Source organism: Verrucomicrobiia bacterium, from assembly GCA_035629175.1.
Classification (GTDB): Bacteria; Verrucomicrobiota; Verrucomicrobiia; order Limisphaerales; family DASXHY01; genus DASXHY01.
In genome coordinates, this window is sequence record DASPIL010000070.1 from 1 (window position 1) to 115343 (window position 115343).

96 protein-coding genes, 3 tRNA genes and 1 pseudogene (1 of these 100 running past the window's edge) are annotated in these 115343 nt (G+C 56.8%); 51 read left to right on the forward strand and 49 right to left on the reverse strand.

Annotated features, from left to right (window positions below; all coding sequences use genetic code 11):
- Positions 1-264: 264 nt before the first annotated feature.
- From VEH04_12450 to VEH04_12470, 5 genes are all read right to left on the reverse strand, one after another.
- Positions 265-1329: an ABC transporter permease gene (locus VEH04_12450; protein HYG23588.1), complete on the reverse strand. Its 1065-nt coding sequence runs from the start codon at positions 1327-1329 to the stop codon at positions 265-267.
- Complete coding sequence (locus tag VEH04_12455) at positions 1329-2819, reverse strand: sugar ABC transporter ATP-binding protein (GenBank protein ID HYG23589.1); 1491 nt, start codon at positions 2817-2819, stop codon at positions 1329-1331. Before VEH04_12455 ends, VEH04_12450 begins: the two co-directional genes overlap by 1 nt.
- On the reverse strand, positions 2819-3793 hold the full coding sequence (locus VEH04_12460) for a substrate-binding domain-containing protein (GenBank protein HYG23590.1): 975 nt from the start codon (positions 3791-3793) through the stop codon (positions 2819-2821). Before VEH04_12460 ends, VEH04_12455 begins: the two co-directional genes overlap by 1 nt.
- A 262-nt stretch (positions 3794-4055) precedes the next feature.
- Positions 4056-4796 carry a VPDSG-CTERM sorting domain-containing protein gene (locus tag VEH04_12465; protein ID HYG23591.1) on the reverse strand — a complete coding sequence of 247 codons (741 nt, stop codon included), beginning with the start codon at positions 4794-4796 and terminating at the stop codon, positions 4056-4058.
- A 154-nt stretch (positions 4797-4950) separates the two neighbouring features.
- Positions 4951-5024 (reverse strand) — tRNA-Gln (locus tag VEH04_12470).
- A 100-nt stretch (positions 5025-5124) separates the two neighbouring features.
- On the opposite strand from VEH04_12470, the gene VEH04_12475 reads away from it, so the two are divergent.
- The 4 genes from VEH04_12475 to VEH04_12490 are packed head-to-tail and all read left to right on the forward strand — an operon-like array spanning position 5125 to position 7994.
- Entirely contained in the window at positions 5125-5361 is a 237-nt protein-coding gene (locus VEH04_12475) for a hypothetical protein (protein ID HYG23592.1), read from the forward strand.
- A gap of 29 nt (positions 5362-5390) precedes the next feature.
- Positions 5391-5945: an RNA polymerase sigma factor gene (locus tag VEH04_12480; protein HYG23593.1), complete on the forward strand. Its 555-nt coding sequence runs from the start codon at positions 5391-5393 to the stop codon at positions 5943-5945.
- Complete coding sequence (locus VEH04_12485; protein HYG23594.1) at positions 5942-6430, forward strand: hypothetical protein; 489 nt, start codon at positions 5942-5944, stop codon at positions 6428-6430. Before VEH04_12480 ends, VEH04_12485 begins: the two co-directional genes overlap by 4 nt.
- On the forward strand, positions 6420-7994 hold the full coding sequence (locus tag VEH04_12490; GenBank protein ID HYG23595.1) for an RDD family protein: 1575 nt from the start codon (positions 6420-6422) through the stop codon (positions 7992-7994). The genes VEH04_12485 and VEH04_12490 overlap by 11 nt, the downstream gene beginning before the upstream one ends.
- On the opposite strand, the gene leuB is transcribed toward VEH04_12490, so the two are convergent.
- Together leuB and VEH04_12500 are read right to left on the reverse strand one after the other, a co-directional pair.
- Positions 7989-9104, reverse strand: coding sequence for a 3-isopropylmalate dehydrogenase (leuB, locus tag VEH04_12495; GenBank protein HYG23596.1), 1116 nt, complete (start codon positions 9102-9104; stop codon positions 7989-7991). The two genes, VEH04_12490 and leuB, sit on opposite strands and share 6 nt — an antisense overlap.
- A 199-nt stretch (positions 9105-9303) precedes the next feature.
- A complete protein-coding gene (locus VEH04_12500) occupies positions 9304-9966 on the reverse strand; it encodes an H-X9-DG-CTERM domain-containing protein (protein ID HYG23597.1) in 663 nt (220 codons plus the stop codon).
- Between the two features lie 157 nt (positions 9967-10123).
- Here VEH04_12500 and VEH04_12505 point away from each other — a divergent pair, with 157 nt between their 5' ends.
- Positions 10124-10846 carry an HAD family hydrolase gene (locus VEH04_12505; GenBank protein ID HYG23598.1) on the forward strand — a complete coding sequence of 241 codons (723 nt, stop codon included), beginning with the start codon at positions 10124-10126 and terminating at the stop codon, positions 10844-10846.
- Between the two features lie 6 nt (positions 10847-10852).
- On the opposite strand, the gene accC is transcribed toward VEH04_12505, so the two are convergent.
- The 3 genes from accC to aroQ form a co-directional block, all read right to left on the reverse strand.
- Complete coding sequence (gene accC, locus VEH04_12510) at positions 10853-12235, reverse strand: acetyl-CoA carboxylase biotin carboxylase subunit (GenBank protein ID HYG23599.1); 1383 nt, start codon at positions 12233-12235, stop codon at positions 10853-10855.
- 63 nt (positions 12236-12298) lie between these two features.
- Entirely contained in the window at positions 12299-12757 is a 459-nt protein-coding gene (gene accB, locus VEH04_12515) for an acetyl-CoA carboxylase biotin carboxyl carrier protein (protein ID HYG23600.1), read from the reverse strand.
- A 184-nt stretch (positions 12758-12941) separates the two neighbouring features.
- Positions 12942-13388, reverse strand: coding sequence for a type II 3-dehydroquinate dehydratase (gene aroQ / locus VEH04_12520; protein HYG23601.1), 447 nt, complete (start codon positions 13386-13388; stop codon positions 12942-12944).
- Between the two features lie 143 nt (positions 13389-13531).
- Here aroQ and rhaM point away from each other — a divergent pair, with 143 nt between their 5' ends.
- From rhaM to VEH04_12540, 4 genes are all read left to right on the forward strand, one after another.
- A complete protein-coding gene (rhaM, locus tag VEH04_12525) occupies positions 13532-13846 on the forward strand; it encodes an L-rhamnose mutarotase (protein ID HYG23602.1) in 315 nt (104 codons plus the stop codon).
- Positions 13847-13997: 151 nt separating this feature from the next.
- Entirely contained in the window at positions 13998-15152 is a 1155-nt protein-coding gene (locus VEH04_12530; GenBank protein HYG23603.1) for an ATP-binding protein, read from the forward strand.
- An 84-nt stretch (positions 15153-15236) separates the two neighbouring features.
- A complete protein-coding gene (locus tag VEH04_12535; GenBank protein HYG23604.1) occupies positions 15237-15677 on the forward strand; it encodes a response regulator in 441 nt (146 codons plus the stop codon).
- Positions 15674-17221: a PAS domain S-box protein gene (locus VEH04_12540; GenBank protein ID HYG23605.1), complete on the forward strand. Its 1548-nt coding sequence runs from the start codon at positions 15674-15676 to the stop codon at positions 17219-17221. The genes VEH04_12535 and VEH04_12540 overlap by 4 nt, the downstream gene beginning before the upstream one ends.
- Before the next feature lie 12 nt (positions 17222-17233).
- Here VEH04_12540 and VEH04_12545 read toward each other — a convergent pair whose 3' ends face one another.
- From VEH04_12545 to VEH04_12555, 3 genes are all read right to left on the reverse strand, one after another.
- Complete coding sequence (locus tag VEH04_12545; GenBank protein ID HYG23606.1) at positions 17234-17524, reverse strand: hypothetical protein; 291 nt, start codon at positions 17522-17524, stop codon at positions 17234-17236.
- Between the two features lie 101 nt (positions 17525-17625).
- The gene (locus VEH04_12550) at positions 17626-18066 is read right to left on the reverse strand and encodes a response regulator (protein ID HYG23607.1); all 441 of its coding nucleotides are present in this window, start codon (positions 18064-18066) and stop codon (positions 17626-17628) included.
- A 341-nt stretch (positions 18067-18407) separates the two neighbouring features.
- Entirely contained in the window at positions 18408-19289 is an 882-nt protein-coding gene (locus VEH04_12555; GenBank protein HYG23608.1) for an alpha/beta hydrolase, read from the reverse strand.
- 114 nt (positions 19290-19403) lie between these two features.
- Here VEH04_12555 and acs point away from each other — a divergent pair, with 114 nt between their 5' ends.
- The 3 genes from acs to VEH04_12570 all read left to right on the forward strand — a co-directional run bounded on the left by acs (position 19404) and on the right by VEH04_12570 (position 22955).
- Positions 19404-21407: an acetate--CoA ligase gene (gene acs, locus VEH04_12560; protein ID HYG23609.1), complete on the forward strand. Its 2004-nt coding sequence runs from the start codon at positions 19404-19406 to the stop codon at positions 21405-21407.
- Positions 21408-21428: 21 nt separating this feature from the next.
- Positions 21429-22763 (forward strand): acetylxylan esterase, encoded by a 1335-nt coding sequence (locus VEH04_12565; GenBank protein HYG23610.1) that lies wholly within the window; start codon positions 21429-21431, stop codon positions 22761-22763.
- A gap of 115 nt (positions 22764-22878) precedes the next feature.
- Positions 22879-22955 (forward strand) — tRNA-Arg (locus VEH04_12570).
- Between the two features lie 205 nt (positions 22956-23160).
- Here VEH04_12570 and VEH04_12575 read toward each other — a convergent pair.
- The 3 genes from VEH04_12575 to VEH04_12585 all read right to left on the reverse strand — a co-directional run bounded on the left by VEH04_12575 (position 23161) and on the right by VEH04_12585 (position 26622).
- A complete protein-coding gene (locus VEH04_12575; GenBank protein HYG23611.1) occupies positions 23161-24150 on the reverse strand; it encodes a manganese catalase family protein in 990 nt (329 codons plus the stop codon).
- Positions 24151-24326: 176 nt separating this feature from the next.
- Positions 24327-25481 (reverse strand): cytochrome P450, encoded by a 1155-nt coding sequence (locus VEH04_12580; GenBank protein HYG23612.1) that lies wholly within the window; start codon positions 25479-25481, stop codon positions 24327-24329.
- A gap of 103 nt (positions 25482-25584) precedes the next feature.
- Positions 25585-26622 (reverse strand): DUF4185 domain-containing protein, encoded by a 1038-nt coding sequence (locus VEH04_12585; GenBank protein ID HYG23613.1) that lies wholly within the window; start codon positions 26620-26622, stop codon positions 25585-25587.
- A gap of 260 nt (positions 26623-26882) precedes the next feature.
- Here VEH04_12585 and VEH04_12590 point away from each other — a divergent pair, with 260 nt between their 5' ends.
- The 11 genes and pseudogenes from VEH04_12590 (at position 26883) to VEH04_12640 (ending at position 36458) form a co-directional block, all read left to right on the forward strand.
- On the forward strand, positions 26883-28367 hold the full coding sequence (locus VEH04_12590) for an FAD-binding oxidoreductase (GenBank protein ID HYG23614.1): 1485 nt from the start codon (positions 26883-26885) through the stop codon (positions 28365-28367).
- Positions 28368-28560: 193 nt separating this feature from the next.
- A pseudogene (locus VEH04_12595) lies at positions 28561-28740 on the forward strand (nicotinate phosphoribosyltransferase).
- Between the two features lie 2 nt (positions 28741-28742).
- Entirely contained in the window at positions 28743-28949 is a 207-nt protein-coding gene (locus VEH04_12600; protein HYG23615.1) for a hypothetical protein, read from the forward strand.
- A gap of 249 nt (positions 28950-29198) precedes the next feature.
- Positions 29199-29717, forward strand: a complete 519-nt coding sequence (locus VEH04_12605) for a chemotaxis protein CheD (GenBank protein HYG23616.1) — start codon at positions 29199-29201, stop codon at positions 29715-29717.
- The gene (locus VEH04_12610; protein HYG23617.1) at positions 29714-30556 is read left to right on the forward strand and encodes an HDOD domain-containing protein; all 843 of its coding nucleotides are present in this window, start codon (positions 29714-29716) and stop codon (positions 30554-30556) included. The genes VEH04_12605 and VEH04_12610 overlap by 4 nt, the downstream gene beginning before the upstream one ends.
- Positions 30553-31662 carry a chemotaxis response regulator protein-glutamate methylesterase gene (locus tag VEH04_12615; GenBank protein HYG23618.1) on the forward strand — a complete coding sequence of 370 codons (1110 nt, stop codon included), beginning with the start codon at positions 30553-30555 and terminating at the stop codon, positions 31660-31662. The genes VEH04_12610 and VEH04_12615 overlap by 4 nt, the downstream gene beginning before the upstream one ends.
- Positions 31663-31664: 2 nt before the next feature.
- Complete coding sequence (locus tag VEH04_12620) at positions 31665-32153, forward strand: chemotaxis protein CheX (protein ID HYG23619.1); 489 nt, start codon at positions 31665-31667, stop codon at positions 32151-32153.
- A 5-nt stretch (positions 32154-32158) separates the two neighbouring features.
- Positions 32159-32542 (forward strand): response regulator, encoded by a 384-nt coding sequence (locus VEH04_12625; GenBank protein HYG23620.1) that lies wholly within the window; start codon positions 32159-32161, stop codon positions 32540-32542.
- Between the two features lie 23 nt (positions 32543-32565).
- Positions 32566-33297: a chemotaxis protein CheX gene (locus VEH04_12630; GenBank protein ID HYG23621.1), complete on the forward strand. Its 732-nt coding sequence runs from the start codon at positions 32566-32568 to the stop codon at positions 33295-33297.
- Between the two features lie 18 nt (positions 33298-33315).
- A complete protein-coding gene (locus VEH04_12635; GenBank protein ID HYG23622.1) occupies positions 33316-34164 on the forward strand; it encodes a CheR family methyltransferase in 849 nt (282 codons plus the stop codon).
- Between the two features lie 170 nt (positions 34165-34334).
- The gene (locus tag VEH04_12640) at positions 34335-36458 is read left to right on the forward strand and encodes a chemotaxis protein CheA (GenBank protein HYG23623.1); all 2124 of its coding nucleotides are present in this window, start codon (positions 34335-34337) and stop codon (positions 36456-36458) included.
- A gap of 130 nt (positions 36459-36588) precedes the next feature.
- Here the strand turns inward: VEH04_12640 and VEH04_12645 are convergent, their stop codons facing one another.
- From VEH04_12645 to VEH04_12675, 7 genes are all read right to left on the reverse strand, one after another.
- On the reverse strand, positions 36589-37887 hold the full coding sequence (locus tag VEH04_12645; GenBank protein HYG23624.1) for a hypothetical protein: 1299 nt from the start codon (positions 37885-37887) through the stop codon (positions 36589-36591).
- Between the two features lie 269 nt (positions 37888-38156).
- On the reverse strand, positions 38157-40115 hold the full coding sequence (locus VEH04_12650; protein ID HYG23625.1) for a bacteriohemerythrin: 1959 nt from the start codon (positions 40113-40115) through the stop codon (positions 38157-38159).
- A 20-nt stretch (positions 40116-40135) separates the two neighbouring features.
- On the reverse strand, positions 40136-41437 hold the full coding sequence (locus VEH04_12655) for a carbohydrate porin (GenBank protein HYG23626.1): 1302 nt from the start codon (positions 41435-41437) through the stop codon (positions 40136-40138).
- Positions 41438-41472: 35 nt separating this feature from the next.
- Positions 41473-43089: a methyl-accepting chemotaxis protein gene (locus VEH04_12660; GenBank protein HYG23627.1), complete on the reverse strand. Its 1617-nt coding sequence runs from the start codon at positions 43087-43089 to the stop codon at positions 41473-41475.
- 38 nt (positions 43090-43127) lie between these two features.
- Positions 43128-45221 carry a Cache 3/Cache 2 fusion domain-containing protein gene (locus VEH04_12665; protein HYG23628.1) on the reverse strand — a complete coding sequence of 698 codons (2094 nt, stop codon included), beginning with the start codon at positions 45219-45221 and terminating at the stop codon, positions 43128-43130.
- 15 nt (positions 45222-45236) lie between these two features.
- A complete protein-coding gene (locus tag VEH04_12670; GenBank protein ID HYG23629.1) occupies positions 45237-47237 on the reverse strand; it encodes a methyl-accepting chemotaxis protein in 2001 nt (666 codons plus the stop codon).
- 37 nt (positions 47238-47274) lie between these two features.
- Positions 47275-47805, reverse strand: coding sequence for a chemotaxis protein CheW (locus tag VEH04_12675; GenBank protein ID HYG23630.1), 531 nt, complete (start codon positions 47803-47805; stop codon positions 47275-47277).
- A gap of 253 nt (positions 47806-48058) precedes the next feature.
- Here VEH04_12675 and VEH04_12680 point away from each other — a divergent pair, with 253 nt between their 5' ends.
- Positions 48059-48316 (forward strand): hypothetical protein, encoded by a 258-nt coding sequence (locus VEH04_12680; protein HYG23631.1) that lies wholly within the window; start codon positions 48059-48061, stop codon positions 48314-48316.
- A 39-nt stretch (positions 48317-48355) separates the two neighbouring features.
- Here VEH04_12680 and VEH04_12685 read toward each other — a convergent pair whose 3' ends face one another.
- From VEH04_12685 to VEH04_12700, 4 genes are all read right to left on the reverse strand, one after another.
- Positions 48356-48817, reverse strand: a complete 462-nt coding sequence (locus VEH04_12685) for a ferritin-like domain-containing protein (GenBank protein HYG23632.1) — start codon at positions 48815-48817, stop codon at positions 48356-48358.
- A gap of 113 nt (positions 48818-48930) precedes the next feature.
- The gene (gene mdoH, locus VEH04_12690) at positions 48931-51087 is read right to left on the reverse strand and encodes a glucans biosynthesis glucosyltransferase MdoH (protein HYG23633.1); all 2157 of its coding nucleotides are present in this window, start codon (positions 51085-51087) and stop codon (positions 48931-48933) included.
- 26 nt (positions 51088-51113) lie between these two features.
- Positions 51114-51737 (reverse strand): hypothetical protein, encoded by a 624-nt coding sequence (locus VEH04_12695; protein ID HYG23634.1) that lies wholly within the window; start codon positions 51735-51737, stop codon positions 51114-51116.
- Positions 51710-53281, reverse strand: a complete 1572-nt coding sequence (locus VEH04_12700; protein HYG23635.1) for a glucan biosynthesis protein G — start codon at positions 53279-53281, stop codon at positions 51710-51712. The genes VEH04_12695 and VEH04_12700 overlap by 28 nt, the downstream gene beginning before the upstream one ends.
- Before the next feature lie 157 nt (positions 53282-53438).
- On the opposite strand from VEH04_12700, the gene VEH04_12705 reads away from it, so the two are divergent.
- The 3 genes from VEH04_12705 to VEH04_12715 are packed head-to-tail and all read left to right on the forward strand — an operon-like array spanning position 53439 to position 57134.
- Positions 53439-55274 carry a DUF4912 domain-containing protein gene (locus VEH04_12705; protein ID HYG23636.1) on the forward strand — a complete coding sequence of 612 codons (1836 nt, stop codon included), beginning with the start codon at positions 53439-53441 and terminating at the stop codon, positions 55272-55274.
- 25 nt (positions 55275-55299) lie between these two features.
- Positions 55300-55551, forward strand: coding sequence for a hypothetical protein (locus tag VEH04_12710; protein ID HYG23637.1), 252 nt, complete (start codon positions 55300-55302; stop codon positions 55549-55551).
- A gap of 8 nt (positions 55552-55559) precedes the next feature.
- Positions 55560-57134, forward strand: a complete 1575-nt coding sequence (locus VEH04_12715) for a 1,4-alpha-glucan branching protein domain-containing protein (GenBank protein ID HYG23638.1) — start codon at positions 55560-55562, stop codon at positions 57132-57134.
- Between the two features lie 20 nt (positions 57135-57154).
- On the opposite strand, the gene tsaB is transcribed toward VEH04_12715, so the two are convergent.
- From tsaB to VEH04_12745, 6 genes are all read right to left on the reverse strand, one after another.
- On the reverse strand, positions 57155-57799 hold the full coding sequence (gene tsaB, locus VEH04_12720; protein HYG23639.1) for a tRNA (adenosine(37)-N6)-threonylcarbamoyltransferase complex dimerization subunit type 1 TsaB: 645 nt from the start codon (positions 57797-57799) through the stop codon (positions 57155-57157).
- The gene (gene tsaE, locus VEH04_12725) at positions 57780-58238 is read right to left on the reverse strand and encodes a tRNA (adenosine(37)-N6)-threonylcarbamoyltransferase complex ATPase subunit type 1 TsaE (GenBank protein ID HYG23640.1); all 459 of its coding nucleotides are present in this window, start codon (positions 58236-58238) and stop codon (positions 57780-57782) included. The genes tsaB and tsaE overlap by 20 nt, the downstream gene beginning before the upstream one ends.
- Before the next feature lie 179 nt (positions 58239-58417).
- Positions 58418-59350, reverse strand: coding sequence for a thiamine-phosphate kinase (locus VEH04_12730; GenBank protein ID HYG23641.1), 933 nt, complete (start codon positions 59348-59350; stop codon positions 58418-58420).
- Positions 59347-60270, reverse strand: a complete 924-nt coding sequence (locus tag VEH04_12735) for a CPBP family intramembrane glutamic endopeptidase (protein ID HYG23642.1) — start codon at positions 60268-60270, stop codon at positions 59347-59349. The genes VEH04_12730 and VEH04_12735 overlap by 4 nt, the downstream gene beginning before the upstream one ends.
- A 45-nt stretch (positions 60271-60315) precedes the next feature.
- A complete protein-coding gene (locus VEH04_12740) occupies positions 60316-63738 on the reverse strand; it encodes a hypothetical protein (protein HYG23643.1) in 3423 nt (1140 codons plus the stop codon).
- Between the two features lie 456 nt (positions 63739-64194).
- Positions 64195-66279 (reverse strand): choice-of-anchor Q domain-containing protein, encoded by a 2085-nt coding sequence (locus VEH04_12745; protein ID HYG23644.1) that lies wholly within the window; start codon positions 66277-66279, stop codon positions 64195-64197.
- 247 nt (positions 66280-66526) lie between these two features.
- On the opposite strand from VEH04_12745, the gene VEH04_12750 reads away from it, so the two are divergent.
- The 4 genes from VEH04_12750 to VEH04_12765 all read left to right on the forward strand — a co-directional run bounded on the left by VEH04_12750 (position 66527) and on the right by VEH04_12765 (position 69787).
- Positions 66527-67576, forward strand: a complete 1050-nt coding sequence (locus VEH04_12750) for an NAD-dependent epimerase/dehydratase family protein (GenBank protein ID HYG23645.1) — start codon at positions 66527-66529, stop codon at positions 67574-67576.
- 183 nt (positions 67577-67759) lie between these two features.
- A complete protein-coding gene (locus VEH04_12755; GenBank protein HYG23646.1) occupies positions 67760-67948 on the forward strand; it encodes a hypothetical protein in 189 nt (62 codons plus the stop codon).
- Positions 67945-68163: a hypothetical protein gene (locus tag VEH04_12760; protein HYG23647.1), complete on the forward strand. Its 219-nt coding sequence runs from the start codon at positions 67945-67947 to the stop codon at positions 68161-68163. The genes VEH04_12755 and VEH04_12760 overlap by 4 nt, the downstream gene beginning before the upstream one ends.
- Before the next feature lie 883 nt (positions 68164-69046).
- Entirely contained in the window at positions 69047-69787 is a 741-nt protein-coding gene (locus tag VEH04_12765; GenBank protein ID HYG23648.1) for a PQQ-binding-like beta-propeller repeat protein, read from the forward strand.
- A gap of 51 nt (positions 69788-69838) precedes the next feature.
- On the opposite strand, the gene VEH04_12770 is transcribed toward VEH04_12765, so the two are convergent.
- The 3 genes from VEH04_12770 to VEH04_12780 form a co-directional block, all read right to left on the reverse strand.
- Positions 69839-70549, reverse strand: coding sequence for a methyltransferase domain-containing protein (locus tag VEH04_12770; GenBank protein HYG23649.1), 711 nt, complete (start codon positions 70547-70549; stop codon positions 69839-69841).
- 102 nt (positions 70550-70651) lie between these two features.
- Positions 70652-71404, reverse strand: a complete 753-nt coding sequence (locus VEH04_12775) for a class I SAM-dependent methyltransferase (GenBank protein ID HYG23650.1) — start codon at positions 71402-71404, stop codon at positions 70652-70654.
- A 6-nt stretch (positions 71405-71410) separates the two neighbouring features.
- Positions 71411-72382, reverse strand: a complete 972-nt coding sequence (locus VEH04_12780; GenBank protein HYG23651.1) for a class I SAM-dependent methyltransferase — start codon at positions 72380-72382, stop codon at positions 71411-71413.
- A 224-nt stretch (positions 72383-72606) separates the two neighbouring features.
- Between VEH04_12780 and pseB the strand changes: the two genes are divergently transcribed.
- The 9 genes from pseB to VEH04_12825 all read left to right on the forward strand — a co-directional run bounded on the left by pseB (position 72607) and on the right by VEH04_12825 (position 84793).
- Entirely contained in the window at positions 72607-73659 is a 1053-nt protein-coding gene (gene pseB / locus VEH04_12785) for a UDP-N-acetylglucosamine 4,6-dehydratase (inverting) (GenBank protein HYG23652.1), read from the forward strand.
- Complete coding sequence (gene pseC / locus VEH04_12790; protein ID HYG23653.1) at positions 73656-74882, forward strand: UDP-4-amino-4,6-dideoxy-N-acetyl-beta-L-altrosamine transaminase; 1227 nt, start codon at positions 73656-73658, stop codon at positions 74880-74882. Before pseB ends, pseC begins: the two co-directional genes overlap by 4 nt.
- 3 nt (positions 74883-74885) lie before the next feature.
- The gene (gene pseF / locus VEH04_12795) at positions 74886-75584 is read left to right on the forward strand and encodes a pseudaminic acid cytidylyltransferase (GenBank protein HYG23654.1); all 699 of its coding nucleotides are present in this window, start codon (positions 74886-74888) and stop codon (positions 75582-75584) included.
- 2 nt (positions 75585-75586) lie between these two features.
- Positions 75587-77125 (forward strand): UDP-2,4-diacetamido-2,4,6-trideoxy-beta-L-altropyranose hydrolase, encoded by a 1539-nt coding sequence (gene pseG, locus VEH04_12800; protein HYG23655.1) that lies wholly within the window; start codon positions 75587-75589, stop codon positions 77123-77125.
- A gap of 12 nt (positions 77126-77137) precedes the next feature.
- The gene (gene pseI / locus VEH04_12805) at positions 77138-78187 is read left to right on the forward strand and encodes a pseudaminic acid synthase (GenBank protein HYG23656.1); all 1050 of its coding nucleotides are present in this window, start codon (positions 77138-77140) and stop codon (positions 78185-78187) included.
- 122 nt (positions 78188-78309) lie between these two features.
- On the forward strand, positions 78310-79266 hold the full coding sequence (locus VEH04_12810) for a hypothetical protein (GenBank protein ID HYG23657.1): 957 nt from the start codon (positions 78310-78312) through the stop codon (positions 79264-79266).
- 6 nt (positions 79267-79272) lie between these two features.
- Positions 79273-80553, forward strand: coding sequence for an oligosaccharide flippase family protein (locus VEH04_12815; protein ID HYG23658.1), 1281 nt, complete (start codon positions 79273-79275; stop codon positions 80551-80553).
- 47 nt (positions 80554-80600) lie between these two features.
- Positions 80601-83840 (forward strand): sialidase family protein, encoded by a 3240-nt coding sequence (locus VEH04_12820; GenBank protein HYG23659.1) that lies wholly within the window; start codon positions 80601-80603, stop codon positions 83838-83840.
- 116 nt (positions 83841-83956) lie between these two features.
- Complete coding sequence (locus tag VEH04_12825; protein ID HYG23660.1) at positions 83957-84793, forward strand: methyltransferase domain-containing protein; 837 nt, start codon at positions 83957-83959, stop codon at positions 84791-84793.
- On the opposite strand, the gene VEH04_12830 is transcribed toward VEH04_12825, so the two are convergent.
- Complete coding sequence (locus VEH04_12830; GenBank protein HYG23661.1) at positions 84748-85989, reverse strand: glycosyltransferase family 4 protein; 1242 nt, start codon at positions 85987-85989, stop codon at positions 84748-84750. The two genes, VEH04_12825 and VEH04_12830, sit on opposite strands and share 46 nt — an antisense overlap.
- A 123-nt stretch (positions 85990-86112) precedes the next feature.
- Here VEH04_12830 and VEH04_12835 point away from each other — a divergent pair, with 123 nt between their 5' ends.
- A complete protein-coding gene (locus tag VEH04_12835; protein ID HYG23662.1) occupies positions 86113-87648 on the forward strand; it encodes an O-antigen ligase family protein in 1536 nt (511 codons plus the stop codon).
- A gap of 36 nt (positions 87649-87684) precedes the next feature.
- On the forward strand, positions 87685-89934 hold the full coding sequence (locus tag VEH04_12840) for a glycosyltransferase (GenBank protein HYG23663.1): 2250 nt from the start codon (positions 87685-87687) through the stop codon (positions 89932-89934).
- 25 nt (positions 89935-89959) lie between these two features.
- On the opposite strand, the gene VEH04_12845 is transcribed toward VEH04_12840, so the two are convergent.
- Positions 89960-91012 (reverse strand): DUF362 domain-containing protein, encoded by a 1053-nt coding sequence (locus VEH04_12845; GenBank protein ID HYG23664.1) that lies wholly within the window; start codon positions 91010-91012, stop codon positions 89960-89962.
- Positions 91013-91041: 29 nt separating this feature from the next.
- Positions 91042-91878: a glycosyltransferase gene (locus VEH04_12850; protein HYG23665.1), complete on the reverse strand. Its 837-nt coding sequence runs from the start codon at positions 91876-91878 to the stop codon at positions 91042-91044.
- Positions 91879-92395: 517 nt separating this feature from the next.
- Here VEH04_12850 and VEH04_12855 point away from each other — a divergent pair.
- The 4 genes from VEH04_12855 (at position 92396) to VEH04_12870 (ending at position 98806) form a co-directional block, all read left to right on the forward strand.
- Positions 92396-93634, forward strand: a complete 1239-nt coding sequence (locus tag VEH04_12855; GenBank protein HYG23666.1) for a GDSL-type esterase/lipase family protein — start codon at positions 92396-92398, stop codon at positions 93632-93634.
- A gap of 152 nt (positions 93635-93786) precedes the next feature.
- The gene (gene ligA, locus VEH04_12860) at positions 93787-96129 is read left to right on the forward strand and encodes an NAD-dependent DNA ligase LigA (GenBank protein ID HYG23667.1); all 2343 of its coding nucleotides are present in this window, start codon (positions 93787-93789) and stop codon (positions 96127-96129) included.
- Between the two features lie 39 nt (positions 96130-96168).
- Positions 96169-96780: a helix-hairpin-helix domain-containing protein gene (locus tag VEH04_12865; GenBank protein HYG23668.1), complete on the forward strand. Its 612-nt coding sequence runs from the start codon at positions 96169-96171 to the stop codon at positions 96778-96780.
- 982 nt (positions 96781-97762) lie between these two features.
- A complete protein-coding gene (locus VEH04_12870) occupies positions 97763-98806 on the forward strand; it encodes a zinc-binding dehydrogenase (GenBank protein HYG23669.1) in 1044 nt (347 codons plus the stop codon).
- An 87-nt stretch (positions 98807-98893) separates the two neighbouring features.
- On the opposite strand, the gene VEH04_12875 is transcribed toward VEH04_12870, so the two are convergent.
- The 9 genes from VEH04_12875 to VEH04_12915 form a co-directional block, all read right to left on the reverse strand.
- Positions 98894-99547, reverse strand: coding sequence for a DedA family protein (locus VEH04_12875; protein HYG23670.1), 654 nt, complete (start codon positions 99545-99547; stop codon positions 98894-98896).
- Between the two features lie 181 nt (positions 99548-99728).
- Positions 99729-101267 (reverse strand): hypothetical protein, encoded by a 1539-nt coding sequence (locus VEH04_12880; protein HYG23671.1) that lies wholly within the window; start codon positions 101265-101267, stop codon positions 99729-99731.
- The gene (locus VEH04_12885) at positions 101264-102772 is read right to left on the reverse strand and encodes a hypothetical protein (protein HYG23672.1); all 1509 of its coding nucleotides are present in this window, start codon (positions 102770-102772) and stop codon (positions 101264-101266) included. Before VEH04_12885 ends, VEH04_12880 begins: the two co-directional genes overlap by 4 nt.
- Positions 102769-103680 carry a uracil-DNA glycosylase gene (locus VEH04_12890; protein ID HYG23673.1) on the reverse strand — a complete coding sequence of 304 codons (912 nt, stop codon included), beginning with the start codon at positions 103678-103680 and terminating at the stop codon, positions 102769-102771. The genes VEH04_12885 and VEH04_12890 overlap by 4 nt, the downstream gene beginning before the upstream one ends.
- A 59-nt stretch (positions 103681-103739) precedes the next feature.
- Positions 103740-105017 (reverse strand): ABC transporter permease, encoded by a 1278-nt coding sequence (locus tag VEH04_12895; protein HYG23674.1) that lies wholly within the window; start codon positions 105015-105017, stop codon positions 103740-103742.
- A gap of 37 nt (positions 105018-105054) precedes the next feature.
- Complete coding sequence (locus VEH04_12900) at positions 105055-105741, reverse strand: ABC transporter ATP-binding protein (GenBank protein HYG23675.1); 687 nt, start codon at positions 105739-105741, stop codon at positions 105055-105057.
- 5 nt (positions 105742-105746) lie between these two features.
- Positions 105747-107684 (reverse strand): efflux RND transporter periplasmic adaptor subunit, encoded by a 1938-nt coding sequence (locus tag VEH04_12905; protein ID HYG23676.1) that lies wholly within the window; start codon positions 107682-107684, stop codon positions 105747-105749.
- Positions 107668-109434 (reverse strand): TolC family protein, encoded by a 1767-nt coding sequence (locus VEH04_12910; protein ID HYG23677.1) that lies wholly within the window; start codon positions 109432-109434, stop codon positions 107668-107670. Before VEH04_12910 ends, VEH04_12905 begins: the two co-directional genes overlap by 17 nt.
- A 311-nt stretch (positions 109435-109745) precedes the next feature.
- Positions 109746-109819, reverse strand: a tRNA-Gly gene (locus tag VEH04_12915).
- A gap of 404 nt (positions 109820-110223) precedes the next feature.
- On the opposite strand from VEH04_12915, the gene VEH04_12920 reads away from it, so the two are divergent.
- The 4 genes from VEH04_12920 to VEH04_12935 all read left to right on the forward strand — a co-directional run bounded on the left by VEH04_12920 (position 110224) and on the right by VEH04_12935 (position 113979).
- Positions 110224-111615, forward strand: a complete 1392-nt coding sequence (locus VEH04_12920; protein ID HYG23678.1) for a dihydroorotase — start codon at positions 110224-110226, stop codon at positions 111613-111615.
- 5 nt (positions 111616-111620) lie between these two features.
- Entirely contained in the window at positions 111621-112058 is a 438-nt protein-coding gene (locus tag VEH04_12925; GenBank protein HYG23679.1) for a thioredoxin family protein, read from the forward strand.
- A 94-nt stretch (positions 112059-112152) separates the two neighbouring features.
- Positions 112153-113313 carry a glutamine-hydrolyzing carbamoyl-phosphate synthase small subunit gene (carA, locus tag VEH04_12930; GenBank protein HYG23680.1) on the forward strand — a complete coding sequence of 387 codons (1161 nt, stop codon included), beginning with the start codon at positions 112153-112155 and terminating at the stop codon, positions 113311-113313.
- Between the two features lie 93 nt (positions 113314-113406).
- The gene (locus VEH04_12935; protein HYG23681.1) at positions 113407-113979 is read left to right on the forward strand and encodes an FHA domain-containing protein; all 573 of its coding nucleotides are present in this window, start codon (positions 113407-113409) and stop codon (positions 113977-113979) included.
- Positions 113980-113981: 2 nt separating this feature from the next.
- On the opposite strand, the gene hemB is transcribed toward VEH04_12935, so the two are convergent.
- A complete protein-coding gene (gene hemB, locus VEH04_12940; GenBank protein ID HYG23682.1) occupies positions 113982-114983 on the reverse strand; it encodes a porphobilinogen synthase in 1002 nt (333 codons plus the stop codon).
- A 134-nt stretch (positions 114984-115117) separates the two neighbouring features.
- On the opposite strand from hemB, the gene VEH04_12945 reads away from it, so the two are divergent.
- On the forward strand, positions 115118-115343 hold the beginning of the coding sequence (locus VEH04_12945; GenBank protein ID HYG23683.1) for a DUF4230 domain-containing protein. The gene runs 362 nt beyond the window's last position; 226 of the gene's 588 nt are visible here — the first part of the coding sequence; its start codon is at positions 115118-115120; its stop codon lies beyond the right edge, outside the window.

Sequence of the window (115343 nt, forward strand, 5' to 3'; positions counted from 1 at the left end):
CCTACGGCTCCAGGGACTCCGTTCCACCGAAGGGGGTGGTTTCGAAAGGGTTGAAAGATGACACAGAGATGAAAACAAAACCGGCAGGCACAGTGATTTCTAATTGTCACTGAAGTGAAGAATAATTGTCATTGAACATCCGCGGAAAAACGCGCCCGGCCGGGCGCCAGTTCCGGCCAATGATGCAACAGGCTGTAGCCGTCGACGAGAATGCGGACGAGCGCCATGGAACGAACCTTGCAGGGCCGGCAGGAAAAGCAAGCGTCACTCGATCCTGCGATGCCGGAAACGATCGACTGCAACAGCGATGATGATGATTCCGCCAATGACCATTTCCTGAACCCACTTTGGCCAGCCCATCTGCTGTCCACCCATGTACAGGATGGTGATGGTAAGGGCGCCAATCAGCGTCCCAATGATGGAACCTTCGCCGCCTTTGAAGCTCGCGCCTCCAATGATCACTGCCGCGATCACAAACAACTCGTACATCACGGCAGTTGTTGGCTGGCCGATGCCCCCGATGTAAGAGAATTGCATCAGCCCGGCGACGCCGCAGAAAAATCCAGAAGCAGTGTAGACGAGCAGCTTCGTTCGATGCACAGGAACGCCGCACAGGCGCGCGGTTTCTTCATTGGATCCGACTGCGAAGATGTGCCTGCCCAGGCGCATGTAGCGCAAGAGCAGCGATGAAACGATGACTCCGCCAATGAGGATCCAGACTCCTGTGGGAAGGATTTGCCATGTTTGGTCAGCGCGGGAGAGCGTGGGATCCATGATCGAGCTGATCCAGGTTTCTTCGGGTGGATAAATATCGCGCTCGTGGGCGATGCCCTTTGCGAGGCCGCGGATCATGCCCATGGTGCCCAATGTCACGATGAATGGCACCAGCCGCAACCCGACGACCATTGCCCCATTCGCCAGGCCCGCGAGTGTGCTCGCCAATATGCCCGCGCCGACCGCGAGAATCGGAGCCAGCGTGGGGTGCGCCAGCACAATCGATTGTTCGCTGCCCGGTGCGCCAATATTCAAGTTGAGAACCCACGCGACGACCACCACCGACAACGCGATCAATGATCCCGCCGACAAATCAATGCCGGCTGCGATGATCACCAACGTCAGGCCCAGGCCCGCTGTGGCGTAAACGCAACTTTGCCGCAGGATGTTCTCGAGATTGCGGACGGTGTAGAATTTCCCGTCCTCGACCAACACGGCAAAGAAAGTGAAGACGATGATCAACGCGAGAAACCGCCCCAGAATGTTTCCCCACTTCGAAAGCAGAACACGGGATCGCGAAAGGGCGGGTGGTGTTGCGTCAGGAGTTGCTGTCATCAGTTGTCCTGTCCAATCGCTGCCGAAAGCAGGCCGCGTTCGTCCCATTCTTCGCGAGCGCGGGCGTCGCTGAGCAGCCCGCGTGACATCACGGCGATGCGATCGCAAGTGCCCAGAAGTTCTGGAATGTAGCTGCTGACCATCAGGACTGCCTTGCCCCGCGCTGCCAGCTCATCGATCAACTGGTAGATCTGCGCTTTCGATCCGACGTCGATCCCGCGAGTCGGTTCGTCGAGCAACAGCACGTCCACGTCGGCGTGCAGCAGGCGCGCGATCGCCACTTTCTGCTGGTTGCCGCCTGACAGGCCATTGATGCGCTGTTCGGGGCCCTGGCATTTGATCGGGATTTTCTTGATCCAGGGAGCGCATGCAGCGTTCTGCCGCGAGGGAAACACCAGCCCCAATGGACCCAGGCCCGCGAGCCGGGATAGGGTCAGGTTGTCAGCAATGCTCAAGCCGAGAGCCAGGCCTTCTGTCTTGCGATCCTCGCTGATCATCCCGACGCCCTGTGACCACCGGCGGCCGGGTGTTGCGGCTCCGCTGTAACTGCCCACGGTCACAGTGCCTTTCACAACGGGATCCAGACCAAAGACCGCGCGCATGAGTTCGGTTCTTCCTGCTCCCACCAGTCCGAACACGCCCAGCACCTCTCCGCGATGCAATTCCAGTGAAGCACCTCTGGGTTTCTGAACGCCCCCGAGATCGCAGACCTTAAGCAGTGCGTCGCCCGGCCGGCGTTTTGAGCGCGGATATAAATCGTCGACATCCCTTCCCACCATGAGGGCGATGATCTTTTCATTGGGCGTGTCTTTGGTGAAACCGCTGCCCACCGTTTCTCCGTCACGCAAAACCGTGAATCGATCTGAAACGGTTCTCACCTCCTCAAGGAAGTGCGAAATGTAGATGATTGAAATTCCCTTTCCTCGCAGCCGGCGGATGAGCGCGAACAGTTTCTCGATGTCGCGTGCGGTCAGCGAACTCGTTGGTTCATCCAGAACAAGAACACGGCAATCGAGGGCCACGGCGCGGGCGATCTCGACAAGTTGTTGCTGCGCCAGCGAAAGGCGATGCACGGGCAGCAGAGGATCAATGCCGCTTAAGCCGACTTCACCCAGGGCGCGTTCGGCATGTGCCCGCATCGCGCGCCAGTTTATGAAGAGCCCTGCGCGCGTTGGCTCGATGCCGAGCAGAATATTCTCCATCACGGACAGGTGGGGAGCCAGCGCGAGTTCCTGATAAATCATTGCCACGCCGCACGTCCGCGCGTGGAGTGGATTTCCGGGAACGTATGGAACGCCGTCCAGCAGCATCTCGCCGTCGTCGGGCGGGATTGCCCCCGACAGGATCTTCATGAGTGTGCTTTTCCCCGCTCCATTTTCTCCGACGAGCGCCATGACTTCGCCAGGCGCGACGCTTACTTCAACACCGCGCAAGGCTTTCGTTGCGCCAAAGCTGCGGCGCACACCACGCATTTCCAGGCGGAGCGACATTACTGCAGCCCAACCAGCTTGCGCACGGCGGCGTCGTTCTCAAGGTTCTCGCGAGTCACCAGAACGGTGCCCGTATCAACCGTTGCCGGGACCTTCTGTTTTCGCACAACCTTGTAAAGCGTCTCGACCGCGAGATATCCCATGCGTTCTGGATTCTGCGCGACCAGCGCATCAATTCGTCCCGCCTGCAGCTCCTCGACCAGTTTCTTGGAAGTGTCAAACCCGACGAACTTCACGCTCACCTGGATGCCTCCCTTGCGCATGTCGTCCAGGGCGGAAACCACTCCGATTGTGGAATACAGATTCGCTGCGAAGATGCCGTCCAGTTCCAGCCGCTTATTTTTTACGAATTTCTCAAGCGCGTTTGCTGCCGCGTTTTTACAGCCTTCAATCGTGCCGGTGTCAGGGTAAGGATCCGCGGCCACTTTCAGTCCCGATGCCTTGATGGTCTGGATAAAACCTTCCGATCGGGCTTCCGTGCTGCCAGTGCCCTGCACAAAACGCATGCACATCACTTGTGCGCCTGGCTTGTCGCCGATAAGCCGGATCAGTTCGCGTGCGCCAATAACTCCGCCGTTTTTGTTGTCGGTTGCGACGTAGCTCGAATGCGCGGTGCCATCAACGCCCGAATCGAAGACCACCACGGGGATGCCTGCCTTGACGGCGTTCTCAACCTGCTTGCGCATCGCGCGCTGGTTCAAGGGGGCGAGCGCGATGCCATCAACGCCGAGGTTCACCATGTTCTCGATAATCTTGTTCTGCTCGGCAATCTCGGTTTCCGTGACCGTGCCTTCCCACTTGAGGGTGACGCCGAGATCGGCAGCTGCCTGTCGCGCGCCTTTGGCAACCGTCTCCCAGAACTCGCCGCCTGTGCTCTTCGGGATTGCAGCCAGTGTGACTTTGTCGGCTGCGTTGTTGACAAAGGTGGAGCCGAATAAAAAGCAGCTCGCCAGTGCGGAAAGTAAAAAACGCATAGATCAGAAGTGAAGAGGGGTTCGCCGATGTCGCGGTGCCTCAAGCGGCGCGGGTGGAAACGCGTTACGAACCGGGTTCATGGTCTCGCGAATGTGCGAATTCAAATTCCCCTTGGCAATCCCTTTCCTCTCGACCGTTGGACCAGCGACGCCGCGCTCCTCCGTGGAACTGGGGATCGACGCGATCAAATGCAATGAGCCTTCCGCAGGACTCAGTGCAGGATGCGGAATCCCCGGCGGCATCCGCGCCTGTTCGTTCGGATCAATGTTGCCGTCGCAGAACTCCGAACGCTAACACGCCAACGCTCAGCAGGAGCGCGGTGGATCCTGCATCGGGAACGTTGTTCGTTGCCACGAACTGTCCTTCCAGCGTGTCGTTCCCACACGTCATGGTCGTATGAATGTCGAATGCGTTCAGCATCCCGCCCAGCAATGAAAGATCGAGATCGATCTGATTGTGACCAAAGCCGCTCTCCCGCTGCAGTCCCAGGGCAAATGGATCGGCAACGCCCGTAGCGTAATCAAAGCTTCCACTGCCCAGCAGATTGGCCGTTGCCGTGTCGATCGTGTAAGGGCCAGACGCAAGCACGTCTGTGGGCGCCACAGTGGTGAAGTTGTCGTAGAGCGAGTAGGTCTGGCCGTTGAAATCGAGAACGTAGGCATGGCTCCATGTCGCGGCTGAGAGCGATTTCACAAAAATCGCGCCGTAAACCACGGTGTGGGCAGGGCTCACATCGACGCCCTTGACGAAGTCGAAGGTTCCAACCACGGACAACCGGCTGCTCGCAGGATTGTAAACGAGGGCTTCAAGATCCCACTCGTCGCCAGTGGCGGTGGTGGGTTCCGTTTCGTTATCTTCAAGGGCGGATCCCAATCCGTTGCTGGCGCCCCAGACGCCTCCTCCATTACCCGACTGGCCGTCAAACCGCGTGATGTTAACGGGAACGGCAAGTGCGTTGAGGCACGTGGAAACCGTGATGACCGCGAGGAGATTTGTTTTCATACCTGGCACATAGGGTTAAAGCGGGCTTATTGCAGCACAGGTCGCGTTCGAGGAACATGGGGCGCTACGCGCCTCGGCTGGTGGGAACATTCCCCAGCACGGTTTGGACGGCGGGCCATTGACAACCGTGAGGGGCGGTTTGGGAAGCGGGAAGTGGCTGTCCGACATGGATTCGAACCATGACAAAAGCCTCCAAAGGGCCTTGTGCTACCATTACACCATCGGACAAACCGCGTTGAAATTAGCCCCGTCCTCCACGGGGCGTCAAATCATCTCTCGGTCGTAAATAGTTGAAACAAATGCGTTGCTGCCGGGTTAACCCTGCAGAATGAAAACCGTTGTGCGGATTAAAACGAATCCGGCGTTCAAGCGGACGCAGCCTCTGCCGTGGTGGCACGATGGCCAGATCGTGTCGCAGAATTTTGGCGGGTCGAAGGCGGCTCCCGTCGTATCCATTTTTACTCCCGGAACGGCGCGCAACCCTGCGCGCGGGGTTCGGGCGCTTCCGTTTTCCTGCCTCTATTTTTATGCAATGGCCCTGTCATCAATGTTGTTCCCCGTCTAGGCTCGGTCCGTGGCGCTCCGCCCCTGAACATGGACGACACGCAATCATTCGAGGCGTTCATGCTTGATCACCAGAACATGGTGTTTGGCACCGCAGTGCGCCTGCTCGCGAATCGATCCGAGGCAGAAGACATCGCACAGGATGTTTTCCTCAAGGCATTCCATCATTTCGAAAACCTGCGGGACAATCCATCGGCAGGCGGTTGGCTGCGGACTGTCGTCACAAACCTTTGCCTGAACCACCTCACGCGTTATCGCTCACGCTGGAACTTGTTCACGGAATGGCGATCCAGCGATGGCGAGGAGCTTGGACCTGCCGCTGAGATGACGGCACCGAGCGATCCGCTTTCTGAAATCGCAGCCGCAGAACAGAACGAATTACTCGAGCAAGCGTTGCAGAAACTTCCCGATTCGCAGCGGGTGCCCATTGTTCTCTTCCATCTGGAGAATCATTCGTATGAGCAAATAGCCGCCGAGCTCGGGATTTCTCTTGGCAAGGTGAAAACCGACATATTCCGGGGGCGCGAAGCGCTGCGGAAGGTGCTGCAAAGAAAAACCGGGTTTTCGGAAATCGTCCGCACATGAAGCATTTCTCGGAACAGGATCTGGAATCGCAGGTGGATCGCGCTCTCAAGGCGCTTCCCGAAATTCCAGCGCCCCAATCCCTCGCGCGGTCAGTGCTTGCAAGAGCAAAATCCCAGAGTGCCGCGCCCTGGTACCAGCGTCCATGGCACTCATGGCCTGTCCGGTTGCGCGCTGTGTCGTTCGGCATCATGCTCGCCGCCTTTCCTGCGCTGTATTTTGGGATAATTCAGTTGATCAATCATTCCTTTGCGGGGGTTTTTGCAGAACGAGCGCGCGATTCGCTGAATGCAGTGGCCATCCTTTGGAACGTAGCCACGGCGATAGCGCAGGCCGGCTTCGCTGTCATTGCGAATCTCGGACCGCTTTTCTTTGTCTCGGCATTCCTGATTGCGGCAGTTGCATATGCTGCCTGCATCGGCATCGGAACCCTGGCCGTCAAACTTGCGCTCACCCATCGATCCTCCAATCCCTTTTATGAAAATTAAGACGTTCGCCTTTATCAGCTTCGCGCTGCTGACCCTATCCACCTTGCCGTTGGTCGCGCAGGAAGATTCGCTGGAGTCTCCGCAAGTGCTGGCGCCGGAAATTGCAACCAATTCGGCGGCCGAGGCTGAGTCGGAATCCTCGGAAACGGCCGCGACGCCGAACCTTCGTCGCGGACCAGTCCTTGCCTTCGGCAAGACCGCAGAACTCGCTGCCGATCAAACCGCGGAGGCAGTGATCGCAATCGCTGGTACAGCCCGTGCCCATGGCCGCGTGCGTGAGGCGGTTGTTGCCATCATGGGTGATGCCGAGGCGAATAATCGCGTGGGCGATTCTGTTGTCGCGATCGCCGGCAATGTTCGGGTGAACGGCGAAACCCGGGAAGCCGTGGCGGTGCTTGGCAGCGTGATGGTGGGATCTAATGCCGTGATCCGCGGAGACGTTGTGTCTATCGGAGGGACTGTGAAGCTTGCCGAAGGAGCGAGGGTGCACGGCCAGATTCACGAGATGACCTTTGACGTACCGGGCTTGCCCCGTATTGAGGAGTTGTCGCTCTGGGTTCGCGAATGCGTATTCAAGCTGCGGCCGCTGGCGCCGCAGGTGCGATGGGTATGGATCGTTGTGGGTGCGTTTATCGGTCTTTACTTCCTTATCGCGGTTTTATTCCCCGGCCCGATCGAACTCTGCCGTGCTGAAATCGCGCAGCGTCCAGCCACCACGTTTGTAGTCGGATTGTTCTCAAAGATTGCGATTCCGATCATCTTGCTGGTGCTTGCCGCAACCGGCATTGGACTGCTCGTCGTGCCTTTTGTTTTTGCAGCTGGAGTTTTTGCAGCCCTTGTTGGCAAGGTTGCCCTGTTGCAATTCGTCGGGGGCGCATTGACTCGCGCGTTCGGCCTGCAGGGACGGGCCGCCGAACTGCTGTCTCTCGCGATCGGATCGATCATCATGATCGTTCTTTACATGATCCCGGTGGTCGGTTTTCTCGCCTTTGCCGTTTTCGGAGTGTGGGCCTTGGGCGCAGTTGTAACGGCGGCGTTCACGCGAATCACACGGGAACGTCCCCCCCGCCCGCCACGTGGGAACCCCCCCACGTTTGGCGGTGGCGGTTCCGCAAACCCCCAGGTCGATCCAGCCGCTCCTCACCCTGCGGGAAGCGGAACGGGATTTGCGCCCACTTCCGGCCTTGTGGCATACCCACGCGCCGGGTTTTGGGAGCGCATGGGTTCAGGGTTTGTAGATCTTGCCTTGCTCAGCATTCCCTTCGCAATTCTGGGGCCTCTCGGATTGCTGGTCTTGCTCGCCTACTTCGCGGGCATGTGGACATGGAAAGGAACCACGATCGGCGGGCTCGTGCTGCAGCAACAGGTGGTTCGATACGACGGCAAACCGCTCAACTTCACGGTTGCGCTTGTCCGCGGGCTCGCCGCGTGCTTTTCGGCCTGCATGCTGTTTATCGGCTTCTTCTGGATTGGTTGGAACCGGGAGAAACAGGCATGGCATGACCTTATCGCGGGAACCTATGTCGTCCGGCTCCCCCGAGCCATGCCGCTGGTTTGCCTATGATTGCTGAAGAGCAGCGGCGATCGCGTCGCCCATTTCGCGTGTGCCCACCCGCCGTCCGTTTGCCTCCGCGGAATTGAAGATGTCGCCGGTTCTATTGCCTGATTCGATTGCTCTCCGAACCGCCTGCTCTATCGCCGCCGCTGCATCGTTCAGTTGAAAGCTGTGTCGAAGCATGAGTGCGGCGGAAAGAATCTGGGCAATCGGGTTGGCGAGGTTCTTGCCCGCGATGTCGGGAGCCGTGCCGCCTGCCGGTTCATAAAAACCAAACGTTTTTCCGCCCACTGTCGCGCCAAGGCTCGCGCTGGGCAGCATGCCGAGGGACCCCGCCAGCGCTGCTGCTTCGTCGCTCAGAATGTCCCCGAACATGTTTTCACAAAGCATCACGTCGAATTGCGTGGGCCGCAGCAGCAACTGCATCGCGGCGTTGTCGACGAACATGTGTTCAAGCGCTACATCCGGGAATTCGCGGCCGACGCGTGTCACGACATCGCGCCAGAGCACCCCGTTTTCCAGGACGTTTGCCTTGTCGATGCTTGTGACCTTGCGCCGCCGCAATGAGGCCGAGGAAAAGGCGACACGCGCAATCCGTTCGATCTCAGGGGTCGTATAGACCATGGTGTCAATGGCGCGGTGGTGGCCATTGCCGAGCTCCTCGGTTTTTTTCGGCTGACCGAAATACATCCCGCCCGTCAGTTCACGAACGACGAGAATATCAATTCCGTCGCCCTGGCGCTCGGGTCGGAGGGGACAGGCATGTGCGAGAGCCTTGGGCAACTGAACCGGGCGCAGGTTTGCGAACAATCCAAATTCCTTGCGAATCCGCAGCAGCGCCGCGCGTTCGGGGCGTTCCTCCTTCGGGATCGTCGGGTCGCGATCCGGCAATCCCACCGAACCGAACAAAATCGCGTCAACATTGCGGCAAAGCGCCAGCGTGTCATCGGGAAGCGCCTTTCCCGAAGCGTCGATGCCTGCCCAGCCGACGGGAGCCTCGGTGACCTCAAGAGTAAAACCGTGGGTTTTCTCGGCAGCCCGGAGCACCTTGAGAGCTTCCCGCATCACCTCAGGTCCGATTCCGTCGCCAGCGAGCGACGCGATTTTGAAATGCTTCATGATTTGATTAGTGCGGGGAGCCATTTCGTTTCGGAATCTGCTCCAGCGCAGGGCCGCGATGCTAATGACTTCAACTGTTGCTGCAACGGAATTTTGCGATTCCAGGGCAGCGAGCGGCGACGTGCTCGAAAGCCGGATCCATTTTTGCACGTGGAAGTTCACCAACCCCCGAGTGACGCCCCAAGTCATCGTCGCCAGGTCAGTCGCCATTGGGCCGCCACAAGAGTTCGGGGTGATCGGTTCGCCCCTTGTTCGCCTTGAAATCCCAATACGCGGCGTTTGGAAACCGTCGCACATGGCCATCGAGAAAGAGGATCTGGGCACCGCCGTTGTGGACATTGGTGTGCACATTGTTTTGTTGTGCCACCGCCGCGATTTTCCCGTTGTCGAACAGCCAAACAGTCGCAGCGGGATTGGGGATCTTGAAAATGCGGATCTGTTGCGCGGTTCCGTTCACCTGGGAGTTCAGGCAATAGTGAAAGAGCAGATTGCCGTTGCTTCGCCGCGCGTTGGCGGCGCAGATCCACGGTGACAGCGGGGGTTCAATCGACGCATTGGTCCGCCATGGCATTTCAATGTACGGCGCGAGTCCCATGACCTCGGGAAGTTGCACATACCAACCGCTCGCGAAGTGCGATGCGAGGGTTGGCGTTGCAAAGCCGTCCTTTGGCAGCCGCCCATCGTTCTCCGCCGCAAACAGGTGCGTGCCCGCCCCCCATTGTTTCAAATGCTGAAGGCAATAGGCCGCGCGCGCCTTTTCCCGAGCCCGATTGAGCGCGGGCAGCAGCATGCCTGCAATAATGACAATCAACGAGATGACGATGAGAACCTCGAGGAGAGAAAACCCTGATCCCTTTTTCATTCCTTTGCCCTTTCCTTGACGCTGTTTTAGCGTGCCGATCAAAAATGGCAATGGCGAAATGCCTGCCGGGACGAAAAATCGCCTTCAAAATGGCAACCCGCTGTTCGTCCTCCTAGTGCTTGGCAACCGTATCGTTCCCGCTTAGTGTCTGCGCGCCATGATTCGTTTGGTGTTGTTCGATATTGATGGAACGCTGGTTCGCACAGGAGGAGCTGGGATTAAGGCGTTCGCCAAGGTCTTTGCCACGGAATTCCAGGCCGTCGATCATTTCGAGCGGCTAAAGTTCGCCGGCCGGACGGATGTCAGCCTCGTCCGTGAATTTTTTGAGTATCACAATATCCCGGTAACAGCCGAAAACTTCGAGCGGTTCTTCAGCAGATACGTCTTTTGGCTGGATCATATTCTTTCAAGCAGCAAAACGGAGGAATGTCCTGGTATTTGGGAGTTCATTTATGACGTGAAGGAGATCGCTGAACGCCCTTTGCTTGGCCTGCTCACGGGAAACATCCGCCTGGGCGCCGAGATCAAACTGCGGCACTTCCAGCTATGGGAAGCGTTTGAGACTGGAGCGTTCGCGGACGACCATGAGGAACGCGATCAAATCGCGGAGATAGCCTTCAAACGCGGCCAGCGGCTGCTGGGCAATTCCCTGCGACCTGAGGAAGTGCTGGTGATTGGCGATACACCGCTCGATATCCGATGCGGCCGGGCGATCGGCGCCAAGGTTCTGGCGGTTGCTTCGGGGGGCGCAAGCCTCGAGGAACTTATCCGACACAAACCCGATTGGGCCGTTCCCGACTTGCGAGCCGTTTCCGCGGCTGAGGTTTGCCTGCAGGGCGAATCGGGAGAGGTGCTCGAACCTCTCGACAGGCGGCCTTAGCGGAGTTTAAGGGTTCGGCTCGATTAATTCGCGCCGTGCTCCGCTGAGAAGTTGTTCCACGAAGCCCGTCGAATAAACGCCACGGCGGAAATTCGGATCCTGCAGAATCGCCTGCTGGAACGAAATGGTCGTCTTCACCCCTGTGATCATGTATTCCCCGAGCGCTCGGCTCATGCGGTCCATCGCTTCACGACGGTCTTTGCCGTAAGTGATCAACTTGCCAATCATTGAATCGTAGGATGGCGGGATCGTATATCCCGCGTAAGCATGGGTGTCGACCCTGACGCCGCGCCCTCCAGGCTGGTAATACATCTCGATCCTGCCCGGGCTTGGGCGAAAGTCATCGAAGGGATCCTCAGCGTTGATTCTGCATTCAATCGCATGCCCCTTGAACTCAATGTCGCTCTGCTTGAACCGCAGGGGTTCGCCCATGGCGATCATGATTTGGGCGCGAACCAGGTCGATGCCGGTTACCTCCTCCGTGATCGGATGCTCCACCTGAATGCGCTTGTTGACCTCCAGGAAATAGAAATCGCCCTTGTCGTCGACAATGAACTCAACCGTACCCGCATTGGTGTAGTGAGCGGTCTCAGCAATTCGGATTGCCGCCTTGCCCATTTTCTCCCGCAGTTTTTTGAACTTGTTATCGATCAGCGGGGACGGGGTCTCTTCAATGACTTTTTGATTCCTGCGCTGGATCGAACAATCCCGCTCCCCGAGGTGAACGATATGGCCCTTGCCGTCACCCAGAATCTGAAACTCGATGTGATGCGGGTTCTCAATAAATTTCTCAATGTAGACCCCGGAATTCCCGAACGCCTTCTCTGCTTCACTCCGCGAGGTGTGGTAACCCTTCACCAAGGAGACATCGTTGTGCGCCACCCGCATTCCCCGGCCACCCCCGCCCGCAATCGCCTTTATCATCACTGGATACCCGATGCGCTTTGCGGTGGTCAGTGCTTCTTGCTCGTTATCGATGACGCCTTCAGAACCTGGGGGCGTTGGAACTCCGGCCTTCTTCGCGAGCGCACGGGACACTGCTTTGTCCTCCAAAAGGTTCATGGCACGGGAACTGGGTCCAATGAAGCGGATGTTGCAGCTTTCACAGACGTCGGCGAAGTGCGCGTTTTCGGAAAGAAACCCGTAGCCGGGGTGAATGGCGTCGACATCCGTGATTTCGGCTGCGCTGATCAGGCGATCAATGCGAAGATAACTCTCGTTGGCAGGAGCTTTACCGATACAGATTGCCTCATCGGCAAGCTGAACGTGCATGGAATTGGCATCCGCTTCGGAATAAACGGCGACCGTCCGAATATTGAGTTCCTTGCAGGCGCGGATGATTCTGACAGCAATTTCACCACGGTTAGCGACCAGGATTTTTTCGAACATGACTCAGGGGTAGATCGATAACGTTTCAGCCACCAACGAGAAATTCATCCGAAAGGGGCAAAATCAAGCCGGACGCACCTTGAACAAGGGTTGCCCGAACTCCACTGGTTTGGCGTTGTCCACCAAGACCTGGGTAATGACACCTTTCACCTCAGCTTTGATCTCGTTCATTACTTTCATGGCCTCGATGATGCAGACGACGCTTTCTGAAGTGACTTCAGATCCAATCTCCACGTAAGAGCCTGATTCCGGGGAGGGAGCACGATAAAACGTGCCGATCATGGGTGACTTGATTTCGATTTCGTTTGATGGGACCAGCGTCGGGACGGGAGCCGGTTGCAATAAAGCTGCGGGGGCTTGAGCTGGCAGGTAGGCTACACCGGGTCCTTCCTCGTAAACAGCCCCGCCGCCATTTCCTCCGCGCTTGAGCTTGATCTTGAAATCCTGCTTTTCCAATTCGAACTCCGAAACAGAGTTCTTTTTCATCAGATCGATAATCGCTTTGATGTCTTTAAGATCCACAGGTCAAAAATGCTGATAAGGTTCGCCCCTGAATGTTTCGGGCATATTAAGCAAAAAAGCAGAAGCCGATCTACGACTCTGCTGATCCATGTTCCAGTTGCCGCGAAGATTAGCTTTCCAGAATTCGCCGTCAAGAAGGAAAACCCCTCCGCAAAATTCGTCCTTTTCCCGATTCCCTTGCAAATTAACGCTGTTTTTCCGCTCCGATAACGTTCACGGCGGCTTCAAGCCCCAAAACATACGATTGCATTCCAAATCCTGCGATAACCCCCTGGCAGACTGGGGCGATCAGGGATCGATGGCGGAATTCTTCCCGGGCGTGGACGTTCGAAAGGTGAATCTCGACCGTCGGCACGGACACTGCCGAAATCGCATCGCGTATTGCAATGCTGGTATGGGTATAAGCAGCGGCGTTCAGAACGATCGCATCGAATTTCCCCTTTGCTTCCTGAATGCAAGTGACGAGTTCGCCTTCGATGTTGGTTTGGTGGAACGCGACCTCAACTCCGATCTCGACGGCGCGCGTCCGTACCCGCGATTCGATCTCCGCCAGCGTGAGCGCTCCATAAACGCTGGGTTCCCGTTTTCCCAGCAGATTTAGGTTTGGGCCGTTCAGGAAGAGGACTTTCATCGCACGCGGAGGCTATCGAATCCAGCTCCCTTGTGTCGATTCGAATCCCAAGAAGAACATTTTGAATACCGGCGCACCAGAGGGTTGTAATTAGAGCTAAAATCGCTTTGTATCGGACGGATCGGAACCCTCACGAAAAACTTATGCAACGCGTTGCTTTCAAGATGAAACTTAAGCCTGGGAACTCGGCGGAATATAAGCGGCGTCACGACCGTATCTGGCCTGAACTCGAATCCGAACTCAAAGCGGCCGGTGTTTCGGACTACTCAATCTTCCTGGACGAAGAGAGTCTAACGTTGTTTGCAGTGCAGAGGCTCTCTGCGGGACATACGGCAGACACGCTTCCTTCAAGGGCCATCGTTCGAAAATGGTGGGACTATATGGCGCCCCTCATGGAAGTACATCCGGATAATGCGCCCGTAGTGACACCCCTTGCTCAAGTGTTTCATATCGACTAGCCGTCTGGAATCCAAGCCGTTGCGAAGCCGGTTTATCAGGTTTTCCGATCAAAGTTGTTTGCGTTGTGCAGCGTTTCCCCACGGGAATAGGGGATTTACCCTATATGGACCCCGAAATGGGGTCTCCAAATTGGGCGATGCTGAGTCGTTGATGAGCATCGTCCACCCAACTGAGAGCGTGAATGAGTTTGGAAGAACCAGACAGACCGAGCATCTGTACGACGTTTTAGAAGCGCTACCGGTACTCGTCGCCCATGTGGATTCCGGAGAGCGATATATTTATAACAATGCGGCCTTCGATCGGTGGTATGGCCTGAAACCCGGCGAGTTGCGGGGCCAGTCGATGCGCCAGTTTCTGGATTGCGATTCTTACGAACGCGCAAAACCGCATATTGATGCCGCGTTGAGAGGCGTGCGGCAGGAATTCGAAGCGGAGATCCGTCAGCCCGACGGCAGCCAGCATTGCATGCACGTTCAATACGTTCCCAGGAACGAGGGGAACGAACTCGATGGGTTCTACGTTCTCATGAACGACGTGACCCTTCAGCGGGACACCCAGCATGAGATGTTGCGGTTGAATGCAGAGCTGGAACAGCGATTTTGGGAGAGGACGGCCCAGCTTCAGGTGGCGAACAAGGAACTTGAGGCATTCTGTTATTCCGTTTCTCACGATCTGCGGGCGCCGCTTCGCGCCGTGCGTGGGTTCACGGAGGTGTTGATGGAACAATACGCGGGGCAGCTGGATCCCCGCGGTCAGGACTTCTTGCGGCGGGTTAGCGATGCGAGCTCGAAGATGGATCGGCTCGTCGAGGATCTCTTGAAGCTGTCCCGCGTTTCCCGGAGCGAAATCCGTCATCACCCGATCGATCTTGTGCCGATCGCCGAGGAAATTATAGCGGGTTTGCGAAAGGAGGACCCTGCACGCGAGGTGGAGGTATCCATCGCGCCGAGCCTTCCCGCCCAGGGCGACGAGCGGCTCATGCGTCTCGTCCTCGACAATCTTCTTAGAAACGCCTGGAAATTCACCATCAAGAAACCGCAGGCGCGGATCGAACTGGGAAAGATGGACGAGCCCTCATCTGCCTTTTTTGTGCGGGACAACGGCGCTGGCTTCGATATGGCGTACGCCTCCCGGCTTTTCGGCGTGTTCCAGAGGCTGCATTCAGCCAACGACTTTCCGGGTTCCGGCGTAGGCCTGGCGATTGTGCAACGTGTCATCAACCGCCATGGAGGACGGGTCTGGGCCGAGGGCGCTCTGAACGAAGGCGCCACCTTTTATTTTACCCTGCCTCCCAGTGTCGCCTGACCTTCCCCTCCATTCTAACTTCTGTCCCAGGAGCAACTTGCGTCCTTTCCATTCGGCATTATTCTCCCCGCAACCAGCCAGACAATGAGCAAGAAAACAATCCTGTTGGTCGAAGACAACTCTAACGATGAGTTCCTGACCCTGCGCGCTCTCAAGAAATATAATATTTCCAACGACGTGGTTGTCACACGTGACGGGGCGGAGGCGCTGGATTATTTGTTCGCAACGGGCTCCTACGAGGGGCGCAATGCGTCCGATCTTCCAGTGGTCATGCTGCTCGATCTGAAGCTTCCCAAGATCGACGGATTGGAAGTGCTTCGACAGGTTCGCCAGGACGAACGCACCAAGCTCCTCCCCATCGTGGTGCTCACCTCTTCAAAGGAAGAGCGGGACGTGATCACCAGCTACAAGCTCGGCGGGAACAGTTTCGTCCAGAAACCTGTCGATTTTTCGGCCTTCGTGGAAGCTGTGGGGCAACTAGGACTCTACTGGCTTATGCTGAATGAGCCCGTTCCCAAAATATGATTCATCCCACTCACCGGGAACTCAAGGTCCTGCTGGTCGAAGACTCTGAAAGCGACGCCGCATTGCTATGCCTCGCCCTGGAACGCGCAGGGTTTCAACTGGAATCTGAACGCGTCGAAACCAGCGAAGGCCTTCACGCAGCGTTGGATCGGCAGGAATGGGATGTGGTTATTGCGGATTACGTGATGCCGGGGTTTGATGGCCTGAAAGCGCTGGCGCTCGTCAAATCGCGCGGCCTCGACCTGCCGTTCATCATCGTGTCGGGTCACATTACGGACGACACCGCCGTCGCCGCGATGAAAGCGGGCGCTCACGACTACGTGATGAAAGACAACCTGACGCGCCTTGCCCCCGCCGTGGAGCGCGAGTTGCGCGAGGTTGAGGTCAGGCTCGCTCGCAAGCAGGCAGAGAAGAAGCTTTGGGAGGAACACGCGTTCCGGCATGCGATAGAAACCTCCATTCCATCTGGAATTGCGGTAGTGAATCTCGATGGCAAGCAAACCTATGTGAACCCCGCATTCTGCCGGATGGTCGGGTGGTCGGAAGCGGAACTCATAGGCGCAAAGCCTCCCTTCATCTACTGGCCTGCCGAGGACCTCGATAATATCACTGCGATGCTGACCCGGGTGGTGGATGGTGATGTGCCATCGGACGGCTTCGAACTGCGTTATTCCCGGAAGAATGGGGACCGTTTTGACGTGCTGATTCTCGTGACGCCTTTGCGCGATAGCTATGACAACGTGAGCGGTTGGTTGAGCTCCATTACAGACATTACCCGGCTGAAACAGGCTGAGACCGCGTTGCGTCGATCGCATGAGGAACTGGAATCCCGCGTGCGGGAACGGACGGCCGCGCTGTCGAAAGCCAACGCACAGTTGCAGACAGCCATGGCCGAACGGCGCCGTCTCGAGCATGAGTTGCTTGAGATCACAGAAAAGGAGCGACGCCGAATCGGGCTCGACCTGCACGACGACCTTGGGCAAAAGCTTTCCGGCATTGCCTTGATGGTTAAGGGCTTGCAGCTGAAATTGACAAAGGATGGATCTACGGAGGCGAAGGAAGCAGGCAAGATCCATCGATTGATCCAGCAGGCCATGGATCACGCCAGCGACGTTGCCCACGATCTCGCAACGCTGGATTTTCGGGACAAGGCATTGCCAGACGCCCTGAGGGAATTATCGCAGCACGCCAAAAACTCTTTTCGGATTGCGTGCCGCTTCGAAAGTGATGACGCAGTCCCGGCCCTGGAGAGCAACGTGGTCAGGCAGCTTTACAAGATCACACAGGAAGCCCTGACAAACGCGATCAAGCACGGCAAGGCGAAGAAGGTTGGCATCGCGCTCGCCGCCGACACAGACAAGGTGATGCTTACAATCCGCAACAGCGGGGTTCCCTTTCCATCAGTTGTCGGCCGCAATGCGGGGATGGGTCTGCGGATAATGAACTACAGGGCCAACCTGATTGAAGCTTCCATCGAGATAAAACCGGGGAAGCCAGACGGGACTGTAGTGACGTGCCTGGTGCCGATCCCGGTTCGAAAGTGAAATCGCGCAGGACTACTTGCGGCGCAACAAGGCGCCCCCAATAACCAACCCCGCCACGAACGTCAGAGCGACAGCCGCGTACGGATTGCGTCGAAGCAGCTTGTCTGTCGCCTGCGCGCCATGCATCGCATGATTCTTCAAGCGTTCGCAATTCCGCTTCAAATTCTGCAGCCGCCCAGCGACTTCGCGCTGGGTTTCAATGGGAACTTCCGCCCCAATAGCACGGGCGTAGTCGTCGGCGCCTTGCACCACCATCGTCAGGTCGTCCACGAGCTTTTCGAGGGACGCGTCTTTAGAAATCAAATTTTTGAAATAAACTTCCATAGCAGCGGATTCAATCCAACCGAGACTTCAAGAGGAGGATGCGTGAACTGTTCGTTGACGCCATGGGGTGATCACGGCAGTCATTTCGTTGCACTTTCGTTCAGGTGACGCCAATAGCCGTAAATAGTTTTCGCCACCTCGACGAGCGCGTCAAAACCGACGGGTTTGACGAGGTAGGAATTGGCGCCGAGCTCATACGCCCGTTTGATGTCGGTTTCGTGGTTCGACGAAGTGAGAATGATCACGGGCGTTTGCTTGATGTTTCCCTCGTTGCGAAGCCACGCCAGAACGTCAAACCCGCTCAGCCTTGGCATCTTCAGGTCGAGGAGTATCAAGTGAGGGAAGGGATGCTGTTGCCGATTCGAAAAGGCGTCGGTACCACGCAGATAAGCGATCGCCTGATCCCCGTCGTTCACTGACTGCAGTTCGAATCCCACCCCAGCTTTCTGGCACGCGTGCTGAAACAACAGCGCGTCGTTGGGATCGTCTTCGACGTGCAGAATATTGACTTTATCAACCATCGCGTGGGGCTATGTGGGCGACACGCTACGCCAACCGCAATTGTTTGGAAACTCCAAATGCAGCCCGTCTGAACACCCACTGGACCAGTGGTGGCAGGTTTGTTGCCTGCTGTGGAACGGGCTTCCAGGCCGGTCGAAGAAATCTCAAACGAAGCCGGGCGCATCGTGTCGTTCGTGCTTGACGGCTTTTCCGGGCGCCAAGGATGCACCCCTCTACGTCAGGCAAGATGCCTGCGCCACCGTCATGCAGATTCTCCGCTGCGGGCCGCTTATCAAGTTTGACCAACCGCTTTTAATCACGCCCGGAGCGCTGATCGAACTTCGCAAGCAAGGCGCAGGTCTTACTGGATCCACCCGCGTTGCCGAAGCCAATACGTGCAATCGGCCGTCCATGGGAGCATCTTCGCCACGTTCTCGCGATTGTATTCGCGGATGCCCAATCCAAGGCCGTGCCCGCCTTTTTCATAGATATGAAGATCGAAGGGCACTCCTGCCTTTCGTAATGCGGCGGCGAATTGAAGGCTGTTTTCCAGGGGAACCGCCTTATCCTCGAACGTGTGCCACAGAAATGCAGGCGGCGTATCCCTGGTCACCTGCAGTTCGTTCGAAAGCAGTTTCACAAGGTCCGGACCAGCGCCGGTCCCGAGCAGGTTGTTCTTCGATCCCTGATGCGTGAACTCGCCCATTGTGATCACCGGGTAGCAAAGGATGCCAAGGTCGGGACGCGAGCTGTGGCTTTCAATCGGATCGTTGCTATTGGTTTGACCGAAATCAAAATGCGTGAGCAGGGTTGCCGCAAGGTGTCCTCCTGCGCTTGAGCCCATGATACCGACCTTGTGCGGATCCACTTTCCATTCGCCAGCGCGGGCGCGCACCGTTCGAACGGCGCGCGCAGCATCCTGCAACATCACCGGATGACGGTAACCCGCGCTGCCCAGCCGGTATTTCAGGACAAAGGCGGCGATTCCATGGTCGTTCAGCCATTGCGCATAAACCCTGCCTTCATGATCGGCCAGGTGACCGTACCCGCCTCCCGGACAAATTACGATCGAAGCACCAGTCGCGTTGGTGATTGGCAGATACGGCGTGAGGGTGGGAATATCCCGTGCCTGGTCGCCCAGGGCGCCGGGCGCGCGGTCGGCCCAGAGCGGAATAGGTTGAGCTGTTTGAGCCATGGTCGATGATCCCAGCGCCAGAATCAGCAGCAACAAGCGAGCAATCATTGCGCAAGATTAAGTCCGTGATTCCGGAAACACAGGAAAAACTTCGCCAGCCCGGCTGGACCATCCGACTCGACGATTGACGCTGTGCGTCTGGTTCGGAAGACTTCGAGCACTATGCCCAACAAGCCCGAGATGGCGTTCACTTCCGTCCTGCACGAAACGCGTGTTTTCAAACCGGCCGCGGCCTTTTCAAAACGCGCGCACATCAAGACGCTCGCCGAATATCGCAAGCTGTATAACCAATCGATCCGATCTCCGGAACTCTTCTGGGCAAAACAGGCCAGGAACGAGCTGGTCTGGTTCAAGCCGTGGAAAAAAGTCCTGCAATGGAAAACACCCTTCGCCAAGTGGTTCGTGGGTGGTGAACTGAATGTCAGCTACAACTGCCTTGACCGCTGGTTGGGAACTCCGACCGCAAACAAAGCGGCATTGATTTGGGAAGGAGAACCTGCCGCGCCCGGCAAGCCTGCTGAAGAACGCACGCTCACCTATCAACAGCTGCACCATCAGGTCTGCCTGTTCGCGAACGTCCTCAAACGAAACGGCATCAGGTCCGGAGATCGCGTGATTATTTATCTCCCCATGGTTCCGGAGGCCGCCATTGCGATGCTCGCATGCACACGGATAGGCGCTGTGCACTCGGTGGTGTTCGGAGGGTTCAGTGCACAAAGCGTCGCTGACCGCATCCACGATTGCCAGGCCAGGATGGTGATCACGGCAGACGGCGGTTATCGACGTGGCGCGGTGGTCCCGCTGAAGAAGAACGTCGATGACGCATTGCAGCTCAAGGATGGCGAGGGAACGCTTCTCAGCCGTTCGATAGAAAAAGTGATCGTTCTGCGCCGCGCCTCAAACGATGTGACGTTTCTACCGGGCCGCGATGTCTGGTGGCATGATGAAGTGGGAATGGTGGACGCCGCATGTCCAGCTGCCAGGATGGATAGCGAAGCTCCGTTGTTCATCCTCTACACCAGCGGTTCGACTGGAAAACCCAAAGGCATTCTTCACACCACGGGCGGTTACCTTCTGGGCGCAAAGCTCACGAGCAAATACATTTTCGATTTGCGGGACGATGACGTTTATTGGTGCACAGCAGATGTGGGTTGGGTTACGGGCCATAGTTATGTTGTTTACGGCCCGCTCGCAAACGGCGCGACCAGCCTGATGTATGAGGGGGCTCCAAATTTTCCCGAACCCGACCGGTTTTGGCGCATCGTTGCGAAATATGGCGTCACCATTCTCTACACGGCTCCAACAGCCATTCGGGCGTTCATGAAATGGGGAACGGAATGGCCGAAGAAGCACAACCTTTCGTCCCTTCGCCTGCTAGGCAGCGTCGGCGAACCGATCAATCCTGAAGCGTGGATGTGGTATCAGGAACACATTGGCGGAAAACGGTGCCCGATCGTCGATACTTGGTGGCAAACCGAGACGGGCTGCATCATGATCACCCCCCTTCCGGGTGCCACGCCCACCAAGCCTGGATCCGCAACGTTGCCGTTTTTTGGGATTCTTCCAGAAGTTGTAAACGATCAGGGAAAGCCCGTGCCGCGCAATTCAGGCGGGAAGCTCGTGGTTCGCCGCCCCTGGCCTTTCATGCTCCGCGGCTTGTGGGGCGATAACACACGGTATCAGCAGGTTTATTGGAGCGAAGTTCCCGGCAGCTATTTCACAGGAGACGGTTGCAGGCAGGACAAGGATGGTTACTTCTGGATCGTCGGCCGCATCGATGATGTCTTGAACGTGGCAGGACATCGCATCGGAACCGCAGAGGTGGAGAGCGCTATTGTGAGCCACCTGAAAGTCGCCGAGGCTGCTGTCGTGGGCCGGCCTGACGATCTCAAGGGGCAGGCGCTCGTCGCATTCGTGACGTTAAAAGGCGGGATCAAAGCCACCCCCGAACTTCGTGAGGAGATCCGCCAACATGTGGGCAAGGAAATCGGCCCTGTTGCGAAACCCGACGACATCCGCTTCGCGGAAGCCTTGCCGAAAACGCGGTCGGGCAAGATCATGCGCCGGCTGCTCAAGCAGATTGCTTCTGGATCAGAAATTCGCGGAGATACGACCACGCTCGAAGATCTCAATGTTCTCGCGAAGCTGACACAACAGGAGGATTAGCAGCCGAACGCCTCTTCGCCTATGCATAATACATTTGCTGTTTCCGCACGAAACCTGTGCGCCCTTGTCCTGCTGCTCTGGACGCATGGTTCGTTCGCTGCCGACGATTTCAGTGTTTCTGTTGATCGGCACAGCGGTGTCTATGAGGTGGGCGAGACGGTGCAATGGCGCATTCAGTGGCATGGCACATCGCCAGCACCTGCAAGCCGCATACGAGTGATGCGTGGGGGCCTGACCGAAGTGCAGTCGGAAAACCTGGTGGTCTCCAATGGGCTCGCGCGATATACGAGCCGCTTCGAATCTCCAGGTGCGCTGCTCGCGGAAGTGTATTGGACGGAACCGGACGGACGAAACCGTCGATCGGTCGGAGGCGCAGTCGCTGCGCCCGAACGGATCAAAGCATCCGCTTCCCGCCCCAGGGACTTCGATCGCTTCTGGCGATCGAAAATCGAGGAACTCAAACAGATTCCAGCCAATCCGCAACTGGATCGTGCCGAATCGGGCAGAGACGACGCAGGCTATTGGAAGGTCACGCTCGACAATATCGGAAACACAAAAGTCCGTGGCCAGCTCGCCCGCCCGCTTGCAGGAGAAAAATTTCCCGCGTTGCTCATCGTGCAGTGGGCCGGGGTGTACCCGTTGTCAAAGGATTGGGTCACCTGGCCGGCTCACGGCGGCTGGCTGACACTGAACATCCAGGCGCATGATTTGCCTGTTGATGGCGACGACGCATTCTTCCGTGCGCAACGCCAGGGGCCTCTCGCGGATTACGCCAACCTGGGCAACACGAATCGCGACTCCAGCTATTTCCTCAGAATGTATCTCGGATGCTATCGCGCTGCAGAGTACCTGGCGAACCGGCCGGATTGGGACGGGCGAACACTTGTTGTGATGGGAGGCAGCCAGGGAGGAATGCAGGCGCTCGCGACTGCTGCATTGCACCCGGGAATCACTGCCGCGATCGCCAACGTTCCGGCTGGCTGTGATGTTCTGGGTTCGACGATTGGTCGTGCACCGGGATGGCCGAAATGGAATGTCGCCGGCAGCCCGCTCGTCGGCGAAACCGCACGCTATTTCGACGTGGTGAATTTTGCGGCGCGCATTCAATGTCCTGTCTTGATCGGCGTTGGCCTGCGCGACGAGGTCTGTCCTCCTGAAGGCATTCTGGCCGCTGCCAATCAGATTCGTTCGCCGAAAGAAATCATTCTCCTGCCGAACGCGGGCCACAGCGGCGAGCAACGAGCCCATGAGGCGCTGGAGAATCGTCGCGATTCCGTGTGGCTTCCGGCCCTTGCCGCTGGCCGCCTGCCTCCCGTTGCAGCGGAGAGGCAGGTCTCGGAATCACGCGCTCAGTGAGGAGAGTATTCGCGTGTCAGCATTGATCGGACGGATCACGCGCAGCGAAGAAGCGCGCACAAATTATCACTTGCACAGCCTGCAGGTGCCTCGTAATGTCACTCGCTCTTTGGCTGCACCCATAGCTCAATTGGATAGAGCGTCTGACTACGGATCAGAAGGTTTCAGGTTCAACTCCTGATGGGTGCACCAATAATGCAAGCTTCCTCAACTTCTTCTCGTTTCAAACCGTCTCTGTGCTGCTCCCTGACCGGAACCCGAAGTCGCTTGGTCGGCTCTGAGCCGCCCTATTACCGCGCTTAAGAACTCGCTCGGGTCGACAGCGTGGCTGTGAAGTGCCTCCCCGTTTTCGCGGAGAAAAAGCGGAGTGCGGATGAACCGCACTCCGCTCGGAATCTTACCTGCGGCCCGTGCGGGATGTGCTGCGATAACGGCGCTTTGCAGCGGCACCCCCATTCACCATAGGTTCTTCATACTTCACGTCCCCCATGGCTTTCGCGAAGTATTGGATCATGTCCGGGTCCACTCCCGGAGACGACAACTGCGGTTCGTCGTCGAGTTCCGGCCAGGGAGCGCCCTCCGGGATCTTGTTTTCGACAATCAATTCCTCGCCATCTTCAGGATGCGGTCCATTCCAAATTTCACCGACGCGGGTGTAATCTTCGGGACTGAACCGGAAAAGAATCCGATGCAATCCTTTATCTTCGTGGCGCCGGGCCTCGGGGAACTTCTTGTTGCTGACGTCAGGAATGGGCAACAGCTTGCCGACATCGGCGCCCGTGAGCTTTTCGAGGGCCCGCGCGTACGCGACAATGTGCACGCCACCGCGGACGAGCAGGAAGCCGATCATGGCACGCGCTGTTGGATCTGAAGTCATCTCATACACCCGGATCTTGTTTGCGCGCGCGCCGCATTCGAGAAAGAAGTTGTGCAACAAATCCAGCTTCAGGTTTCCGCTGGAGAAAACGTAGGTGCCGTTCCACGGGTTGCCCATGGAATCGACTGGCAACGCCGATTGCCCCGAGGCGATGAAGTGATACGCATTGCGAAAGTCCTTTGCATTCGCGAGCGGCGCGTCGTTTTCCTTGGCGCCGCTTGCGGTGCGGCGATCAGCGCGTTTGGTTGTTCCGCTGCAGAGCAGGTTGATGGTGGCCGCAACCAGCTCGATGTGTGAATACTCCTCGGCGGCAATATTGGCAACGAGATCATAGAAGGGACGTAATTTGCTGCGCCCGCGAAAGTTGAAAGACTGGAACGTGTAGTTCATCAGCGTGGACATTTCGCCAAACTTCCCGCCCATCAATTCCTGGACGGCCGCAGCGGCGTTTGCATTGGGGGCTTTGGGTCTTGGCAACTCGGTGGCCAGTTTATCGATGCGCAGTATCATAAAGAGTTTCGGTGCAGTTGTTGAATGAGATCGCGCGTCGCGTGACGCGTCGAATGCAGGCACACTCTTTCAAGGAGGCAGACTCGGCAAATGGGGTGGAGACCTGACTCTATAACATGCGCGCCTCGGGGTTCCCCAACCGCTGCCGTACGCAGGAGCGAGGATGACGGTGCGCTTCAGTGAAACCTCAGGGGCAATGTTGCAAATCCACTCGCAGGGTAGCTGGCGAGCGTTGCAGGCTCGTCGGCAACCAACTGAATCCGCTCTGTGGAATTGAGCAGTTCCTCGAGGAAGGCGCGCATTTCCAGGGATGCAAGAGGCGCCCCGGGACACACATGAATGCCCGCGCCATACAGCAGATTCTTCGCTGGATCGCGGCCGAGCCGGAATTCGTCAGGATTGCCGAACACCTTTTCATCCCGATTCGCCGAAACCCAGTTCAAAGTGATCCGTTCACCCTTGCCGATCTGCTGGTTGCCTATTTCCACAGGGCGCCTGGTGATGCGGCGATTGGAAACGAGAGGACCGCGGATGCGAAGGATCTCATCAATCGCGGCGGGAAGGAGGTGGCGTTCCCTGCGCAGTCGATCCTGCACGTCCTGCCGTCGGGCGAGGAACTCTGCAATGATTCCAACCGCGGCCGAAATGGTGCCGATCTCGCCCGCAGTCCAATTCCGAAGAATGCTTGAAAGCTCCTCATTGCTCAGCGGGCGCTGCCAGACCTCTTCGTGCATCAAGGATGCGGTAATATCGACATCCGGACCGGAGCCGGCGGCGCGTCTCTTCTCGAGCAGATCGTCGATGATGGCTTCGAACTCGCGCGCGATCTCCGACAGCGCTTTCCGGTCCTGCGCGAGCGTTGCGTCACGATTCCTGCGCAGCCATCGCAGCAGCGTTCCTTGCAGGGTGTCGGGCCAGCCCAGGAAGGCGCACTGCACCGCCACACCAAACCGCGAAGCCACCTCGGACATGAACTCCACCTGTCCCCGCTGCACCAGATCGTTTACCAGGCCCTGCGCAATTTTGCGGCAAACCGGCTCGAAGGTCTGCATGCGCTCGGGTGTGAAATATTTTTCGATGAGCCTGCGATACGGCGTGTGTTCAGGCGGGTCCATCCCGTTCGGCACTGAGAGATGCTGGGAAACGGCATTGCTGAAAGTGTCATGATCAAGCAGGGCGCGCAGCACGTCCGCGTGTTCGTAAAGAGACCACCCGCCAGTTGAATTGTGCGCAACAGGACAACGCCGGCGTTGCGCATCGTAGTCAGCCCGCTGATCGTGAGATTGAGGTTGTGACGCGGCGTCCTGTTCAGGAAGGTGTTCGTTGTCCATGGGTTTCCTAGTGTTCCACACGGGATAGTAGACCCGCACATCCGCTCACTCAAGCGAACCATTGCGGCTCACCACGGAAGAGACTCAAGTCACGAGTGGGCTCTTATTCGAACCGGAAATTAAGGCGGACGAAGCGGGGCCAATACAGACGCGCGTCGGCAACAGCATGAGAGAAGTCAAAGGAGTTCGCGACGTAGCTCAGCACGATCTCGTCGTCATCAGCTTCGGACGGATGAGCCTTGGCCGCATAGCAGAAGACACGCGCGTCCTGCTTCATCTCGGGACACGTGTATGCGAGGCTCGGCGTGGACCATGGTCCCGCCGGATCGGCTGCGGTTCGAACCAGAATGCGATCGGATAATCCGTTTTCGTTGTAGACAAGTACGTAACGTTGGAAAGCCGGCAGATAGGTAACGGAGCATTCGGTTGCAACGTGGTCCGCAAGCGGACTCAACTTCGTGGAACCACTCTGCCAATCGCCGTTGTAATAAAACCGCCACCTGCTGAAATGTTCTAGATCCGCTGATGGAACTTTCGCGACCACCAAACGGCGATTGCGAACTGGAACAGTAAGATCGTCATCAGTGCCGTAGACGTAAATCTCCTCACCTTTCCGCAATACGGCTGCGCCAAAGGCCAGGTGGCGTCGGCCGGTAAAAATCGCAAACGGCAGCTTCTGTTGTTTTATATTCCAGGACGCGGGGTTGTCGTAAGGATTCGAAATGACGCCAAGCCATTGGCCTATGTGGCGAAAACCAAAAACCCCGGGATCGGCAGTTTTCTCAACTTGCGACAGAAACACATAAAGTTTCCCCCGATGCTCAATTCCTGCCTGGAGCCAAAACCATCCCCTTCCATCGGCAGGGGTGATCAATGCATCGGGGCTCCCGTCTTCGCGCTGCTTGAAAACGAACTCGAGGCGCCCGTTGTCTCCGTTTCCAGTCTGCACTCCAATCGAATTATTAATTATGGTTGCGTTGGTCCGGCTTCCATTCCGAACTGTCCCAACCCACGTGTCGCTGAATAACCAAAGCGTGCGCTCAGCTGAAAGTGCGGCCGAATACGCGCCGTCTGCGCCGATCCACCCTTCCGTCCGCTCAAATCGTGCATTGAGTTCCGGCATCGGGGCGGCGCTCGACACGGAGAGTTCTTGATCGTTAGGGATGGCCGGATCCCGGGTGTTCCTCCGTTCGTCTGGGCTGCAGCCACACAGTATGAGGGATGCGGTGATAACCAAGAGGATCGTCTTCATTCAAGCGTGGCGGTCGTTGCCCGTTGCGCCAGATCCTGGAAAACCGCGCGCGAATGACCAAGAATAATCACATCGCCAAAACCAATAGGCATTCCATTTTTTTCGATTTAGCCCCTGCGCCACGGGCGAATAGAGTCGGGTCCGAAACAATGAAGATTTCCCGCAGAACCTTTCTCAGGAATGCAGCCACGGCAACAGTGGCCTCGGCTGCAGGATGCATCACGATGCCGGATCGCGACGATTCAATGGTCGTGAACGATGTCCACACGCAACTGAATCCCACGCGGGTCCACCGCGTGACTCCAGTGCGATCGATGCAAGAAGCCAGGAATGTTCTTCGCCGCGCCCGCCGCGAGCGTCGTTCCATCAGCATCGCTGGCGGGCGTCACGCAGCCGGAGGGCAGCAGTTTGCGACAGATGTTGAACTCATCGACACGCGCTTGATGTCCCGCGTCTTGCACTTCGACTCCGCGGCGGGGACCATCGAGGTCGAGACTGGAATACAATGGCCGCGATTGATGGGATTTCTGCGGCAGGCGCGAGTCAGCGGGAAGCCGGCCTGGACAGTCGCGCAGAAGCAAACGGGAACCGATCGGCTGAGCATTGGCGGCGCGCTCGCTGCAAATGCCCACGGCCGTGGTTTAACACTGCCGCCGTTCATAACGCATGTTGAGTCCTTCACGTTGATCGACACGGACGGCGACGTTCACCTTTGCAGCCGCGAACACAATCCGGATCTCTTCAGCCTGGCGATTGGCGGATACGGCCTGTTCGGTTTCATATATTCGGCGACCCTTCGGCTGGTGCCTGCTCGGAAAGTGCGGCGGGTGGTGCAGTTGCTTGAGGTTCCTGAATTGCCGGGGGCATTCGCGAACCGCATTCGCGATGGATATCTTTTTGGCGACTTCCAATTCGCGATAGATCCCAAGTCCGACGCTTTTCTTCGTCGCGGAATTTTCGCGTGCTACGAACCCATTGCCGACTCAGCTCCGCTGCCCGCGGAGAGGAGAAAGCTCACCGCCGACGAATGGAAAATGCTGATCTATCTTGCCCACACAAATCCAACCGCAGCCTTCGAACGCTATGCAGAGCATTATTTGGCAACGTCAGGCCAGCTCTACGAGTCGGATACGCAGTACGTGAGCGATTACTTCGACCATTATCACGGCGAACTGGACACACGAATGGGAGCGACAGTTCCGGCAACTGAGGTCATTGGCGAGTTGAACGTGCCTCGCGACTCTCTTCCGCAATTCCTTGCAGCGGCAAAGGAGGAGCTTCGCCGGGACGATGCAGCGCCTCTCATCTATGGAACCATTCGGGTCATTGAGAAGGACGACGAAAGTTTTCTCTGTTGGGCACGGCAGGATTACGCGTGTGTGATCTTCAACTTGCATACACCACACACACAGGAGGGAAAGGAACGGACGGCGCGAACCTTCCGAAAGCTCATCGATCTGGCAATCGGGCGCGGCGGCAGTTTTTACCTGACCTATCATCGATACGCGACGCGTGAACAGGTGATCTCCTGTTACCCGCAGTTTCAAGCATTCCTGCAACAGAAGCTCCGTTACGACCCCGAAGAGCTGTTTCAGAGCAATTGGTATCGTCACTACAAACAGGTATTCGCGTGACAGCCTCGGCCTGGGGTTGTCCAGACGACTGACCGTGCGGGGCGAACATTGGGGCCCTTGCATTCCAAACGGAACCAATCGAACTTCCGTCTACGCAAGCCTTGATAAAACCGTGAACGCGGCTGAAAAGGGGTGTGTGGGCGCGAACCGCTTTACTCACCGACCTGTACCAACTCACCATGGCCTATGGCTGCCTTTGTTCGAAGCGGCATTCCTTGCGTATTTGGATGATGTTGGATTCTGTTGTGATGTGGATGCCATTCCTGAAGGAACCGTTGTCTTTCCACACCAACCGCTGCTTCGTGTTCAGGGATCGATTCTTCAGGCGCAGCTGGTAGAAACGGCGTTGCTGAACATTCTCAACTTTAAGACGGCATGCTTGTTGGAGACGCACTTTACGACATGACCCGGGCGGTCCTGGTAAGTGTGTCGATCGTTGATCCCCTGGACCCGACACGTCGCAAGCACTTCCCTGCTGAACTGGATCATGAAGATCTGTTGATTCCGGTGATGCGCAATGGACAGCTGGCGTGTGACTTTAAGACAAAACTGATCCTCGAGAATAAATCAGAGGCCTGTTGAGTCTCGCGTGGAGGAGACAACGTGAAATAATTCTCACAATTTCATCTCCTTACACCTGAATGCCATCAGTCAAGTCGGCCATTGTGGCACCGATAGAACACCGGCTGCATCGATGGGCCGCGAAGCACGAATGGTTAAACTGGAATTTTATCTCGAGACGATCTTTGCCAATTCCTTTGGGGATGCAAATTTCCACGTATTGCGAGCTGGCTGAGAGGCAGCTGTTGCCGCCGGGAACTCTTTATCATTATGTCGCTCGCAGCAAAGTGGGTTATTGCCCCGCCCCGAAAGACGCTCGTCGTGGGGGTGGCGGACATGGCCGCCAGCAATGACCCGGGCGCGGAACTGGTTACCTATTCACTGGGATCATGTCTCGGGATCACAGTTTACGATCCTGCAAAAAAGATTGGCGGACTTCTGCATGTCATGCTGCCGGATTCGGCGATTGATCCCGCGAAGGGGATCGATATGCCATACATGTTCGTCGATACGGGTGTTCCCCGGATGTTCCGCGCTGTGTGCAACCTGGGAGCTGTCCGGGATCGGCTTATTATTAAGGTCGCCGGCGGTGCTCAGTTGCTCGACCCCCAGCGGATTTTCAACATCGGCGAGCGGAACAATCGCTGTCTGCGCGACCTGCTTAGCCGGAACGGCTACACGATCCACGCGCACGACGTCGGAGGGCCGGCCTCACGGACAATTCGCATGGATATGGGCACTGGCCAAGTCTCGGTCAAGAGCCCGGGAACCGCTGCATACTTTTTATGACTGCTGAAGAAATGGTTGAACAATCAAAGGACACGCGATTTGCATCGCAGGCGGCCTTGCGCCTCGTGAGTCTGCTGGACCAGCCCGACGCAGGCAACGACTCGGTCGTCGATATTCTCCGATGCGACAACGTGCTCACGGCGAAGCTGCTGCGCGCTTGCAATTCGCCCTATTTCGGATTCAGCGAGATCTCCTCAGTCGATCAGGCCGTCATGCTGCTTGGGCACCAACAGATCCTCGAAACGGTGCTCGCCCTTGAGTTCAGCGCGACGATGCAGGTTCCCCTGCCAGGCTACGCCGTTGAGGCGAAGGAACTCTGGCACCATTCTCTCGCCACTGCGAACGCAGCGGAGCTGATCGCGAAAACGGGAATGATCGATGCCGAACTCGGGGCAGCGTTCACGGCGGGGTTGCTTCATGACATTGGAAAATTAGTCATGAACCACGTGCTGATCCCGGAGCGTCAGTCGGAAATCCGGAGCCGCATCAGCGCGGGATCCGCCCGCGTAGTGGCCGAACAGGAAGTTCTTGGAACTGACCATGCGCGAGTGGGCGCGGCATTGCTGCGAAAGTGGAATCTTCCCGCTGCGATAGTAGAAGCCGTCGAATATCACCATCAGCCGATGCTGAAACCGAGTCCGGGTCTCTCGGCCATCGCCCACATTGCTGACGTTTCAGTGCACCTGGCTGGTTCTGCGCCGGGCTGGGATGCTTACGCGATTGCAATCCAGGATGACCTGGCAGAGGAGTTGGGTATTACGCAAGAAAGATTGGAATTGCTCGTTATTGATGTCCGTGAATCTTTCGCCCGCGTCGAGGAAATGATGAGCATGGTATGATTGCCGCCCGAAAAATTCGTGTTCTCATTGTTGACGATTCAGCCGTGGTCCGGCGCGCCATTTCCGATGCGCTGTCGCGGGATCCGGAGATCGAGGTGGCGGGAACCGCATGCGACCCTTACGTCGCCCGCGATAAGATTCTCGAGTTGAATCCCGACGTAATGACCCTCGATATCGAGATGCCACGAATGGACGGGCTGACCTTCCTGCGCGTGCTGCAACAGCATCGGCCCATCCCGGTTGTGGTGGTGAGTTCCCTGACCCAGGCGGGATCGAGTGCAGCCCTTGCGGCATTGGACGCCGGGGCCGTCGATGTGCTAGCGAAGCCGGGATCGGCGTGGAGCATCGGAAATTTAGGTGAACAACTGGCGCATCGGGTCAAAGGAGCGGCGAGGGCCCGGTTCGGAACCCTGCCTCGCACCGTTGCCGCGCCGGATGCGCCGCCCATACTCTCCGCCGGAAAATTTAATCCCCGTCAACTTGTGGTTTTGGGAGCCTCAACCGGGGGAACCGAGGCAATCAAAAGAGTTCTTACGCAGCTGCCTGCGGGACTCCCGGGGATCTGCATCGTGCAGCACATTCCCGCAGTTTTCTCGAAGGCCTTTGCAGACCGCCTGAATGACTGTTGCGCAATGGAGGTGAGGGAGGCAGCTCACGGTGACGAAGTGAAGCCTGGCCGGGTATTGATAGCTCCTGGAGACTACCATATGGCTTTGGAATGGAACGGCGGGCATTACACTGCCCGGCTGCATCAGGGCCCCCCCTTGCATTACACGCGCCCCGCGGTCGATGTTCTTTTCAACTCGGCAGCGGCCTGCGCCGGTTCGCACGCGGTGACCGTCCTGTTGACTGGCATGGGTTCCGACGGTGCCCAAGGAATGAAGAAACTGAAAGCCGCAGGCTCCCAAACGATTGCCCAAGACGAATCGACCTGTGTTGTTTACGGCATGCCGCGCGCAGCGGTGGATTTGGGCGTAGTCGATAAGGTACTGCCGCTCGACAATATTCCTTCTGCCATCATCCGCGCACTGGAATACAATTCACACACGATCCCGCGGCATGCCCCCACGCCGGAGTCGTTCAACAGCACCCCGGCGGCAAAGTAATTATGAATCAAACTTTGGATCTCTCAGGCATTCGCAATTTCATGAAGGGCCACTTGACGGAAGTGTTCACCACCATGCTCTCGCAGGATGCCGTGCTCACCCCTGAACAGGACGTTCCGAAAATCACGGACCGTGTCAGCGGATCGGTCGGTTTCGGCGGAGACGACATCAACGGGGCGGTGTATCTTCACATGTCAGCTTCCTTTGCATCACGCGCTGCAAGCGTCATGCTGGGGCTTCCCGCCGAGGAGCCACCCGGTGATGCGGAGGTGAATGACGTTGTCGGTGAGGTTTCTAATATGCTGGCTGGCGGATTGAAGTCATGGCTGTGTGATACGGGAGCGCCGTGCGCGATCAGCACCCCGGGCATCATTCGTGGCGCATCATTTCAAATTGAGCCCATGCCAGGAGTCGAACAGACGATTCTCGTATTCCAATGCAACAGTGATTTCGTTGTCGTGGAGGTTCACGTCAAATTTAACAACCGGTAATTGCCATGAAAATTCTGAGTGTCGATGACAGCCGAACGATCCGGATCATTGTGAAACGGGCGTTCCAGAACTACGACTGCACATTTTGCGAAGCGACCAACGGCGAGGAAGGGCTCGCAGCGGCGGCTAAGGAAAACCCGGACATCATCATCCTGGACGTCACCATGCCCGTCATGGATGGCGTGACGATGCTGACTAAATTGAAGGAGGATCCTGCGCTGAAAGCCATCCCCGTCATCATGCTGACGGCCGAGTCAGGACGTGAAAATGTGCTGCAGATCGCGAAGCTGGGTGTGCGGGATTATCTGGTCAAACCGTTCAAGGAAACCGAGCTGATCGAAAAAGTCAGCCGGATCATCAATCTGCAGAAAAAGGCGCCTGCCGCCTGAACGGGCGAAGCCGTCAAACAACTATGCAAAAAGCAACAGAGTATCAGGAACTTGCAAAGAGGTACGGTTTCGCTCCCATACCCGAAAGTGTCTTGCAGTTAACCCAGTTGGTTTCGCGACAGGATGCCGATCTGGACGACGTGGCGAAGCTCGTGGATAAGGATCCGAGCCTTCGCGCCAGGTTGCTCCGCGTCGCCAATCCGGACGCCGAGGACGAATCGGATTACTCAATCGATACTGTCGAGGCCGCATTGATGCGAAGCGGCCTCGGGTGCGCGCTGCTTCTCGCAATGGGCACACCGCTCGCTCAGGCGCTGATGCGCGCTTTTCAGGCGATGATGTCGAAAAAATTGGAAGCCGTGGATCGCAATTCCGTTCCTACGCTCCAGGGCGACCATGTTTTAGGGACGATTGGTTTCTCAGGCAAGGCGGTAGGTTCTGTTTATCTGCGCCTGAGCACGGAATCGGCTCAGAATATCGCCGCTACAATCCTCGGCGCCGATCCGAATGAGACTCTTGATGCGTCGGAGATCAACGACGTGATCGGAGAATTGCTCAACATCATGACGGGTAATTTCAAATCCAACCTGTGCGACGCAGGGCTGGACTGCAGGCTGTCGGTTCCCACGGTCACCTGTTCGGCAGATCTCCACACGCCAACCAGCCGCGGAGGAGGTCTGGAGCGGATGGCTTTCCGGTCAGGTGCAATTTCCCTGTTTGTAGACGTCACGGTCAACCCGTGGGGCGCCGATTAACGTTTAGCAAATACCCCTATGGAACGAACCTTTGGCTCCAGCCCCCTGGCGGATGAAGATTATCACTTCATTTGCAAGGTGGTGTACGACCAAAGCCGCATCCATCTTGGAAAGGACAAGAAGACGCTTGTGAGTTCGCGACTCGCAAAGCGCTTGCATCACCTTCAGCTTCCAAACTATGGCGAGTATTGCAGGCTGCTGCGCTCATCTGAAGGCAGCGACGAAGTTCGTTTTCTGATCGATCGAATCTCCACGAACCACACCCATTTTTTCCGCGAGATAAGGCACTTTGATTTCCTGCGCCAGACTGCCATTCCGCAGTGGAGCGCTAGATTGTCATCGAGACGGGAAACCTTTCGTCTGTGGAGCGCCGCGTGTTCCACGGGAGAAGAGCCCTTTTCACTGGCCATTCATCTTGCCGAACATTACCAGCCGGCAGATCCGGCGGCATGGTTCATCGAGGGCACCGACATTTCGACGCGGGTGCTCGAGCAGGCGAAGGGTGCGATCTACAGTACCGAACACGCGGGAGCGGTTGGGCCGGAGCTGCTGAGGAAGTATTTCCAGAAAGGCACGGGAAAGTGGGATGGATACTTTCGAGTGAAGGAGTCCCTCCGGAGGTGCGTCCGCTTTCATCATTTGAACCTTCTAGAGGGAAAGTATCCATTCGTGGAATTGTTTCATGTGATCCTCTGCCGAAACGTCATGATTTACTTCGACAAGCCAACGCAGGAGGATTTGATTGCGCGTCTCACGGAACGCCTTGCTCCGGGCGGCTATTTGCTTGTTGGGCATTCAGAAAGCCTCAGCGGAATCCGGCATTCTCTGCGCCTTGTCCAACCCGCCGTTTACCTGAAACAGGCCTGAAGTTCCGCATCTTCGAGAGCAGGGCAAAATAGGTGCTTTCCTTCACAAGATATGTCCTTGTTTTTCAAAAGAGCGTTTTACTCATTCCGCCGATCTTTTCATTGTTGCACCGTCAGTGTGCGCGTCCGACATTCGGGTAATCCCGACGCTACGCTGAAACTTAGAAACAAATGAAAAATCCTGACCAACTGGTTCGATTGCTCGATGCGCTTGGGATGGAGATCGTCACCGCTCAAGCCGGCTCCACAGAAGGACAGTTTCCGATCCTTGACCTGCTCGGCAATCTGAGGGATTCGGCAGGGGACAATCCAGTGCTCCGCACCCGCAGTGCTGAGGCGTGGGAACGCATGGTCACTGTGGTCGAATCGGGAAAACCATTTTCCGATGCTGACATACAGTGGCTGAACAATCTGCTGATGGATTTTCAAAAGGGCATTTCTCCCGCGGGAAGCGACGACGGTTTCCAGTCCGAGAAACCTTCGCCCGTCGCGCCTCCCAAGCCTCCGCCCACCCCTTCGGAGTCGCCGGATGAGCAGCCGATCACATTGAACATGGCCGGGGATGGCGATCTCTTGCGTGAGTTTGTCACGGAATCGCGGGAACATCTCGACAACATCGAACAGGGCGTCCTTGTTCTCGAAAATCAGCCGGCAGATTCCGAGACGTTGAACACTGTTTTCCGCGCATTTCATACCTTCAAGGGCGGCGCTGGATTTCTAAACCTTATTCCTATCAATCGCCTCGCGCACGTTCTGGAATCGCTTCTTGACCTGGCTCGGCAGAACAAGCTGGTGATAGATGCAGCTGTGATCGAGCTGATTTTGGAAGGACGCGACGTGCTGCGACAGTTCCTCGATGAGATTGATGGGCAGTTGAGCGGTGCGAAACCCGTCCGCGCCATTTTGATCCCGGTTGCGCGTTTAAAGGCAGAAGTGCAGGAGCTCATCGAACGCGTGCAGAGTGGCTCGATGATTCCTTCCGGTGCGAGGAAACCCGCGGATTCCGCCCCGCGGGTCGAAGCTCGCGGGAACGCCAGCGAGGCTCCGGCTGCGACTCCAGCAAGTATTCCTGCGGCGCCAGGCGCAAGTCCCGCGCCGGCGAATCAACCTTCCGCAAAGCAGGGCGCTGAGCATGGCGGCATGATCAAAGTGGATACTGCCAAGCTGGATGGGTTGCTGGACCTTGTCGGGGAGATGGTGATTGCGCAGTCACTTGTGAGCCAGGACCTCACGGAGGTTCCGGCTCTGGATCCCCAGTTCGCCCGCAACATGGCCCAGTTGGGCAGAATCACACGCGAGCTCCAACGCGTAAGCATGTCGCTTCGAATGGTTCCCATCCGAGGCGTATTTCAAAAGATGGCGCGTGTTGTCCGTGACCTCAGCGCCAAGCAGAACAAGAAGGTTCAGTTCATCACCACAGGCGAAGACACAGAATTGGATCGCAGCGTGGTGGAGGAATTGAATGACCCGCTCCTGCACATGATCCGAAACTCGATGGATCATGGCATCGAGTCTGCCGAAAAGCGGGTCGCCGAGGGCAAGCCGCCAGTGGGCACGCTCACCTTGCGCGCATACCATCAGGGCGGCAGCATCGTGGTCGAAATCGAAGACGATGGCGCTGGACTGAAAAAGGAGCGGATCCTCGCAAAGGCGATCGAACGGGGATTGACCACAGCCGGGACGCAACATTCCGACGAGGAGATTTTCGCGTTTATATTCGCTGCCGGATTTTCAACGGCTGAAGCCGTGACCGATCTCTCCGGACGTGGCGTTGGGCTTGATGTCGTTCAACGCAACATCGAGAAATTGCGCGGGTCCGTCGATATTTCATCAACCGCTGGCAAGGGCACGCTTTTCAAGATTACGCTGCCGCTGACGCTGGCAATAATCGATGGTCTCATTGTGAGGGTTGGGAATGAGCGTTATGTGATTCCCACGCTGTCCGTGCGTGAATCGTTCCGCCCGCAGCCCGACATGATTTCAAGCGTGCATGGGCGGGCCGAGCTAGTGAACGTTCGGGGCCGGTTGATTCCCCTGTTGCGCTTGCACCAGTTATTTGGAATCACGCCCGCGTCAACTGATCCGGCGGACAACATCGTCGTCGTTGCGCAATGCGGGACCAAGTTGCGTTGCCTCCTCGTCGACAGCCTCCTCCACAAACAGGAAGTTGTTATTAAGAATCTGAACGAGATCATGATTCACAAGAACCCGGCACTCGCCGGAGCCGCGATTCTTGGCGACGGCAGAGTGGGCCTGATTCTCGATGTGAATTCGCTGGTGCACCTGCAGGACTGAGCGGCTGCTCTACCGAAGCGGCCGGGAACGCTTTGATGTTCCAAATCCAGCCGGAAAGTTCCTCGCTGCTTATTAAAAACGGCGAAGCGTTCCCAGCGAACGTCTTCACCGTTTTTCGCGCCGACCCAGCTTACAAGAAGGTATAGCGAACACCCAGCGCCACCAGATGCCGCGTGTATTCGCGTCCCGACGAATTCACATCATGTGTCAGGCCTCGTTCGAAGGAGTAGGAGGCTTCGACATTGAGGTGTTTGTTGACCGCACAGTTAACAAAGCCGTTTGGCGATAGAATCCAATCGTTGCGAGTGACAGGTTCCAGAAAGTCGGTGTTGTAAGCCCGTGCACCAATTCCGGCAGTCCATCGCCCCGTGAGCTTGTGCTTCCAGCTCGCATCGTAAGTCAGGTCTTCATAGACGCTTTTCCCGCCAAAGCCGGGCTGCTTGAACTGCTTCGCAGAGACCGTGATGGTGTCTGATGTCGAAGGGCTGATTGTCACGGCCGCATCGACGAAGAAGTTGACTTCATTACGGTATCCGAGGGATGCGGACCCGGCATCGCAATAGCGGCGAAACTCTGGTCCAAGCACGATCGAAACCTTCAGCCACGGGGCCAGTTGTCCATCCATCCCTGCAAGGATGCGATGAAACGTATTGTCGAACTGGTCTCTGAATGCCAGGAACCTGGCTTGATTCTGGGATCCGTAGCGATATCCGGCCGACACGGAAGATTTCTCGTTCAGGCGAAATCCCAAGTCGCATCCGCCGAGCACCTCGGACCTGTCCACATAGTTTTGATAACCCGGCGTGCTGCGATGTTCGGTTTGAAAATCATGGATATACAAGGACGCAGCGGGACGAACGAACCAGCGCCCAAAGTTTTGAGTGACTCGAAACGCCGACCTGAATACCGCAGCGTCTCGCCGATCGCGCACAGCTGGACCGCCTGTGGCAGGGGCTCCGCCCGGACCGGTCCACGTGGGTCCCACATCGCTTCCGTCGATGAACACCACACTGGCCGCCGCGTCGTACGCCGTGTGTTTGCTTTTGCCGGACATTCCAACCGTCGCGCGATGAGCGACGAAGTCTTCCGTCGATTCGGAATGATAGAACGCCGCTTCGGGGGCGTAGCTGGCGCTTGCGTTGAACGAGGGTGTGGGATTCCACTGAAATCCGGCCTGTGGAAGGAAGCTTGTGACGAGCGATTCCCGATCGGCCTGTGACGTTTCAGACTGCAGGTACACACTGCTGTCGAACGTTTCTTTCACGGTGGCGGAGGCTGCGAACTTCCAGTTCGAGGACTTCGGCTGAGCAGGCGCGGCGAGTTCCGCAGCCGTGCTTGAGGCAGCGCCATACATGAAGGACGCTCCAATCATCAGCCATTTGCTGAGGCGGCGCTTGCGGATATCAAAGACTGCTCTGCGTGTTATCACGGACGCAATTCTGGTTTGCAAAGCGCCTATGCCGGGACATAGTGAACGCCGACCCCGCAACCCTATGTATGTGTATGAGTAAGCTTTCATTCCTTGCTTGTTTGTTTGGTGTTCTACTTCTGCAATCCGGCTGTAAATCCAATTGTGGCTCCGCCGAAAAAATCGCCTTTCAACCTGGATGGCATTCTGCATCGACTGGGTTCGCAGCCGCGCCTGGCTGGACGATTGTTCTTCCGGGAGAGAATCTCTGATGGTGCGGATGGGCGGTTTCATCGCGCGGCGGGACATTTGCGGAGTCCTGTGTCAATAGAGCAGATGTGTGTTGCGAGCCAATCGCCCACCAAGCTTTGAAGATCCAGCAGCATTGACGTGGTCGGCCCGTGTTCTTCGAAGTTCGCCTTCAACCTGGTGAAGGATTGCAGGAACTTGAGGTGTGCCGCTTTGTTCGCCGCGGAAGTCGGGCATCGGTGTGTGGACATCAATTCTTCTTCGTGCGCGAAGTGTGTTTGCACATAGGCAGCGAGAAAATTCATCATTCGTCCGAGTTCGTCCTTGCCGGCGCCAGCAACGCACGCGCGGTGCAGTTCGTTAATCATCTTGATCAATTCCTGGTGCTGCTCATCGATGCTCTCAACGCCAGTGGTCATGCGGTCTTGTTCCCAGCGGATGAGATCGTCCGTGCTCCGGACCGACGCATTCCGCGGCGGCGAGGGAGATCGATGATGCATACCTGGTAAACGATGTTGTGCCGCCGGCCTGGGTTGAGCGGACGGTTCGGCGCGAAGATTTCCTGAAGTTTGACCGACCGCCTGTCCCAGGAGCTTCCGCAGGTCAGCTACGGAGTCATGCATCATTCTGGCCTGGGCATGCAACTGGTCGGCCGCACCGGCACTCTCTTCCGCGCTTGCTGCATTGCGCTGCGTGACCTTGTCCATTTCGCCGACGGCCGCATTGATCTGGCTGATTCCCTGGGTCTGCTCCTTTGAAGCGCTGGATACTTCGGCCACAAGTTCATCGACTTCGCGGATCTGGCTGACGATTCCGCTGAGTGCAGTGACGACCTTGCCAGAAATCGCGACTCCTTGCCCGGTCCGTGAAATGGCTCCTTCGATTTTGGACGACGTTTCCCTTGCGGCCTGGGCGCTCCGTTGCGCCAAATTGCGGACCTCGTCGGCGACGACAGCAAATCCCATCCCGGCTTCACCGGCGCGGGCAGCTTCCACGGCTGCATTCAGTGCGAGGATGTTCGTTTGGAAGGCGATCTCATCGATCGTTCTGATGATCTTGCTGATATCGTCACTGGACGTTTTAATCGCTTCCATCGCGCTGGACATCGCCTGCATATCGGTAGCGCAGGTGTCGGCGCCAGAGCGCGTCGCGCGGGCCAGTTCACTGGCGTGGTGCGCGTTTTCCGCATTGCGGCGGGTCATAGAGGCTAGTTCCTCGAGGGAGGCGCTGGTTTCCTCGAGCGCTGCTGCCTGCTGGCTCGCACCCTCGGCGAGAGTCTGGCTGGACGAGGAAACCTGCTGGGCTGCGTTCCCCGTCAACTCCGATCCTTGCGAGAGCGCCTCGACGATTCCATTCAACGGAGACGTAATCGAGCGAACAAAGAAAATTCCAAGCGTAATCATCGCGGCGGCCAGGCCAAGTGCGGCCAGCAAGATGGCCTGCGTCACGCGATTTCCTTTTAGTTGAACCGAGGCGAGGGAACGTTTCGACTCCTCCGATTGCTGTTCGATGAACGGTTCGAGTTCCTGCAGGAAGCGTTGAGCGGCGTTGTCAAAGTCGCTCATTTTCTGATTCCCCGCGGTCGTTCCATGCTGCACGTACGCCTCAGCCATGGAGCGCCCGGCCTGGTAATAGGCATCGAACGACGCTACCAAGGCATTCATCTTTTCGACTCCCGATGAATCGGCGCGTGCTGCGAGGAATTGTCTCATCTTCTCGCCGTTGGCGACGAACGCATCTCGGGACTCGGCTGCTTTCGTAAATCCGTCGTTCAAGCCATCCTGGCCCCGCGTGGCAGAAATATCCGTCAGCCATTGCTGCACCTGGACAGTGTTGAGCTGCATCTGCCGCAGAACGTCCGCGATCATCATCCTCTCATTCTGAACCCGGGTGATGCGCTGCATGCTGGTGACTTGCAGAAGGTACGAAGCTGTCGCGCAGACGAGCAGGCCCGCGATTGGAATTCCGCACAAGACGAGGAGTTTGGTTTTTAGGTTCATAGTATTTCCCTGAGAGCGGTTTAGAAAATCAACGTGACGCGAAGGGTCGTGATCCATGCCTCGGCCCGCCCTTCACCCCCGCCGGGATTTACGATCCACTGCATGTCCGGCTGAAGAACGATGAAGGATGTCGCCTGGAAGCTGTAGAACCATTCGACGCAGGTTTCATTGCGATGGAGAGCGGCGTCGGCAGGACTCGTGATGGCCAGGCTGCAGTAGATTCCGGACGCGTCATCATCGCGGCAGGGAAGGAATCCGATCACCACCAAACCGCAGCCCACATGGTGTTCTATCGCACTGACATTTGCATCGGCGTATCCATACTGGGCAAACAGGCTGACTCCCTGCGGGTTGTCCGGCTCCTCGAGATTTTCCTTCCAAACCTGTTGTTCGGCTACTGCGTAGAAACCTGTCGCGCTGTTCTCAAAGCTGCCGTCGAAACGCTCGACCTGTGCGACCTCGTGCCACATGCCTCCTGCCACGCGCCCGGGACCCAGACGCCGCGCCCCCTCCCAGGCGACGCCGGCCTCGCCAAGCAGGTATGCGGTTTCGAAATTCAATGGCGAACGCGAGTCCAACGGCTCCGAATACACACCTGTCCCGACGTAAGTGCCGGCCGACGGATAGACGAAGACATTCGCGCTGAGTGCGGGACACGGGTAGGTTGGCAGACAACGCAACGTGGGGCTGTAACCCGCGCTCGAATGGATGAATTGCCCCGACGATTCAATATAGGCGAATTCGGTATTTGCATCCCCCTGCCCGAGCTTCACGCGAATCCGATCGTCAAGGAGCTTTTGTTCAAACCAAAGCTCACCGATTCGATCGAAGCATTCTGCGTCGATGTTGGAATACCCTTGAAGGTCTCCCACAAAGTTGGCGCCATTCGGTCCATGGCGGAAAAAATATTGCGCAAAGAAAGTTGAGCCGGGAATCCCGAGAACAGGTTCCGGATCGAAGGTGAAATTCAGGTCAAGCAGCCCGCGCGCGACGCTGCGTTGGCGCAGGCCCCCCGCCAGCACGGAAGAGCCATCGATTATATATGATCCCGAAAACTCCACGCCCTTCTCGGCCAGCGACGTCCGAAAGCCTCCCCAGTTCCCGCTCGCGTATTCACCTTCATGCCATGGCACATCGCTTCGACTTTGCTCCCCCGCAGCGTCCCTGGCGGGCGCTTCGTCCTCTAAGAGCCTTCGTTCGCCCAGATGCACGCGACGCAATGCGAGGTCGTTCGTGCGGGTGGCTTCGATTTCCGCGGCGTTCGCGCAGCACAGAGGAAAAAGTCCCAAAAACAGCAGCAGGGCAGACAATGTGTTGTGCATGATTCCGGGTCCAAGACTGCGGTCCGTCAGGAATCTTAAAAGGCGCCCTCCAGCGGGATTTCAATTTGCTGTTTGCTGATTTCCTCGCCACCCGCCGCCGAACGACGCGTGCTGGAAGGTTCCGCTTTCCGCGGCGGGCCTGGCTTTGGAGAGTGAGTCAGAGCGTGTTTGGGAAGAGCGTTCTCTTTGCGCTGGGCGGGCGTCGCGTTCTCGCCCACCAAACGCAGCAATTCCGCAACTGCCTGTTTCATGGATTCAGCCTGGCTGTTCAATTGCTCTGCCGCGGAAGCGCTCTCTTCTGCATTCGCTGCCGTGTTCTGCGTGATCTTGTCCATGTGGCTCACTGCTGCATTCAATTGAGCGACTCCCTGGCCCTGTTCGTTAGAAGCGCTCGCAACTGACGCCGCGAGTTCATCCAGCGTGCGGGAGCGGGACGCAATATCGGTGAGTGCCGATGAAATCGTTGCGTTCAACTCCACTCCCAATTTGGTCTTTTCGATTGAAGCCGCGATCCGGGCTCCTGTTTCCTTGGCGGCTGCCGCGCTGCGCTGCGCTAGAGCGCGCACTTCCTCGGCGACGACTGCGAATCCAGCGCCTGCCTCACCTGCGCGTGCTGATTCAACTGCTGCATTCAGAGCCAGGATGTTTGTCTGGAACGCGATCTCGTCGATGGTTTTGATGATCTTGCTGATATCATCGCCCGCAGTGCGGATGGCCGTCATCGCCTGATCCATCTGCTTCATGTTGGCGACGCCCTTCTCTGCGGCCGCGCGGGTCTGGCTTGAGATTGTTTTCGCCTGGCGCGCGTGATCGGCGTTGTGCCGCGTGGTGGAGGACATTTCTTCGAGCGATGCGCTGGTTTGCTCGAGTGAGGCGGCGTGTTCGCTGGCGCCTTCCGCAAGGGATTGGCTTTGCGCTGAAAGCTGGAACGCGGCTGCGCTGACCTGCTCTGCCTCGCTGTTCAACGCCTGGGCGACACGCTTCAAGGGAGTTGTCAGTTGAAGGTGAATGACAACGCCCGTGAGCGCCCCCAACGCTGCAATTAGAACGAGCGCGGTCCAGACACTTGTCGAAGTATTGGATTTTTGCAGGTCCTCCTCGAACCGGGTCCATGCGGACTGCGCCGCTTTCAGCGCGTCCGTGGAAAACTTCATACTCATCACGCCGCAAACCTGGCCTTGTTTCCAACCCTCGTGGCATTCGATGCAGGAGCGGTCGGAAGGAATCGAGCGATACATTTCGAAAGAGTTCTCCGTTCGCCGCTTGATCATCTGGGCCGATCCGATCAATGCTCCCTGCAGCTCCGCCGGAAGCGTCTGCTTCAGCCGGGAAGGATCCGAAGAGTAGGCTGCCTTGCCGTTTGCATCGAACAGCGACACCTCCTGCAATCCCTGGACGTTTCGCTGGGCAATGAGAATTTTATCAAACTTGTCCATCTCACCTTCTGCCATGGCATCGATGAGCGGCGCATAGGTTGCCTGTTGAAGTTTTTCAACCCAACTCCAGTGCTCTCCCTCTTCAGCCGAGCAGATCTCCGATGCGAAGCGCTTAACCTCGCTTCCGTTTCGCCAGTGCTGAAAAAGAGCCGATCCCAAATAGACCGACAGCAGTCCGGATAGCAGTGCCAGTGACAGTTTCGTCTGTATTTTCATGACTCAAATCATTTGGCGCTGCTGCACGGGTCGCTTGTTTATCGCTTCTCCGCGCTATGCACTAAACTTGCTCTGCCTGGCCGATGGCCTTGAGCAGCGATTCGTTTTATCGACGCTTCGGGCCCAGATCCGGGGCTTGAGGCGACAGGCGTTGTGGATGCGGAATCATCGGCTCCAACCAACTCTCGAAGTTTGTCTACAGAGCGGGTCATGCTTTCGGCCTGGGCGCGTAGTTCCTCAGCCGCGGCGGCGCTCTGTTCGGCACTTGCGGCATTGCCCTGCGTCACCCGGTCCATCTGGCTCACCGCGGCATTAATCTGGGAAATTCCCTGGGTCTGCTCGCGAGAGGCGCCCGCAACTTCAGAGATCAGTTCGTCGACCTGATGAATCTGCGAAACGATCTCATTCAGCCGTGCGGCGACTTTGCCGCTGATTTCCACGCCTTCGCGTGTTCGGCTTAGAGATTCTTCGATTTTCGCAGTGGTTTCTTTGGCCGCCTGCGCGCTCCGCTGTGCCAGGTTCCTAACCTCATCAGCAACCACGGCGAATCCCATTCCCGCTTCACCGGCACGGGCAGCTTCCACCGCTGCGTTCAACGCAAGGATGTTTGTCTGGAAGGCAATCTCATCAATCGTTTTGATGATCTTTGCAGTTTCGTCGCTCGACAATTTGATGGCATCCATCGCCACGGTCATTGCGTTCATGTCGAGTGCGCCCTTGTCGGCGCCGGAACGGGTGTGTTTCGCGAGTTCGCTCGCCTTTTGCGCATTCTGCGCGTTCTGTTTCGTGAGGGAGGACATTTCCTCCAGCGAAGCGCTGGTCTCCTCGAGGGCTGCGGCCTGTTCACCCGCGCCTTCTGCAAGAGATTGTCCCGCTGCCGCAATCTGGCCCGATGCGGTATGGGTTTGCTCGGAACCGTCCTTGACCCAGGCCACGATTTGGCGGAGAGGGCGGACGATTCCGCGGGTGAGTAACAGCCCGATTGCTGTTGCAAAGAGAATTCCAAGACCAGCAACGGCCATCACCCACGTGAGAACGGATTGCTGCGCGCGACGCATCTGCGCGAGCACATCTGCAAAGTCATCCTCATAGGCTCCCGCGCCAATGACCCAGCCCCAAGGCGCAAAGCTTGTCACAGCCGCGAACTTCGTCCTCGCTGTCGGATCGTTTGGATTTTTCCAGGGATATGTCTCTACCTCGGACGATCCATTCCTGGTTTTCAAACCCTTTTCGATGATCGACTGGATGAACAACCGGCCGTTGGCATCTTTTGCTTCCCAGAGGTTCTCACCGTCGCGCTTGCCTCCTTGCGAAACAATGTATCTGCCTTTCTGGTCGCCTTGAGTGCCTACAACAAAAACGTAACCGCTTTTTCCGACCTGGATTTGCGTAATCGCCTCATGCAATTCGCGGTTGATCTGCTCCAGACCGATTCCGACATACAGCATTCCGATGACTTGCGTCTTTGCGGTATTCCAAATCGGTTCATAAATTGCGGCGTGCCATTCCTTGACCACGAACGCGCGGCCGCGGTACGTATCGCCTGCGAGAACAGCGGCGACCACTGCGTTCGGAGTGCCATCGGGATTGCGAGCGGGGATGAATGTGCCGACCGCCCGTGTGCCGTCCTCCTTGAGGACGCTCGTGGAAACCCGGAGCATGTCGCCGGCTTCATTGATGCGCTGGAAAATTGTGCAATAGTCGCGGGTCAGGCGCCGCGTATCATCAACGACAACCGCGGTTTCGTTGGTGGTCGTGATCTGGCCGAGCCACTTGCTTCCTGCGCGCATCCTGGGAAGCGCCAGCGCGACCTTCTCTTTTGTGAATTGATTCACGGCTTCCCACGGAATCGTTTCCTCCGACAGATTCAGGCCTCCCGCTTCCTGGACGAGCTGTTGAGCGACTCCGAGGCTGTGGGTCAATCGCTTTTGGTTGCGCGATTCGGTGCTGGCGCAAAGCCAATAAACAGTGTGAACGATTTTGGAGCCTTCGCTCACCGCCTGGTCGCGGATTGTTCCGCGGATCTGTCTTTCGAGCTTTTGTTGTTGCACGAACACCGCCGCCAGGACAGCGATCGTTGTCACCACCGTCAGCCCGACCATTGGAAGAACTATCTTTCCGGTTAGTTTCATTGGGTTTTACGGGAGTTAAAAATCGCGGAAATCGCCTTCCAGCGGTATTTCCTGCGTTCGATCTTTTTTCCCTGCGAGCTGCAGGGATTCATCTCGCGCCTTCGGGGCCGTGCGGCTTATTGGTTGCAAGGGAATCGACGTGGTGGACGGCCGAACTGCCTTCGGCTGAACGGGCGCGGCAGGTCCCCGGGATTCAACTGACTGGCCGACGAGGTTCAGCAGTTCACTCACGGAAGCTTTCATGGTCTCCGCCTGCGCATTCAATTCTTCGGCGGCGGCGGCACATTCCTCTGCGCTTGCGGCGTTGTTCTGCGTGACCTTGTCCATCTGGCCCACGGCAGTGTTGATCTGGGAGATCCCCTGCGACTGCTCGCGCGAGGCTCCTGCAACTTCAGCGATCAATTCATCCACCTGCCGCACCTTGGCTGTGATCTCGTCAAGGGCAGAGGCGACGCGCGCGCTGATGTCCACACCCTGTGCGGCGCGAGTCAGCGAGCCCTCAATTTTCGCGGAGGTTTCTTTCGCGGCCTGCGCGCTGCGCTGAGCGAGATTTCTAACTTCATCAGCGACGACGGCGAAGCCCATCCCCGCCTCCCCAGCTCGCGCGGCCTCAACCGCAGCGTTCAGCGCAAGAATGTTGGTTTGGAATGCAATCTCATCAATTGTCTTGATGATCTTTGCGGTTTCGTCGCTGGAAAGCTTGATGGCATCCATGGCCGCAGTCATGGCCTTCATTTCATGAGAACCCTTGTCGGCCGCCGAGCGTGTTTGTTTGGCAAGCTCCGTCGCTTTCTGGGCTGACCCGGCATTGTGCCGGATCATTGATGACATTTCTTCCAGCGAGGCGCTTGTCTCCTCGATGGATGCCGCCTGCTCGCTCGATCCTTCGGCAAGCCCCTGGCTGGCGGAGGAAACTTCCCGCGCTGCGCCTGCGGTATGATCTGAGCCGAGCGACAATGCGTTGGCGACATGGCGGATGGGCCTCGTAATAGAGCGCGTCACGAGCAGCCCCAGAACCGCGGCAAGCACCACGCCAATCAAAACCGAGGCGAGGCAGAACGCCTTTTGGAACGCAGCATCTCTCCTGCCGGCAGCGACTTCTTCAAGCGCGCCTCTGCGGTGCGACTGCACGAGCCGATCGAGTATGGCAAGCGCGGCATCATGGGTTTCTACAACCGGCCCAAGAACATCTTGGTGGATTCGGTTCTGCAGGTCGCCGGCTTCCTTTACGGACGTCCGGACAATCTCGAAATGCTTGAAGACGTCCTGCATCGCAGCCGTCAGCTCGGTGTCAAAACTCGCCTGTGCCTCGGGAGTTTTGTTCTCGGCGGTGAGGCGTTTTATCTTGGCGACGGCTTCGTGGAACGCCTGGTGTGGCACAGCGAGGGCGCGGACTTGAGACGCGAGGGTTTGGTTCCCGGTCGTAAAGGATGTGAGCCACTTGCCACAGTTGCACGCTGAAGAGTCGGTTCCGCCTTCAAAGGTCGAATCGGACGAACGGAGCAATTCCAGAACCTTCCTTGCAACTATGTGATGATCCTTCGTGCATTGTTCGATCGTATAGGCGAGTTGAGCCGCGTCCGGGATTCCTGCGGCATCGTATTGCTTGCACAACTCGATGATCTTGGTGTTCTCCGTGCGCCAGGCATCCCATGCAGGAGTGAACTGCTTCCAGATTGCGGTCTCCTCAGGCGTTTGGGGCAGGGCTTCGAAAGCCTTCCAGGCTGCCTGGTAGCTCTCACGGGATTTGACAAGGTTCTCATACTGCTGTTTGCGCATTTCGTCCGGCAGACCGGGAATGGCAAGAGTGCGGACTAATCCCTTGATCGTTTCGCTTTCGGATTTGATGATCATCAGGTTATCGACTGTCGGAAGGCTTTCGACTCCGAGCCGCTGCACGATTCGCGTGCTCTGGATGGCGCCGTAATACCCCACGATTCCGACGGCAACGGTGATAATTGCAACGGCAAGGAAGGACAGAAGAAGCCGGGTCCCGAGCTTCAGGTTTTTAAACATAGCAGTGGCAATGAAAGGGTTGAGTTTGTTCTGAAAATTACAGAGAAGGCGGGTTCGTCTGGGTCGAAATTCGTGCGGCGGAGCAACGTTCGGCGCCCGTAATGACGCGATCAATGTCGAGCAGCACCTTCACAGCGCCTTTCACCTTCGCCATGCCTACGATGTATTCTGCGTGGATCTCCGATCCGAAGTCCGGGGTTTCCTCGATATCGGCGGGGGGAATGTTTGTGACTTCTTCGACACCATCAACAATCAGTCCCATCTGGGTGTTCTTGCCGTCGGGCAGCGTCACTTGCACCACCACGATGCAGGTCAGATCGGTTTCGCTGGCGTGGGGGAATCCAAAACGCAGGCGCAGATCCATCACGGGGATGATTTTCCCGCGCAGGTTGATGACCCCGCGGACATAGGCCGGCATCTGGGGGACATCCGTGATGTTTGTGAGGCGGATGATCTCACGCACCTTCAGCACGGCGATTCCGTAGGATTCACCATGCAACGTAAAGGTCAGGTATTTTCCTGCCAGTTTGCGGACATCGCTCGACAATTCTTTTTGGGCTTCAGCCATAATCGGACTTTCTTCTGTTCTCAATCAGGGGACACCGCGTGAAGGTTCATCGGGCGGTCGAGCGCGGGCACTCACACCGAAATTGTCTTAAACCGACCGCTTATTGCCAGCCGGTCGGATGGGTGAGAATTGGGAGGGAGGGAACTTCTTCTCTTCTATTGCTGTGTAAAAGGGGGAACCGCAATTTCGGGGCAATAAATTGCAAGCGTCGCGCAGCGCCGTTGACCGGAATCCGTATGCTACACGGCAATATATGGTCGCAATGCAGGACAACGCGCTGGAACAGTCCCAGCGGATTCAAGTGGAAATGGGCGCCGCCGGCACCGTGAAGGTGCGCGTCGAAAGTTTCGACCCGAAGCTCGGCTGGTACACATCCGCCTCGATTTGTCTGCCGCTGCACCAGGTCGCTTTGCTGGAACAGGCGCTCGCCGATATGCGCGACCACGGCTCGCCGATCGATCAAGCGGACGACAATATCCTTCCGTTCCCCGGCGAGCGGAAGGCAGCGTAAACGCCGAAGGAAACTAAACGCCGCACCTGCGCCCGGTCCTCAGGAAGAAGCTGCCTGCTGCTGCGCGGGCAACGCGGACTGCGCTATCCGAACTTTCCCAAGCAGCTTCTGCAATTCTTCCACGTCCTTGTCCTCGTCGAGGATGTGATTCTCCAGCATGAACTGGGTGGGCAGATGGGTGCAGACCTTGTGAGCGCGGGTATAAATCTCCACGGCGTTCTTCTCAACCACCAGGTCCATCTCCAGCATTTCTGTCACGTTCGTCGATTGCTGGACCTTGCCAATTTCAGCCGTCGGAACGCCGCCGAGATAAACGATGCGTTCGCCCCACATTTTGGCGTGGTTCAGCGATTCCTTAGCGTGATGCTGAAAAATCTCCTCGAACAGCAACTTGTCGCGACCCGTCAGCAGCATGCTGTGTTGGTTGTATTGAATCGCGGCCGTGTATTCCAGCGCGACCGCTTCGTTGAGCACATCAATTAACTCGTCGTGTTGAGCCATAATTTTCCTTTGATTCGAAGAATTCGCTGTTGGCATGCGGGTGTCAAAACTTAAGTGACCCCAATTTGCGGGAGCGATCTCCTGCTGCGGAGGCGCGAATAATCGTGAGCGGCTTACCTGACGTAATGCCGGATCGCAGTTTGCCACCATGGCGCGAGCGACTCCGCCGAGCGAATCCAGGCCTGGCGGTGCAGCCAGGGCATCACTTCGGCATCCGACAAAACGAGCGCCTTTTCCTTCCCCTCAAGCGATTCCGGCCCCTTGCGCAACAGCTGCTCGGCGAGCTCGCGCACTCGGGGTTCGCCCGCCCCCAGCTGTTTCAGGGCGCGGCTGTATTCAGGGTTCAACCCTTTTTCGCGCAGGAGCGATACGTGGATCGCATTGACGTAGGGATCCAGCACCACTTGGGCGATGCTGGCGTCGGGCAGCTTCGGCAATGTAGCGGCACTTTTTTCAAGCAACGCCATTCGCATGCGCAGCGTGTCCAATTCCGAAGGGGGCGCAGTTTCCTCCGGGGTCAGGAAAAGTCCGAGCGAACGCGCCTTTGCCCCGATGCTTGGGCGGCTCGTGACGACACTCAACGGGATCGACAACAACATGCCCGCCAGCACTGGCAGGAACCACCAAAACGCCGGTGGATCCAGGCGCCAGATGAGCCAGCCCCAAACAATTCCAAGAAGCGTATGCCCCAGGTGGGCGCGCACTGCGTTGGACCAGGTGATCCCGTTGGCTCCGCGTTTTTGAGGCCCCCAGTTCACACCGAGACCAAACAGAATCGTCGCCACAAATTTGGAATGCCACAGCATTTGCAGCGGCGCATGCAGCGATGAAAACAAGGTTTCGACAACGGCGCTGAGAGTGGCGCGGCGCAATCCGCCGAAGCTCTGCTTGCGCTGCCGGTCAAATGCGAGGTCGACCAGGGCCAGGACCTTCGGCAGGAACAGGACGCTCATGCAAATGCTGAAGATCAAAAATGCGTGCCCCGTCCCGCTGAGTTTCATGAAAGGCGTGAATGCCCGGACGGTCAGGTCCGAAAGCCGCGTGTATTCCTTGAACCACAGCGCCCAGTTGTAGGTCAGCAGGAAGAACAACCACAGCGGGCTGCCGAGGTAACCGAAGATTCCGAGCAAAAGATGAATCCGGCTGACGCCGCGCAACCCTCGGGCAAACAGCACCATGGCGTGCTGCAGGTTTCCCTGGCACCACCGCCGATCGCGCTGGGCGTTCTCAATCATGTCCTGCGGCTGCTCCTCGTAACTGCCCTCGAGATCGTAGGCGAACCACACCTGCCAGTTCTCTTTCAGCATCAACGCAGCCTCTACGAAATCGTGGCTCAAGATTTGCCCGCCAAAGGGTTTGCGTCCCGGCAACTGCGGCAGGTCGCAATAGTGCATGAACGGTTCTGTTCGGATGATCGCGTTGTGACCCCAATAATTGCCGAAGCCCTGGGTCCAATAGTTGAGGCCGGCAATGAAAATGGGCGCATACAGACGATTTGCGAACTGCTGAATGCGTCCAAACAGCGACTCGGCATTCACGAGGGCGGGAACGGTTTGGATCATGCCCACATGCGGATGGGTTTCCATCAGCTTGACGAGGTCGACGACCAGCTCGCCTCGCATGATGCTGTCGGCATCGAAGACAATGAAGTAGCGATAGCGGCGTCCCCACGTGCTGAGAAAGTCTCGAACATTGCCGCTCTTCTTGCCTTCGTTCGTGACACGGCGTCTATAATAGATGCGGCCTAACGCATCCAATTCGCGAACCAGTTCACACCAGCGTTCCTCTTCCTCGACCCACTTCGCGGGATCTGTGGAATCGCTGAGGATGAAGAAATCGAAATGCTCCGCCTGCCCTGTGCGTTCGAGCGAGAGATAGGTTGCCCGCAATCCTTCCATGATGCGCGCGACCTCCTCATTATAGGTCGGAAAAACGATGGCCGTGCTGACTCCGTCCAAGCTCTTGGAATTGTAATCTCCGAGCCGCGTGATCCGGGACGGATCGCCGATGACCCGCAGAATGAAGCCCGCTATTCCGTGCAGGCAGCCTATCGAGATCAACAGGAAGAGCAGGATGAAGAGAATCAGCAGGATCGTGCTGGAATTGTTCCACCCGCTGCGCCAGAGGAGGTCGGCAAAGAGCATCGCCACGACTGCCGTGAGCAGCATGGCGGCGGAATAAAACAGGAACACGCGCGCGCTGCGGCCCGCCGGCCTGGCGGGGTAGATTCTTGGGGTGTCCTTGACTGGTGCTGGCGAGGGCGCAACCATGAAATCAATCGATTGAAGGGATCACCTCATCTGGCAGGCGCCGCCGGGAAGTAATGCGTGTAGATGAAGAATGCGACGAGCAGCACCCCACACACGATCCAGATAAATGCCCATTTCTTGAACGGAAATTGAAAGTTCGACAGTGTTGCGATCGGTCCGAGATCCAGCGGACGCGGCGTCATTTTGGCGAGCTGAAAATCCGGCCCCGCCCTCAGATACGCCTCGCGCATCGCCGTGACGAAATCCTCGGGCCACGGCCCCGGCTTCAAGAACTGCTCCTGCCACTTGCCCGGCATGTCAGCAATCAACAACGCGAGCCGGCCCCGCGTGGACAGCATGTGATCCGTGCCTGCGGGCGATTCCTGCAGCACCTGCGCAAACCATTCGGTCACCACTGCGTCCATTTCCTCTGCCGCCAATTCCGTGGGATGGCGTTCAAGTTCCGTCTGGGCGCGCCGCATCGCACGCTTGAGGACATGGATGACTACCCGATTCAGCAGAACCTTGTTTCGGATGCGCAACGCATGGAAATAACTTTCCACTTTCGCGTAAGCGGCATTCCAGTCCTCAAGTGGACGTCCCGCAATCCGCCCCGGCTGCTCAACCGGCGCGTCCGGGGTGGCTAGAGCGGACTCCAGAGATAGGTCCATGTTTCGCTCAAAACCTCCTCTCCCTTTTTCAGCGTGCAGCGGATATCCACCGAATCCTTGTTTCCTTCCTTGGGCTTGATCGTCAGCATCACGCGCCAGCAAGCCTTGAACGGATTACGAAACACCTGCGCGTCCACGATCGAGGCGTTTTCGCTGCAGCTCGCAATCGCCTGCGGTGGCGCATTCTCCGCCAGCGTGTTGAGCTTGGGCCCGCTGAAATCAATTGAGAACTGGCGCGTGCTCGCATCGCGGGTCTCGGTGCCGACCCGTGTCGCAATCACCTTGTCCTGCCGCGCCAGCTTCATTTCGGCCTCATCGCGCGTCCAATAAAGCGTGTAACCGAAATTGTAAGGCTCCATGGGCTTTGGCTTCGTCTTTGGATCCCAAAAGGCAACGATGTTGTCCAACCCCTCGTAATGCGTGCTCAATTCCACAAGGTGAACATCGCCTTCGCCCCAAAACCCGTGCGGCTCAACCCACACATTGGGAACCTGATGATAGTAGTTGAACAGGTCCTGATACGCCGCGAAGTCGCGTTCCCGTTGCAACAGCCCGAATCCGCGAAGCTCCTTCGTCGCAAACTTCTGGTGCCGCATTTCCGTCGTGTTGTTCAGCGGCCGCCACAGAACTTCCCCGTTGCCCATCTGAATGAGAAGCCCGTCGCTGTCATGCACTTCCGGCCGGTACTCATTGAACCGCCGCTCCGACGCCTTTCCGAACCAGAACATGCTCGTCAACGGCGCCAGTCCAATGGTCTTGAGCGGTTTGCGATCGGGCGCAATGGCTTTCACGTTGGCCTCCTCGCGGAAATACACGCGCGCACGAATGTCGGCAATGGTGCTTTCTCCCGGCACGATCACCATTTCATAAGCTCCTGCGCAGCTCACGCTGTCCAGGATTGCAAAGAGCTTCAAGCGATCGTCGCCTCGAGAGGGTTTGCCCAGCCACCAGTCAGTGAAGATGGGAAACTCCTCCGTGCGATCCGACTCGCCTGAATCGATGGCCAGCCCCCGCGCGGATTGACCGTAGCGCTGTCCCTTGCCCAGCAGACGGAAATAACTGGCGCCCAAAAACGCACCCAGCTCATCCCACTTTCCGCGCTCGTTTAATTCATGGAGCAGGCGGAAACCCGCGTAACCCGTGTTCACCGGAATCTGCTTCTGGATGTTCAGGCTTCGATAATTGAACCAATCCTGCATGAAGCGAATGGGTTGCATCGCTGTCACGGTGAATTCGTTCAGATGCACGGGTTCTTCGTAGAGATATCCCGGATGAAAAAACTCGACGCGGAACGGAAGATCTTCGGCGCTCCAGAGTGCCTTGTCGTGCCGGAACTCAATCTCTCGATATTGATCGTAGTTTAGATTGGCAGCTTTGAGTACGTCGGGCAGGTCAGCGCGCGGGGAGCGGAATGGTTTTTGGGCGCGTTGCTCCGCCCGCTTCGCCACCCAGTCCAGCGTAATCTCCGCCGTCTCCTGCCGCGCGAATCCGTCCGCGGCAAGAACCAGTGATACAGCAATAATAAGGCAACGCAACCGCGTCATAAATGTGACCAAAGCAGAGCTTAATCGTCCTCCTTTGGCAAGAGCACGGGGGAAAGTGCCCATCGGGTCGTCGATTCAGAATACCGTTGCTAGGCTGGAAGCCCGACCGTAATCTCGCTTCACCGATGCATCCTGTTGTTTCACGAGCTAAGTCATCATGAAACCGAAGAAGAAGTCCGCAAAGAAGAAGGTTGTGTCGTTGCCCGCCGTGCCCCTCCGCGAGGCCCCGCCGCTCAAATCCACCAGCGCGCAAAAGATCCGCGAACCGCTTCCGGCCCGTGGCGTAAAGAGCCAATCGCAACCCGTCGCGGCCGCTTCACAAAAGGCTGCTTCCCCAAAAGAAACATCAGGTTCGAAACCTGCCTCAGAGGTTCGCAAAAAGCGTGTCGAAGGCGTGAAGGCGGCCGCTGCGCCCGTGCCCGAACCTGCTGCCGCAAAACCACCTCCGAAAACGGATCGTCCAACAAAGAAGCCGGAAGCGCCCGAAGTTCCGGCGCAATCGAAAGTGAAGCGGGTTGCGAGCAGGACGCCCGTTGCTCCGGTCAAAGTTTCGCCGATGAAGCGAAAGCTGTCTGCGAAGCTTCCGGCCCTTGTCCCGGAAAAGGCGAAGCCGGAATTGTCGTTGCCGAAGAAGCCGTCACCGCCGCCCGCTTTGCCTGCTGCCGTCGAGCCGAAGTTGTCGAAGCCAGCTCCTTTGTCTCCGGAACCAGGTGCTTCGTCCCCGTCAAAGTCCAGCCAGCGCTTTCCCGCCGCAAAGGCGCCGGCCCGGAAAGTGCCGGCAAAGATTCCCCCGATCCTCCTCGAAGGCGATCAACCGCAGACAGACGCTCCCAGCGGACCCGGCCAGCGTTACGCCGTCGCATATGGTTCGTCACGGGCATCGGGTGTGGAACCGGAACTGCCAAAAGCCTACGGCACGCAACAGTTGCTCGTGGCGGCCCGCGATCCCCATTGGCTTTACGTTCATTGGGATCTTACGGACGACCAGCTGCGGCATTATGTGTCCGCGTCACTTGAGCGAAACCTTGTTCTCCGCATTCACGCAGGATCCCTTTCCGACAAGGCGGAGCAGGAGATTCAACTTGCGCCCGAAGCACGCCACTGGTTCGCCCACGTGGAGAGGGCGGGAGCGAAGTACTTCGCGCAACTCGGATATTACGGCAAATCGGGCAGGTGGACCGTGGTGGCAAGTTCGTCGGCGACACTGACTCCGCCCGACTCGATGGCCGAAGAGACAACGGCGGACTTCGCGACGATTCCTTTCGAAGTGCCGATGGAGAAACTTCTGTCGCTCGTGAAGGAAGCCTTGGAAGAAAATGAACCGCTAGCCGAGGCGCTTCAGGAGGTGCGCATTGAAGAGCGGCCGGATTTACCCGAATTCCCGCACCATTCGGCGTCCGCGCAGACCGTTTCCACCCGAACCCCAGACGCCGCACCGGCTGCGAGCGACGCTGCATGGACTCCATCGCAGGAGAAGGCGCTTGCCGAGATCATCAGCATGGATCATGTGCGGCGTGTTTGGATGGGCTCGATGGAAATTACTGAATTGATTCGCCGGCGCGTCGTACAGGAACTTGCGGAAGAGTCAGCAGCACAACGCGGCAAACCTGGCGCAGCACCCACATCGCCGACCCCGCAAGGGGCAGTCCACGCGGAGGCGAAGGCTGTCACGAGTCCCTATGGGCTGCAGCCGCGGGAAAGAGGTTTCTGGTTCAACATCAATTCTGAATTGATCATTTACGGCGCCACGGAGCCAGACGCGCAGGTCACGATTGCAGGACGCCCCATTCGGCTCCGATCGGATGGAAGCTTCAGCTATCGCTTTGCACTCCCAGACGGAAATTATGAACTGCCGGTAGTCGCCGTATCGTCGGATAAAACAGACGGGCGCGCCGCAGAACTGGCATTTGCCCGGACAACGGAGTATCGCGGTGATGTCGGCACGCATCCTCAGGATCCGAATCTGAAACGTCCAGAGCCCGACGCGCTGTAAGCCGATTTGCCGCGCCGCATGTCGAATGAAAAGAGCCATTCGAAACCTGATCCGGTTTGTGGCAGTGGCGCTCGTCGTCATTGGCTGCCTGCTGTGCACGCTTGAATTTATGCGACAACGCGCTGGCGATGCTGATGCAGCTGCGAGCAAGTGGATCCCGGGGGGAGCCTTGCTGGTGGCGGGTGTCATCTGTTTCGCGATCAGTGCGCGTGTTGCCGAATATTTCAGCGACGATGATGAGGACGATGGTTCAATTGAGATTCCTCCGGAAACTTGAGAATTGACATGCAAGGTTATCTCTCTCTCGTTCTCCATGCGCATTTGCCGTTTGTGCGGCATCCGGAACATCCACGGTTCCTTGAAGAAAGCTGGCTCTTCGAGGCCATAACGGAGACCTACATTCCATTGTTGAAGGTGCTTGAGGGCTGGCAGCGCGATGGCATGCAGGCGAGGCTCACCCTGACGCTCACCCCCACGCTTTGCGCGATGCTGCTCGACCCGCTGCTGCAGGAGCGTTACGAACGGCACCTCAAGGAGTTGATCGAACTGGCTGAAAAGGAAACGCATCGGACGCATTGGGATGCCGGGCTGAATTCCCTCGCCGAAATGTATCTGCAGCGATTCAATGCCGCCCACGAGAGTTATCTCCACTACGGCCGGAATCTCGTACGCGCGTTTCGCGAATTGCAGGACGCGGGAGTGCTGGAAATCATCACCTGTGCTGCCACGCATGCGCTGCTGCCCCTCCTCGCGGGCCATCCGCCTTCGATCCGCGCCCAGATCCTCATCGCCCGCGATCATTATCGAATGTGTTTCGGCAAAGATCCACGCGGCATCTGGCTGCCGGAATGCGCGTATGTCGCAGGGGTCGAGAAGGTGCTGCAGGAGGCGAACATCCGCTGGTTCATCACGGATACCCACGGTGTGTTGCATGCGCGCCCGCGACCGCGCTATGGCGTTTTCGCACCCATCTACACTCTGAATGGCATTGCCGCGTTCGGCCGCGACCTTGAGTCCGCCAAGCAGGTTTGGAGCAAGGATGAAGGCTACCCTGGCGATCCTGTGTACCGCGATTTTTACCGCGACATCGGGTTCGACCTGGACCTCGATTACGTGAAACCGTATCTCCCCGCGCCGGATCAGCGGGGGTTCACGGGGATTAAATATCATCGCATCACGGGCGGCACTTCGCAGAAATCGGTCTACAATCGCGCCGTCGCGGTTCAGCGCGCCGCCGACCATGCGCAGCACTTCCTGCTGGCGCGGGTGGCTCAAATGGAGAAGCTCGCGTCGATCCTCGACCGCCCTCCGCTCATCCTCTCGCCATATGACGCCGAGTTGTTCGGACATTGGTGGTATGAAGGACCGGAGTTCCTCGATTATTTCGTGCGGAAAGCATACTTCGACCAGAAGGTCTTCACGCTGATTTCGCCGGATGAATACCTGAAGCAGTTTCCGTCAAACCAGGTGGCGGAACCGAGCGCGTCGAGTTGGGGCGAGGAGGGATACTGGCGTGTCTGGTTGAACGAGACGAATGAATGGATTTACCCGCACCTGCACATTGCGCAGGAGCGGATGACCCAGCTCGTGCGGAGGTTCCCTTCACCTACTCCCCTGGAACATCGGGCTCTGACCCAAGCCGCCCGCGAGCTCCTGCTCGTGCAATCCAGTGACTGGCCCTTTATCCTCCGAACTGGCACCAGTCCGAACTACGCCCGCCGCCGCGTGAAGGACCATCTCCTTCGGTTCATGGTGTTGCACGACCACCTGCTGAGCGGTGATGTCGATCCACAGTGGCTTGAGGAAATCGAAGCCAAGGATAATTTGTTCGATACGATCAATTACTATTACTGGGAATAGGATTCGATCAGTGGCGCCTGCTATGGAATCACGCGCGGGCGCGGCGCTTTGACAAAGGTGGTCTCTCGGAGGTAAATCGGTTCCAATCGTTCGCCCGGTGCCGCCTCGTTTCGCTGCAATGCCAGCAGCGCCAGCTGGCTTGCCGATGCAAACACCACTTGCCCTTGTTGAAACCATCGCGTCACTTCCGGTCCAATCAGCATGCAGCCAGATTGCGCGAGCTCTTGCGCTTCAATGACGGATGCGATCCGCAGTGGCGACAATTCGGCGGCGCCTGATTCGCTCATCGAATAAACGGCGAGATACAGCTCCCCGCGCTGGGCATCAATCACAACAGCGGCGGTTCCGCGCAACCCATTTGCGTGAGCCTTCGCGGCGATTGCTTCAGCGCTGCTGATGCCGAGCAACCGCACACCATTCGCGAGTTGCCATCCCTGCGCGAGAGCGAGCGACGCGCGGATTCCCGTGTAGGACCCGGGCCCCAGTCCAGCAACCACACAGTCGACGTGCTGTCGATCCAAACCGGCGCCTTGCAGTGCTTCCTCAATCATCTCGAGAGCGCGCGTGGTGCGAGGATCGCTGTTGATCACCTCGAATGGAGTTCCCGCGCGGGAGGCGGCCACGCTCCGCTGGTTTGAGGAAAAATCAATGGCCAGAATATTCATAGGAGATGCGGCGTTCCGTTTCGGCTACCGTTTCAATACGCACGGGATGCACGTTCGCGGGAAGCGGGCCGTGAGATTCCGAAAACCAGCGTTCCGCCCACTCAATGACGCTTACCCCGTCAGGATCCAGATACTCATGAATTCCGGCCGATAGCAGTTGTTCACGCGTTTCGAGGCGGTAGAGGTCCAGGTGGAACAGCGTGAGGCGTCCGCCTTCATAGACGTTGACGAGCGTGAAAGTGGGAGAATGAACTCGTCCGCTGAAGCCAAGCCCGCGCGCTATTCCGCGCACGAGCTGGGTCTTGCCCGCGCCGAGGTCACCGCACAGGGCGAAGACTGTCCCTCGTTCCGCATCGCGCCCCCAGCATTCGCCGAGCGCTTCAGTTTCCGCAGGTGAGCGCGTGATCCGCTCCGTCTCATCCATCGATTGCAAATCCACGCAAAGTGGATACAACGAAAGGGATGTGCGAAGCAACCCAGCCGGTCGCAGCAGCAAAGTTTTGAACAGGAGGTCGCAGAGGAAGCAGAGAGTTGCGAAAACAACTGCCCAGGCCTCTGATTCCCATTTTCCGCCTCTGCTACCTCTGCTTGCTCCTGTTAAATGCGTTTTTCCCTTGTTCAGCCGAAGTGTTCGTAACCGGGCAGATCGAGGCGTTGATGGCCGTGCTTGTCGCGCAGTGCAATTCCTTCACCCCTGATAATCTTCCCGATGCACGTCAGTTTCAGCTCTGTAAAGCGCGCGCGCCAAGCATCCAGGAGCGGAACTGCGTCCTTGCTGGCAACAGTAAACAAGAGCTCGAAATCCTCCCCGTCGGTCAGCGCTGCAAGCAACGGCGGCTTGGCGGGAGATTCTGCCCTCGACAACATCCGCGCCTCGCGGGTGATCGGAATCGATGCCGTCAACAGCTCCGCCCCCACCTTGCTGGCGTTCAGGATGTGCTTGAGATCTCCCGCCAGACCGTCGCTCAAGTCGAGCATGGAATGAATGCAGAAGTTCTCGGCAAGCCACCGTGCTTCGGCGAGTCGCGGCTCGAACGCCAGATGTTTGCCCGCCAGTGAACCGCCCAATTCACCTGTCACAAAGATCGCGTCACCTGCCTGAGCGCCAGATCGGAGAACCGCCTTGCCACGAGGAACCGAACCGACCACGGAAACGGAAATCAAAAACCGTTCGGGATTAGTGGTGGTTTCGCCACCCACGATCGCAACCTCATGACGCCGCGCGAGGGCGTTGATGCCGGCGTAAATCCCGTCAACGCGCGCGAGATCAAATTGCTTCGGCAGGGCAATCGTAATCACCGCCGCTGTCGGGGTTCCCGCCATCGCTGCAATGTCACTCAAGCAACGCGCCAGCGCCTTGTGTCCCACGCTTGCGGGATCTGCGTCGGGAAGAAAGTGAATTCCTTCCACCACGGCGTCGGTCTTCAGCAGCAGCAGGCGATCGGGCAGGCCGAGATCCAGAACGGCGCAATCGTCGCCCGGACCATTGACCACTGTCCGGTTCGACGGCAACGAGCGGGTAAGCCGCGCAATGAGTTCAAACTCTTTCATGTGGGCGCAACGACACTGTGTGGATCCAACAGGAACAGCATGACGAAATTTGCAGTGTTGAGCGCCACGTGCGCCGCAACTGGTGCCGCGAGATTGCCCGTGCGTTCATAAAGCCAGATGAGCACCATCGCGAAAAATGTCAGGGGCACAAAGACACCAAGGTTGCCGTGGATCAGCCCGAAGAGAATAGCCGTGAGCCATACTGCGATCCTCGGGAATCCGAGTTGTTTGATGAATGGATAGAGCACCCCACGGAAGAGCAGCTCTTCCGCGAGCGGCGCGAAAACAATGGCGGTGAGGCCCATTACGGCACGCGACATCCACGTGTTTGCGGCGCGCAACACCTGGACTGCTTCCTGTTCTGACGGCGGAACTCCCACCAGTTCCAGGAGCCTGGCGGAAAGCAAATGCATCACGCCCATCAGCGGCACCGCCGCCAATCCCGCGAGGACTCCGAGACCAATCGCCCTTCCCGAGCTGTTGCGAAGTCCGAAAGCCTCGACCCAGCCGGTCGATTGTTCGCGAAGAAAATGGTGGATCAACCAGACCGTAGCTCCCTGAAAGCAGACAAGCGTCACGACAATTTTCCAAACATTCGGAACGCTGGCGGGGTCCGCCTCCGAACCGAAACGCCCGGCGATCCAAATCAGCAGCAGTCCGACGTAGAAACTCGCGAGCAAGGTGCCGAACGTGCGGACCATTCCTTGATCGCTCCAGCCGCGGCGCAGCAGGTAGAGCACGACACCCAGGAGCGCAGTCGCTCCCCCGACCGCGCCGAGGTAGACGGTATTGTAGTTCTGCGGCTCGCGAAAATATTGGATGAGCGCGACTGCGCACGCGCTCATGAATACCGCGCATACGACAACGCTCGCGCCCAGGCGAACCGTCGCGTCAAACTTCCAGGGTTGTCCCGGCAACATGCCCGCAAGCTAGAGAAGCGGCCCGTCGGAGACGAGTCCAGAGCGTCACCCAAATTTTTCCAGAGGCTCGGCTCCGATGGTCCCCAACAGCGACTCCAGGTGTTCCGGGGTTTGCACCCGTTCGAGGGTGTCGCGGGCCTGTTGCAATCGCTCCGCGATATTGAGCCGCCTGACTTCCTCCGCATAGCTCACGCGGCGAACGAAACGTTCCAGGTACTCGACATGCCGGGTCCAAAGGCGGATATCCACCTGTTGCTTCGCTTTGAGCCGCGCCTCATACCACTCGCTTTCAAGCAGCGATTCCCGCGTGAACAGCGCGCGAACGTCGGGATGGTTGAGCCCTTTCCCTTTCCATTCATCGTGCAGCATGATCGTGAGCAGCGCCTGGAGTGGCGGGCACGCCTGGGCGAAGCTGCCGTCGTCGAAATATGCCTTCGCCACGCGCTTCTGCGTCGCAACGATGTTTTCCATTCCATCAACGAACACATCGAGCCCCTGCAACTCGGGCCGCAGCATGGAGTCGGTGAAGACTTCGTGCGGATGGTTGAAGACGCGGCCGAAGAAGGCGCGAACGAACTGGGCATTGATGCGATACCCGAGGCGGCTTGCGAGCACCTTTTTGCCCTGGTATTCGAAATCCTCACACTTCTCCAGGAATCCGTTGCGGATCAGGAATTGCGGATCGCGCTCTTCAGGACGCAGGCGGCACCACAGTTCGGGAACCAGCAGGCTCACGTCGTGATCCACCCGCACCTTCGGACCGACATACCCGGCCGCCGTGACAAACCCGTGATGACCCGTAAGCAGCCAGGACACCAGGGCATTGTTCAGATCAATGATCGGCGGCAACGCGTTGAACGGACCTTTCGTGAGCGCGCCTTCTGATCCCGCGCCGGTCGTGGAGGGCGATTTGCCAGTCATGCTGCAAATGAATTCCATGAACAGCTCGGGCAGTTCGAAGTAATGGATCGGATTGAACACTGCGAGCGGCCGAATACCAGGCTCAGGTGGATTGTTCCGGCGCCCGGGCAACACCGCTCCAACCGGCGTATACAACGGCTTGTCTGCCGAAAGCCGGCGCCGGAGTTTCCCCGAAACCTGGGCCAGATAACTTTCAACGGGTTTCATCAGGTCCGGACGCACCTGGAGGTATCGCGGATTCTTGCTGGGTTTGCCCTCAACCAGGCGTGGGTTTGCCGTGGAAACGAAGAATCCCGGTTTCCCGGTCTGGGCCACATCAAGAATCAGACGCCGCATCGGCTCGGTGAACTGATGCAGCCCGATCGTGTCATTCAACAGTTCGCGCGCATATTCCACCGTCAGCGGCTGGTAATTGGAGAAGAAGTTGTCCGTGCGGACAAAATCCGCCTCCGTCATCTTGTCGTAACCCCGATGGATGGCATCATCGGGACGTTGGAACAGGCGCAATTCGCAGTTCGTAACGAACTTCACCGCGGCCGACGAATCACCCTCGGAAAGTTCCTTCAACGCAGCCGACGGCACAACGATGGATGCGGTGATGTCGTCCTCCATCTGGATCTTCAGGGAAGGACTGAAATCCTTGCGCAACCCGAACGTGCGCCACGACCCGTCGGAATCGAAGCCGACGCGCAGGTGCGTGGTGACAAGCTTTCGGTTGTCACACTTTAATTCGTTGCCAGGCGTGCCGTTGATGATATCGACGCTGAAATGCTCGCGCCAGTTGGCGCCCCATTCGGGTTCATAATAACGCTTTACGACGAACACCAGTTCTTTCAGGTATTGCGGCGTATTTTCCAGCCATTCATTGAACTCGGGCTTGTAGTTTTGATCGTCAGGCGTAAGCAGCTTGATCACCGATCCCAGGGAGCGTTCCGCGCTGAGGATCGGCCGCTTGTCCACGCGCGATGGATCCTTGAAGCGATCGCCGTAGTCCCGCTGAATGAGCTCCTGGACCGTGTCGAAGTCCTTTTTGAAATCAGCCACAAACACTGGCCCGGTCAGGATGGCGTCCGTAATCGGTTTTGAGATTTCGGATTTGCCGCCGCCGGAAACGGTGCACGGTTTGTGGCACAGAACGCCTTCGGCGACGGTGCCGACGAGGCGCCAGGGACGATTTTCGGAGGGCCGTTCCATGCGCACTTTGTAGCCCGAGGGACGAACGTAGGTGCGATTGGGAACGAGCGGGATGGCTTGCTCCTCTTTGCCGCGAAGCCATAGAACCTTTTGCAAATGGAGGTCGAAGCGCGCGTCCTCGGGCACGTAAAAGACCTCAGGAAAGGTTTTGTCGACGGCGTAACCCTCAGGCTTCACCTCAATGCGATCCCCCAGGAGTTTCGTCACCTGGCTGAACGAATGCCCCTTCTGCTTGACGTGCAGCTCGCCGCTGAATTCATCCCCCAGGTCGTAGCTCTGGAACACTAGCGCGCCGCCCGCGTGTTCCTCCTCGCACGAACCGAACAGGTTTGCGGCGTAACTGATTTGCGTTTTGACCTCCTTCTTGCAGTAGCCGAAGTAGTTGTCCGCAATGAGGGTCACGACAATGCCGCTCTGATCGCGGCAGGTGAGCTTGAAGGCAGTGCCGTTGTTGTAGAGTTCCCCCGCATCGCGCCAGCACATGCCATCGCGGCGCTGTCGTTCTGTTGCGTCCTTCCACTCCGGCAGGCCGGCCTCCTTCTTGGTGACCTTGATCAGGTGAGGCGCGAGGATCACGCAACCTGTGTGGCCCGTCCAATGTTCTGGATCCAGTCCCGCGTCGTTCTCGGGGAGATCGGGATCGCCGCCATTGCCGAAGATGCTTTCAACAAAATCGAGGTTGCTGACCAGGTTGCCGGGGGCGAAGAAGCGAACCTCCATGCATTTCTGCGGCGTGTAGCCTGGAACTTCCGGGCAGACAATCGGGCGCAACAGCAGCGACACAAAGCATTCAGCCTGGCGCGGCTGATTCGCCGTGAACGGAAGCCGCATGATCTCGGCCGGAGGCTGCAAGGCGAGCTGCAGCATTTTTCCGAACACGGCCTTCGGCACCGCAATCTTGTCATCGGGCACGGGTAGTCCGCCCTCGGCGACGTGGAAAATTCCCTGTGTGGTGCGCCGATCCGCCTTCGGATTGTGCAGCACGCCCTGTTTGACTCGATAGGAATTCAGGATGCCGGATACAAATTCGTCGCCATCCACGGGCAGCGAAAGCACGCGTGCCATCCCCGGGCGGTCGAGCGAAAGCGTGTGAAGCGGCAGGCGGGCGACGGGAATTTCCTGGAGGTAATCGTAGAGGAAGGTCTGGATTCGCTGATCGGCTGGGCAGAGATGATTGGACAGGAGCCGCTCCATTTCCCGGTTTTGGGCGATCAAGGAGGAGACGATATCGCGGAGGGCTTCGTTCTGCCGTGTGGGCACCGGCGCAAAACCGAGCATGGCCAGCTTGACGTTGATGTATTCGATCAGACGATCGACGTCCGTCTGGCTCGTAAAAGTATTCGCAAGAGTCATTGCCGCAAACCTGACGCAGGAGTGTGATGCATTTCAAGCGCGATCAGTCCGCATTTATTGCAATAATTCCACGCATTTTGCTGTAGGGGGCGCAGCGTCGACGCGGCTTTACGGGTGAAATGTGCGTAAATCGAAGAAATACTGCGAGCCAGGACCGCAGCCTTCGGGCTGCTTCATCGGCGGACGTGCGCTTATCGTGGGAAACGCGCCTAGGTTTTATCCAGCCGATGCCATGGGGCTGCGTGGCCGCCAACCTTGCATCAGCGCCCAGTCCACCTATCAAACGGAGGAGACGATTTAAACGCTCCACTGTCAGGAGCACTTGAGAATCCATCAAAGACTGGCGGGAAGCTCACGGCATTTTCAGAAGTCCAGCTCAGGAAGCGCCGAAGCGCGAATAGTTCCCGCAGGGTGTTCAACACAGTTGAACCGAGGGGGATTCCGGCGCATGCCTAATCAGGGCGCCCGCGTTCGCAAAAACTGTTGCGGATTGGCATCAATCGGCATGGTCAGCTCCCATATTCCCGATTCATCAATGACATTCGTTTCCAATGCAGTCCAATGTTGCAGGTTCGTTGAGCTTTCGATCCGAATCACTTGCCCGTTTGTGCTGGCGTAAATCACGCGGAGAACCCCGTTCGAGATTCCTTCCGCCGTGAAGGTATGCAACCCATACGCAGTGAAATCAACACCGAACCGATCTGGTCCGAACGTGAGAGTTTTCGCCGCTGGAATGAAGGAGAAATCAGGGTGAAAGGGTGTGACCACGTGATTGCCCGAGGGAATGCCTGCGCTCGTATACTGACCAGCTATGGTTTCGATGCTGGAGCCGTCGATTTGCAGGAAGACTTCGTCGTTCAGCGTCGCGCCTCGCACTGTGCCGGTTAACACGTAAGGCGGCGACGATTCGAAAGATCCCATGTCTGCCCGCGAACCGAACGGACGTGCCCGGCCTCTTTGATCTGTCTGTGGAAAGGTCGTTGGGCTTGCTGCGTCAAGGGCAGGGCTTTCTGTTAACAGCGGGACAGTTGCGTTTTCTCCTCCATAGCTGCCCAAGGGTCCGAGCTTGGGATCAATATTGCTCAAACTGCCAGGGGCAGAAAGACCACAACTCCCGTCTGAACACAAGTTGTAACCCAGATCGGTCAGATTCCCGAAGCAATTGCTCCCAACGATGCCATTAGCTACAATCGAGTTCATTAGCGAGAAAACGCTGTTCTCCACATAGAGGTTCCCACCGCGAAGATTTGCTGGCAGAGAAGTGTCGGCGGAGGGATTTCGGTAGGTCCCGTTTCCCGTAAACGTAACGTTCATGACGTCAACACTTGCTTGGGATGCATACACAGCACCTCCAAGCGCCGTGCCCTGAAACCCCTCCGGCATCGTGCCGGCCTGAGCTGAATTCTCGAGCACCGTACAATTGACCATCACTAAAACGTTACTCAGGCTACAAATGGCGCCCCCGGCTGCCTCTCCGGGCGTGCTTGCAGTGTGCGAAGTGCCGCCGATGGCCAGGTTTGAATGGAACGTCACATTCGTCATCCCGGCACTCCCTGCGACTAGACATACTGCTCCTCCCGCTCCGTTTCCTGGTGTGGCGGAAGGTATTTCTGTGCTCGAACCGCCGGAGGCGGAATTCCCGAGCAGGCTGGTGTTCAACAATCCCATTGTTCCGCCTTTCTGGAAGATGGCTCCTCCCTGCCCATGTAAAGCGATCTCCGCTATGCACGAATTCCCTTCGATGATGCCGCCGACGATCTTTGTAGCTACATTTTGCAGGCATATCGCGCCTCCTGAAGCGGCGCCACCCAAGCCGTAAACGCTCGTAGGGATTCCGGCTTGCGCGTAATTCGTGCCGATTACGCACGAGATCAGATTCATCTCCCCGCCAGAGGCAAAAATAGCGCCACCGTTTGCGTCCCCACCCGGGCCTGAAAACCACCTTCCGCCGAAACCTTCTCCACCAGTAGCGGAGTTCGCAACTAGAACGCAGTTTTCTAGGCTGATTTCAGAGTTCGTGGCGTAAATCGCGCCCCCGTCCCCGGGTGCCGATAATTGAAATTGCAGAGGATCCAGCGCAACACCATCGCCGGCTCTCGCTTCGTTTTCCATGAAAGCGCAATGAACCGCCCGGAAGTTACCGCCATCGACATAGACCGCCCCGCCGCGGCCTGGTTGAGCATCCGAGCTCGACGAGCCATCAGCTCCTGCCGCCAGGCCGTTCTTCAAAGTTAAATCCTTCAACAATAACGATGCTCCTGGCAGGAGGTTGAAAATTCGGCACGAGTTTCCGCCGCTGAGCGTGACTTCGTGGCCCGTTGAATCGATGATCGTGGGGTTCGAGATGTTGAGGGTATTCGTCAGGACGATTGTCCCATCGAAGGCGAGGGTCACTTCGCCTCCTCCCTGGAGCGCTGCGCGAAGCGCGCTTTCGTCAGGCGTATTTACCACGCCTCCCCCCTTAACCGTCACCTCGAATGATAGGAGAACCAGGAGAATAAGGATTACGAGGGGTGTTTCGGTTCGTTGGATTCGATTCATGTTGTAGGACTCCTTTCGCGAGGAGGATTAAATCAATGAAGTCCAGTAAGCTCAAGCCGTTTTCTTTGGATGCTCGGTGACGTCGAAATGCGACCGTCTCGGCGGCAGCAACGTTGACGAGACGTGCTTTCGTGTCCGTATTTCGTGTGCTTAGTGTGATTCGTGGTTGAACCTCCATGCAATGGCCAGGCCGTTCCTCGCTTTCTCGCTTTGCGACCTGCTCTTTTCTCTCTAGCTTCTTGCCTCAATGAAAATCTGTCTGGTTACCGGATCCTCCGGGCTCATAGGCTCGGAAGTCTCTGCGTTTTTTCATGCCAACGGGTTTCACATTCATGGTGCCGACAACAACCAGCGCGAAGCCTTCTTCGGCCCGCAGGGAAACACGCGCTGGAACCAGGAGCGCCTTGCGAAATCGCTGACGCACTTCACGCATCACGAACTCGATATCCGAAACCGGCCGGCGGTTCTCCAGTTGGTGAAGGAGATCGAGCCGGACGTCATCGTTCACACCGCGGCGCAGCCCTCGCACGATCTTGCGGCCAAAATTCCGTTCGACGACTTCGATGTCAACGCAGTAGGCACGCTGAACCTGCTGGAAGCCGCACGCCAAAGCTGTCCCGAGTCGCCGTTCATTCACATGTCGACCAACAAGGTGTATGGCGACCGGCCGAACACTATCGGATTGAAGGAATTGGAAACGCGCTGGGACTACTCCGATCCGGCTTATGCGAACGGGATTCCAGAATCGTTCTCGATCGATCAATCGAAGCATTCGCTGTTTGGCGCATCAAAGGTGGCTTCCGACATCATGTCGCAGGAGTATGGCCGCTATTTCAACATGCCGACCTGTTGCCTGCGGGGCGGCTGCCTGACGGGTCCGAATCACAGTGGCGTGGAGTTGCACGGGTTCCTGAGCTACCTGGTCAAGTGCAACCTGGAGGGCCGTGAATACAAGGTGTTCGGATACAAGGGAAAACAGGTCCGCGACAACATTCATTCCGAGGATGTCGCGCGCTTCATGTTCGAATTTGCGCAGAACCCGCGGTGCGGAGAGGTTTACAACCTGGGCGGTGGAAAGGACAATTCCTGCTCGATCCTTGAGGCTTTCGGATTGGCGGAGGAGTGTTCGGGAAAGAAGCAGGTGTACACGTATGTGGACCAGGCGCGAATTGGCGATCACATGTGTTATTACAGCGACCTGCGAAAAATGAAGTCGCACTACCCGAAGTGGGATTTACAGCATGACTTAAAGAGCGTCTTTCGCCAGATTGTCGATTCGTGGAAACAACGATTGTAGCGCAACGACTGCAGCGTGTTACGGAGGACGGGCGATACTGCAGACTTGGGAGTCTGCGCTGCCAGCCCTGTGGTTTTGGCGCAAACTCAGTGACCTGGAGCCATGGAAGTCCGAAGCATCGAGACAATTGTTAAAAGCCTGAACGACGGACATGCTCGACATCCAGGAGCTTGAACGGATCAAGTGAGCGCCGACCATAACATCAAGCCTGACTGGCGCTGGGCAACGTCCGACGGCAGCCGCGAACTGGACCGGCATTTGGACCGGCGATTGAGCTTTCGCGAAAAATTGCAGTGGCTGGAAGATGCTGAGGAATTGACTTTGCGGTTTCAGGCAGCCCGGCGGAATTCGTCCCTCAACGAGAAGTCATGACGAACCTTTATTCCGATCGGAATTGGAAGTTCAGCACCATTGAAGGCGCTGAACTCAGCAGGCTATTGCGCGGACTGCAAACCTCGTTCCGGGAAAAGCTCGAATGGCTTGAGGAAGCCGGGACCGGGACCTCCACGCTCCAGCTCCGCGTCCCGCGGGAAGAGGCCGCCTCCGGAAAAATATCGAACGCTGGTATGTTCTTCTCGCGACGATGAATGTTTTTGAGGCGACAGGGACCGCTCGTTGAGCGGCGAGGAACGCTCTTGAGGGACAAGGACGTTCTTTAGGCGAAACGAGCGTTCTCGAAGAGGCAATCACGACTTGTACGCGCTCATCAACGATTTTGTCGTCATCTTTTGTTTACTTGCCGCGTGATGAAGTGAAATTCCGGGAAAGAAAATCCTTGGGGGCACGTATCATCGTCTTTGTCACGCCGAAGAGCTGCACGGATCGAAAGGATTCAATCTTCTGGTCGGCTTTGGCAAGGGTGGTACGGTTCCGCTCCGTTCTTGCTTAAAGTACCCGTAGACGACCCCAGGCGCGGAGTTGCCAAGTCGTTTTCAAGAGTGGAGTCTTCTGCGCACGATGAACTCGCGACTATCAGACGAAAGAGAGCTTTTCAAATTTGTGACTTTGGGACGGACTGGCTTCTCACCATCAGTTAATGCGATTTCCGGCTGCGTTCCGACGGCCTTCACTTGGTGGCTTGCTCCAAGGTCGCAATGTTCGCGGATGGTTTGCTTGTTGCTGCTAGTGTTCTCTTTTCCAAGTCCCGCCGGTGCGGAAAATGGGACCAATTTGTTGCAAGCTTGGAGTCTCCGCGTCAGTCATTGGGTAGATTCAACCCCGGCCACCTCGGAAGACGGCGTTATTTATTTTGGGGGTTCTGACCAATGGTTTAGAGCCGTTTCTGCGACCGGGAAGCTCCTTTGGAAACGTCGAATGGCATCGGAGATTAGATCATCCCCGGCCCTATCAGAAAACGGGATGCTATATTTTGGGTCGCGAGACCGGAACCTTTATGCCGTCAGCAGCAAAGGGAAAATACAATGGGCCTTTAGGTCCGACGGTTGGATTGACTCGTCCCCTGCGATCGCTATGGACGAAAGTATCATTTTTGGATCCTGGGACAAACATGTTTACGCGATTCGGCCGGACGGTTCCCTCAAATGGAAATTCAAGACAGAGGGCCCAATATCCTCATCAGCTGTTATCCTAAATGACGGCACCATTTGTGTTGGTTCTCACGACGGCAAATTCTACGGCCTCGCGCCCTCGGGGGAAAAGCTTTGGGACTTCCCGACCGGAGGTCCTGTGATTTCTTCACCAGCTTTGTCAGGTGATGTCCATCTGGTGGTCACATCAGCCAGCGGCTTTCTCTATAAGCTCGAACCAAGTGGCAAGCTCGTATGGAAGTTGCACACCGGGGGCGTGACCGCTGCAAGTCCGGTCATCGGTTCCGACGGGACCATCTATCTGGGTGTCAATAACTCTGTTTGGGCCCTCCATCCCGGTGGCAAACGCAAATGGAGTGTGCCGATGGTTCACCCGATGCGAGCGGAATTGGCCATTCTGAAAGGGGACATCGTTGTTGTTTCGTACTTTCAAGGTCCATTGCATCTGTTCGACGCACAGATGGCAAAGGTCGCCACGTTTCCATTATGGGGAGAGGGTGATTCAGCGCCGGTCCTCGGAAGCAACGGCAATATACTCGCGTTCAAGATGGATGCTTTGGTCAGTCTGGGCGGCTCATTTGAGCTCTGCGATTCCCCCTGGCCACGTCCAAGAGGAGATCGCCGGAACACAGGACGCGCTCGCACAGTTTCGCCCTCGCAATAGTTGAAACGCCCCGGATCTTTTTAGCCCTGAGGGACGTTCAGCCTCGGCCGCTCAAATCAAGTTGTCTTGATTGGGCTGAGAAGGGCGTCTGGGATAGGTAAGTGAACGCTCTTTTTGTGATCGTCGAATAGCGATATAGGACTTTGGAAGTCCGAGAAGTCGTTCCACGAAAATCTCACAATCTGGAAAGAGCTCCTTCATTTCGTTATGTGTAAGCAGGCGGGTTGTCTCCACCATGGCGTCAATCTCCGCCTTTCCGGGCTTGGTCAGCCATCCCCACGGTGTGATCCAGCGGACGAGCTTTTTCTGTAATCCGACTGGTAGGTAGTGGATGAACGGTGCCATATAGTGGGGCTCGAATGGGCATTCGTATGCTGGGGTCTGCACCCAAAGCGCCCGTGCCACACGGCGAATTTCCGATGCAAAACACTGCTGTTGTTCCCATGAACCGACATGCTCAATCACACTGTTGGAGAATCCAATGTCGTAAGAGTGATCAGGAAAGGCGAGGGCACACCCATCACCGACGAGAGTGTTCACTTGATGATTTGGAAATTTTTCGGGACTCCAAAAAACTGGGTGAATGTTAATAGCGTCGATTTTGGCGACAGGCTGCTCGTGGGATGTCCAAAACCAGGGATAACCGCCTACGTCTAGGAGGACGTCTTCTTTTGTTGGACGCAGGACCTCCAGAAATTTGGTGAAACGTTTGGCCCTCCAGATTCTAAAGACCTGATTGTAAATGCTGTGGATATTGAACATGGCCTGCATTTTGATTTTCCGTGACGGAACGCGGCAGCAGCAAGTCAAAAAGGAGCCCTCTCTTGAACCGTCTAAAGATTTATTTAACGGGCTTGGACGCGCCTACCGCGGGTCTGCTTCCTCGCGAGCATATTTGACGATCACCGATGAGCCGAACATGCGAAGCGGCGAATGCTCCATGGTTCGCATGACTCCGAACAGCGGTTTCAAGAAACGCTGAAAACGATTTCCGCCGTGCTCAAATGTTGGCCACGTGTAATCAGTGGCCGTCCTTCGCAACCCTGAAGATACGAACAGAGAATCCAAATCTGTCACGGTGAATACTCGGGCAATTGCATACCTCCGGTGGAGCCAGGGGAAGTAGGTCAAAAGCGGAATGCGACCATGTTTTTCCCACGAACCGACTCGGATCCCGTGATTTTCGAACGGGAACCAGCGGTTCGGGACTGTGATCAACAACTCGCCCCCCGGTTTCAGTACACGAGAGATTTGGCGAGCAGCACCTTTCAGATCGGGCACATGCTCAAGCGTTTCAATGGAGACGATCGTGTCAAAATGCGCATCAGGAAATGTCATTTCAGATGCCGACATACATTGCACAAAGAAACGCTTGTCTGCAGAAACCTTCTGGCGAAACGAATTCAGAAATGCATCCTGTACGTCGATGCCGTGCACTTCCTCGAAGTTCTGTCCCAGAACGACAGTGAAAGAACCCTCGCCGCAACCGATGTCGAGCATGCGTTTGCCGGTGAATTTTCCGTGAGTCTTAAGTTTTCCCGTGACTACTTCGACCGTGCGCCGGTACCCAGAACTGCGGGGTGCACCGACGTATAAGCTTTGTTCGTGCGTCAGCATATCAAGTCAATGAATGCGCCTCAACCAGATGGAGCTGAACGTATTCTGTTCCTCTTTCACAGGTTTGTAGATTGGGAGAGTTTTCCTGAGGAAGTCCTCATCGAAATGCCGGATCATGGGGCACGAAAATGTGACTTCAAATGAAGGATTGAAGGCCAGAAAGGCCTGCAACAGCATTGCTTCAGTCCAATACATCGGCCAATGGGGCGCCGTCGGATGATCAACAAGGGTCCAATAGTTGGCCGGATATGGAATGTTGTATGGGAACGCGATGTCGTGAATATGAATATGAACACCAGGCGCAATTGCGGGGAGGATTTCCAGGAACAAGTAGGGAACATCTCCGTCGAGTCGAACAATATGCGACGAATCGATAAACAATACGTCGCCGGCTTTGAGGGTTTGGAATGTAGCAAGAGGAACGTCCTGCACCTCCGCCTGGATCAGCTCCATATTTTCAATTTCGCGTAATTTGGCGAACGGGTATGGCTCAATGCACGTAATTGTTGTATCGCATCCGTCTTTCCTATTGCGTTGTCTCGCCAGGTGACAGTAGTAGGTTGAAAGCCCGCTGCCGACCTCCAGGTATCGAGCAGGTTTCAGGTCTCGGATGTACGAGTAGAGAGTGAATGCGTCGACGTTGGTATAGCCCGGCCCAAACCCGATCTCCTGGAGATCTCGGTACGAGGGCAAGGCGGCGAAGTCATCGTAGTAGAGTTTGCGGAAGTGCTGAACGCGCGATTTAAGAGCCTCCAGGTCGTACGTGACGCCGCGTAATGCGCTGGGCTTAGCCCAGCGCGAATACTGCTTCCGCAGGGCGCGCTCGCTCGGTATGGGCGAATAATAGTCGCTAGTCCGCGATACAATAAAGCCACATCGCTCACACAAGTTCCTGAGCGAACCGATCGATGCGTGCTTCAGCATTCTAAGCTGTGGCCAAACACTCTTCAGGACGGACTGCTTCAAAATTGTCTTCATTTGTTGACCGGCGACGCGCAGCAAAGGCGTGAACCTTACAGAACGAACGGCCCAAATTAGATTGAGACGGAGCTCGCTGCATCTCGTACCACGCGGTCTTCACGAGGTCAATGCCGGTGCGGCGTCCACTGCGATTAAATGGGAATCGCTTCAATGACCGCCGAGGTCCCGAGTTTAGACGTGCCTTGATTTTAGGGGTTCATCCTCTATGCTCCGTCCGAACTATGCCATCGCCCGATGCACGCTCAAAACAGGACGGAGTTCTTGACCTGAATGGTTGCCAAATCCTGGTGACCGGCGGGACTGGTTCGTTTGGTAAACAGTTCATTGAAACTATCTACAAGCGATTTCCGAACGTTGCGCGAGTGGTCGTGTTCTCCCGGGACGAATTGAAGCAGTTCGAGATGGCGCAGCACTATCCCGACAAGAAGTTCCCCACTATTCGCTTTTTCATTGGCGATGTGCGGGACAAGGAACGCCTGAAGCGCGCGATGGAAGGCATCGATACCGTGATTCACGCTGCAGCGCTGAAGCAGGTCCCCGCAGCGGAGTACAATCCCTTTGAGGCGATCAAAACAAACGTTCTCGGAGCGCAGAACATCATCGATGCTGCGATGGACAGTGGTGTCAAACGCGTGGTGGCGCTCAGCACTGACAAAGCGGCGGCGCCGATCAACCTCTATGGCGCCACGAAACTCTGCTCGGACAAACTCTTCATTGCAGCGAACAACTATAAAGGTCATCGCGAGCTGAAATTGTCGGTCGTTCGATACGGGAATGTCATGGGCAGCCGTGGCAGCGTCATTCCCTTCTTTCTCGAACAGCGCAAGACGGGCGTGCTGCCGATCACGGATGAACGGATGACGCGTTTCAATATTTCCCTCGAGGAAGGGGTTGAGTTGGTGTTCACCGCGCTGCGTGACATGTGGGGCGGCGAGCTTTTTGTTCCGAAGATTCCAAGCTATCGCATCACCGATGTTGCTGAAGCGGTCGCGCCCAACTGCAAACGGATCGTTACCGGCATTCGTCCTGGCGAGAAGTTGCATGAGGAGATGATCACGGAGACGGACGGCCTGAACACCATCGAATTGCCACGGCACTTCGTTATCCTCCCTTCAACCCGTACTTGGGATGTGTCAGAATACTGCAAGGTATTCAACGGAAGGACGCGCGAGTATGGATTTGCCTACAGCAGCGGAAAGAATTCTGAATGGCTGACCGTCGAACAGCTCCGCGATTTGATCCGCACTCACGTGGATCCAGGATTTGCACCGTGATTCCGGTCAGCGAAGCGCGACTCATGCTCCCGTACGGCCGCCAAAGCATCGACGAAGAGGATATCCAGGCAGTTTGCGATGTCCTGCGTTCCGACTTCCTGACGTGCGGCCCAAAGGTTGAGGAATTCGAAGCACGCTTCGCCGAGAGAGTCGGCGCACGGCACGCGGTTGCCGTGAACAGTGCGACCGCCGCTCTGCACCTCGCAATGTTGGCGGCGGGAATCGGGCGGGGGCATCGCGTGATGACTTCGCCCAACACATTCCTTGCCTCCGCAAATTGCGCGGCGTACGTCGGTGCTACGCCGGACTTCGCAGACATTGATCCAGTCAGTTACAACCTGGACCCGGCCGCGCTGGAACGGGCGTGGCAACCTGACGTAACGGCGGTTGTTGCTGTGGATTATGCGGGGCAGGCGTGCGAAATGCCGGCGATTGCGGAGATAGCGCGCAAGCGTGGTGCGCTCGTCATTGAGGATGCCTGCCACGCAATGGGTGGAGCCTTTCGGCACGACGATAAGACCTGGAGGATTGGAGGCCATCCATGGGCCGACATGACCGTGTTCAGTTTTCACCCGGTGAAGACGATGACGACCGGAGAAGGGGGAATGCTTGTGACGGACAAAGCAGAATGGGCGGCGAAGGCGAGACAACTTCGCGCTCATGGGATAGTGCGCGACCCGTCTCGGTTTCAAGGTCTGGCGGACGCAAGTGATGCCGGGGTTTTCGATGAACGCGGTCCGTGGTATTACGAGATGCAGGATCTCGGTTTCAACTATCGTTTAACGGATATCCAATGTGCATTGGGGTTGTCGCAGTTGCACCGGCTGAACGCGTTCCTCCAGCGCCGCAGGGCTATCGTCCGGAGATACAATGAAGAGCTGAAGGATCTCCAGTGGTTGCAAGTGCCCCGGTCGAAAAACTTGTCTGATGCAGACCTCGCGTCGTGGCACGTTTACACCGTGCAGATGGATTACGATTCTCTCGGCAAGAGCAGGACAGCCGTGATGACAGAGCTGCGGAACCGGGGAGTAGGGTCGCAGGTTCTTTACATCCCCGTGCATTTGCAGCCGTGGTATCGAAGGATGTACGGTTACGTGGGTGGTAAATGCCCGATCGCCGAAGCATTTTATTCGCGGGCGTTGAGCCTGCCGCTATTTCCTGCGTTGACTGACATGGATATAGGCCACGTTGTTGAAGCCGTCCGTCATTTGGTCGGAAAGTAGTATATGAATGTCGCGTTTATTCCAGCCCGAGGCGGCAGTAAGCGTATTCCGAGAAAGAATGTAAAACCGTTTTGTGGAAAGCCCATGATCTCGTGGGCGATCGCCGCTGCAAAGGAGGCTGGTGTGTTCGATGCTGTGATTGTTTCCACGGATGACGAAGAAATCGCTTCCGTGGCGACGGCCAATGGTGCAGAAGCGCCGTTTCGACGTCCTGCTGATTTGGCTAACGACCACGCTGCAACGCTGCCCGTGATTGATCACGCGATCCGCTGGTTTGAGCAAAATCGCAGCAAGATTGCGCTCGCATGTTGTATTTATGCCACGGCACCGTTTTTAAAACCTGAATTTTTAAACAGTGGCTTAAACGTCATGCGCAGCCGTCCGGATGCTGAGTTCGCATTTAGCGTAACTTCCTATTCCTTTCCAATCTTTCGTTCTCTCAAATGCAATCCAGATGGGACAGTGTCGATGTTTTGGCCGGAACACCAGTTGACGCGATCGCAGGACTTGCCCGAAGCATGGCACGACGCCGGCCAATTCTACTGGGGTAAACCGGAATCTTTCGCCAAGTCGGGCATTTTTTCGACTAGAGCTTACCCCGTAATCCTGCCGCGTTATCTCGTTCAGGACATCGACACAATGGAAGATTGGGAAACGGCCGAAAGAATGTTTGAGGCCCTCAAGAATCGGAGTGCAGTTTAACAATGCCGGATCATCTCCTTATCAGGGCTGACGGTGGCGGTGCATTGGGCAGTGGGCATATCATGCGGATGATCGCGCTTGGTCAGGCTGTGTCTGATCGCGGGAATCGGGTCACTATTGCGAGTTCGTCATGTCCCGAGTCTTTGGCCGCCAGGGTCCGCCAGGAAGGTCTCATGTTTGAGCGCCTTCTTTTGAACACAAAAGGGGGTTCTCCAGAGGACCTTCAACAATCACGGGATTTGGCGCATTCCTTGGGGGCTAAATGGGTGGTGTTGGACGGATACCATTTCCGCCGTGATTTCCAGAGCAGCTTGCGAAGCAGCGGTCTTTCTGTTCTAGCAGTCGACGATTATGGCCATTGCGAAGTTTGGGCAGCCGACGCTGTTTTGAATCAGAATATATTTGCGCCGGAGCGCAGGTACGCTTCTGAAAGGACTGAATGTCGTTTTCTTTTGGGCACCCGGTTTGCTCTTTTACGTCGTGAATTTCGACTCGCGGCCGAGCGCCTTTCAAATGCGAGACCCGCGAGCGCACAAGAGAGGGGGCGACGCAATCACCTGCTGGTCACCTTGGGAGGTGTGGATATCGACAATATCGCGGGCCGAGTGGTGGCTGGGCTCGAGCTGATTCCAGCAGACCGAATAACAGTGAAACTCTTGGCGGGCACTGCCAACCCCCACATTGAGTCCCTGCGCGCAATGGCAAAGGTATCGCGACACCACATTGACGTCCTTCATGATGTTTTGGATATGCCGGCAGCTTATGAAAGGTCGGACTGTGTCATCAGCGCAGGCGGAAGTACATGCTGGGAATGGCTATTTTATCAGTTGCCTGCAGCCGTAATCTGCCTGGCCGATAATCAACGGCCGGTGATCGCAGGATTAGTTAAGCACCGACTCGCAGTGGACTTGGGATGGCACGAGGATCTGAAGCCTGAATCGATAGCCCACATTCTTAAAGATTGGCTGAACAACTGTGGGAAACGAATTGATGTTCCTGATGAAATAGCTATCGACGCCTATGGAGCGATGCGAGTTGCCGCAGTGCTCGACGAAACGAATACGTGGCTGCGACCGGCGCGCGCAAGCGATTCAGAACTCTGGTTTAACTGGGCTAACGACCCGCTGGTAAGAGCAAACGGTTTCCATCCAAACCCGATATCCTGGGAAGATCACCAACTCTGGTTTGACCGGCATCGCGAATCGCCAGACTCCCGCCTTTGGATTGGCTCGGACATCAAGGACGTGCCGCTCGGCTACATTCGATTTCACCGGCGGAGCCCTGATGAATGGGAAATCGGAGTTGCGGTGTCGCCAGAACGACGTGGGCAGGGGGTGGGAAAGCGACTGGTTTCGCTTGCAGTAAACGATTTTGCGCGATCGTTGACTCAGGCGCTCCCCGGCAGCGGTGTTCGGACCGGGCGCATTGTAGCCCGCGTGAGGCCATCGAACGAAGCTTCGTTGAAACTTTTTCAGTCCGTGGGATTTAAAGCTATTGCCATCCGCAGTACGGCCGACTGTTGCGTTCTTTCAACCACGTGACCAAATGAAGCCATGAAGACGATCGTAATCGACCATCGCGAAATTGGACCAGGAAAGCCAACGTATCTGATTGCCGAGATTTCGGCTAATCACAACCAATCCCTCAGCGAGGCTCTCGATCTGATCTCGCTTGCAAAAGAATGCGGTGCAGACGCGGTTAAGATCCAAACGTACACTCCAGACACGATCACGCTAAATTGCGATAACAAGTACTTCCAACTCGGTGAAGGCACGCTCTGGGCCGGAAAGAACCTTTATAAGCTTTACGCCGAAGCATACACCCCTTGGGACTGGCATGCAGAAATGTTCGCGCACGCCAAAAAAGTAGGTGTGACATTGTTCTCGTCGCCATTTGATGAGACGGCAGTGGATCTTCTTGAACAACTTGAAGCTCCTGCTTACAAAATTGCTTCTTTTGAACTTGTACATTTGCCGCTGATTGAGCGCGCTGCCAGGACCGGGAAACCACTTATTCTGTCGACCGGCATGGCGAGTTTGACTGAAATCGCCGAGGCTGTCGAAGCTGCACAGCGAGCGGGATGTCGCGACCTCGCGCTGCTAAAGTGCACCAGCGCCTATCCGGCGCCCCCTGAGGAAGCGAATCTCCGTCGGATTCCGCACATGGCTGATGCATTCGGGGTTCCCGCTGGGCTAAGTGATCACACCATGGGAAGCGCGGTTGCCGTAGCTTCGGTTTGCCTTGGTGCATGCATCATTGAAAAGCACTTCACGAAGACGCGGTCGGTGCCGGGGCCTGACAGCGCATTTTCCATGGAACCAACAGAGTTCAAGGCGATGGTAGACGATGTGAGAACTGCGGAAAGATCGCTCGGCTCTGTCACCTATGAGGTTACCGAAAAGGAACGGGCCACTCGGATTTTTCGCCGCTCAGTGTTTGTAGTAAAAGACGTCGCTGCCAACGCCGAACTCACGCCCGAAAACATAAGGATCGTTCGGCCGTCTCACGGGCTTGCTCCAAAATATTTTGGTGCTTTGCTTGGCAGGAAAACCCGTTATGCACTCCGACGGGGAGAGCCGCTGAGGTGGAAAGATATTAATTAGGCCCATCGGACACGCCAATGAACCTTCCGATACTCGCAAAGAATTTCGTTGGAAATGCAATCGCCGGTTTTCCGACCGAGGCGGAGTTTAAGTATGGCGAGCATACAAGCCTTAAAATGTCCATGGACGAGTTGAAAGATCTCGCTCGAGACCGGTCGCTTCGGACCCGGGAAATTCACGCGCAGAATGACTTCTATGGGCATGCAACCGTGTTCAAGCACTATGCCGGAATTTCAAACGGCACAACATTGAAGGCGGTGGTTGAACACGGACTTTTCTTCGGAGGCTTTGTTTGGGATGAAGACATCAAATCGTGTCTGCCGTCAATCCTCACTTATTCCCGGACTCGGTTCCCGTATTTGAAAGCCAAAACGGAAAAGCGCTTGTTTGCTGTGGGCCCGATGATTGCATACGCGCCGCATCTTCTTTCCGCAGAATCGCTACGTTCTGAAAAACTGCGCTTGGGTAGAAACTTGCTGGTGTTCCCTGCTCATTCGACGCATTACGTGGATAGCGTTTTTGATATTGACGAGTACTGCCAACACATCGCTGGCCTTGCTGCGAGCTTCGATTCAGTACGCATTTGTCTCTACTGGAAGGACGTTCTAAAAGGCTGGGGAGAAAAGTTCGCTCAACACGGTTTCGAATGCGTGACCGCAGGACACATATTCGATCCACTTTTCCTCCCCCGGCTTAAAAGCCTTATCGAATGTGCTGCGTTCACGACATCGAACGAACTGGGTACGCATCTGGGCTATTGTGTCTTCCTGGGCAAAGGTCACCATCTCTTTTCGCACAACGTGAGGCGCCAAGCTCAACATACGGATATCTGCAAGCGGGACGCGCCGGATCGTTCAGGCATGCCGGATGTTGTGGAAACCAAGAAGGCATTCTCCAGCTGGGCTGATCCACCGACACAATCACAACTGGAAGTCGCAGATCGCTATTGGGGTATCAGCGAAATCAAGACGGGATCAGAGCTCCGGAATGTATTCGCTGAGGCGGACGCGCTGTACACGAAAGGCAGAAATCCGTTGTTCCGGCTGCTCGACCCTTGTCGGTGGCTCGCCAGGAGCTGAATCGACATGCTCTGGAAACTACGATCACAGTGGCGAGGACCAAGTCCAACTGTTTTATTTGCCATCTCTAACGTAACGGTTTCCGCGTGTGCGCTCGCGGGCGCGCTTGTTTGTGCGAAGCTTCTAGCTCCACAGGAGATGGGCGCGTTTCAAACAGCAATGCTGCTCGTAACCTACTTAGGGTTTCTTCCCTTTGGCGTCGTCAATGGGTTCAACCGGCAGTATCCATTCCTCCTTGGCAAGGGGGATGAAGCTTCAGCCGATTTATTCGCTCGCAATGGATATTCAGTGTCCCGGGTCATGGGTGTAGTTGCTGCTGCGGTGGCAACCGGACAAGCAATTTGGTTTAAGCAGACGACGTCGGACACTGTCTTGTTCGTTGCAGCTTTGTCCGTTATTCCGGTTGCTGCATTATCCCAGGTTGGTGCGATACAGAACGCCATTGTCACAGGTCGCCATTTGTTTTTGTTAGCCGCCAAAGCCCAGTTCTCTTTAGCGATTGTGACGCTTGGCCTGCTTTCTTTGGTCTGGCAGTTTGGTGCTTCAGGGCAGGCGGTTCGGCTTGTCGTTCTCGCAGCAGTCCCGTGGATAATTTACTCCTCTGCGACCCGATCCGCGCGAACGTGGCACTGGGACTGGCGAATCCTCTTCGACCTGATCAAGCGGGGGTTTCCAATATTAGCAATCGGGTACGCCTACCAGGTGTTTTCAGTTGCAGATAGAACCCTCGTAGCGAAGGTCCTGGGATTAGAAGCCGTGGGTCATTACGCTTTGGCGGGCATCGCGATTGTCGCAATTCAAAGCGTCTACACGCCCCTGGCGGTGGCAACCTACTCAAAGGCAAACCATGCTTTCGGAAAATCCCCCCAGTGGTCAGTTCTCGTAGCTCCAGCGAAACGCCTGGTAGTCCTCGTGACCGTCACAGTTTTGCCCCTTGCGACGACAATCTACTTTGCCCTCCCAAGCCTCGTATCCTGGCTTCTGCCTGATTACTCGGATGGAATACGAGCGGGGCAGATTGCCTGCGTCGCATCGGTGGCATTCTGCTATTGCGGCACCTCGTTTGTATTCAATGTTACAGGTCACAACTGGGTGTATGGTTCGCTGGTCAGCGGTGCTCTTGTTGTGTTTTTTGCCGTCGGGTTCATGATCCCTAAAAGCGATTTGTCGCTGGAATTGGTCGCAACGATCCGAACGATCGTCACGATCATTTTATGCGTTCTTACCAACGCCTACGTTTTGTTCTATTTGATGAGGGGAATCAAACAGGAACGTGGAATGCGTTAAAATCATTTGCATACAGCCACTACCTATTGTAAGCGCCTGAAAAAGCAATGAGTCAAATAAAGACGATTGATGGAGGATTTCGCCTGAAAATGCCCGAACGAATTGTAATTGGCGCGTGGCTCCTACTGATTGGTTGTGCCAGGACCGCTTCAGGCCGTTCTTTGTCAATAGTAACCGGTATTATGGTATTGGGTTATCCGGCGTTTGGCCAGGGACAATCAATTGAGTGGACAAATACGACTGGTGGTGAGTGGGCGCAACCTTCGAATTGGAATCCGAATCAGGTTCCTCATACCAATGACTCAGTCTTCATTTCGGGTTCAAATCCATTGACTGTGTCACTTACAGCGGATGTAGCGGTTTCGAAACTCATCATTGGAACTGGTCTTCAGGGCACCAGTCCAGTGGTGCTTTCGATCTCAAACTACTCTCTCCGCGCAACCGAGGTTGTGGTGAAAAACTTCGGGATTCTCGATGCGATCAGTTGCACGATCGACAGCACGGTGCGGGTCGAAGCGGGAGGTTTGCTAAAGACACGATACCTGACACTCCCTGAGAATGCATCCTTGACGCTCGAGAAGGAGTCTAGCGCCAACGTCGATTTCGGAAAACTGCACCTTCATGGGCCGCTGACGAATGCCGGCGTCTTAAACGTAACAAACTCAACCATCTCTATTTTTAATCAGGGTGGCATCAGAAACATGGAGAAGGGCTTGGTTCGACTTTGCGGCCAATCGTCGATTTCATCTGGTGATTCCGGGAACGGATTTTTTCAGAACGAAGGTTTGGTGACATCCGTGTCGGTATCGTCGCAGACCAACTTACCCCAGCAGTTTCCATTCGACTCTTATCCGACTCTTGCTGTCTCATCAAACCGACAAACGATATACATGGTTTTTCAGGGGATGACCGGAAACCATTTCACGACCAACTCCTGTTTGTTCTTTTCTACGAGTACTAACGCCGGATTGACCTGGGCAGATCCGCGAAAACTTCCGTTCGATTTCAGCGGGGTGCAGTTGTGGAATCCGACCCTGGGTATAACCGGTTCTGGTCGATTGTTGCTGCTGTGCCAACCCATTCGAGTTGAACCCGGTGTGGAATTTCTCCCATCGCTCTCATTTGCTTCAGACGACAGCGGCGCCTCGTGGGTGACGCTCGGACAGATAAGCACAAACGATCTTCCTTCATCGCCGTTCGGCCAATATGTCGCATGGACACCGTTTGGTAATATTACAGAAAACAACGGAGTTTTGTTCGCGCCGTATTATGCGCGGGCTGCAAACAACTGGTATGCGCCTCATTGCCTCAAGTCCATCGACGGGGGCATGACCTGGACTGGGTATAGGATAGCGTTCGCTGGCCTCATCTCTGAGCCTGCTATAGTGCCGATCACAAAAGATTTGATCCTATGCGTTACTCGATCGGAGATTTGGTCCACAAATCAAATTCGCTTTCCCAAGATGTTCTCATATTGGAGCACAAATGCAGGTGAGACCTGGTTTGCAGGCGGGAAATGGCTGGATAACTCGGCGCCCATCCTCAATGATCCCGCCTGCTTGGGAGTGTTCAGCAGTTCTAGTGGACCACGAATAGCGATTGCCTGGGGAAACCGAACCGATTGTGAACTTTACGTCAGTCAGGCGCTCGTAAGTGAAACGTTTCACAATTTTGCGGCTCTGTATGAAAACCGAATCTCCATAGGAACCATTGGTAAGATCGGTCATAGCGCCGAGTTCGCAGCTGGCGGGTATCCTCAAATGGTTCCGCTTAACGACGACGGTATGTACTTGGTTTCGTGGTATTACGAAGGGGGGTACTCGGATCCATCCATTGCCTCCCTTCGTTTTGCGCTTGTTGATTTCAATGGTGAACCGGGCGGAACAAATATCCCCACGAAACTTAATGCGTTTCCTGCGAGTGTAGCTCGGGTCATTGTTCCGAGATTCGATAATCGATACGGGGAAGTTCGCAACGAATCAATCGATGGCTATCTGCAGTTCGATAATTTGAACGAAAGTGGCTTTGCGGGCGTTTATGAAGCAATTGAGCAAGCTGAGATTCAGTATTGCGGGGGGAATTCATTTGCACCGCTGATTCCGGATGCCGCTCTTCGACTGGCTGGAAGCGGACGCCATAAGTTTGTTTCGGGTGACTTGATGTTATTGAATGATGAAGTAAGCAGATTGGAACTGATTGGCGGCTATCTCACTCTAGGTCCGAATTTTCAAGGTGGGACCATCTCCAATTTGGCGCTTCATGGAATTGATCTGACTAACAATCTGCCGGTGACGGGACGCCTATCAAGCACGAACGGCCAAATTACTGGTAACCTTGAAATCAGTACAGGCGGAGCTTTTGAAGCCATTGGAACTGGAATCGGTGCTTCATGGACTATACAGCGGGGTGCGACTTCACATGTGAATGGATTAAGAATTCTTGCGAGTTCGAATGCGAGGTTGAATGAGGGCGGAAATCTGTTTGTTGATTCCGGAGGTATTTATTTGCATGGAGCTCTCACCAACGAGGGAACCATTTGTTTAACAAATGGGTCCGTACAGATTCTTGGTGGAGATTCGCAGAACCGAGGAGTGCTGGCGAATGCTGATAGTGGCCGGATCCGATTTCATGGGAACGGGGGAATCCTGGATCCGCAGAACAGCGCGCGATTGATTAATCGCGGAACTTTTGAGAAGACGAACCCGATCGCGACCACCCGAATAGATGTGAAGGAATTCTACAATTACGGATCTCTTTCGGTTCGCTCAGGAATCCTTACCCTAGCAGACGTCACATTCAGCGAGACTAGTGAGGTGAGGTTGAGTGTCAGTAGTCAGGCCGATTATGGACGTCTTGTGCTGGAGCGCGCCGTGCATTTAGCGGGGACCGTCATACTGACAGTTATGGATGAGCTTGTAGCAAGCCCGGGCAACTCATTCGACCTCGTTTCTTTTCCAGGTCGAACCGGAGAGTTCGAGCGCGTTTATTTACCGCATGCGGGTTCATTGGCGTGGCATGCACAGCATTATGAAACATTCTTGCGCGTGCACGTGGACGGTGTCCCGCGCATACATTCGAAGTATCATGGGGATGCCCTGACAATCACTGGAACTCACGGTACGCCTGGGGGTGAGTTTGTCCTTCTATGCACCACGAGTCTAGAAATTCCCCTTTCCCAATGGCAGCCGATCGCTACAAATCTTTTTGATGGGGACGGGCAATTCACTCTTGCGAACATCCTAGTCCCGGGCCAAACGGGAGGTTTTTTTCGAGTGCAGAGCCGTTGAAGATGTTTTCCCATGACGTGCCGCCGTACCAACGGGAACTTCGCTTTGGAATTGTTGCGGCGAGTTGTTGCGATTATGGTAAAAGCCCGCTGCAAAGCCTTTCTAGAACTAGTGATATGATGAAACTGAATGTTGGCTGCGGTGATCGTTTCGCGAAAGGATGGCTGAATGTCGACTTTCACCCTGTGAGCAAGAGTGTCAAACGAGTGAATCTGTTAGCAGGTTTGCCTTTTTCGGACAACAACTTCGATGTAGTCTATAGCAGTCATGTTCTGGAACATTTCTCGCGCGATGCTGCCGAGGGTCTTGCCCGTGAGATGCACCGCGTTTTGAAGCCGAATGGGATTATTCGCGTCGTTGTTCCTGATTTAGAGCAAACCTGTCGAGAATACCTGCGCATTCTGGAGCAAGCGACCACATCCGCTAATGCTCGCAGCCAGTATGAGTGGATCATGTTGGAATTGCTGGATCAACTTACGCGGGTTCATCCCTCAGGTCTGATGGCTGCCTTTTTCGAACGGCTGTCAAAAAGCAACAATGAGGAGATGATTGCCTACGTGCAAAGTCGAACCGAGAATACTCCCCTAATTTTCGTTAGGCCGAAAACTCGTGCAGAGAGGGTTCGAGATTTAAGCCTACCCAAGATGCTCACGAAGTTGGTCTACGTTTATATAGCTCTGGTAAAGCGATTGTTTCCCGGCCGTTTGCGCGATGCTATCGTGGATGCCAGCAGGGTAGGTGAGAAGCATCGCTGGATGTATGATCGATTTGGCATGACGCTCCTGCTGCAGTCAGTTGGCTTTAGGGACATCACGTTTCTTTCGGCCAATGAATCTGCAATTCCAGACTTTGTGACAGATCACCTCGACACTCTGCCGGACGGACGACCCTATAAGAACGTTTCGCTCTATGCTGAGGCCCGGAAATCAGCCTCAATGTTGTGTGACCCATGATGGCCATTCTTCACGGTTGAAAAATAGGCGGCTACAAAGCTTTTCGCCATGCGCTTGGGAGAAAGATAGTCACGAACTTTCGCCAACCTCGCAGGGTCCACAGTACCGTTTCGAAACAGCGGGTGAATAGCCGCTTTCTTGATCGCTGCCACGAATCCTTGCAGATCGTTCGAATCAAATAAGATTCCATTCTCGCCATCGATAATGTAGTCCGGAATTCCGCCTACACGGCTGCCGACAACCGGCAATCCTGAAACCGCCGCTTCTTTCACGGCATTGGGACTAGTGTCTCCTCGGGTAGGAAACAGCATCATCGTTGCGCAAGCTAACTCGGCCGCCACGTCGGACGGGGCGAGGTCATGCCGAAACTGGATCCGCTCGCGCAGTTTTTGTGACATTTGGGAACAAATGGATTTCTCCGATTCCTTATCAACCTTTCCAAGGACTGCTACGGTAAATGGATACTCTGCCGAGAGAATGTCGAGCCCTTTCAACAACAAGTCTCCCCCTTTCAGGTGGTTAACGGTTCCGACAAAAAGGAACCGCGGTGTAGCCTTCTCTGGAGTCCGCGAGACTTGATGGAAGACCCAATCCGGTGCGTGTTCGACCTGACGAATATTCAGTGCAGGCCACTTGTGCTTTAGAAACCTGACTGCAAAGGCCGACTCCGTCGTTACCAGTGGCGCGCGCGGGAGATAACGGCGTTCGAATCGAACCATAAAGCGGTGGTACGGGTCCAACCTGGTTACCTCGTTGTACCAGGTCAGTAGGCCTTGGACTGTCACCAAATAGGGATACTTCAATCTATGCGCAACGACCGATGCGCCCATCTCCGTTCCCCACGCGTGTACCAGGTCGGGCGAGATTTCGGCCATCTTGCGGCGAATCAACAGAGTGTCCATCCAGAACAGAGAGGGCGCCCGCATAGATCCGGGAGTCCTGATCAGGTGGAAGTGGACTCCGTTCCGCGTAAACGACATGCTTCGCGGGAATTGCTTTCGAAGGATCAGCACATGAAGCTCTACTTCCGCAGAATTCTCAAGTTCCCCCTCTAACACACGCATCCAGGAAAGTGGGTGCTGTCGTGGCAGGTTCGCGAGATCGCTTGGAACTTCCGACAACCACTCAACCGGAAATGCTGAAATCCAGGCGATTCTGAGCCGTTTACCGACATCCCGTGATACAACTGAATGCATGAATGGGTGGAGTCTAAAGATGGTTTAATCCCTGCCGAGCCAAAACAATCGGATTGCAGCCGTTTTTGTGGATGCTAAAGTTGGACCCGTTGAATCGTCCGCTCAAGGCGGCATTCCGTTGAAATGAACAATTCTCCGATTTTTAAGGCGCTCGTCACGTTCGCGCTCGTGGTGCCCATGGCGATCATTCTCGGGTATCGGCTGTCCGACCCGATGAGCTATTCCACCTTTGCGACGATCGGCATCATTCTGGGCCTCATGGTAATCCCATTCCTCCTCAAATGGCGTCACGCGTTGCTTTTGCTGAGTTGGAATCTCGCTGTGTCCATCCCTTTTATCAAAGGACAACCCACGATTGGATTGGTCATGTCTGCGCTGACCCTGGGCATTGCTATTTTGGAGCGCACCCTGAACAGGGAGATGCGCTTCATCAACGTGTGGTCGGTTACGCTGCCACTCTGCTTTTTAGCTGCGGTGGTGCTCTTTACAGCTTCGCTCACCGGCGGGTTCGGATTGAGGTCGTTCGGCGGCGACGTCTACGGAGGTAAGAAGTACGTCTTTCTACTAGCCTCGATTGCGTCATACTTTGCTCTCACCGCCTGGCGAATCCCACCGGAAAAGGCGAAGCTTTATGTCGGTTTGTTTTTCCTCGGGGGGGTATTCAGTTTTATCAGTGACCTGTATCCGTTCGTTCCAGCGCCTCTGGAGTTCGTTTTCTGGTTTTTCTCCCCCACCCAGTACGTCTCTACAGAAACCCTGCAGACAGGGACAGCTAGGTACGCAGGAATATCTGCGACCGGACGGTATCTCCTATACTTTTTGATTCTGCGGTATGGCTTACGTGGAATCTTCCTAAACGGAACTTGGTTGCGGTATGCCCTGTTTTTCACATTTCTTACAGTCAGTTTTTTGGGCGGATTTCGAACGACTATTTTGTCGATCGCGATCATCTGTACATTCCAGTTTTTCTTCGAAGGCCTTCACCGAACCCGGCTGCTCCCTATAGTCGCGATGGTGATCGTGCTCGTTGGAACGCTCCTGATTCCGTTCGCTTCGAAGCTGCCCTACACGTTTCAACGGTCTTTGGCGTTTCTCCCGCTGGAAATCGATGTAAAAGCGCGGGTTGACGCCGACCATAGTTCCAAATGGCGACTGGAGATGTGGGAGGCTCTTCTGCCGCAGGTGCCGCAATACCTCTGGCTTGGAAAAGGATATTCAATCAAACGAGAGGACTATTCCGTCATGGAGAGTTCCTCATTTAAAGAGTTCGACGCAAGTCAGCGGGGTCTGGCACTGGCGCACGATTATCACAGTGGCCCCCTTTCGATGCTTCTTCCTTTCGGGATTTGGGGAACAATTGCATTCCTATGGTTTATGTGGGCAGCGGGGCGAGTGCTCTACCGAAATTTCAAAGGCAGTGATCCTTCGTTGCGGATTATTAATGCCTTCCTTCTGACGTTGTTCCTTACTCGAGTGGTTTTGTTCCTTTTTGTCTACGGCGCGCTCCACCAAGAGGTCGGCAACATGGTTGGTTTGGTTGGACTCAGCTTGGCTATCAACCATGGCGTTCGCCAATTTGTGCCGGCGAAAAGTGCAGACGTTCAACCCGGTTTTCTCCGCCAAAGGATTGTGCACCCCCGCCCCGCCTTCCAAAGATAATCGGTCTGTAGCGGCTCAAATCACTCGATGTGACATTTGAAACCGAAACTGATTATCGTGGAGCTATGGGGACTGGGAGACCTGATTATTTCTACACCGTTCATTCGAGCGGCATCAGAACGGTACGCCGTTACTCTGGTGGCAAAACCGTATGCGCGTGATCTTCAGAAACGGTTCTGGCCAGACGTGAACGTTGTCCCGTTTGTCGCCCCTTGGACCGCATTCCAACATAAATACCAGTTGTTTCGGTGGCCCTGGTCCGAAATCCTTCGCCTTCGCCGCAATCTCGCACGCCAAAACTTCGATGTCGGTGTATCTGCTCGTTGGGATCCTCGTGATCATCTGCTCCTCACTTCGGTCGCGGTTCGACGGCGAATCGGATTTCCACGTGCCGGAAGTCAGCTGTTTCTGAACAATCCGCTAATCCGTCCGACGGCAGGAAGCCATCGGTACGAACACTGGCGCAAGCTCGCCAAAGCGCTCGACCTTCAAATTCCGGATCGCCAGGACATCCTGCTCCCGGCAAAGCGAAAAGGCATCGTCCTGGTGCATTCCGGAGCGGCTCAGCGGGTCAGGGTGTGGCCACTGGAACGATTCCGGAAAACCGTGGATCAATTGCGCCGTGCAGGCTTCGCGGTGCATGTGGCGTGTGATCCGGACCAGCGTTCATCGTGGCGGGCCATGGGTGAACAGGATGTCCTAACGGCTGAAACGGTAGGTGAGTTGCTAGCGATTATCGACAAAGCCGCTGTATTCATTGGAAATGATTCCGGCCCTGGCCACCTGGCTGCCTTTAGCGGTGTCCCCACCTACACACTGTTCGGCCCGCAACTGCCCGACTTGTTCGCGCCGCTGCATCCCGCGTCCGAATGGACAGCGGGACACCCATGCCCATATAAGCCGTGTTCCGATTACTGCCGCTATCCGGTGCCGCATTGCCTGTGGGGTTTGGAATTCGAGGCGGTGTGGCCGGCCATCAATACGTTCATTATGCGACACAGCGACACTCTTGAAAGAACTTCCCCGCAAGCCAACGCTGCGGAGACGCCACGACCCTGTGCCACGGATAATCAATCTTTACCGGCCCGGAAGGCGCCTTTGAACGGGAATCACCCGATACGGGTGTTGCACATCAACAACAGCGCCGACATTTATGGCGCCAGCCGGAACCTCTTAAGGTATCTCCGGCATGTGGATAGAAAACGCATTCAGCCGCTGGTGCTCCTGCCGGAGGATGGAATCCTGAGGAAGCTTTTTGAAGCAGAGGGGATCGAGGTGATCATTCATCCTCGTTTAAGTGTGATCACGCGAAGGGCATTCCATTCCTGGCGTTTGCTTTTGTTTTTTCTGAATTATCCGGTGTCCGTTTTCTACCTGTGGCGGTTAATTCGCCAGCGTAAGATCGCGGTGGTTCACACAAATACGGGTGTCATGGTTTCCCCAGCAATGGCTGCCTGGCTCGCACGCGTGCCACATGTCTGGCACATCCGTGACTGGTTCCAAGAATTCCATCGCATCTGGCCGGTGTATTCGTGGTACATCAAACGCTTTTCCGCCACGGTTATTGCGGTGTCGAATGCGATCGCCGACCAGTTTCAACCGCGAGGGCGAATGATGATCGTGCACGACGGCCTGGCGCTTGAAGAATTCACGGTTTCCAAGGAGTCGTTGCGCCGCGAATTCCGCTCAGCATACGGACTCGGCAATGACTTCGTCGTGGGTTGTGTCGGACGAATCAAACTCGTTCGCAAAGGGCAGGAGGTGCTGATCCAAGCCACGGCAGTATTGAAGGACCGCGGTTATTTTGTCCGAGCGGTGATCGTCGGCGCCCCATTCCAGGGGAACGAGCCGCATCTCGAAGAGATGAAAACAATGGCGCGGCAGCTCGGCGTCTCAGATCGGGTCCTGTTCACCGGGGAACTTGAAGACAGCCGCGCAGCGTACGCAGCGATTGACATGCTTGCTCTGACTTCAGCGCAGCCTGAGCCGTTTGGCACTGTGGTCATGGAATCCATGGCCATGGGAGTGCCTGTCGTCGCGACGAATATTGGCGGTTCCCTGGACCAGGTGGTGGACGGAGAGACCGGCTTCCTTGTGCCCCCTGCCAGCCCGGCGGCTTTGGCCGATGCGATCGAAAAGCTGATGCAGAATCCGGAACTAAGGCAGCAGATGTCCGCCGCGGCCGTGGAAAGAATTCGGTCGAAATTCTCGCTGGCAGAAATGACGCGAGATCTGGAGAACTTCTTTGAGAAAACGGCGACAACAAATGGAAAACGGGCTGCGTAATCCCCCACAATCCCGTTGAGCCGGCTCAGTTCTTCTTCAGGCGAACCTTTGATTTTTCCTTATCGTAGTCGTAGAACGGCTCGCGAAAGAGGTACAGCAGCCAATGGGCAAACCCCGCCAGAGGAGATCTGTAACCCAGCCACGCCAGAAACGAATTGTTGAAACATACGAACCCCGGCAGGTCGGTCCACTTGCGTTCCAGGTAAAACTGAATCTTTCGAAAACGTTCCCAATCAGGCCGCACTTGGATCGATTCAAAGGATGTCCACCATCCCCGCTTGCGGAAGTAACGCAGGAATCCAATGCGTTCCTCGTCCAATTGCATCAGCCGGCAACAGACCCGATCCGCAGCAACCAGATCATTTGACACCATCAACCAGTTCAGTTCGACAGGATCGCCAAGCATCGGACCGCTTCGATTCAACCCGATCTTCCCGTCGATGATGGAATACGCGTGCGGCAATCGTGAATTGAGTTCGTACATCACCTCCGCGAAATAAGGGTGAAGCTTCAGCCGCTCCGAAGGTTCCTGAATGCATCCCCATTGATTCTTGATCGACATCGAAACCCCGGTGTTCAGGTGAACTTTCGGCACTGGCAAGGTGATGAACGCTCCGATCTCGCGTAGTAGTAACTCGGGAACAGGAACTCGCAGTTTGCGTCCGCCGGCCTGCACCTCCATCCATTCCGGTTTCGTGAAGCTCACGTTTACGAGCTGCGCGCCGGTCTCCTTCGCAAGCTGGTCGATGCCCATTCCCTTGAACACTTCGTCGATGGAAAAACGGTTGTATCCACCGCTGTCGGCTTCTCCAATGATCACCTGATAACCCCGAGCAGCGAGCAGCTCGGTCACCGCCTTCAGGCATTCGTACGATGTCATCACGCCGGGACGATAGATCGGGAACGTGAGGTTGGGCTTCAAGAAGACCTTGGTGCCCGATGCCACCGTGCGGAAGAATCCCGCCTCCTCCAATCCCGCCGCAACGGCCGCAGGATACCCTGCTGTCAAGTCATGCAGCGAAACGACCGGCGAAGACCTTTCGGAGCCGGTGGAAGCTGTGCTGACAGGCTTGTTCACGCTCACAATTTGAATGGGCTCTGCTGAACTTACAAGCGATTCCACCACACGCCAGTGGGCTTCTCCACATCGATTCGAACGCGCTTGTCCGGGCTGGCATGCGTGTAAATGCAATAGCTGGTGGGCTTCATGGAAAAATGTCCGGCTGCCATGCGGCGCGCGCGATGATGCAAAATGGACACGGGTTTCAGCAGCCTGTGCGTTGACGGTATCATTGCAGCCCACTCCGCCTTCTCGCGAATGGCGTTGGGTTTCAAGTTCATGTTCTCGCCGGTGTCCGCGAAAACTGAAGTGAATGTATTGCTGACGCCCATGGGAACCTTCTCCTGCAGCAATCTGCGTATCCAATGAATGTCTCCGAGGTCGCGCCAGCGTGTGTCAAAGAGCAGCTTCCTGTCGTGAATCACGCTGCGACGGAGAAAAACGGAACTGGTCAGTACGGGAAATCGATACCACAGGTGCGTCAAGCGCGGGACCAAGGAGTGACGATGACACACGTACTCTCCCGCGTTTCCAACCACAATGGTGCCGGCAAGCAACACTTCCGTCCTTGGATTCTCCTCGAAAAAATCGTGAACGGCCTTGAGGCCGCCGGGCAGGTATTGTTCATCACAGTTCAGATAAGCAAGGATGTCACCTTGCGCTCTTTGGTATCCACGGTTGACGGCGTCATACATCCCCTGGTCTTTTTCAATGTACGCTTTTACGCGTCTGTCGTGCGGCAGCCATTCCTGGGTGCCGTCGTCCGAGCAGGAATCCTGCACGATGTGTTCGACATCGACCCCTTCCTGGTCCGCGACGGATGCAATGCAGAGTTTCAACCATTTTGCAGACCGAAAGCTGGGGGTGACTATGGACAAACGCATGCTGAGTGGGCTTTTTGCAGCACGGAAAATGCAGGAACCATTCAGGGAACGCAACGAATATGGAGGTGACTGGCGGGCCCTCTCGCCCCGCGGGGCACGAGTGGGGAGAGAGATGGAGAGAGGGGTTATTGGATTCGCCTGCTGTTTGTGAGGCGAGAAGCTCCTCCCCCGGCCCCTCCTCCGGCTGCGCTCGGAAGAGGGGAGAAGATAAGGCGGCGGAGTGACTGGCGGGCGTGGGAAGTGAGACTTGATCGGCCTTTTATTTTGATCCTCTCGCTCCGTGAGGCACGAGCGGGGAGAGAGATGGAGAGAGGGGTTATTGGATTCGCCTGCTGTTTGTGAGGCGAGGAAGCTCCTCCCCCGGCCCCTCCTCCGGCTGCGCTCGGAAGAGGGGAGAAGATATGGCGGCCGCATGCCTGGCGGGCTTGCTTCCTATCGCAAATGCAGCAAGCTGGCGCCACTCGCTATGAAAATCCTTTCGACGATGGCTTCCTTGGCCGGTTGCTGCTGTTTGACGATGGTTGCTGTCGCACAAACGCCCGCAATCGCGCCAGCAACCCGCACGACGCTCAGCATTCCCGCGAGCGATGACGGATTGCCGGGCGCGGGGCCGATTCGGCGGCAGGATTGGTTTCAGAAGGTCTGGCTCGAACGCCGAACCGCGTGGGCGCAGCGTGTTGAGCAGGATCAGCGGGCCGTCGTTTTCCTCGGCGATTCCATCACGCAAGGCTGGGGCGACCGCCTCGAGACTAGTTTTCCCGGAATGAAGGTCGCCAACCGCGGCATCAGCGGCGATACCACCCGCGGCGTTTTGATTCGCCTCAAGGACGACGTATTGTCGCTGCGGCCCAGAGCGGTCGTGCTGCTGATCGGCACCAACGACCTGGAGGAGAATGCGGATCCGGAAATTGTCGCGGCGAACCTGAAGCTGATCCTCGCCGCGCTCAAACAGCACGGCCCCGAGATGCCGATTGTTCTTTGCCAGGTGATGCCGAGTGCGGAGTCGAAGAAACGTCCAGCTGCCAAAATCAAACGTTTGAATGAACTTTATGCGGCCGCAGTGAAAGGGGACCCACAGGTCACCCTCATCGAAACCTGGACGCTTTTTGCCGACGCAAACGGTGACGCCAAGGCTTCGGAGTTTCCGGACCTGCTGCATCCAAACGACATGGGCTACGCCAAATGGGCGGCCGCATTGCGCCCGATCTTTTCGACCCTGGGTTTTCTTGAACGCGAACGGGACGACTTCACGATCGAGAACGACTTTGTTCCGCTGTTCAACGGCAGCAACCTGGACGGGTGGCGTTACGGAACCAATCGCTTCAGCGATGAAACAGAAACCGCGGATGGCCGCTACGTGGCGAAGCTGGGGCGCCTGATTGTGACCACGCCTCCTGAAGGACGGAAGATTGTGCAACTGTGGACGACCGAGGAGTTTCCGAAGGACTTCATCCTGAAGCTTGAGTTCCGAGCCACGCCCAACGCCGACAGCGGCATTTTCATCCGGGGCCCGCAATTGCAATGCCGCGACTACTCCCTGGCCGGACCGTATAAGCAGCTCAAGAATTATCGTCCGCAGGAATGGAACCAGATTGAGATCATGGTGACCAACAACGTCGCGCATTGCACATGCAACGGCGAGGTGCTCGAAGCCGCGATGAAATTGCCCGCAACCGGGCCGATCGGATTGGAAGGGGATCGCGGACAGATGGAATATCGACGCATTCGCATCCATACGATTGGGATGGAGCCATGATGGACGGGCTCCGTGGGAAGTTATGGACATCGCGCTGCGGTGTTCACGTCGTGCGACCGATGCTGCGTTCCAGGTAAAACGTGGGGCGCGCGACGAACGCCGAAGCGCACAAAACACCTGCAAGCTGAAGCACGGTTCGTTAACTTCGCGGCATGACGCCAGAGCAGGCCAATAAGCGCCACGCGGAACTTGCCGGGGAAATTCGGCGGCATGATCACGCCTATTATGTCGCCGGCACGCAGCTCATTTCCGACCGCGAATACGATGCGCTCTTCAAACAACTTCAGGAGCTCGAAAAGAATTTCCCGGATTTGGTCACTCCAGAGTCGCCAACGCAACGAGTCGGCGGCGGCGTCAGTGAAAAATTCGCCCGCGTGCGGCATCTCGTGCCGATGCTCTCACTCGATAAAGTCGAAGCAAGTGATCATCCCACGAGCGTGGAAGAACCTGACCGCGAGAAGCGCAATCGACTTCAGGATGAAAACACCTTGAACGAATTGCGCGCGTTCGACACCACCCTGCGCCGCCAGTTGGGACGTGATCGAATTGAATACATCCTGGAACCGAAGGTGGATGGCGTTTCTGTCAGCGTGCATTATCGCGACGGCCGGCTTGCGCTCGGCGTGACGCGCGGTGACGGCACGGAAGGCGATGACATCACGGTGAATCTTCGAACTGTCCGATCCATTCCCACGCGGCTGCAAGCGGCTGGTGCGGGAACGAGCGCGCCTAAGCTGCTCGAAGTCCGGGGCGAGGCTTACATGACCATCAAGGACTTTGATGCATTGAACGCAAGGATGGCTGCTGCGGGCGAAAAAGCTTTTCCGAACGCGCGCAATGCCACCGCTGGCGCGTTGAAGCAACTCGACTCGAAACTCGTCTCGCAGCGCCCGATCCGCGCGGTGTTTTATGCGGTGGGCGCGCTGGAGGGGATCGAGTTCAAGCGCCATTCAGAAATGCTTGAGGCCCTGCGCGAAATGGGATTGCCCACGCAGAAGCTTTGGTGGGTTTGCCACGGAATTGACGAGGTGCTTGATGTCTATCGAAAGGAAGTCGTCTCCAATTACGACGAGGACCGCGACCTGCGTCGGCGGTTGCCGTATGAAATTGATGGGATCGTATTAAAGGTCAATACGTTGGCGGATTGGGCGCGCATTCCGGGACGCAGCCGCGCGCCGGGCTATGCGATCGTGCACAAGCCCGTGCCGTGGATTACTCCGGCCGAGACACGCCTGCGAGCCATCACGGTTCAGGTCGGAAGAACGGGGGTGCTTACTCCCGTGGCAGAATTGGAACCCGTGTTTGTTCAAGGCTCCACGATCGCCCGCGCGACGCTGCACAACGAGGACGAGATCCGCCGCAAGGATATCCGCATCGGCGACACAGTTGTGATTCGCAAAGCCGGGATGGTGATTCCGGAGGTGTATGAAGTTGTTAAAACAAAGCGTCCCGACGGCGCTCAGCCATTCGACTTGTTTGCGCACGTGAACGGAAAATGCCCAGCATGCAGAGGCGCGATCGCACGGGACAAAATCGAGCGCAGTGGCGGCGAAGAGGTGGCATGGCGTTGCCAGAACATTGCCGGCTGCCCCGCTCAACTCACGCGGCGTGTCGAGTATTTAGCGCATCGCAAGGCGCTCGATATCGAATCGCTTGGCGGCGTCGTGGCTGAGAAGCTCGTCGAACGTGGTGTTGTTCGCGATCCGCTGGATCTCTTCGACATCAATCCCGGCGAACTGGCACGCCTGAATCTCGGCACGGACGAAGAACCGCGAACGTTCGGAGAAAAAAATGCAGCGAAGATTGTTGAAGCGCTTGGACGTGCGAAGACAGCCCCGCTGCATCGCTGGATCCATGCGCTGGCCATCTCTGACGTGGGAGAAGCGACAGCGAAGCAACTGGCGGCAACACATGAGTCGCTTGAGGCTTTGGCCGATTCCGAAGTGCTGAGGGACATCCGCGATTTGGGACGCCTGGAAGCCGAGCGAGCCGAGGTGAGCCCGCGTTCGCGTCGAAACCCGCCGCGTGATGAAGGGGATCGAGCCGCACGGGAAAAGCGTGACGCGGAGTTGAAGCTGGAAATTGCGGAGATTGAGGCGCGCCTGGCTTCCGGAGGTTTAAAGTCGCGAATGCCGGAAGTCGGTCCCGTCGCTGCGGCCAGTGTCATTGATTTTCTGGGAGGCGATCCTGGAAGGAAGCTGCTCGCGCGAATGCGTGAACTGGGCATTCAGCCGGCCGCTGACGTGTCGAAAGCCAGCGGGCGGACCAACGCAGCGTTTGCTGGAAGAACGTTCGTTCTCACAGGCACGTTGCCTTCGCTCACTCGTGAGGCAGCCACGGAGAAAATCGAAGCGGCTGGCGGCAAGGTGAGTGGCAGTGTCAGCCGCAAAACGGATTACGTGCTCGCCGGCGCTGACGCGGGATCGAAACTCGAGAAGGCGCGTGAACTTGGCGTCAGGATTTTGACCGAGGAAGAGTTTCTCGCCATGTTGTAGCGATCGACCGCGGGCGCGGCGGTCTTGCCCTCAGTTCAAATGCTCAAGCTTTTCAAACGATTTTTCGAGCCAGGTGCAGAATTCGATCCCGCGCGCACGTGTCCAGAGTGCGGCTCGCCGTTATACCGCACTGCGAAACCAGATGATCTCGATTCATCATGTCCCAACATGGATTGTCCCGCACGGATCCGGCGTCTCATCGCGCATTGGTGTTCGTCAGCCGCGATGAATATTCCCGTCGACGAGCAACTGGTCCGGCTCCTCGTATCTTGCGGCCTGGCGCGGGACGCCAGCGAGCTCTATCGGCTGCGGCTGGGTGAGATCGGCGCACTGCCTGGAGTTGGCGCTGCCGCGGCCGCGGCGCTGTTCGATGCCGTTCGTGCGAGCACGAAGCTGGAAGGCTGGCGTGCGTTGTTTGGATTGGGAATTTCTGCCGTAGGAGTGAATGAAGCGCGAAAACTGCTGGAGAGATTTGGATCCGTGGACAATGTCTTCGCCGCGAGTGCAGATCGTTTGATCCGTGACGCGGGAGTTCCGGAAACTGCAGCGCGCAACGTGGTGCATTGGCACGGCGATCCTGTCAATCGACGGCTGGTTAAGCGATTATTCAAGGCGGGGGTTAATTTCAAACTGGAAGTTCCGCGCGGTTGAAGCGCGGCAGAGCCGCAACCAAAACGGGGGAAACGTGTTTACGCGAATTGAAGAGAGAAAGTTCAACCACGAATCACACGAACCACACGAATAGACAGCAGCGGAATTGAATATTCAACCACGGATGGAGACGGATGAAACCGGATTCGGAAACAGATTCCTCTGCCCTTTCTCTGCTGCCTCTGCGTGCTCTTGTTAAACGTCTTCTCTTTGTGCCCTTCCCGTGAGGCAACCTCTCTTGAATTCTGGAGGCAGATCGGGAAAGACAAAACGGGTTGACACGAATTGCACGGATTGACGAGAGGAAGTTCAACCACGAATCACACGAACCACACGAACCACACGAATAGACAGCAGCGGAATTGAATATTCAACCACGGATGGAGACGGATGAAACCGGATTCGGAAACAGATTCCTCTGCCCTTTCTCTGCTGCCTCTGCGTGCTCCTGCTCAATGCTTTCCTTCGCGTCCTTCGCGGCCGTCGCGTGAGGCATTTCGGATTAAACACGAATGAACATCGATGCAGAATTGAAAGAAAGCGTGAACCATGAGGTAAAATGACCGGCACGAAGCAAAACGGCGGTTACGCCAATTACGCCAATCGAGGCAAGGTGTGTGTGCGAATTTTTCAAACCACGAAACACACTAACCACACGAAAGTGAAAGCCGAATTCGTCCAAGGACGGCGAAGACGAGCTTAAACCCTGACGGACACTGATGAACACAGATCGGCGTAGAAGCCGCAGGAGGGTGGCGTCAGGCATCTTGCCTGACGTAGAGGGCGTGCATCCTTGCCGCCCAGAAAAACGTCAAGCACGAGAGACACTCAGATTCTTTCAGTGCGCTCGGCTTTGTTTGAGGTTCCTTCCACCGGGCTGGAAGCCCGGCTCCACGGCAGGCAAGGATGCCAGCCTCCACGGCCGCACTCCTTTGCAAAACCTTCTTCCACTTCGTTCCGCACCCGATAGACTGCGCGCCTCATGAAAGCGGCTGTGCTCTACGGCAAAGAAGATGTTCGGATCGAGGAAGTGATTCCTGCGCCCCTCAAGGCTGGGGAAGTGCGGATTCAGATCAAGGCAGCCCTCACCTGCGGCACAGACCTGAAGGTCTTTCGGCGGGGCTATCACGCAAAGATGATCGTCCCACCCGCAGTGTTCGGCCACGAGCTGGCTGGCGTCATCTCGGAAATCTCCCATGCCGCGGACGACTTGTCTGATCGTGACTGGCATATCGGTGACCGCGTTGTCGTCGCGAATTCAGCCCCTTGCGGCACGTGCTTCCATTGCCAGGCGGGGCAGGAAAATATTTGCAACGACCTGTTGTTCCTGAACGGGGCTTACGCGGAGTCCATTGTTATTCCGGCGCGCATTGCATCGAAGAACATGCTTCGTCTCAAACCGGAAACGTCGTTCGCTGATGCGGCATTGACGGAGCCGCTGGCGTGTGTGGTGCAAGGCATTGAAGATTTGAAACTCCAGCCAGGGCAGCATCTGCTGGTGCTGGGAGCCGGGCCGATTGGATTGATGTTTGTCGCCCTGGCGCGCGAACTCGGATGCGAGGTCACGGTCGCGGGCAGGCGGGCCGTGCGGCTCGAGGCGGCGAAGCGGCTGGGCGCGGGACAGGTTGTGGACATAGGCGACGGCTCTGATTTGGCCGCCCGGGTGCGCGGTGGGAGCACGGGTGCATTTGATGCGGTTGTTGAAGCGGTTGGGAAGCCGGAGGTTTGGGAAGCCAGTGTGCAGCTCGTGCGGAAGGGGGGAAAAGTGAACTTCTTCGGAGGTTGTCCTGCGGGAACAACAATCACGCTCGATACCACGTTGATCCATTATTCAGACCTCACGCTCCTTGCCAGTTTTCATCACACACCGCGGTCGATTCGCCGCGCGTTGGAATTTATCGAGAGGGGCGTCATTCGCGCAGCAGATTTTGTCGATGGCGAATGCAGCCTCAGTCAATTGCCCGAGCTATTGAAGTCAATGACTGCAGGGAACCGCGCTGTCAAAACCCTCGTGCGTGCGGGCTGAGGAGCGCGCCGTGGCTAGCGTGGTGGGACGAGCGTTGGCGAGTTCGGAACTGTGTTGTGCGAAGGCAGCATGAATGCCGCGGTCCGCTCATATTTTTCCCTGCTTGAGACGTTTGCGTTCGCGCATGAATTCGATCACGCCGGGGACGATGGACAGGATGATGATCGCGAGAATCACCGTGGAGAAATTATTTCGGACGAACGGGAGGTTCCCGAAGAAATAACCTGCGGGCACGAGCAGGAGAATCCACAACAACGCCCCCGAGACGTTGAACATCATAAAACGGGAGTAGGTCATTTTGCCCAGTCCTGCCACAAAAGGCGCGAAGGTGCGGACGATCGGAACAAAACGCGCGATGATGATGGTCTTGCCGCCATAACGCTCATAGAAATCATGCGTACGCTTGACGTGCTCCGGTCGAATCAATCGCGGATATTTCTTTTGAAGTTTCTCGCCCAGAAAATACCCAATCCAGTAGTTCACTGAGTCCCCGAGAATCGCCGCCACAATCAGCGAACTCAGGACGATCCAGAGATTGAGCCCATCGGGACGGGCAGCGAGCGCGCCAACTGCAAACAGAAGGGAATCGCCGGGAAGAATCGGGGTTACGACCAGCCCTGTTTCGCAGAAAATGATCAGGAACAGGAGGACATAGATCCACGGTCCGTATTGCCCGACAAGAGCATCCAGGTGCTTGTCAAGATGCAGGACCATGTCGATGACTTGCTTCAGGAAATCCATGGGCCGGGAAGCTAGAGAAAGAGCATCGCTGGGGAAAGTTTGAACTGAGGGGTTTCAGTTCTGAAAGGAACCCGCCTTTCACGGCGCTGAAGAGTTCCAGTGCTTGCGTGCGGGACGAGTATTGGAACGTTTGGAAGTGTCTTGCGCTGAAGCGGCATGAAATACCGCTCTCCTTGCGCAGTCAACGAGCTGCCGAACCCAACCTGTGTGCCTCGATACCGGCGTCTGCCGCAGGCTGCGGCCAAACCCAGTCTTTTCCCAACAGCCAATAGTGCGAGCGGGAAGTTCGGGCCGGCGTCGCATCGCCGCCACTGTCGATGCCATCAGCGCCCACGGAGTACAGCACAAATGTGCCATCAGGCTTCGCCAGATAGCGCAGTGGTTTTCCGTCCACCGGATCCTTTGAAACATGGGGCAGAAAATCCGGCACGAGCTGTTGCAGTGAGTTGGGGAAGGAACCATGGCGAAGCTGGAAACGTTTAAGAGCGATGGCTGTGACCGCCATGACCCGGGTGGCTTCGGCTGCCAACATTTTGTCCAGAGCCTTCGATAGACTGCCGGTGGAGTCGAACATCTCACCGATATCCTGGCCCAGGACGGAGCGCAGCCATGAATTAGCCGTGAAATCGTCCAGGCCACGGGCCTTGAGCTCGGATTGCAGATGATTCAGTTCAGGTTTGAACGCGCCATTTGTTCCGATCCGTCGGACTGTCTCGACGCACAGTTGTGCAAACTCAATCGCGCGCCGTTCATCGGCAAAGGACCATGATTTTCGCCAAACGATTTCCGCCGCACGCAACCGCGCATTTTCGCCGAGCCCACGCAAGGAATCGATCATAGTCGACGATGAAGAAGGCGCAGGGGTCGTAAAGTAGGAGTCTGGCTCGTCGCGCATTAGGGCGATCGCCATGGGCAGCATGGTTCTTTGGAGTTCGAACGTGTGTTGCATCGGGCGGACGAACTCGAGGTGGCTCCATCCACGTTGCACCTCAACCAATTCGGCTTCGTTGACGGCCGCGTTGTGCAGCAGTTCGATTGTGGGCGTCAGGACGGTGGCAACCATGGCATGCCGGACCAACTCTGAAATTATCATTCGCTGGTCATCAAGTGCTGAGATGAGCGTGAGAACAGTGGTCACATTCCGCGCGGCTTTGTCAGTCTGATCGCGGTGAAGGTGATAGAGCGCCGACGAGTTGAGCTGTGTTGCGATGGACTTTTGCTTTGCAAGGGGACTGAGTCGCATTCGCGGGCCCTCCATGTATTCGAGATCAAAGTCGAGGCGGCAGCCCAACGGCAGGCGCAGCAGTTGCCCCAGGTGCGGGCTCCGTTTGTCTACGGCGTCACCGATTTCCTCCCAAGTGTTGGTCGCCCAGTCCCTGAGTTCCCATTGCGGCCGTTTTGAAGCCAGAACCATTCGTCCTGGCCCGACCATGGTGGGGCCTCCCATTCCGTTCGTAGAAAGGGCGTCCTCCGGCAGCAACTCGAGGCCGGCCGCCACTGATTCAAACACGTGCGCATAGTTGCTTTGGGGCGGGACCCGAGGCGGCGCGAGTTTTGCCAGGTCGAAAACTTCACCGCGACTCCGCAACTCCGCGCGATAGCGATCCGCGGCACTCGAAGCATCCGTGGCCCACAAGAGGAGCACAAACCAAAGAAGCGCCATCACCACTACGAGCGTGCCAACACCTTTTAACGCCCAGTGATTGACGAACCGCTTCATCGATTCGGGTTCGTCCTGACGAACGCTTCAGCTTCGTTGTCACTGACGCGCTGCGGCCAAACCCAATCTTCGGCCTTCAACCAATGATGTTCCTTGGCACCTCGCAGACTTGAGCCTCCGTCGTCTTTGAAGTCCTTGCCAATTGAATACAGCGTGAACGTTCCGTCTTGATTGCGGCGATAACGCAGAGTTTTGCCATCTGCGGGATCACGTGGAGGGGCTGGGCTGAACGCAGGAACCAGTTGTTCGATCCGTTCAGGGAATTCCCCGTGCTTCAAGTGATACCGTCTTAATGCAATTGCTGTCATTGAAACCACTCTTCCCGCGTCGGCAGTCAGCATGATGTCCAGAGAACTGCCAAGCGAAGACTCTCCGAAGATCCCCAGCATTGTGTCGTCGAATTGCAGCCGCAGCCAGCTTTCGGGCTCACGATCCAGGCCGCGGCTTTTTATTTCGTGATCACGCCGCGCGAGCGCTGAATGGTATGAGCCATTGGTTTCAATCTGTCGCACCGTTTCGACAAGGATTTGGTTCAACTCCAGCATGCGGCGCTCGTCCTCGTATGACCATGTCGTTCGCCACATTAAGACCCCTGCCTTGGATTTCACGGAGTTCAGCAGTTCGAGCAAATCGGTTGATCCACTGGCCGGGACAGCCACACCCATTACGGCAGCAGCGGCAGGGTCCCTTCTCAACTGCTCGATCGAAACCGATGCAACGGCTTGTTCCATGATCAGCGCATTTTTCATGGGCCTTTGAAAGGACACGCGATCCCAAGCATCCGATACGGCAGCAAGGTCGACGTCGGTTACTTCCTCGGCCTGTAGCAATTCCCAGGTAAGCGGGACTGCATAGGAAGCCAACGCGTAACGGACCAATTCGGAAACAACTATGCGTTCATCGTCCATCGCCGCGAGAAGAACAAGGAGGGCCTGCAACTTCTCTGCCGCGGCTCGCGATTCGCGTTTGTGCAGGTCAACCAACGCAGCCGCGGATAGCATTTGGACGCAGCCTTTCAGCGGCGCGAGGTGGGGCAAGAGGAGGTTGAATCCTTGTTTATAATCCAAAGCGAAGTCCAATCGTGTTCCACTTGGGAGTTGTTTCAAAAGATCGAGCCCATGTTGGCGGTGAGCAAGAGCTGATGTGATTTCCTCCCATGAATTGCTTAGAGGCCCGTTCACGACGGACGGTTGCTGAAGGATTGCCAGAGCCTTTCCCGGGCCAGTCATTCGCATGGCTCGAGGAGGATTGCGGTTGATTGGGTCCTCTGACGCCAGATCCAGGTGAGGTATGGCTGTCATCAGCGCGGGTGCACTGTTGCTTGGCGAAGGAACGCGCGGCGGGCGGACGCTGTTTATATCCAGGCGTGCGCCAGCCCCCCGGAGTCGTTCGCGAACATTGGCAAGTTCGCATCGTGAGGAAAATGTCTGGATTGCGAGCAGAATTGTGAGCAGGACCGCAATGACAGCCAGGACGACCAACAGTTTCGCCCACCACTGTTTCACGACCCTGCCTTCAGAAAGAAGTTTCGTTGCTTGTCGTTGATCGCCATCTGAAGCTTCGCCATCACCTGCAGCATGTCTTCCCACACCTTGCGTTTCTCGGTGATCGATTGATTTCGGAGGAGGTACGCGGGGTGATACGTGGGCATCAGGGGAATACCCCGATACGTCTGCCAGTTGCCGCGCAATTTCGTGATTCCTCCTGCCTGTCCGAGCAAGCCCTCGACAGCCGTGCCGCCCAGCGCCACCAGCACTTTCGGCTTGATGAGGTCGATCTGCTCATGGAGGAACGGAATGCACGTTTGCATCTCCTGTGAGGTTGGCTTGCGATTTCCCGATTCCTGCGCAGGCATGTCGGGGCGGCACTTCAAGATATTTGCAATGTAAACTTTTTCGCGGCTGAGGTTCATTGCCTGGATGATCTTTGTCAGCAACTGGCCCGCCTTCCCGACGAATGGCTCGCCCGCCTGGTCTTCATCTGCACCAGGAGCTTCGCCGACGAACATCAGCTCGGCGTCAATATTCCCAACGCCGAACACAACATTTTGGCGCGCGGCCACCAACGGCGGACATTGCGTGCATTCCAGGACCTTTTTTCTCAGGGCTTCGAATGCGGCAGCCTTGGGCGAATCGGCGATTGCAGCAGACGGGGCTGGAACTGCGGCGGCCGAAAGTTCGACCACAACGGGTTTCGCGGATGGAATGCTTGGTTGCGCGCGAGCTGCAACCGAGCGCGATGTCACGGGGCCGGGGGAAGCTGACGCGGCGCGGCGGACGGGTGCAGCAGGCGTCAAAGCGGCGAGGGCCGCGAGTTTTTCCGGCGAAACAGGAATAAACCGAACGCCGTGCGCCTTGAGATCCTTCACGTGCGCGATCGTCGCCTCTAACAACTCCTGGTAAACGTCGGACATAGCTTCAGTTCGATTCCGTGGTCTCTCGCGCTTCGTGATTCCGATTGATCGGGCGGCGCTTACTCGTGCCGCAGGGCTTCCACGGGATCCATCTTTGCCGCGCGCATGGCGGGATAGATTCCGAAGATCACACCGACCATTCCCGAAATGGTGAACGCGAGCAGCGGCGACCAGAACGTCACAATCGTTTTCATTCCCGCAGTGTGGGTGACGATCAGCGGGATCATCACGCCAAGGATCACGCCTATCAGACCGCCCGCGCCGGAAAGCATCACGGTCTCAACAAGAAATTGTATGACGATGTCCCGCCGCCGGGCGCCGAGCGCGCGGCGGATGCCGATCTCACGCGTGCGTTCGGTAACGCTCGCGAGCATGATGTTCATGATGCCTATGCCTCCGACGAGCAGAGAGATGGCGGCGATGGACCCGAGGACGATGTTGAAGATCTGCTTGGTCCGTTCGGCGCTCTTCAGCAATTCAAGCGGCACGACGATTTCATAATCCTTCTTCTTGTGATTGCGCTGCATCACTTCTTTGATGGCCTCCGATACGCCCATGACCTTGTCGAGCGATTCGACCTTTACCGTGAGATCGTGCAGTTGGACGCGCTCGGCTTCGGTGCTGCCGGCGCGGCGGCGGATCAGGACTTCGCCATAACGCGACTTGCCGGTTTCCAGCGGGATGAACATGCGATGCACGGCCGATTTGGAATCGCCCTGCCCCTCTTCGCCTTTGATCTCGGTGCGTGGTTCCATGACGCCGATGACCTGATAGTAATCGCTTCCCACGCGTACATGCTGGCCGATGGGCGACTGCAATGGAAACAGGGCTGCGACCATTTCTGCGCCCAGCACGCAGACACCCGCCTGCCCTGTCATATCGTGGTCCGTAAAGAATCGGCCCGCGGCCACGCGATGGTTTCGCATCTCGGGATACCACGGAACCGTGCTCACCACGTCGCAGTCGACGCGCCGGCTGATGTTCCAGACATAGTCGCGAATGATACGCGCGGGCAGGACAATCGAAACGCCGGGGATCGTCATGGCGATGCGTTTGGCATCGTTGTAAGTGATCCCGTATTGCAGCACGGAACTTTGGCTTCCGCGATCCGAGACCTTTTGTTCCTCAGGAGGTTTGACACTGCGCAGGAGAATGTTTTGGCTGCCGAGACTCTTGATACGCTCCTGTGCCTCATAGCTGGCGCCTTCGCCGATCGCCAGCATGGAGATTACCGAGCAGACACCGAACACGATTCCGAGCGCCGTCAGCAACGAACGCAGGCGATGCAGCCAGAGGCTCTTCATCCCGAGCCGCACGGCACGTTGCAATCGTGCCATTGAGAAGCCTGGTGCCACGCCGTGTTTGGGAATAAACTTAGCGTCGGACATCGGTTTCAATTTCGCCATCCCTCAGCCGAATTGCCCGGCTGGATCGCTCGCCGACAGAAACGTCGTGGGTCACGAGGATTAACGTTTTTCCCTGCGCATTCAGGTCGTCAAACACCTTCAGGATTTCCTTGCCCGACGACGAATCCAGATTGCCTGTCGGTTCGTCAGCGAGGATGACGAGCGGGTCGTTCACGAGCGCGCGCGCAATCGCAACGCGCTGCTGCTGGCCACCGGAAAGTTCGAACGGCTTGTGATCGAGCCGCTTTCCAAGGCCGACAAGCGACGCGAGCCGGCAGGCGATCTCGCGGCATTCGTCTTCAGGCCGATCCTGGTAATAGAGCGGAACCTCAATGTTCTCAACCACCGTGAGCTGCTGAATCAGGTTGTAGCTCTGGAAAATAAAGCCCAATCTCGCGCCGCGGACAGTCGAGAGTGAATCATCATCCATTTGCGAAACGTCATCGCCGCCCAGGAAATACTGTCCCGAGGAGGGCCGGTCCAGGCAGCCGAGCAGGTTGAGCAGTGTCGATTTTCCGCATCCAGACGGTCCCATGATGCTGATGTAATCGCCGGGCTGGATGCTGAACGAAACGCCGCGCAAGGCTTGAACCGTCACGGGCCCCATCTGGTACGTTTTGCGAACGTCTGCAAACTGAACGATCGGCGATCCCATGGCCTTCAAATCTTCGCCGTGGTCGCAGGACCGGTCGTCGTTTCGGGCGGCGCCGTTTCGTTCTCGAGTGGCTTGTCTGCAGGCCTGGGTTCAGAGGGCGAGGTGGGAGCCGAGGCTGTGGGCGGCCGCAGCATGACCCGTTCGCCTTCGCGAATTCCCTGCCGAATCTCGATGAATTCATCCGTAAATTCGCCGACCTGCACGGGGCGGCGTTCGGGAGATCCGCCGTTCACGACGTAACAGACCTGCTTGCCTTCCTCGGGCACGACCGCCTGGATGGGAACGTAAATGACGTCATCAAGCTGGTTGACGAGGACTTCAACTTTCGCGCTCATGCCTGGCTTCACCCACTCATGCGTCCCGTCGATTGCGATCGTGGTCAGGTAAACCTTGAGGTCGGGATTCATCCAGCGATTTTGAGAATCAGGCAGCACGCCTACCTTGGTGATCTCGCCTGTCAGAGTTTCATCGGGGAACGCGTCGACAGTGATGCGGGCCTTTTGACCCTTCTTCACCTTTTTGATGTAGCTCTCATGGATCTTCACGTTTACAGCCATGCGGGTCATGTCGGGAATGGTGATGATCGCCTGGCGCTCGCGCACGGTGGCGCCTTCGCGAATGGGTTCCTGGTTGCCATAATAAACGCCGTCATCGCGATTCGCGCCATACACCACGAGCCCGCTCTTTTCAGCGCGCAAGACGCATTTTGCCAATTGTTCCTGGAGATCCTGCCGCTGCCGCGATTGCACTTCATACTGGCCGCGCGCCGAGTTGAGGCGCGCTCGTGCCTGCGCAAGTTTGGAAATGGCAACGCGCCGGGCCTTGTCGAGTTCGCGAACGGCTTCCGAATACTTGGAAAGCGATTCCTCGGCAGACCTCAGAAATTCGTACTTCAGGAACAGCGCCTGGGCGGTTTCGGCCGTCTGCACTTTCAAGCGGGCGCTCTCATGCGAGATTTCGTCGCGTGTGATTTCAGTCTTCGGGACGAAGCCTTTTGAGAACAGCCGCCGTGTACCTTCCAAAGCAGTCGAGGCCTGCCCGAGTTCCTTTTGCGCGACCTGCAAGTCGTCTTCAAGCTTGCGCAGTTTCTGTTTCGCTTCGCCGTCGCCGAGCAGGTTCATGTCTGCGTACCGGCTGAAATCCACCCAGAACGTGCGGGTCACGCGTTCGGGTTCCTCGATGGGCGCAACCTCGGGAGCAGCAGTGGTTGCCGTGCTGCCTGCCTCGCGAACAGGCAGCTTCACTGAAATGGTCTCGGGAACTTCGCCCGCCGAGGAGACCTGCATGACCATGAGTTTGTCGGTGTCGACTGCTCGCGTGGGGGTCTCAGGAATGGCGGCGGATGCGTTGAGCGTCTGCTCCACATTGTTCGTCGTCGCTTCGGCGAGATACTGATCGAGCCCGATGTCCTTGACGATTTGCGACGTGACCTTGTCGCCGAGGAACTTGTCGAAATCCATCCGCGCGAATCGGACCTTCTGTTCTGCGGCCTTGATGTCACTGTCGTTTTGTCCGAGCTGGATTTCGTAGTTCTGTTGCGCGTCGGTGAGGCTCGCGAGGGCGGATTGATATTGGATTTCCTGCTGCACCATGCGGCTCTGGAGATCCGAGGAGTCGAGCTCGCACAAAATCTTGCCATTCTTAACGTCCTCGTCCGTGACGAGATATCCTTCCTCGACGATCTTGAGGATTTTGGCGCCCTGATAGCCGACGCGGACTTCGCATTTGATTTCCTGGGCTTCGAGGGCCTGCAGGCTGCCGCCTTCAAGGACCGAGATGTTCAATGCGCCGCGCCGCGCTGCGAACGTGGGAGCGCCTTCCTGGACCTTTGAACCGCGCCCAAACCAAAGGATGGCGCCGCCGATGATCAGGACGACTCCCGCCAGCTGCATCCACGCGGGTTGCCGACGAATGACTGTGTAGATTTTAGTAAGCTGCCGCATTGGATACCTCCTGCCATTGGCCGTTGTCTTTGATGTAAAGAATTCCCATTTGATTCCAAAATTGAAGACGCGCGATGGTGTGCGTCACGAGCGCCTGGGTTCGTTCGTTTTTTGAATCGATCAGCGCATTTTGCGCATCGACCTGGTCCTGCGCGCGGGCGCGTCCCACTTCAGAGAGCAGTTCCTGCTCTTCGACGCGGCGCTCTGCGATCCCGACGCCAATCTCACTGATCTCGTAATTGCGCTTTGCCTGGTCAAGCGTTCGCCAGCTCTCGCGCACTTCGAGGCGAATCTGGTCTTCCTGCTGTTCCACGTTGCGAACCGCGCGCTTGGCGGCGATGAGAGCTCCACGATACGAATTGCGTTCGGATGTGCGATCGAAGGGAAGATCGACATCGAGTCCCGCGCTCCAGCTATAACGGTCGGGATCGGGCAGGGCGAGGCGGCCATATGGTTCATCGCCGCTGACGAAGCCGCCCGTCGCGATGAAGTCGACCTGCGTTTTCAAGGCGTCACGGGCCAGAGCCACCGAGCGTTCGGCGTCGGTGAGTTGATCCCGCACGTTCATGAGGTCCATGCGCGCGACGAGCGCGACTTTCACGGAGTTCTCGGCGTCCAGGTTGGGATGTTGAATGACCAGTTTTTCCAGTTCCCGATCGTCGAGGACGAGGTTGATTGTCACGGGAATTCCCAACTGCTGCAGCTTGAAGTTGTCGAGGGATTGCTGGTAAACGCTGACGGCGTTGATCCAGCCGCTTTCCGCGCTGAGTTCCTGCTGCTCCAGACGGCCGAGGTCGGCGGTGGTCACACGGCCTTCGGCGGCAAGTGCACGCGTGCGTTCGGCATTGCGGCGGGAGCTTTCAAGATTGAGAAAGCTGTTGCGAACGGCATCGCGCTGGCCCAGCACGCGATAGTACGCGGTCGCGACCTGCACGCTGAAGTCCTTGCGAAATTGAGTAAAATCGCGCAGGTCGTATAACACGTCACGCTCCGCCTGTGTCAGGTTTTCCATCTGTCGCTTGAAACCCGCATCGCGCAGCAACGGCCGGACGAATGTTGCAGCCACACGCGACGAGGTTGCCGAACGCGGATCGCCCGTGATGAACCGCACAAAATCCGTGCTCAACGCAACAGACAGGCGGCCCACGTCGCGGATCAGCCAATCCACGTTCAGGTCGCCGTCGGCTTGCACATGCTGATCCTCGACGAGCCTGTCGGTCAGCACGACGACCGGTTCCTGCGTCACAGGGTCGATGACTTCCACGGCCTCATTGATGGCCTGGCCCCCGACGCCGGCGCTTCCCCCGCCCGAGAAAAGGGGAGCGAATTGATGCCGGGCCAGCGTCAGGCTGAGGGCTGAAAGGTAGAGCTGTTCCTTGCGCAGCTGATACGTGCGGTTGTGTCGAACCGCCACCTTCAAGGCCTCGTCCAATGGCAGGATGTGTGCGCCGATCTCGTTGGTCCCATCGGTGCCGAGAAAATCCGCTGCAGCGGGAACGGTCGGGAGCGAAGCGAGATCCACGACATTGGTTTGCTCGATGGTGAAGGCGGGGTCCGCGTTGGGAACGGCTTTGGATTTTGCTTCAAGAATCTTGTAGGCGCGGCGGTCAGCAGCCTTTTCGTAGCGCGCGGCACTGCAGCCTGCGAGCACAAGGGCGAGCAACAACGCCGGCCAGCACCGGGTTGTTTTCCAGTAGTTCGTCGATAGCTTCAACGCGCTATAGACTGACTGGAGCGGCCATTTCTTCATAAAAACGTTTCAAAAGGTGAGACTGCCGAGCCGCCAAATCTGGAGGTAAAACACGCCTGCAGTCTCCCGGCTGAGATTAGACACAAACTCAAACTGAATGTCACGCGGGAGATTGGCCGTTCAACGTATAAAACCGTCATTCGCGGAGAGTTGCGTCTAATGAGACGCGGCGTGCGAAAGACTTAAGCTGGAGCGCAGGCTTTCAGCGTGCTTTAGCGTCAATCCTGCGTGCCTTCGTAAATCCCTGCCATTGCTGCGTTTGGCATCAGGAAGGATCGGCAAAACGATTGCAAACGAAATGAGGAGGAGGATGGAGCGGGCGAAGGGAATCGAACCCTCGTGTGCAGCTTGGAAGGCTGCCGTTCTACCATTGAACTACGCCCGCCTCCGCGCAGAGCGCTTTGGCGGCAAGCCCGGGAGGGGCTCGCGCAACGGGCCAAAGCATACGTTCCGAGCATTCATTGTCAATGCGCGAGCACAGACCGTTGCGCAGACGATTTCATTTCTGCGGAGTGCCGACTTGCAGTCGTTGGCTTACGACCATGAACAAATCGATCGTGCACACTTGGGGGTTTGTGTCCGTCGGCAAAAAGAATCACCTCGCATTTGCCGCCCCGGGGATTTCAAGCGCAAAGCCAACTGGAAGTCGGCGCTCCGTCCGGACGCTTTGCTCCGCCAGCCCAACTCCGACGCCAGGCAGAACAAAACTGGGCAACTGCGCAGAGGCGGCCGCGCACGGAAACTGCAAGCTCGACACGACGTTGGCCTGACTCAAGACTCTCCAGCCGTATGAACGCGCTGCTCCTCATTGGTGGCCGGGTGATCGACCCCGCCAACCGTCTCGATTCCTCTGCGGACCTGCTGATTGTAGACGGCAAAATCGCCGCAGTGGGCGCTGATGCCACCAATCGCGCGCCCAGTGACGCGGAGCGGATGGACGTATCCGGCCTCGTCGTTTGCCCGGGATTGATCGATTTGCACGTTCACCTCCGAGAACCGGGCCAGACGGCGAAGGAAAACATTGCGACAGGCACCGCCGCCGCAGCGCGCGGAGGATTCACCACGGTCGTCTGCATGCCGAACACATCCCCATCGATCGACAACGCGGGAACGGTTGCGTTGATCCGGGATCGGGCGCAGCAGGAAGGGAAAGCCAACGTGCTGGTGGCGGGCGCCATCACGAAGGGAATCGCGGGGGAAGAACTCGCGCCGATCGGATCCTTGAAGCGTGCGGGCGTGGTGGCGATTACCGACGATGGGCATTGCGTGCAGAACAACGAACTGATGCGGCGCGCGTGCGAATACGCGAACATGTTCGGCCTTCCTGTGATGGATCATTGCCAGGATTACTCGCTCGTGACGGATGGCGTGATGCATGAGGGCTATTGGAGCACGGCGCTGGGGCTCCGGGGCTGGCCTGCTGCGGGTGAGGAAATGATCGTCGCCCGCAATATTCTCCTGGCGGAACTCACTGGCGCCAGTGTGCACTGCCAGCACATCAGCGCGGCGGGCAGCGTGCGGCTGATTCGGGAGGCGAAGCAGCGCGGCGTTCCGATCTCTGGCGAAGCCTGTCCGCATCATTTCGTCCTCACCGATGCCGCCGTCGCCGGCAGCGGGAAGTTTTGGGCGCAGGACGGACGATCCATTTTTGGAGTTGGCGATGTTCCCGAAGCGTCGCTTCCTGCGTGGCCGGCGTATGACACAGGGATGAAAATGAATCCGCCGCTTCGTTCGGCGGCGGATCGCGAGGCAATCCTTGAAGGACTCGTTGACGGCACATTGGAAATCCTGGCGAGCGACCATGCGCCCCATTGCGGTTACGAAAAAGAAGTCGAATTTGATTACGCGCCGTTCGGCATCACGGGCCTTGAGACCGAACTCTCGCTGTCGCTGATGCAGTTGTATCACACGCGCAGAATGGGCCTGCTCCAGTTGATCGAAAAGTTTACGGTTGCTCCCGCCAGATTGCTGCGGGTTGCGAAAGGAACGTTGAGCGTGGGGGCGGATGCTGATGTGACGGTGCTCGACCCGGAACGGGCGTGGACATTTGACAGGACGGAAACGGCAAGCAAGTCTTTAAACAACCCGTTTCATGGCTGGCCGCTCAAGGGAAAGGCCGTCGCAACGATTGTTGCGGGACGAAAAACCTGGATTGAGGAAAGCCATTTGGTTGGGGTCTGATTATTATGAAACAGTTTCTGACAGTATTGATCGTGTGTTGGACCGCAGCGCTGGCGTCTGCGGCTGAACCGCAGTGGTTTGTTGATTTCGAAAAGGCGAAGGAGAAGGCGAAGACCGAGAAGAAACTGATTTTCATGAACTTCACGGGCTCGGATTGGTGTCCGCCCTGCGCGATGTTCGCAAAGTACGTCGCGAGCGACCCTGCATTTCAGGCATTTGCCAAAAACAATCTGGTTCTCGTAGAGGTGGATTTTCCAAGGCGCAAGCCGATGTCGAATGAGCAGCGCGCAGCCAATGAAGCGCTTGGCGCCCAGATGAAAGCCAGCAATGTGCTGCCCACCTACGTCGTGCTCGACAGCGACGCTAAGGAATTGAAGAGATTCCATTACCGCGGCGAAGACGGGAAAGCGTTCGTGGCGATGCTGGAGAAGATAAAAAAGTGATTGGAGGAATTGCGGGCGTGTGTTCATACGAGGTCCCGGGGAAAAGCTTGACCCTTTGCCGTGCCGCTCTAGCATCGCGCCCGGTCGCTGACGAATGAAAGCAATTTTGGCTCTCGAAGACGGTTCCGTGTTCCATGGCGAAGGTTTTGGCGCGCGCGCGACCGCCTGTGGCGAAGTGTGCTTCAACACTTCCATGACGGGTTACCAGGAAATCCTGACCGACCCTTCCTACAAGGGGCAGATCGTCACGATGACCTACCCGTTGATTGGAAATTATGGCGTGAACCGGCAGGACGTTGAATCCTGGCGTCCACACGTGGCTGGATTTGTCATTCGTGAACTCTCGCCTGTTGTCAGCAACTGGCGCGCTGATTTTTCCCTCGCGGAATACCTCGAGCAGAATGGGATTCCGGGAATTCAGGGCATCGACACCCGGGCACTGACGAAAAAGTTGCGCGTGCACGGCGCGTTGAAAGGGTTGATCTCGACGGAGGAGATTCCAGACGAGGAAGCGGTCCGCAGGGCCAGGGCATGGACGGGACTCGTGGGCGTGGATTACGTCAAGGACGTCACGCATCGCGAAGCCTTCCTGTGGGATGAAAACGACGAGCAGAGCGCGCGGTTCAGCCTGGTTCGCGGGATGTCGCGCGGCGATGCCAGGAGCATGCGCGATCCGCTCCCGGCCGCTGACATTCCCATTGTGGCGTATGACTTTGGAATGAAGTACAACATCCTGCGTCGATTGCGCCAGCAGGGTTTCAAGGTGCAGGTGGTGCCTGCCACCACACCGGCCGCGGAAGCATTGAAGCATAAGCCGGCTGGAATATTTCTCTCGAACGGACCCGGCGATCCTTCAGCACTGGATTATGCGGTGAAGTCCGCGAGCGATCTTGTGAAATCGGGCGTTCCGATTTTCGGGATCTGCCTTGGCCACCAGATTCTGGGGCAGGCATTTGGTGGAAAAACGTTCAAGCTGAAGTTCGGGCACCGTGGCGGCAACCAGCCGGTGAAGGATCTCGAAAGCGGGAAGGTTGAGATCACGTCGCAGAACCATGGGTTCGCCGTTGATCCGAAATCATTGCCAGCTGACATCTCCGTGGATCGGATTAATTTGAACGATCAAACGGTTGAAGGCATGCGTCACAAGACCAAACCGATTTTCTGTGTGCAGTATCATCCCGAGGCATCGCCGGGGCCGCACGACTCGACGCCCTTGTTTGCAGAATTCCGGGCCATGCTCGAGAAGCGCGGTTGACAACGGAACGCGCGTTGCGTCTCAATGCGCGCCACATCGTTTCCGTTTGACTTGAATTAGTTCGTGGCGATAATCGCACAGGCGTAACAAAATATGGCTCGACTCGTTGTCCTCAACACGGGAATGTCCGGACGCTCGCATGAACTGTCTGTCGAAAAGACGACTATAGGCCGGGTTGAGGATAATACCTTCCAGATATCCGATCCCTCCGTTTCCAGTCATCACTGTGAAATCCTGATGCGCGGTTCGGACGTGGTGGTAAAGGATCTCAATTCCACAAACGGCACCTTCGTCAACGGCGAACAGGTTTCGGAAAAGACCCTCAAGCCCGGCCAGACTCTGCGGCTGGGACAGGTCGAAATGCGGCTCGACAGCGATGGCGCTGCCGCACCCGGGCTTCCAGGTGCTTCATCAGCTTCCGCCCCTGCACCCTCGTCCACGCCCACTCCCGGTGGCAAGAAGCTTGATCAGACGATGGTGATGCAGCGCGGTGTCAGCCTGGACGAACTCGAACAGGGTCCGCGCACCGGCGGTTTCGACACCACGAGCAAGGCATTCTCCAAGAAAAGCAACAAAGGGAATCGCATGTTCCTGATCGCAGGCATTGTAGTCGTCGTGATCATCCTGCTCGTCCTGCTTGTTGCGCTGGCGATGGTGAAGAGCTGAGGCTACTTCAACCAGCGCGCCACATCCACGGCAGCGTAGGTGATGATGATGTCCGCTCCCGCACGGCGCATCGCAAGCAACGATTCCAGAGTCACCGCCCGTTCGTCGATCCATCCTTTTTCTGCCGCTGCCTTGATCATGGCGTGTTCCGCGCTCACCGCATACGCGGCGGTGGGATAGCCAAATTCAGTTTTCACACGATACAGGATATCGAGATAGGCCAGAGCCGGTTTGACCATCACCATGTCCGCGCCTTCTGCAACGTCCAACGCGACTTCCCGCAACGCTTCCCGCGCATTGGCGGCGTCCATCTGGTAACTGCGACGATCCCCGAACTTCGGCGTCGATTCCGCGGCTTCGCGAAACGGCCCGTAGTATGCCGACGCAAATTTCGCCGCGTACGCGAGAATGGGCGTGTCGGAATGCCCGCGTTGATCCAGCACGGCGCGAATCGCACGCACCCGGCCGTCCATCATGTCGCTCGGCGCCACGATATCCGCGCCCGCCTCCGCATGGCTCAGGGCGGTTTGGGCGAGCAGTTTCAGAGATGGATCATTCAGAATCCGCGCGCCTGATTTTCCCTGCTCCACGATTCCGCAATGGCCGTGCTCCATGTATTCGCAAAGGCAAACATCTGTGATCACCAACAGGTCCGGCAGCTCGCGCTTCAACGTGCGGACTGCCTGTTGAACAATTCCTTTTGCAGCGTAGGCACCGGAAGCTTTGGCATCCTTGGTGTCGGGAATTCCAAACAGCAGCACAGCGGGAACACCCGCTTCGAAGGCCGTGGTCGCATCCTTCACCAGTTCGTCCAAGGATAGCTGTGACACGCCGGGCATCGCATTGATCGGCCGGCGAAGCTTGCGTCCGCTGCGCACAAAGAACGGCAGCACGAGCTGCGAGGCGCTCAAGTGCGTTTCGGAGACGAGCCGTCGCAGAGCGGCGGATTGCCGCAGACGGCGCGGCCTGTAGATGGGAAATTGCCCGGCGGACGCAAAGTTCATGGCCCAATGTTAAGGGATCAACCGAGCTTGGGCAATGAAGCCGCTGGATCGAGGGAAGGCGCCGGTCGCGGTAATGGTGACGATGCAACAGAGTTCGCGCTTTGCAAAGTGCTTCGCGGAACTAGACTTGGGACATGAACAAGCTGGGCAAAATCCTGATCATCCTCGTGATCGCCCCGGTCTTCGCGCTCGGCATTCTGCTCGGCATCAAATTTGGCAAGTGGGGATCAGGCCGCGCCACCAGCACACCCGCTCTGCTCACGCAGGTGCAGTCTTTGTCGGAACTCGTTACCGTGAAGTATGTGATCGAGAAGGTGGAGGTCCACGAGGTTCCCTCCGAGAACATCGTTGGCCAGATGC

Excerpts from the sequence above, each read along its gene's own strand:
- VEH04_12730 (HYG23641.1), bottom strand. The coding sequence starts at position 59,350 with ATGAAAGAGTTTGAACTCATTGCGCGGCTTACCCGCTCGTTGCCGTCG.
- VEH04_12815 (HYG23658.1), top strand. The coding sequence starts at position 79,273 with ATGCTCTGGAAACTACGATCACAGTGGCGAGGACCAAGTCCAACTGTT.
- ligA (HYG23667.1), top strand. The coding sequence starts at position 93,787 with ATGACGCCAGAGCAGGCCAATAAGCGCCACGCGGAACTTGCCGGGGAA.
- VEH04_12565 (HYG23610.1), top strand. The coding sequence starts at position 21,429 with ATGCATAATACATTTGCTGTTTCCGCACGAAACCTGTGCGCCCTTGTC.
- VEH04_12535 (HYG23604.1), top strand. The coding sequence starts at position 15,237 with ATGAGCAAGAAAACAATCCTGTTGGTCGAAGACAACTCTAACGATGAG.
- VEH04_12900 (HYG23675.1), bottom strand. The coding sequence starts at position 105,741 with ATGGGATCGCCGATCGTTCAGTTTGCAGACGTTCGCAAAACGTACCAG.
- mdoH (HYG23633.1), bottom strand. The coding sequence starts at position 51,087 with ATGGTTGCGCCCTCGCCAGCACCAGTCAAGGACACCCCAAGAATCTAC.
- VEH04_12490 (HYG23595.1), top strand. The coding sequence starts at position 6,420 with ATGAAAATTAAGACGTTCGCCTTTATCAGCTTCGCGCTGCTGACCCTA.
- VEH04_12480 (HYG23593.1), top strand. The coding sequence starts at position 5,391 with ATGGACGACACGCAATCATTCGAGGCGTTCATGCTTGATCACCAGAAC.
- VEH04_12600 (HYG23615.1), top strand. The coding sequence starts at position 28,743 with ATGCTTGTTGGAGACGCACTTTACGACATGACCCGGGCGGTCCTGGTA.
- VEH04_12580 (HYG23612.1), bottom strand. The coding sequence starts at position 25,481 with ATGGACAACGAACACCTTCCTGAACAGGACGCCGCGTCACAACCTCAA.
- VEH04_12910 (HYG23677.1), bottom strand. The coding sequence starts at position 109,434 with ATGAAGAAATGGCCGCTCCAGTCAGTCTATAGCGCGTTGAAGCTATCG.
- VEH04_12820 (HYG23659.1), top strand. The coding sequence starts at position 80,601 with ATGAGTCAAATAAAGACGATTGATGGAGGATTTCGCCTGAAAATGCCC.
- hemB (HYG23682.1), bottom strand. The coding sequence starts at position 114,983 with ATGAACTTTGCGTCCGCCGGGCAATTTCCCATCTACAGGCCGCGCCGT.
- VEH04_12890 (HYG23673.1), bottom strand. The coding sequence starts at position 103,680 with ATGTCCGACGTTTACCAGGAGTTGTTAGAGGCGACGATCGCGCACGTG.
- VEH04_12920 (HYG23678.1), top strand. The coding sequence starts at position 110,224 with ATGAACGCGCTGCTCCTCATTGGTGGCCGGGTGATCGACCCCGCCAAC.
- VEH04_12635 (HYG23622.1), top strand. The coding sequence starts at position 33,316 with ATGGAACGAACCTTTGGCTCCAGCCCCCTGGCGGATGAAGATTATCAC.
- VEH04_12625 (HYG23620.1), top strand. The coding sequence starts at position 32,159 with ATGAAAATTCTGAGTGTCGATGACAGCCGAACGATCCGGATCATTGTG.
- VEH04_12455 (HYG23589.1), bottom strand. The coding sequence starts at position 2,819 with ATGTCGCTCCGCCTGGAAATGCGTGGTGTGCGCCGCAGCTTTGGCGCA.
- acs (HYG23609.1), top strand. The coding sequence starts at position 19,404 with ATGCCCAACAAGCCCGAGATGGCGTTCACTTCCGTCCTGCACGAAACG.
- VEH04_12615 (HYG23618.1), top strand. The coding sequence starts at position 30,553 with ATGATTGCCGCCCGAAAAATTCGTGTTCTCATTGTTGACGATTCAGCC.
- VEH04_12750 (HYG23645.1), top strand. The coding sequence starts at position 66,527 with ATGAAAATCTGTCTGGTTACCGGATCCTCCGGGCTCATAGGCTCGGAA.
- VEH04_12695 (HYG23634.1), bottom strand. The coding sequence starts at position 51,737 with ATGGACCTATCTCTGGAGTCCGCTCTAGCCACCCCGGACGCGCCGGTT.
- VEH04_12710 (HYG23637.1), top strand. The coding sequence starts at position 55,300 with ATGAAAAGAGCCATTCGAAACCTGATCCGGTTTGTGGCAGTGGCGCTC.
- VEH04_12680 (HYG23631.1), top strand. The coding sequence starts at position 48,059 with ATGGTCGCAATGCAGGACAACGCGCTGGAACAGTCCCAGCGGATTCAA.
- VEH04_12485 (HYG23594.1), top strand. The coding sequence starts at position 5,942 with ATGAAGCATTTCTCGGAACAGGATCTGGAATCGCAGGTGGATCGCGCT.
- carA (HYG23680.1), top strand. The coding sequence starts at position 112,153 with ATGAAAGCAATTTTGGCTCTCGAAGACGGTTCCGTGTTCCATGGCGAA.
- VEH04_12610 (HYG23617.1), top strand. The coding sequence starts at position 29,714 with ATGACTGCTGAAGAAATGGTTGAACAATCAAAGGACACGCGATTTGCA.
- VEH04_12575 (HYG23611.1), bottom strand. The coding sequence starts at position 24,150 with ATGATACTGCGCATCGATAAACTGGCCACCGAGTTGCCAAGACCCAAA.
- VEH04_12505 (HYG23598.1), top strand. The coding sequence starts at position 10,124 with ATGATTCGTTTGGTGTTGTTCGATATTGATGGAACGCTGGTTCGCACA.
- rhaM (HYG23602.1), top strand. The coding sequence starts at position 13,532 with ATGCAACGCGTTGCTTTCAAGATGAAACTTAAGCCTGGGAACTCGGCG.
- VEH04_12855 (HYG23666.1), top strand. The coding sequence starts at position 92,396 with ATGGTTGCTGTCGCACAAACGCCCGCAATCGCGCCAGCAACCCGCACG.
- VEH04_12650 (HYG23625.1), bottom strand. The coding sequence starts at position 40,115 with ATGAACCTAAAAACCAAACTCCTCGTCTTGTGCGGAATTCCAATCGCG.
- VEH04_12700 (HYG23635.1), bottom strand. The coding sequence starts at position 53,281 with ATGACGCGGTTGCGTTGCCTTATTATTGCTGTATCACTGGTTCTTGCC.
- VEH04_12460 (HYG23590.1), bottom strand. The coding sequence starts at position 3,793 with ATGCGTTTTTTACTTTCCGCACTGGCGAGCTGCTTTTTATTCGGCTCC.
- VEH04_12715 (HYG23638.1), top strand. The coding sequence starts at position 55,560 with ATGCAAGGTTATCTCTCTCTCGTTCTCCATGCGCATTTGCCGTTTGTG.
- VEH04_12765 (HYG23648.1), top strand. The coding sequence starts at position 69,047 with ATGGACGAAAGTATCATTTTTGGATCCTGGGACAAACATGTTTACGCG.
- VEH04_12590 (HYG23614.1), top strand. The coding sequence starts at position 26,883 with ATGAAGATTTCCCGCAGAACCTTTCTCAGGAATGCAGCCACGGCAACA.
- accC (HYG23599.1), bottom strand. The coding sequence starts at position 12,235 with ATGTTCGAAAAAATCCTGGTCGCTAACCGTGGTGAAATTGCTGTCAGA.
- VEH04_12465 (HYG23591.1), bottom strand. The coding sequence starts at position 4,796 with ATGAAAACAAATCTCCTCGCGGTCATCACGGTTTCCACGTGCCTCAAC.
- VEH04_12660 (HYG23627.1), bottom strand. The coding sequence starts at position 43,089 with ATGAAAATACAGACGAAACTGTCACTGGCACTGCTATCCGGACTGCTG.
- VEH04_12825 (HYG23660.1), top strand. The coding sequence starts at position 83,957 with ATGATGAAACTGAATGTTGGCTGCGGTGATCGTTTCGCGAAAGGATGG.
- VEH04_12540 (HYG23605.1), top strand. The coding sequence starts at position 15,674 with ATGATTCATCCCACTCACCGGGAACTCAAGGTCCTGCTGGTCGAAGAC.
- VEH04_12760 (HYG23647.1), top strand. The coding sequence starts at position 67,945 with ATGACGAACCTTTATTCCGATCGGAATTGGAAGTTCAGCACCATTGAA.
- pseI (HYG23656.1), top strand. The coding sequence starts at position 77,138 with ATGAAGACGATCGTAATCGACCATCGCGAAATTGGACCAGGAAAGCCA.
- VEH04_12665 (HYG23628.1), bottom strand. The coding sequence starts at position 45,221 with ATGAAACTAACCGGAAAGATAGTTCTTCCAATGGTCGGGCTGACGGTG.
- pseB (HYG23652.1), top strand. The coding sequence starts at position 72,607 with ATGCCATCGCCCGATGCACGCTCAAAACAGGACGGAGTTCTTGACCTG.
- VEH04_12550 (HYG23607.1), bottom strand. The coding sequence starts at position 18,066 with ATGGTTGATAAAGTCAATATTCTGCACGTCGAAGACGATCCCAACGAC.
- VEH04_12865 (HYG23668.1), top strand. The coding sequence starts at position 96,169 with ATGCTCAAGCTTTTCAAACGATTTTTCGAGCCAGGTGCAGAATTCGAT.
- VEH04_12870 (HYG23669.1), top strand. The coding sequence starts at position 97,763 with ATGAAAGCGGCTGTGCTCTACGGCAAAGAAGATGTTCGGATCGAGGAA.
- VEH04_12685 (HYG23632.1), bottom strand. The coding sequence starts at position 48,817 with ATGGCTCAACACGACGAGTTAATTGATGTGCTCAACGAAGCGGTCGCG.
- VEH04_12745 (HYG23644.1), bottom strand. The coding sequence starts at position 66,279 with ATGAATCGAATCCAACGAACCGAAACACCCCTCGTAATCCTTATTCTC.
- VEH04_12630 (HYG23621.1), top strand. The coding sequence starts at position 32,566 with ATGCAAAAAGCAACAGAGTATCAGGAACTTGCAAAGAGGTACGGTTTC.
- VEH04_12735 (HYG23642.1), bottom strand. The coding sequence starts at position 60,270 with ATGTTGCCGGGACAACCCTGGAAGTTTGACGCGACGGTTCGCCTGGGC.
- VEH04_12770 (HYG23649.1), bottom strand. The coding sequence starts at position 70,549 with ATGTTCAATATCCACAGCATTTACAATCAGGTCTTTAGAATCTGGAGG.
- VEH04_12555 (HYG23608.1), bottom strand. The coding sequence starts at position 19,289 with ATGATTGCTCGCTTGTTGCTGCTGATTCTGGCGCTGGGATCATCGACC.
- tsaB (HYG23639.1), bottom strand. The coding sequence starts at position 57,799 with ATGAATATTCTGGCCATTGATTTTTCCTCAAACCAGCGGAGCGTGGCC.
- VEH04_12880 (HYG23671.1), bottom strand. The coding sequence starts at position 101,267 with ATGAAGCGGTTCGTCAATCACTGGGCGTTAAAAGGTGTTGGCACGCTC.
- VEH04_12775 (HYG23650.1), bottom strand. The coding sequence starts at position 71,404 with ATGCTGACGCACGAACAAAGCTTATACGTCGGTGCACCCCGCAGTTCT.
- VEH04_12475 (HYG23592.1), top strand. The coding sequence starts at position 5,125 with ATGAAAACCGTTGTGCGGATTAAAACGAATCCGGCGTTCAAGCGGACG.
- VEH04_12835 (HYG23662.1), top strand. The coding sequence starts at position 86,113 with ATGAACAATTCTCCGATTTTTAAGGCGCTCGTCACGTTCGCGCTCGTG.
- aroQ (HYG23601.1), bottom strand. The coding sequence starts at position 13,388 with ATGAAAGTCCTCTTCCTGAACGGCCCAAACCTAAATCTGCTGGGAAAA.
- VEH04_12705 (HYG23636.1), top strand. The coding sequence starts at position 53,439 with ATGAAACCGAAGAAGAAGTCCGCAAAGAAGAAGGTTGTGTCGTTGCCC.
- VEH04_12740 (HYG23643.1), bottom strand. The coding sequence starts at position 63,738 with ATGACTCTTGCGAATACTTTTACGAGCCAGACGGACGTCGATCGTCTG.
- VEH04_12530 (HYG23603.1), top strand. The coding sequence starts at position 13,998 with ATGAGCATCGTCCACCCAACTGAGAGCGTGAATGAGTTTGGAAGAACC.
- VEH04_12655 (HYG23626.1), bottom strand. The coding sequence starts at position 41,437 with ATGCACAACACATTGTCTGCCCTGCTGCTGTTTTTGGGACTTTTTCCT.
- VEH04_12670 (HYG23629.1), bottom strand. The coding sequence starts at position 47,237 with ATGTTTAAAAACCTGAAGCTCGGGACCCGGCTTCTTCTGTCCTTCCTT.
- VEH04_12605 (HYG23616.1), top strand. The coding sequence starts at position 29,199 with ATGTCGCTCGCAGCAAAGTGGGTTATTGCCCCGCCCCGAAAGACGCTC.
- VEH04_12500 (HYG23597.1), bottom strand. The coding sequence starts at position 9,966 with ATGAAAAAGGGATCAGGGTTTTCTCTCCTCGAGGTTCTCATCGTCATC.
- leuB (HYG23596.1), bottom strand. The coding sequence starts at position 9,104 with ATGAAGCATTTCAAAATCGCGTCGCTCGCTGGCGACGGAATCGGACCT.
- VEH04_12810 (HYG23657.1), top strand. The coding sequence starts at position 78,310 with ATGGACGAGTTGAAAGATCTCGCTCGAGACCGGTCGCTTCGGACCCGG.
- VEH04_12850 (HYG23665.1), bottom strand. The coding sequence starts at position 91,878 with ATGCGTTTGTCCATAGTCACCCCCAGCTTTCGGTCTGCAAAATGGTTG.
- VEH04_12925 (HYG23679.1), top strand. The coding sequence starts at position 111,621 with ATGAAACAGTTTCTGACAGTATTGATCGTGTGTTGGACCGCAGCGCTG.
- VEH04_12780 (HYG23651.1), bottom strand. The coding sequence starts at position 72,382 with ATGAAGACAATTTTGAAGCAGTCCGTCCTGAAGAGTGTTTGGCCACAG.
- VEH04_12935 (HYG23681.1), top strand. The coding sequence starts at position 113,407 with ATGGCTCGACTCGTTGTCCTCAACACGGGAATGTCCGGACGCTCGCAT.
- VEH04_12905 (HYG23676.1), bottom strand. The coding sequence starts at position 107,684 with ATGCGGCAGCTTACTAAAATCTACACAGTCATTCGTCGGCAACCCGCG.
- pseG (HYG23655.1), top strand. The coding sequence starts at position 75,587 with ATGCCGGATCATCTCCTTATCAGGGCTGACGGTGGCGGTGCATTGGGC.
- VEH04_12830 (HYG23661.1), bottom strand. The coding sequence starts at position 85,989 with ATGCATTCAGTTGTATCACGGGATGTCGGTAAACGGCTCAGAATCGCC.
- VEH04_12620 (HYG23619.1), top strand. The coding sequence starts at position 31,665 with ATGAATCAAACTTTGGATCTCTCAGGCATTCGCAATTTCATGAAGGGC.
- VEH04_12895 (HYG23674.1), bottom strand. The coding sequence starts at position 105,017 with ATGGCACGATTGCAACGTGCCGTGCGGCTCGGGATGAAGAGCCTCTGG.
- VEH04_12640 (HYG23623.1), top strand. The coding sequence starts at position 34,335 with ATGAAAAATCCTGACCAACTGGTTCGATTGCTCGATGCGCTTGGGATG.
- pseF (HYG23654.1), top strand. The coding sequence starts at position 74,886 with ATGAATGTCGCGTTTATTCCAGCCCGAGGCGGCAGTAAGCGTATTCCG.
- VEH04_12875 (HYG23670.1), bottom strand. The coding sequence starts at position 99,547 with ATGGATTTCCTGAAGCAAGTCATCGACATGGTCCTGCATCTTGACAAG.
- VEH04_12675 (HYG23630.1), bottom strand. The coding sequence starts at position 47,805 with ATGGCTGAAGCCCAAAAAGAATTGTCGAGCGATGTCCGCAAACTGGCA.
- VEH04_12450 (HYG23588.1), bottom strand. The coding sequence starts at position 1,329 with ATGACAGCAACTCCTGACGCAACACCACCCGCCCTTTCGCGATCCCGT.